We start from the raw sequence: 115,343 nt of genomic DNA, 5'->3' as shown, positions 1-115,343 counted from the left end.
GGGGAAATTGCAAAGAGTAATAGATCGGTGTATCGCTCAAGTACGCGGGCTGCATGATCACCGGCGCGTAGTCTTCCAAGCGGTAGCTTTCCATGTAAGCCTGTTGCAGGGTATGAAGTGGCAACGCGCTTTCATCGCTCGCCGGAGCCAAGCCGGGTGTGTAAGCCGCCATGAGGCTTAAGAGGTGATGGAGCGTGTCGATCAAGTAGGGGTTGGGTTTTAAGTGTCGCTCAGCTTGAATCACCGAGAGAAGGTAGTGCCAGAGTTGTTGGTGTTGCCATTGGGTGAAGGCGGCTTGTTTCGGGGCAATGATCAGGTGTTGAAGCGCGAGCCAAGCGGGGTCTTGAGCGCCAAGCGCTTTTTGCCAACTCGGTGAAAAGCGCAACACCGTAGTGCGCCAGGGCGTCTGGCTTTTAGCTGCCAGTTCGGCAAAGATGGCTGCCTGTTCGCGCAAGCCTTTAGGCGCGGGGCGAGTTACACGATACGCCTGTTGTAAGCCTTGGTGGCAGGCGAAGTTGCCAATGGTCGGCAACATCAAGACACTGCGCGCCCCGGCGTAGTGGCGCGTATGCGCGCAGCTCAGTGTCTCCTCAACCGTGTGACCGATGAGCCCGCCGGCGCGAATCAGCTGCTTTGAGACCCAGGCCACCGGGCTTTTAAGCACCCGCTCGATGGCGCCGTCAAGCACCAAGCCCAACGCGCCCGGCTTGAGCGTTTGGCCATAAACGAAGTCCTCTACGCTAAAATGTAGACGCTTGGGCGGATCGAGCGCATCCAACGCCTCGGCCAGTGGCGCATTGACCGCGCAGACGCGATCGCGCACCGCCGCCCAAGGCAGCGTGGGTTTTAATGGGTGTGTCATGATCGCCTCCGACTTAAGCGTCGTCGCCGGCGTTGCTCGCCAAGGCGTTGGCAATACGCTCGTAGACTTCTTCTCGGTGCACGCTCAAGCTCTTGGGCGCCTTGATCCCTAAACGCACCCTGTCGTCACTGCACGACAGCACTTGGATCTCGATCTCGTCTCCGATCTTGATTTTTTGGTTTGATTTTCGACTTAATACCAACATTGCGTCTCTCCCTTTCTAATTTAATAAAACTTCCCTTTAAAAGCTGAAACTAGAATATCCAGCTGAATAAGAGCCTTACCACCCAACTTCCAAATTAGCCAACGGCTTTTTTAAAAGCTCCCTGCGGCGCGCCATTTATTGTAATAATTTACTCAGTACGCCGCCTAAGTTATTTTTTTATTGAATACCATGCTTCGTTTCTTTAAAACCGTTTGGATTATAAGCAGAAACCGCTTAAGTTATTAAACAATCAAAAAAAGCTTTTATTTTTAAAGATAATTGTTATAGCTTATCTTTATTGCTAAAAAGCAAAGCTATCTATAGCAAAAAAACAAACCTAGAATACGCTAACGGAAACAGGGAGGCGCGCTGATGATCCACGAACCGTTAATAGAAGAGATGGGTTGGGAACAAGCCCGTGAGCTTGCAAAAAAAGGATGCAAAGAATTACTGAGCATTATCGATGAAATCAATCCCGACAAAGAGCTTACCCTAATCAAGGTGCGATATCCCTTCGGGTCCATTATTGTTCAAGACGACGTTCTGCACTTGCCAATTGACAATAAAACAACAGCCCCCATTAACGATATCCGCATAGATAGGAAATGGCAAGCCAAGCTAAAATACTGCTCGATACCCATGGGCATAATTATCAAAAATAGTCTCGAGGTTTACAGAGAAATTGACGAAAAAGTCTTCTCTGTGGCCTTGTCTGGTCCAAACACAGGAATTGAAATGGGGCCAGTTGAACACTTTGGCTCAACCGCTGCTTACACTGTCTCTTCAGGTGCCCGATCTCTATTCATGGTGCCAAGAATTTCAAAAGCCACCTCTCACAAAAAACTTCGCCGAGAATTCGGAGTTGCCTCACCCGCCCCGAAGCGCTTAGTTGATCATTGGCAAATATTTAAAGAAATCTACGCCAGCGAAAACTTCGGAGAAACCTGGGAATGCGAACTATTATTTCTAACAAAAAAGTGGGATGAGCACTTAAAAAAAAATTACCCACACTGGCTAAAATTAAAATGCTACATACGAAAAAAAGCCTGGGAACACTCAGAGCTTGGCCGAAGAAAAGTCATGCTAGATGTTGTCTGGCAGCAAGCCTCCGGTGTTTTAACACGCAAAGGCCTAAAACCAGATCCTTATGTTGTGGACACACTAAAACATTTAATTTTTATTGCTTTAGGAGGAATTTCCGGAAGTCGCCCTGCAAATGGGGATGATTTTGCTGGCCCACTGAATAAAATTCAAGAAATATACACCGATATCTATGGGCTGGAAAATCAAATACCGACCATAATGAGGCCTTATAGCTTTTCGAGCTCAGAAGGCAAACCAGTTTACTACTCCATGCAAACCCCTATGCTACTCTCTTCAACACCCAATTTTAGAAACATGAGCAGCAACATAGAAGACATGCGTGAACTGATTAACACCAAACAGTTCGTTTTTGAGCAAGATTATGGCAACTTAAAAATTGATAACACAAAGTTTAACGACCTCATTGGACGAATAAAATTCAATTATTTTCACGGTGAAATGTATGCTTATGGCCAAGAAATAAGGCCCACCAAAGAAATACCACTATCTGACCCAGATTTTCTTTATACACCCCAAAAAAATAACAATGGCGCATTTGCCGACAACGGAGCATATATTAGAGGTTGTATAAAAATCTCTAAGAAATAGTTGGGCACAAGCGCAATAAACCAATAATAAAAATTGGCAAAAATCATCCCCAAAATATTTATGCCAAAAATTGCTATCACTTTCTTTTCTTAACTTAGGCACAGCTATTATGGTAAAACTAAACAATCAACACTTAGGAAGCCACGCGATGTTAACGTTTGCTGCAATCACGCTGTTTTATTTTTTTGAATCTGCTCAAATGGCGTATTTCAATGTCTTGGCGCCAAGCCTCATTAGCAGCGGCGCCTATCACCATGCGCAAATTGCTGCAATCTCTGCCGCCTACTACTATGGTGACATGGTCGGTTTATTTCCCGTGGGCTGGGCGCTGGATCGCTTGCCGCTGCGAAAAACGCTGATTTTTGCCATCATTGGTTCACTTGTTGGCACGTTTTTACTATTTTCAACCGATAATTTCTTCTTACAATTTATCGCGCGTTTTATTAGTGGGTTTTTTGGTGGAACTTTTGCCTTTCTTGGTGGTATTCGCTTAATCGCTTTGCTTTTTCCAAAGCGTTTTAGCTATTACATTGGTTTATTTTTGGCAGCGGGCATGTTTGGTGGCCTCATCTGCCAATACCCTTTATTAGTCATCGTAAATCATTTCGGCCCAGACATGGCCATGAAAGTCGTTTTCTTAGTGGGTGTTCTTGTCGTTATCTTCAACTTCTTGTATCTAAAACCCAAAGAAGCCGTACACACCGATAAAGATAGCCTGCCTCGCCAGCCTTTCTTGACAGTATTTCGCGAGATCGTGTTTAACCTGCGAAACCTCACCGACGTCATTATGGTCTTCATGCTAGACACACCGGTCAGTGTGATCGGCACACTTTGGGGCGTGGTTTTATTTATGGGCTTTTTCCATTTTTCACCCGCTGTGAGTAGCTGGGTGGTGATGAGCTTGTTCGCAGGCTTAATGCTCGGACTGCCGGTGTGGGGCAAGCTCGCCGATGCTTTGGGTAATCGCCCTTGGATGATTGCCACGGGCGCTGGCATCAGCTTTATCATCACACTGCTTTTATTTGCCATGCAGTCCAGCGCCTCTGTCATTCCCGTTATGCTATTACTCTTTGTGCTAGGCTTTTTTAGCAGCGTTCAATCGATTGGTTTTTCTTGGCTAACTAAAAACATGAAGCCTGAGTTAATTGGGCGAAACAGTGCTTATAACTCTGTGATCTTCATGGGGAGCAATGGCGCCATTAAGCAACTTGGTGGATTCATGCTTGGCCTGCCGGCTATATTACTTGGCAGCGGCTCAGCAGCGAACCTCTTATTAATCATCGCCATCACCATGTTGTTAGCGACTATTTATCCGCTTGTTAGGCCGCTTCTTTATCGTGATGCGGTGTATTAAGCATCGATGATCATCATTTCAGCCTAAATTTATTGAAGGAAAAAATCCCACAAAATTCTGTTCATGTATTAAATTGACATAAGCTGAGTAATACCAAAAACTTAAATGGCTTAAAATAGGCCCATATAATGAAACGATATTATTTTATTACTCTGACTCTTATCATCCAAACTGCTTTGGCAAACAACCCTAACACATTCAAAATAGAAAAAAGCAACTTCTATATTGTTTACAACAAAAGTCTGGTCGATAAATATCATTTACGTGGAGTGATAACAAGCGACGCTCTTCCAAAAAAATTTTTTGGGCTTTACAAAATGACATTCCCCAGTGACCATGAATGCTGCTTAGGTCTATTCGTTTTGCATGATTATTTTAAGCCAGGGTTTCACAAAATAGCATTAAATATTAAGGGGTCTAATGGCGCCACAAAAAGCTATCTTCCACGTTACAGTGCCTACAAAAGCCGCGACGCCAGGCTCAACTACTTAAATTTCATAATACCCTGCGAAACCACTTTCAAAAAAAACGAAAAAGTTTCCCTATTTTACAAAGCGCACTCAAAAGAGCACATCACTGAAATTCCAATAAGTGTTATACGGCGGATTTGGTCAAAAAAAAGTGATTCGCCAGTGCCACAAGGTGGAAACGCACAATATTTTTCTGATTTATTAAATGGTGATTTTTAAATAGAAAGGTGGTTTCCGTGATCAAGGCTTTAATTTATTTTTTCATACTCACAATTACTCTTAATATAGCACAAGCCGGAAACAACCTTACACCCAGAAAAACCGACTTCTACATTATATTCAACCAAACGCTTGCAAAAAAATACGCAATAAAATATGCGGTAACCGAAAAACTACCCGATAAACTTTTTTCCATATCTAAGCTAGTTTATCCAGAAACATCACAGTGTTATTTGGGCTTTCAGATGTTAAACACTTATTTTATTGGTATCCCAAACCGGGCTAAGCTTCGTATAGAATCAAGCAGCCCAAGCAAATCATTAAGCTACAATATCCCTGGCGATGTTTTCGAAAGTGACCCGATAATGAATAGCTTTCATATAAAAATACCCTGTGACACATCCTTCAAAAACTCAAATGGAGTAAGTCTAGTATATAGATTTAAAACAAAAATCTACAAAAAATCGCTACCCATTAGCATCATCCAAAGAGTCTGGTCAATGAAAAAACCCACGCCTTTTATCGAAGGTGGAAACGGAAAGTATTTATCCGTTATTTTAAACAGCAAATTTTGGAGATGAAACAATGTCGATGTTTAGTGTTTTTGAATATGCCTTAGCTTCAAATGATGTCTACCTTAGCCAAAGCGAATCCATGAGATCACGTGAAAACTTACACGCCTATGGCATCACCCCCATCGAACTCGACCATCATTTATTCCCCCCTGGCTTTTTCGCGCGCTTGTATTATTCGAAGGTTCACCATGGTTATATTCTCGCTTTTCGTGGTACGACGATGGACGATGGGCCGATCAAAGCCGATGCGCAATATGCCTTTGAGGATAAAAAACCCGATGCGTATTACTGGGCAGAGACGTTATTTTATCATTTACTCGCCCAAAAGCCTGAACTCAACTACCAGCTCTGTTTAACGGGCCACTCGTTAGGTGGGCTGTTTGCAAAACTCATCACGGCTGAAACTGGCTTTAGCTCGGTAGGCTTTAATGCGCCCGGCATCGAACGACTGGTTAAAACGGTGCCCAATACCATACCCATCGTAAATATTAACGCTGCGATGGATTTTGTTTCTCATTTCTATCATCAAATAGGTAAGATCATTAACCTTGTCATCCCAAGCGATCTTGCGACCTGTGGCGTTAATCTGCCACTGTGCCTCTATGAAGAACACCGCATGGCAACGATTCTGGGTGCGCTTGGGCATAACCCAAAAGTGGCCAGTCTATTAGTTTAGCCGATAACGCTACCAAAACCGGCGCGCCACAAACGTCAGGCCTAATGAAAAAATAGCCATTATGCTCAAAGCAAAAAACAAGGCATCGCCCAAGCTAAACAGTCGGCTTAAAATAGCCAAAACCAAAATATAAACCGCAGGCACAAAACCTTGCCAAATCATTCTTGCGTAGTAGTTCAGCAAGGTCGCCTCAAAGTCCGTATTCGATTTTAAAATAATCTCTCGTACACCGTATTGCGTGAAAGATTCTGTACTCGAGTACACCAAAAATAAACACAACATCCAAAGCCATGAGGCGTGATGCAATAACAACCAAGCCATGATTGGCAACAATACGACGATACTCGCACCACGATACAAACAGTGATAGGTTGATCGTGTTTCACTGGTGATCATGCCTTTTAAAATCAAGCAAAGAATGAGTACGACAAATAAACCACTGATCATAGGCTCGAAGGTGGATAGACGTGAGTATAGCTGTGTATAGGCAGCACTTTTATCAAACAGTAACATAATGATCGGTGTGCTAATCGAAACGACTAAAACACCATAGGCAACGTTTCCGGTAAAAATAGCTTGTATGTTTGATCGCTCAAAATGCTTAAAGAGATAGTAAGCAAAACCCAAGATAAATGGAATAAACACACAGATAACAAACACACTCAGCGAGGCTATAAATGACAGCAACACACCCAACAATAACATGAGACCATAGCCGGCTAAACTTCGAAAAAATATAGCCTTATGCGAACGAAGCAAGTTTAAAAGGTAGAATCCGTAGCGGCGGATCAAAAGCAAATAAGCAAAAAAAGCGCATTCTAATAAAACACAAAAATGCGCATACACAGGAATACTCGCGAAGATCATAAATGCATTCATAATGATAAATGAAACCATGCCGAGCAAGTTTAAGTTGATTCCAAATACAGTATTGTTGATAAGCCTTGCTAAATTTTCTGAACGCACAGGTAGTACGTAGTGCTTGGTCTCCAAGATCACGAGATTGGCAAAAAATGCAATACAGAAATAATGCAGTCCAGAGGCGAAAAACATTTCGTTATAGCTTACAGGCGACAACAAGCAATACGTTGAAAAAATAAACGCTACAGAAACAAGCATCGCCACAGAGCGCTGAACAGAAATAAATGTGACATCGGATTTAGATACGATCCGATTAACCCAGCGTGACCCGAGTGCCAATAACAAACCTGATATCGCGACCTGAGCAAACACGTAGATAAAATAATCCACGCGCATAAAAGCCGAAGGCATAATGTGATGATAACGCGAAACGTCCTCGCTGAGCATGCGGATCGGCAAGTACACCGGTAAGATAAAAAAATACAGGATCATTGGGTGGGTAAAAAATACTTTGATCCACTGCCTGAGAGTATTCATGACTTCCTTTTACATCAATCGTGCTGGCTAAAAAAGGCATTCCATGCACGCAGGCCAAGCGTTTTAAAGGGCTCATCATAAACCAAAATATTATGGACCGCAAAGACGGTTATTACCTTTTTTTGTATTGCTTTGTGTATCTGAGGTTGATTTCAACCCGGGTTATCGCTTCGCTCAGCCAAGACTACCCGCGCGAAACAATACAAAGCAGCGATAAAATACACAACACCTAAACGGTGCGCAGCAGGAAGTAGTCCGCGATGGCATTGAGCATACCCGGACCAGAAGAGAGCGAAGCGATTGCTTCTTTCGCCTGGCCCACCTCGTGGTTGAGCATGCGGGTCGCTTCGTCTAAGCCGTAAAAGCTCACATAGGTATGCTTTTCATTTCTCATATCTGACTGCGCTGGCTTACCCAACGTTTCTGTGCTTTGCGTGCAATCTAAAATATCGTCGCAAATTTGAAAAGCCAAACCCAAATGCTTCGCATATCGGTTTAAGACCGCATGATCATGAGTACTGATTTGATCGAGTAGAATAGCAGGCATTTCAATGGCTGCTTCAATCAAGCGGCCCGTTTTCAAGGTGTGCATTTCCAATAGCTCACGCTCGGTATTCGCGCGCCCCACCAAATCATAATGTTGGCCTAGCGCCATCCCATTAAACCCGGATTTTCTCGCAAAGCAGCGAACCAGGTCGGCAACGCGATCGCTGGGAATTTCCGAATTAGACAATAACTCAAAAGAAAAGCACTGTAGCGCATCACCGCACAAGATTGCGGTGGCTTCATCAAACTCAATATGACAACTGGGCATGCCGCGGCGAAGCTCATCGTCATCCATCGCGGGTAAATCGTCGTGCACCAAAGAATAGCTGTGCATACACTCAATGGCCGCAGCTAAATAATCCAAACCGGGGTGCGCTAGCTGACCAAACGTGTCTGCCGCCGCATAAATCAACACGGGCCGAATACGCTTCCCCCCATTGCCGATGGCATAACGCATGGCTTGGTGAAGTTGGTTATCACCCCGAGGTAAAACGGTTTTTAGGAAGGCATTAACGCGAATTTGAGACGCTGAAAGAAAGGCGCTGATCTTGGCCATCACTCATCCTCATCGAAATCGACCAAACCATGCTTGTCGGTCAAGATTTTAATTTTTTTCTCAGCATCACCGAGTTTTTTCTGGCAGGTTTTTGTCAAGCTCACACCTTCTTCAAACAAAGCCAACGAGGCTTCAAGATCCAGCTGACCGCCTTCAAGCTTATCGACAATACTCTCAAGCTTTTTTAAGGAAGCTTCCAATGTGTCGGTTTTTTTAGCCGCTGGCATACAACACCTCTTAACTCATCGCTTCTTTGACCACAGCGGCCAAGGCTTCAACTTCTTTATCGACCATCGCTTGTGTATTGGCCTCAACCATCACACGAATCACAGGTTCCGTGCCTGAGGCGCGCAATAACACGCGACCTTGTTCGCCCAAACGCTCTTCGGCTGACGCCAGTGCAATTTGCACGGCTGGCACAGCCAGCGGATCGCTAAGCTTCGCAACACGCACATTGATCATACGCATCGGGCATTTATCGATTTTTTTTCGCAAATCATATAAAGGCTGCGCTTGCTCTTTCATCGCAGCCAACACTTGAAGCGCAGAAACAATGCCGTCGCCTGTGGTGGTTTTATTTAAACACACAATATGGCCCGAACCTTCGCCACCAAATAACCACCCGCGTTGTTCAAGCTCAGCCAATACATAACGATCACCGACTTTCGCGCGAACAAACTCGATACCGTCTTTTTGGAACGCTTGCTCAACGGCTAAATTTGTCATCAAGGTGCCGACCACACCGCCGCTCAAACGGCCCATGGCTCTTTCGTGCGAAACGATAATATATAAGAGCTCATCGCCATCAACGATTTCACCGGTATGATCGACCATCATCACGCGGTCACCATCGCCATCAAAAGCAATGCCCAAATCCGCTTTTTCAGCTAATACAGCCGCTTGCAATGCATCCAAATGTGTTGCGCCGCATTCATGATTGATATTCAAACCATTCGGTTTCACACCCATAGCGATGACTTTAGCGCCCAATTCTGTGAATACATCGGGTGCGATGTGATACGTTGCGCCATGGCCGCAATCCACCACAATTTTCAAACCTTTTAAAGAAAGCTGAAACGGCGCCGTACTTTTACAAAATTCGATATAGCGCCCTTTAGCATCATTGATACGGTGCACTCTACCTAGCGCATCTGAATCGACCACGCTCATTGGCTCATCAAGCTCGGCTTCAATCGCAAGCTCTAATTCATCGGAAATCTTTTTACCGTTAGGGCCAAAAAACTTAATGCCGTTATCGTAATAGGGATTGTGCGAAGCACTGATCACAATACCTGCACTGGCGCGAAACGTGCGCGTAAGATAGGCAATCGCTGGTGTAGGCATGGGGCCTAACATTTCAACATTCACACCCGCAGAAGCAAAGCCAGCTTCTAACGCGGCTTCAAAAACATAACCCGAAATACGCGTATCCTTACCAATAACGACCGTGCTGTGCGCTCGTTTAGCAAACACGCGACCCGCCGCAAAACCCAGCCTTAAAGCGAACTCCGGGCTAACTTTTGCGTCACCAAAGCGACCGCGAATACCGTCTGTGCCAAAATACTTCCGTGCCGACATCATGTCGTCCTTTATTGATCTTTGGTTTTTCCAGCCGGCGTTTCGTCTGAAGCTTCTTGAATATCCGTCGCACGTTCAAACGCTTTTTCGGTTTTTTCGTCTTCTTTGCTGATCTCTTCCCAGCCATCAGGTGGTGTCACCGTTTCGCGATTCATCAGCTGTTTAAGTTGAACTTCGCCGATCGTTTCATATTTAATGAGCGCTTCAGCCATCGCATGCAAAACATCTTCTTTCTCTTGAAGGACTTTTGTTGCACGAGTGTAATTCTCGTCGACGATGGTGCGAACCTCTTCATCGATTTGCTTTTCGATAAACTCAGAGTTTTGACGTGTTTTTTGTGTCATTGAGTGGCCCAAGAAAACCTCTTGCCCATCTTCTTCGTACACCATCGGGCCCAGCTTGTCCGTCAGACCCCATTTGGTGACCATATTGCGTGCGATTTCCGTGGCGCGTTGAAGATCATTCGACGCCCCTGTTGTCACTTTGTCTTTACCAAAAATGAGTTCTTCAGCAACACGGCCGCCGTATAATGAACACAAGGAGCTCTTCAAACGCGACAAGGAATAACTGTAGCGATCTTGCTCGGGTAAGAACATAGTCACGCCCAAAGCACGACCGCGAGGAATGATGGTGACTTTGTACACAGGATCATGATCCGGCACAGACAATCCGACAATCGCGTGACCCGCTTCATGATACGCCGTGAGGTTTTTCTCTTCTTCGCTCATCACCATCGATGTGCGCTCAGAACCCATGAGAATTTTATCTTTCGCCTTTTCAAGCTCAACCATACTGACCGCTTTTTTATTCGAACGCGCTGCGAACAAAGCCGCTTCATTAATTAAGTTTGCCAAATCAGCACCCGAAAAACCTGGCGTGCCGCGTGCAATGACTTTTGGTTTTATGTCGTTGTCCACTTTCACCTTTTTCATGTGAACTTTTAAAATTTGTTCGCGGCCTCTCACATCAGGCAAGGCCACCACGACTTGCCGATCGAAACGACCGGGGCGCAAGAGTGCAGGGTCTAACACGTCTGGTCGGTTGGTCGCTGCCATCACGATCACACCTTCAGAGCCCGAAAAACCATCCATCTCAACCAAAAGCTGGTTCAAGGTTTGCTCGCGCTCATCATGTCCGCCGCCCATACCGGCACCTCGATGACGACCCACAGCATCAATTTCATCGATAAAAATAATGCAAGGCGCTTGTTTTTTCGCTTGCTCGAACATATCACGCACACGTGATGCACCCACACCCACAAACATTTCCACAAAGTCTGAGCCTGAAATCGAAAAGAAGGGCACTTTGGCTTCGCCGGCCACCGCCTTGGCCAACAAGGTTTTACCGGTACCGGGAGGGCCTACCAATAATAGACCACGCGGAATACGACCGCCGAGTTGTTGAAACTTGCCGGGCTCTCTCAAGAAGTCGACCACTTCGCTGACTTCTTCTTTGGCCTCATCGCAACCGGCCACATCTTTAAACGTGATCTTGACTTGATCGTCACCCAACAAGCGCGCGCGGCTACGGCCGAATGAGAACGCGCCACCTTTGCCGCCACCCATCTGCTGGCGCATGATGTACAACCAAAACACGATGATAAGAATCACAGGACCCCAAGAGAAGAAAAACTGCGACAAGAAACCGCGCTCTTCTGGTGGCTTGCCGCTGACTTGGACTTTTTCGCCGACCATTTCTTTCAGAAGCGAAGGATCTTTCATTGGGATATACGTCACATACTCTTTGCCGTCTTTGGTCACACCATTGATTTTATCATCGTCGACTACCGCGGTTTTGACTTCACCGGCGTGCACTTGTGACAAGAATTGCGTATAGCTGTATTCATCGCCCGGTTTTTTCTTCGGCCCAAAAGTATTAAATATAGCAATCGCAGCGAGCACCAAAATCAACCACAATACGATATTTTTTATTAGATCCTTATTCAAAGCCGGCTCCTCTTACATCGGACAAAAAAATTAGCCTCCTATCATACCAACATAGGGGTGAATTAACAGTGTTTCCCAATGCTTTAATCTGCGCTTTTTTTAGGCAAAACCTACTGCCTTAGCGTGCTAGGCAAGCTCTGGCTCGAACTTGCTGAAGCTTGCGAATGATGAAAGAGTGAGGAGGCCACCCTCGTCGGCGCAGGACTAGCAAGACCTGCCGCACTGCCGCTACGCTTCGCCCCAGCACCCGCCTCAGGCGGTGTTAAGGCTGATATCACCGCTTGCAAAGCCCGTTGGTTACCCACTCGTGTTGTTGTGTACTCTCGATACACACGTTCAATTTCAGCCAGCGCATCACCAGGGCTTGGCTCACATTTCTGCAAAGCTTCAAGCAGCGCCTGAACTAAACCGACCGGACTGGTTTTATACGCAAGACTCAGTGGTGTTTCGCCTCGGCTATTTCGTTGATAAGGATCGCCGCCCAAGCTAGCGAGCAATTTAATTACGGGCGCATAGCGATCAGGGCTCCATGTTCGCGCAGTGCCGCCATTAATCGCGAAGACGATGGGGCTGCGCTGCCGCTTATCTGCTGGACTAACCGCATTCACATCATGACCTAATTCGTGTAGCAACTTAATCGCCTCTGTCGAACCGCACTCAGCCGCATGGCACAAACCTGTGGGGTTAGTGCTTTCTAGTGTTTTAGACAACCCTGGCGTGACAACCAAGCGCAACAGGCCAGCATCATTCGTTGAAGCGGCAAAGTTAAATACGCTCACTTGATTCCAAGCACTGTGCGCATTTTCAGGCCAATGAGTTTTCAGGGTTTCTCGCAAACGTGAATACAATGCTTCTTGAGAAAGATCCCTTCGACTGCTCAAACCAAGAAGATGTATCAAAATGGGGACCACATAGCGAACGCGACTTTTTTCTTCGCTTTCGCACCGTGTTAGTCGTTGAATAAAGCGCACTGCATCAGCGTCGCTCACTGTAACGCCCGTATCGAGCAAAGCCCGTAAAGCATCACATTGAAGCTCATCAATCGCCCAGTGCAGTGGTAACTTAGCAGGATTCCCCAAAGGCTTACTAGCGCAGGCGCCTTGTTCCAGTAAGTAGCGCACAAGGGCAGCTTGGTTGGTTTTGATCGCGTGAAGTAATGCCGTTTCAGACTCTGCATTTTGAGCGTTTATATCGGCACCCTGGCGAAGCAAGACAACGGCACACTCACGACTGGTGGGCTGCGCACAAATAAGCTCGCTCGCAACGATTTTTCTTATCGTTCCAGCCTGCATGTTATCTAGGAACCAACCCAAAGCAAGCTCATTACCACACCAGGCTGCAAGGTGCGCACACGCCATCAAGTCGCTGGTGCCCAATCTGAGCCGAGAAAGCTCAGGCTGCTTTCGCAGCAACACACACAATGCAAGCTCATGCTCAACCGCTTTACCACACCACTTTTGATCTTTAAACAAGTACAACAAAGGATTAACACTCAACAAATGAGAAGCCGTCCGATTTAGAAAGCCAGGAAAAGCCGCAAATAATTTGTCGTAAAAAGCACCAGACGTATGGGGGTGTGCTTTTTCCAAAACAAACCACTGTAAAATAGCCGCAACATTACGCTCATAAACCGCAGCACGAAAAAAATGATCGCTTGTATTATCGATTGTGTTTGGGAAGAGCTTTGGGTCAAGAGTTTGATGCAGTGCAACTTGTTTAACCTTGTTTGACACGGCTTTTGGGGCCTTATAACACTGCCATAAGTACTCAACGATTGTTTGATCATTTCGAGCTCTAGCGACACTTAATAAAGATTCACCTTTGTGATCAACGCTCCACAACTCTTGCTGGCTAACATCTAAAGCTTCGATTTCTTTAAGTGTTAGGTAACGAACTGCAAAAAATAAGTTAGCCATGCGGTCGCTACCGCAATCATCATAAAGCACGCGATGGCTATAATCAGAAAACTTTAGAGGCTCGCCGGGTCTTTCTTCTACAAAACCCGAGTGATTTTTAATTAAAGCAACGAGAAATCCTGGCTCGCTAAGCACGTGCAATAAAGAGTGGCTCACCAAGGTCATTTGAAAAATCGAACTCGGATCTAGAAACAGCGCAATCTGTTGAACAATGTCAGCGGGTAACTCAGTGAGCTGGGCTCTATCGTTATGACTTGGCATGGTTATTATTCTTTTTTATTGACAGTAGGCTGGTACTTAGTCACGACGCTTGCGATAAAAAATGGCGACATGACCGATGGTTTTGATGTGCTCGGCTTGCGTAAGATTGGCAAGCTCATCGACCATGGCTTGACGATCATCTCGATCGGCGGCATTCACGCGCACTTTGATCAGCTCGTGAGCCTCAAGGGCGGCATGCATTTCTTGCACCAAATTCTCAGTGATACCTTTGGCGCCTGTCATCACAACCGGATTTAGGCTATGAGCTTTGGCGGCTAATTCACGTTTTTTTTCTTTCGCTAACATCTTCTCTCTCCTGGTTGGGCTCATTCTAATCGATTTATCCTTGATTAGAAACAGCTATCCAGAAACTCCACGGTTGTCCCATTAAACGTATTCTGCTTAAATTGACTACAAACGTTCAGTTTTGAGGGGAGGTTGAACGCAAATTTGATGAAACAGCGCGGTGTACACGCAAGTACATGAGCACGTTGAAGAAAATTTGCGTTCAAGATCGACCAAAAATGGACGTTTCCTGTTTTAATGGGACAGCCGTGCCAGAAACTCCGGGGCCACAAAAACCCTACAAGCCCACTTCATCAGAGGACACACCCCAACGTTTTTGTTATATTTGAACGCTCCCTAACCATGAACTTGCTGACTTAACATGAATAAAACGAATAAATCCTGGATACAGAAACATATCAACGACCCTTACGTCATCCAAGCCCAGAAAGAAGGCTGGCGTTCGCGCGCTGTGTTCAAACTCAAAGAAGTGCAGCTCAAAGACAAGGTCATTAAGCCTGGCATGCGTATCGTGGATTTAGGCGCCGCACCCGGCGGCTGGTCGCAGTACGCCGCGCATTGCCTCAATGGCACGGGCCACATTGTGGCGATTGATCTTTTGCCCATGGATACCATTGCGGGCGTTGAATTTATTCAGGGTGATTTTCGTGATGAGGCAACCTTAAAGCAACTCATGGCGGCGGTGGGTCACGAGCCGATTGATCTGGTGATGTCGGACATGGCGCCGAACTTCAGCGGCCATAAAGGCATTGACCAGCCGCGCTCCATGCATTTGGCCGAGCTTGCACTCGCTTTTGCTGAAGATGTGTTGAGTGACAAAGGGCAGTTTCTGATTAAGCTCTTCCAAGGCACGGAAATCGACCAGTACATTCAAACCTGCCGCGAGCGTTTCAAACGCGTCACCATCCGAAAGCCTAAAGCTTCACGGGATAAGTCGCGAGAATTTTACCTGCTAGCACAGCGTTAAACTCACCCTTTACACAGAAGTTCCAGTGGCCGAGCTGTTAGATCTTGATTAAACCCTATAGCGTTTAACAGAGCGCTGTTTAGCGGCGAGCGAGAAAGGCACCCAGCACAGCTAAAACACCGCCGACTAAGGCCATCACTGGCGGCAATTCGCCCAGCAACACCCAGCCTAAAAACGTCGCGACAATTGGCATGGCGTACATCGCCATCACCGTCTTACACGCCGGTAAATGCATGAGCACATAGCTCCACAACGCATAGGACACCACGCCTGGAAAAATCCCGAGATAGACGACCCACAAAGTCGCGCTTAAGGGAACATGTGACACGTCATGCCAAGTGATCGGTAGAAAACACAGCAAGGGCAAGGTACCCAACCACATGGCCAAGCACACAAACTGCAAACCGTGAATGCGCTTTAACACCGGTTTTTGTAGCGTTGAATACAGCGCCATGCTCATAGCAGCACCAAAGAGCAACACGATTCCACGCACGTTCGCATGCGCATGATGTTCGGCCATGGCCATGCTCAGCAAGCCCACAAGGCTGATCGCCACACCCATAAACGCTGCGCGTTTTAAGCGCTCTTTTAGAAACACAAAGGCAATGATCAAAGAAATGAGTGGCACAAGGCCCACCATAAACGCAGAAATACCGGCTGAGACCGTGATCTCCCCCGCATTTAAACACAAGTTATAAAAAGTAAAACCGAGCAAGCCCAAAAACAGTAAGGCTGGCAAATCTTTTGCTGCAATGGCTGTGCGTGTAGGTAACTTAAAATAAAAGGGCACTGTGACCAAAGAGCCAACAATATAGCGAAGCAAGGCCAAACTTTGTGGGTGGTAACCGCCGTGCAAAGCCGCACGAATCCCCACGAAGGCCGAAGCCCATAACACAATAGTGACACACAGTGCGAGCTTGACGCGCAGCGTGGTCGGTTCTTGTCGGGCATCATGGGTTTTCATGGAGGCATCATACGCAAAGAAGGCGATAAACAAAAGCGGGAAGTAAAACCCGGGTTATCCTCGCTACGCTCGTCAACCCAAGCTACTTTTGTTCTGTGTTGCTTGGTGAATGTAGCAACCGTCTTTGCGAGGAGCGTAGCGACGCGGCAATCTCCAGCTTAATTCAAAAGATTGCCGCGCTCACCGACGTTCGCTCGCAATGACATCAACCATAAAATGTAGCCTGTATATTGAACGCCGAAGGCGTGATAATCCGGGTTTTTATTTCCCCGAGTTATCCGCGCTGCCGCTCCTCAACCCAGACTACGCAAGAATCGTGACCTAGTTTCACAAGGCCACAAACTGTATCCACACTGCACTGAACAAAGCCAACACGCCGCCAGCCAGCGCCTGTGTATTGGGCACTTCGCCCAGCACCCACCAACCCAGCAGGGTGGCAATGACAGGATTTAAAAACAACATCGCACCGATGTGACTAACGGGCAACTTCGGACCTGCGATGCTCATCAAGGAATAACTGACGATGCCTGGAAAAATGGCGAGATACAACATCGCCACCCAGCCTTTCGCGTTGACATGCTGCACTGTGCGCAATAAATCCGGGACATAAAAAACCGCTAAAAACACCGTGCTGGCTAAGAGCGCATAAAACGTAAACTGCATCGCCCCCACGCGCGGGACCACGCGCTTGATCATGACATTATAAAACGAGGCGAACACAGCGCCGGCAAACACCCAGGCAATGCCGACAAGACCGTGGGCTTGATGACGCTGGCTAAAACAAATTAAGGCGACACCCACAAGACCGATAATGATGCCGACAATCGACAAGGGCGAGGTTTTCTCTTGCAACAGAAAAAAACCTAAAACCACCATGACCACGGATTCTTGGCTGATGATAAACGAAGCAATACCTGCGCCCACATGAGTCTCACCGCGATTCAAACACACGCCGTAAATACCCACACCGCACAACGCTGTGAGAATAATCAAAGGCCATGCCCGCAACGACACTGGCGCGACTGGCTTTAATCGCCGACGTAAAAAAGGCAGCATGATCAATGCGGCCAAACCGTATCGCGCTAACGCCAGCGCACCCGGGTCAAAACCGTTGAGCACAGCCACACGAATACCCACGAACGCACCGCCCCAAAAAATCACGGCGAGTGCCAAAAGGGCGGTGTAAAAAAAACGTGGGCTCACAATGTCTCGTTAAAAAAATCGCAAGCATAGCGAAACGCACGGCGCGCTGAATCGGCATTATACTCACGGCCCATTTCGGCAGGGCCTAACTTGGCCGCTTCTGGGTCCGTGTAGGCGTGCTTGGTATGACTGAAAAACACAAACCGCCAATCGACAGCTTGCGCATTCAATTCATCGGCGATCACATGCAATTGATCGGGCGGAACTTGCGGGTCTTCAAAACCGTGCAAAATTAAGGCCTTGGCTTTGAACCGGCCAAGCTTGATACCCTTAGGTGCTGCCAATAAACTGTGCAAGGCAGCAACACCTTGAATATCTGCGCCAGCACGTGCCAAATCCAAGGCACACATACCGCCAAAGCAAAAACCCATGGCGGCGATTTTATCGGCATCGACTTCGGCTTGCGCACGCGCCGCTTCAAGCCCGGCTAAGGCGCGCTGCTGTGTGAGCAGACGATCACCGAAAAAAGTTTTAAAATAGCCGACACAGGTATCAAAATCTTTGGAGACTTGTCCATCGCCATACATATCCACACAAAACACCGCAAAACCTGCGTTCACTAAATCGGCCGCATAACTTTTGGTGAAATCGTCCAAACCTTCAAACGCATGAAACACTAAAATCGTCGGCTGATTGTCGCCGCGGGTTTCATCAAAAGCGAAATACCCTTGGCAAGTTTGATCGCCGTCTTGATAGGGGATGGTGCGGGTTTGCATGAGCCGTTTCCTTGCGTACATCAACAGCGGGTATGATAACGTGCGTCAGACTGAATAGGAATGACCTGACATAAAAAAGGGCCCGAAGGCCCTGGTGTTTATCGAGTAGGTGTCTGCGGTTGTGACAACACATCTTGAACAAAATTTCCAGCTTCCCTAAGTTCATTATAGAATTTGTGAACTTTCTCATCACGGAAACGCGGCTTTTTCTTCAGTCCATCTTCCCCTATCGCATGCTTGACGCTTGCCAAAATAAAAGCAACGATGTTGCTTTGCTGGTCTTCTCCCAAAGATCCAAGCACCGTAGTACCAGCGGCAAGACCAGCCTTTGTAAATTGATCACGCATTTCTTGTACATGCTTTGGCACAATACGACGACATGGTTTTCTTCCTGCTCGATCAAACCGACCATTAAAAATATCGTCTCGCATTATAACAAGGAGATCCGAAGTGTCTTTTAGCTGAGTGTCTCTATCATAACGAGGGCGTGCATTGACAGCACGTTGCCCTGCTTGTGTTGAACCTGCATTTTGAGGAGAGCCAGGCTTTCCAGCTGCTGAAGCAGGAGCAGGATCCGCACCCTCTCTAGCTGCATGGGTTTGCGCTACCCTCGGTGAATTTTGCTTCAAAATAGCGCGCGCCGCCTTTAACACATCGCTTTGAGATCCCTCAAGCTTAACTGACCCAAGCGTAGAACCACCCTCTCCTCTAAACTCCAGAACCCGATCCTTTAACTCAAACTTAATATTTAGAGGGCCAGCCTCAGCTTTGACTGCATCAAATATACACCCCTCATTTTCAGTTAGCACTTGAAGACCATATGCAACGATACCATTAAAGTGTCTTTCTCCATTAAATTCGAGGGATTCTTTAGATTTCTTTTGATCCCCACCCACAAAACGGTATCCTGCTATTTTAGCGACAAAGCCTTTTTCTCCTGCTTTTTGAACAGTTACCTTGGGGATTGCTGGTGAAAAGCGAGAAAGTTGGCTGGTAAGTTGTCTGCTAATATATTCAGCTAAGCTTGTTTCAGAAGCTAGCGAAGGGGGTGCGGCAGATGTGGCAGGAGGTGAGCTTGGTGCTGAATTAGCCGAACCCGTAGAAGTCGGCGACACAGAAGAAGCGCGACGAGCAGCTATTGAAGCCACCGTTTGAGCTAGCATTTTCCTATTGGGCGTGACATAAGCACAACTTTCACCATCTGTTGTTTTAAGCTCATTCTCTTTGACAGTCATTTTAAAGCCAAAAGCAGCGACCAAACAGCTTACCTCTTCATGGCTCGTTAACACAATTCTATGGACTGAGGTATCCTTATTAGAAGTTTCTACTCTTATCCCGTTTTCTTCTAGCTTTTTTAAGATCTCTATTGAAGTGAACTTTACAATAATTCTATTTCTGTCTTCAAACAGAACAAGACTATCTTCGACCTCTTGACGGCTCAAACCCCGAGATTGATTATCAATAACATAGTTAAAAAGCGCCTTTTTTAACACTTGGGGAGCTTGGTTAAGAAATGTTGCCCCCAATTGACCTAAGGGTTGTGCTTGTGCTGATGTTTTACTGCGTGGCATAAGAGAACTCTCCTATTATTGTTTTTATTGGGGGTATTTTACCCCAAACTGGGTCAAAAAGTAAACAAATTTATGGTTTATTTAGGGCCATAGAAACAAGAGGTTATACCATACCCTCATTATCATGCCTTGTCTCGCAGTCAGTATCCTGCAAAAAACCTAGATCACCACAGCTTAAACGAATCATTGTACCCAAAGCTGCCGTCGTCGTGTGATTCGCGAGCTACTGCCCGAGATTGAGATTGGGACTGTTGCGCAGCTTTCACATGGTGTGATGAAGGTGATGCGCCAGGGTTCGGCGTTTTAAAGGTGCCCTTGTCGATCAACCTGGCAATGTGCGCCTGTTGGCGTTTGTCCGGAAAAACTGAAGCTTGTCCTCCCCGCAAAGGGGCGAGTAAAATCGCTCGGCAAGCAGTTTGAATCATGGCTTTATCAACGTGAGTCAGTCGTCTTGGGGGACCGCTGAAACCAGCCCGATATTGCGCTGCCTTCACATCGCGTCCACTTAAAAAACGACTGACCTCATGGTAAAGCTGCTTTGGGTTAGCGCGATGATTCTCAAGCACTGTCTTTAATCGTCCGAGTATCTGCGCACAAAGCCTTGGATTATCGGCGCCCGGCCAACCATTTTTCTCAAGGTTACAAAGCTCAGTTTGTTTGCCTAGCTCACAAAGCGCTGAAGCCACACCCACAGCTTGCGATAACGCCAACCAAGTGGCTGTGCGGCCTTGATAATCTTCAAGTTCAGAAAAAAATCGCGAGGCACAATTGCGGTGTTCGCAAACACGAGAATCTTTAGAGCGAATAAAATCATAAAACGCCGATAATTCAGCCTGGGTCATGCCGCTTAAATGCTCATGAAAGTCTGAGTCTGCACATAAACGCTTGAAAGCCGCGTGCTGATCAGACAGCCTTGAATATAAACAATAGATCACAAAAACTTGATCATAGACCTTACGCCCAGACGCAGACTGCATTTTCTTTTCAAAATTAGCTAAGCTTTTTGGAAGCGTAAGAGGAGCATTTATACGCCGAAGCAGCGCTTCCTTTTCACGATCATATGCAGCTTTTGCTTTCTTTTTTGTACCGCCAGTAAGCAAACTATTGTTGCAAAACGTGTCAACGACATCGAAAAATGCTTTCGGCTGCACAGCAACACGGCGAGAGTCTTCACCTGCGCCACTTACCTTAGGAGAAGGGTCAGAACAATGTAACTTGAAACCATGCTCCTGCACTGCCAGCTTTGCTTTAAATAAACACGCTACAAAGCCAGGGGTTTTCAGCAACTCTGCAAGAGCGTTGTAGTAAGCTTCCACCTCGAGGACGATATCACCATCGACACTTGTAACATGTTCCAAGTAAAGTTTAGCGTATGCGATAAATGCTTGTGCTAGGGCTTCTTGGGCCGTCAATTTCGGATCGGCCTGCTCGAGTAACCACGGTTTTAATGTTTCTATAGACTCAAACTTTATACTCGCGGGAAAGTCTCTACGCTGACCACCCGACCCTGTCTCAGCTGATGATTCATTATCTGAGACAGACCAATGAAAAACACCATTAAAACTTTTATAAAGGATTTTGATAAGTTCTGAATTCATCATCTCGCTCAAGAATTTTCTTCTTATTATGTTGGCCGAAATTTTACCAAATTGAGCAGCCGGGTACAAGCCAAGCGGGCAAAAAATGATTAGTCGAGGCTGTTATCCGCCAAAATGGCATCGGCCTGGAGTGCTTTGAGTTTTCGCTGCATTTTTCGGTAATCCTTGGCGCTGGCGGTTTTTAAGCCCTCGCGTTCGGGGTTTAAAATCAAGGTCGCATGATTTAAGTGATCCATGTAACGGCCCAAGTAGTCTGAGGGCAAAAACACCATCTTAAAGCCGGCATCCACCAAGGCTTTATGCACCAATTTGCCCGCACATTCATCGCCATCGCTAAAGCGCAAATTGAGTTGGTCAAACAAGTCTTTACGATACAATGCACAGTGGCTGCGCAAGAAATAATAATTGCCATCTTTGCCCACAATGCGATGCTGCTTGCCGCTGATGCGCGAAAACAGTTGCTGCACCGCCCCTTCGAGTGTTTTCAAGGCATTTTTCCAAGCAGGCTTGGCCTCAAGCTTCCAAGAACCCACGCCCCCAACACCGGGCTTGCCTTCAACTTCATTAAGTAAAACCGACAACCAATCGGGATGCGTTATTAAAGTATCGGTATGGATGGAAATAAAATAGGGCGTGCGCACGCGTTCAAGACCCAAGTCCAATGCGCGTCGATGCGAAAGCTCGCCTGCCTCATTAGGCTGAGATTTTCGCTCGATGAGCTCGATCCAATCCAGCCCACGCAAATAGTCTAAGGATTCATCTTGAGAATCGTTGTCGATCACGATGACATGCACTTGGCTCATGTCCGTGTATTTTTTTAACAGGTGCAGGCAAAGTTTGACAAGCTTTGGGGTTTTGTAATTCGGCAGAAGGATGGTGAGCTTTTTCTGTGTCATGCGGATCCTTGTTTTTTGCAGTGTAAGCATTGCACGCAACAGCCGTCATTGCGAGGAGCAAAGCGACGCGGCAATCTTGTGGCATTAAATGCTAAGATTGCCGCGCTCACCAAGGTTCGCTCGCAATGACGACGATTTCGTCAGCCAATTACAACAAATAACTTACCGAAACGATTTCGTATTCGATCACGCCGCCAGGCGCTTTAAACTCCACCACATCGCCTTTTTCTTTACCAATCAAAGCGCGAGCAATCGGGGCTTTGTAAGAAACTTTAGCTTTTTCAATATCGGCTTCGTCTTCGCCGACAATTTGATACACCTTGGTCACTTCGGTGTTGCAGTCCATGATTTCCACGGTCACGCCAAACACGACTTTACCGACTTTCGGCAACGTACTGATATCAATGACTTGGGCGCGAGAAAGCTTGGCTTCGATGTCTGCAATACGGCCTTCCAAAAAACCTTGACGCTCACGTGCCGCGTGGTATTCCGCGTTTTCTTTTAAATCGCCGTGTGCGCGGGCTTCGGCAATGGCTGCGACCACTTTAGGGCGCTCCACCGACTTTAATTGTTTCAATTCAATTTCTAGCGCCTTGTGACCGTCAACGGTCATAGGAAATTTTTCCATCATTGTTTTCCTTCAAAAAATCGTTTCACTTTTTTAAACCAGCCTTGCGCATACGGATTGTGTTTATCACCACCTTTGGCGAAGCTTTCGTCGAGTTGTTCTAGCAAGGCTTTTTGTTCTGCCGTTAAGTTCACCGGCGTTTCGACCATCACTCGGCACATCAAGTCACCCACCGAATAGGAACGCACCGATTTTACCCCTTTACCACGCAAGCGAAAAAGCTTGCCAGACTGTGTGCCGGCAGGCACTTTAAGTTTAACACGGCCTTCTAAGGTTGGCACTTCAATCTCACCACCGAGCACGGCCATTTTGAAACTGATCGGCACATCGCAATACAAGTGATTACCGTCACGCTCAAACACATCATGTTTTTTTACATAGGTTTCAACGTAAAGATCGCCCGTCGGTCCGCCGTTTAAACCCGCTTCACCTTCACCGGATAAACGAATGCGATCGCCATTGTCCATACCGGCTGGGATTTTGACCGATAAGGTTTTTTCTTTGCGCACACGGCCTTGACCATGGCAACTGGTGCACGGGTCTTTTATCGTTTGACCTGCGCCACGACAGGTCGGGCAGATTTGTTGAACCGCTAAAAAACCTTGCTGCATTTGAATATGGCCTGTGCCATGACAGTCTTGGCACGTTTCAGGTTTGGAACCTTTTTTCGCGCCGCTGCCGCCGCAATCGCCACAGCCCACATAGGTGGGTACTTTGATTTGCACGGTATCACCATGCACCGCTTGATCTAAGGTGATCTCTAAGGAGTAGCGCAAATCAGCGCCCGGTTGGGCGCGGCTTCTGCCACCACGAGCACCGCCACCGCCAAAACCACCGAAGATATCTTCAAAAATATCGCCAAAATTAAAGCCGCCCGCGCCACCGCCGTAACCGCCACCAGCACTTTGACCATTAACACCCGCATGACCAAATTGATCGTAGGCCGATCGCTTTTGCGCATCAGATAAAATCTCATACGCTTCTTTGACTTCTTTAAACTTGGCTTCAGCTTCTGGGTTTTGTGCATTGCGATCGGGATGGTATTTCATCGCCATGCGACGATACGCTTTTTTAATGTCTTGTTCGCTGGCGTTTTTGTTGACGCCTAAAATTTCGTAGTAGTCGCGTTGAGACATGGTTTTTCCTGTGTGAAACCTAAAACCCGGGTTATCGTTCGCCTTCGCTTTCGCGGCACTCGTTAACCCAGACTACATTTTAATGTCATTGCGAGCGAACGATAGTAAGCGCGGCAATCTTTTAAATTAACCTGGAGATTGCCGCGTCGCTACGCTCCTCGCAAAGACGGTTGCTACATTCAATGGTGACGATGTTTACTTCTCGTCTTTTTTCTCGTCGTCTTTGACTTCTTCAAACTCCGCATCCACCGCGTCGTCTTTGGTCTCATCACCAGAGGCTTGTTCGCCACCCTGCGCTTGACCTTCAGCGCCGCCTTGTTGTGCGTACATTTTTTCTGCCATTTTCGATGAAGCTTCCGTTAAGGCATGCGTTTTTTGTTCGATCGCATCCTTGTCGTTGCCTTTTAAGGCTTCTTTCAAATCTGCAATCGCCGCATCAATGCTTTCTTTTTCAGACGCTTCAAGCTTGTCGCCCATCTCCTTCGTCGATTTTTCAACCGCATGGATCATGTTGTCCGCTTGGTTGCGCGCCTTGATTAAGTCTTCAAACTTTTTATCTTCATCAGCATGCGCTTCGGCATCTTTCACCATTTTTTCGATTTCAGCATCCGATAAACCGCTAGACGCTTGGATTTTGATCTTCTGTTCTTTGCCTGTGGCTTTGTCTTTCGCCGACACGTGCAAAATACCATTCGCATCGATATCGAAGGTCACTTCGATTTGCGGCATGCCGCGTGAAGTTGGTGGGATATCACTTAAATCAAAACGACCCAGTGATTTATTCTGCGTTGCCATTTTGCGCTCACCTTGCAAGACATGAATGGTCACGGCGGTTTGGTTATCTTCTGCTGTTGAAAACACTTGTTGCGCTTTGGTTGGAATCGTTGTGTTTTTTTCGATGAGTGGTGTCATCACGCCGCCCAAGGTTTCAATACCCAATGACAACGGTGTGACGTCTAACAATAAAACGTCTTTCACCGCACCTGACAAGACACCCCCTTGAATCGCAGCACCCATAGCCACGGCTTCGTCCGGGTTCACATCACGGCGCGCTTCTTTACCAAAAAAATCTTTCACCGCTTCTTGTACTTTCGGCATACGGGTTTGGCCACCGACCAAAATCACATCAGAAATGTCAGACATGCTTAAACCGGCATCTTTCAACGCCACTTTGCATGGTTCAATCGTGCGCGTGATTAAATCTTCAACCAAAGACTCAAGCTTAGCGCGAGTGACTTTGATATTTAAATGTTTAGGGCCTGAGGCATCCGCTGTGATGTACGGCAAGTTCACGTCCGTTTGCTGCGCAGAAGAAAGCTCAATTTTTGCTTTTTCGGCCGCTTCTTTCAAACGTTGAAGCGCCAAAGGATCTTTACGCAAATCAAAACCACTGTCTTTCTTGAACTCTTCGATCAAGTAGTCGATCAAGCGCGCGTCAAAATCTTCACCGCCTAGGAAAGTATCACCGTTAGTGGCCAACACTTCAAACTGGTGCTCGCCATCCACTTCAGCGATTTCAATGATCGACACGTCAAACGTACCGCCACCCAAGTCATAGACCGCGATGGTTTGATCGCCTTTCTTTTTATCCATGCCATAAGCTAGCGCTGCAGCGGTGGGTTCGTTGATAATACGTTTTACATCTAAGCCTGCGATTTTACCCGCGTCTTTCGTGGCTTGGCGCTGAGAGTCATTGAAGTAGGCCGGCACGGTAATCACCGCCTCTGTCACTTCATGGCCCAAATAATCTTCCGCTGTCTTTTTCATTTTCTTTAAGACTTCGGCTGAAATTTGAGGAGGCGCTTGCTTTTTGCCCTTCACTTCCACCCAAGCATCGCCATTGTCTGCTTTTGCAATCTTATACGGCACCATGTCGATGTCTTTTTGAACGACGGAATCTTCAAAACGACGGCCGATCAAACGCTTGATCGCGTATAATGTGTTTGTGGGGTTGGTCACCGCCTGGCGTTTCGCCGGTTCGCCGACCAATGTTTCACCATCATCTGTGTAGGCAATGATCGACGGGGTCGTACGACGACCTTCCGCGTTTTCAATCACTTTAAGGTCTTTGCCTTCCATAATCGCCACACAGGAATTCGTGGTGCCTAAGTCAATACCAATAACAGCCATGCTATTTCTCCTAAGAAAAGGTTAATTGTTGTCTTGTTTACAGATATGGGGGCAGGTTTTTTGATTTCAAGGCCGAAATGAGTTTTGTTCAAAAAAATAACACGGCCGAACAATTAAAAAATCTTAGCGGCCCACACCCGCTCGCCGTGATTGGGCGAGGGGGCTCTGCGGGCATGAAAAAGAGGAAAGCCGCCAAGGCTAAAAAAACCGGTGCTCGCTGATCAAGCAGACTTTGACACCACCACGCGGGCTGGACGCACCACACGATCATGCAAGCTGTAGCCTTTTTGGACCACATCAATCACGGTGTTGGGCTGGTGCTCTGGGCTGGGCACCATGGTCATGGCTTCATGCTGATTGGGGTCAAACATTTCACCCACAGGGTTTAATACTTTTACACCGAATTTTTCCAGCGTGCCGAGTAGCATTTTGTGTGTTAGCTCCAAACCCTCGATCATGGCCGAAACACTTTCATGTGCGTCTTGGCTGACGGCCAAAGCATGCTCCAAGCTATCCAAAATAGGTAACAGTTCTTTGAGTAGTTTTTCACTGGCAAACTTATGCGCAGACTCCACATCGCGTTTGGCGCGCATTTTAATGTTTTCCATCTGGGCGTGCAGGCGAATCAACTGATCGCGAAGCTTGGCTTCTTCACCCTGGGTTTCTTCGAGCGTATCTTCTGCCTCATCTAGCGCTTCACCAATTTGGTCGTCTTGCGCATTTATCTCTTCTTCCGTGAGGTCTTCATGATCATGAGTGTGTTTATCGTTTTTCATCGTATGCTTTCCTCAAATAATGACTCTATTTTTCATAGGTGGGGGCATTTGACGAGATTTCAAGCCTAGGGCGTGTCAATTAATCGCCGACCCCAGTTTAATTTTTTACCGAGATTGTTGAAATATTCATAGCCTTGCGGGTGCAACAACCTAACTTTTTGGCTTTTTCGGCGGATGATGATCGTCTCACCCGCGCTCAAGCTTGCCACACGCTCACCGTCACAGCTCACGCAAGGCTTGGCATCGATACCGCTGCCCACCTTGAACCTCACCTCACTGTCGGCACTCAAGACAACAGGGCGACTATTCAAGGTATGTGAAAACATCGGCACAAGCACCACGGCATTCGAGGCAGGGTGAATGATGGGCCCACCGCCGGATAAGGCGTAGGCCGTTGAGCCCGTGGGGGTTGCGACGATCATGCCATCAGAATGCTCTGAACACATGAAAACACCGTCGACGTAAACTTCAAACTCCGTCATGTGGGCGGTATCGCCCGACATCAAGACGATATCATTGAGCGCATGCTGTTTTGATTGATCGCCGGGCAATTCAAGCTCCAACAAAAAACGCGATTCTTCTTGGTAATGCCCCTCGAGCATGGCCGGCAGAATTTCGGCCACTTTATCCGGCGCAATATCCGCCAAAAAACCAAAGCGCCCGCGGTTAATACCAATGAGGGGCACATCGTGATCAACCACCGCTTTAGTTGCACGAAGCAGGCTACCGTCACCGCCCACGACAATAGCCAAATCGACAGACTTGGCCATATCAGCTTGGCTAGCGGCCGCCATAGGCGTGAAATCCACTTGCTCGAGCAAAGCCTTGTCTAGACAATACGACAAGCCCATATTGCTCAATAAGCCTGCAACTTGCTTAAAGGTCTCCTTTGTCTCAGAGCGACGAACTCGGCCAAAAAGACCGACGTTGTTGAATGTTTTTGGCACGATTTTTCTTAGCATTTAACGTTAGGATGAGTACAATCATGTCAAATCACTCATAAATTGCAAGTTTAATGAACACGATTTCGTCGATTCAGCAAGTCGCGAATCCGGGCATGACGTGCTTGATAGATTGGCGCGCCGTAGCTTCACCTTATTACCTTGGCGGTGACATTGTCGGGCCACAACGAATGGCGTATGATCCTGGCATATCGCTGGTGGATGTTGCAGCCAAACTGTTAACCACCGTTTTAAAAGAGTGAACCCATGCTCACGCACTTACAACTCAAACACATTGCCATTACCGACCACCTAGATCTTGATGTCTCTCAGGGCCTAACCGTCATCACCGGCGAAACCGGTGCGGGTAAATCCATCATCATTAACGCCTTGAAATTACTCGCCGGTGAGCGAGCACCATCAGGACTCGTAAAACACGGGCACGACAAGGGCAGTGTGTGCGCTGAATTTGATTTGCGTGATCTTGATCAAGCGAAAACCTGGCTGCAAGCACACGACTTTTACGAAGATGAACAATGCCAACTACGACGCGTGCTCTCAGAAGACGGGCGATCCAAAGCGTATATTAACGGTCATGCCTGCACCTTGAATGATTTAAAAGCCCTGAGTAAATTTTTAATCAGCGTGCACGGCCAACATGAAGGTCAACAACTTTTAAACGAAAAGCACCAGCAGCATTTGCTCGATGCCTACGGGCAATCACTCGAATTACTCAAACAAACACAGCAAACGTTCTCGCATTGGCAGGCCTTAAAAAAACAGCGTGATGAATTATTGGCAAAATCCAAAGCCGGCGCACAGCAGCTAGAATTTTTACGTTTTCAATTTGACGAGCTTAAAGACCTGAATTTAGAACCCGAATACATTCAGTCAATCGACGAAGAACAAAAAGGCTTATCAAATGCCGATGAGCTGTTAAGCGAAGGGCAAGCCGCTTTTTCCATTTTGCGAGACGATGATGGTGCCTGCGACCAACTTAGCGCCGCTTTACAACACATCAACAAACTCGCTTTGCCCCAAAAAAATGAATGGGCTGACAGCCTTAATCAAGCGTTGATCCAAGCTGAAGAAGTGGCACGTGATATCGAACACGCGATCGAGCGCTTTGACAACGACCCCGCACGATTAGCCGACATCGAAGAAACCTTAAGCAAGCTTCACGAACTTTCACGCAAGCACCGTACCACACCCGATCAACTGCTGGCTTTGCGTGAATCCATCGAGACTTCGATCAGTGAAATTGACCACAGCGACGAACATCTAAATGCGCTCGAAGCTGACATCCAAAAAGCCGAAAAAACCTATTTAGACCACGCGAAAAAACTCAGCCAGGCACGAGAAAAATCAGCAAAAACTCTGAGTCAAAAAATTTCTGATTTCATCAAGCAACTTGGTATGCCTAAAGCCGAGTTTATTGTGCAATTGATCGAGCAAGACACACCTTCTGCTCAAGGACTTGAAAGAGTGCGTTTTGATGCCCATTTAAACCCTGGCCAAAAACCCGATGCACTCAGCAAAATCGCCTCTGGCGGTGAGCTATCGCGTATTAGCCTTGCCATTCATGTTGCCACCGCTGAATGTGAAAAAACGCCGACGCTCATTTTTGACGAAGTGGATACCGGCATCAGCGGACACGTGGCGAATGTGGTAGGCCAACTGCTCGCGACCCTTTCGCAGAACGCGCAAATTTTATGTATCACACACTTAGCCGCGGTTGCCGCCAAAGGCCAACATCATCTCTACGTGGAAAAAAACTCGACCGACAATACGACCCACTCGCACATTCGCGCCTTGTCGCGTGAAGAGCGTGTCGCTGAGCTGGCCTTTATGACAAGCGGTAAAAGTGATGACCAAACCGCTCGCGCACTGGCTGAAAAATTGCTAGCCTAAACCTCAAAAGTGGTCTATAATTGAACAAATGAATAAAAGCAAAACTTGCTCTCTAACACCCCGTTTTCACATCGACATCGAAAGTTTACTCTTTCTACCGATGAACGTTTTTGTGCAGTCCAAAGACAACGAAGGCCTCGCCTGTAATGACCAAGTGGCTGAAATGATTGGCCTCAAAAATCGTCATGATTTCGAAGGCCTATCTTACCGTGCCATGGCTAAAATAATGGGCGGACAGTACCAACAATACCGCTCTTTCCGGCAAGACGACCTTCTGGTGATGAAAAATAATAAGCCTCTATTGAACAAGAGTGAGCCTACGCTTTACTCTGAAGCCATGAAAAAAGACTATTATTTTATTACCAACCGTTTTCCGCTCTACGATCAAAATGGTCATATCGAAGCCACACTGGGCATCGCTTTTGAAGTGCCATATTCAAAGATTGACCAGTCTTTAACACAGGTAAAAGCCTTGTTAAACGCATTGCCCAGCAACACCCTCAATCCAGAGAAAGCCAAGCCTCGCAAAAACCCGCTCAACAACCTCACACAGCGGGAGCAACAAGTCGTATATTTAGTGCTCAAAGGGAAAACGCTCAAAGCTGTCGCCAAAGATTTACGCCTTTCGCCTCGCACGGTGGAAACCTACTTTGACAACGCCAAGCAAAAACTCGGCTACAAAACAAAATCGGAACTCATTCAACAGTTACTGGCCTAACGATTGCCGAAAATCGCTGTGCCCACGCGCACCATTGTACTACCGGCTCTAAGCGCATCAGCATAGTCTTGCGACATCCCCATGCTCAGCGTGTCAAGCGAAAAACCTGAAGCATTCATGTGCTCAAACAGAGTTTTCATGCGCGAAAAAGCATCACTACCCGGCCTTGGAATACACATCAAACCGCGAAAACGAAGATTGGGGTAAGCCAACAGTGCTTTAGCAAAGCCTTCTAGCTTTTCTTCAAGCACGCCGGATTTCGTCGGCTCACGATCGATATTCACTTGGATCAACACATTGAGCAGCTTACCCTGGCGGGCTTCATTTAAACGCTGGGCATGCTTGAGATCACACAGGCTTTGCACCCAATCAAAATGCTCGGCGATTACCCGTGTTTTATTCGATTGAACAGTGCCGATAAAGTGCCATTCGAGACAATCAACACTAGAAAGTGCCTTGATCTTTTCGACGGCCTCTTGCACATGATTTTCGCCAAATACATATTGGCCCGCATCAATTGCGGCCAAAAGCCTGTCAAGTGGCTGATATTTGGAAACCGCTATCAAACGCGCCGAGGGCGAAAGCGCTTTAATCTCTTCGCGTATGTGGCTTAAGCGACTGGCGATAAGGGCAGTTTTTTCGCTGACATTGTCCATACAAATACAACTGATGATGTGTGATTTTAAACCCATAACGATCAGCCAAGGCTTCTTGCCGTGACTCAATAACGTCATCTACGAACTCTTGGACATGCTGGCAATCTGTGCAGATCAAATGATCATGGTGCTGGCCATCATCCAACTCATAAACCGCATAGCCTTCTTCAAAGTTATGCTTAACCACCAAACCTGCCGTTTCAAACTGCGTGAGCACACGGTATATCGTGGCCAGGGCGATATCTTCACCGCCCTCCAAAAGACGGGCATGAATATCATCAGCACTTAGATGCTTAGCACCCGCAGACTCAAGAATGGCTAAAATTTTCATGCGCGGCAGCGTGCTTTTTAACCCGCGCTCGCGTAAATCTGACTCTGGCATAATGCCTCCTTGTGGGCATTGTGCAGAAAATCGGGCAGCCCCGTCAATAGATCGAATGTTCCCTACGCGGAACAATTGCGGTATCATGGCCGCCTATTTGGAGAAAATACAATGAAAAAGCTCGCCGGTCTTATGCTAATGACGCTCTCGCTTGCAGGCTGTGGGATCATTCATGAATACCGCCCCGACGTACAGCAAGGTAATGTCATTAACTGGCAACACGTGGCCAAACTAAAACTTGGCATGAGCAAAGCGCAAGCCACGGATATCATGGGCGGAAAACCGGTGCTCGTTAACACGTTTAATGACAACGAACTTATTTACGTTTATACACTTTGGCCAAATCGCGGGCCTAGCCAGCGCAGCGCGGTCATCTTAACCTTTAAAAACAACCGGTTGATTAAAATCGACAAACAGCCAGAACAAACCACATCGTAAGCCCGCAAGGATTGTAGGATAAGCTTGTGCATGGACAACTCTCGCATAAAATGCAAAAAGAGCGCTCGCGCGCTTTATTGATCTTTTCACTTGCCACAGGCTTTGTCCTGTTTCAATTTTTGCTGCAATTTACTGCAGGTATTCTCACCGAAAACTTAATGCGCGATTTTACGATGGGCGCTATCGGCGCGAGCGTACTCACAAGCGCTTACTACTACACTTACATGATCATGCAAACGCCCGCCGGCTATTTAACGGACCGATACGGCGCAAGAAAACTTTTAATCTTTAGTGCATCACTGACCACGCTGGCCTGCCTGCTTTTTGCCTTATCGCCCAATGCCGCGCTTGCCATTATCGCGCGACTCATCATGGGTTTTGGCGTGTCATTCGTGTTTGTCTGTACATTATTTTTATGCCGCAACTGGTTCCCAAGCCATATGTACCCTTTTTTGGTTGCGCTGGTTGAGGCCATTGGCTTATTAGGCATGGTTTTTGCCAATGCTTACACAGCCAGCTTGATCACCCACGTGGGCTGGCACAGTTTTGCTTATGCCTGTGTTGCAATCTCCTTAATCTTCACCATTCTCGTACCGTGCTTTATTCGCAACACGCCTAAGCGAGGGCTTGGCCAACTGCCGCTTGATCGTATTAAACCCAGCGCACATTTTCACAAAGACGTCATCAAACTATTCACGAATTTTCGTGCTGTCTGCAACGGACTTTATGCGGGCGCATTGATGACGCCACAAACGGTCTTTATCGCGTCTTGGGGCATCCCGTTTTTAGTCAGCTCTCACAAACTTAATCTCACTCAAGCCGCCATCAGCTCAAGCTTTATTTTCTTGGGCACCGCAATTGCAGCACCCTTTTTTGGTTGGTTTTATAATTACTGCAAAAAACCACGATTTATTCTCGCACTCATGGCATTGCTCACTGCCGCGCTTTATTGCGTCGTGATCTTTGTTGTGAAGCTTGATTACTTATGGTTATGCTTGGTTTTCTTTTTGATCGGCATTACCAGCAATGTGTATTTGTGGAATTACACATTAATTCATGAGCTCGAGCCGCGCGTCGCCGCCAGCACGCGCATCGGATTTACGAATACACTAGGCATCGGCGTTGCGCCGGTCTTGCAACTCATCCTGGGTTTCGTATTACACAATGTTGCTCACACGCACCATATCGGCAGCATTCATTATGCGGTGCGTGATTACCAATGGGCCTTAAGCTTACTGCCCATCTTGTGTGTGGCTTGCGCAGTGTTAATCTTATTTTGCAAATACAAAGAGGCTTAGGCTCTTTTTTGAGCGCGCAGGCGACGCGCGTCTTTGGGGTCGATGGTCAAGGGACGATAAATCTCAACCCGATCGCCGTCTTTTAATTTTTCACTGAGCATCACACATTCAGAAAAAATACCCACGCGTTGGGTTTTCAAATCAATCTCTGGAAACTGTTTTAAAATACCGGAGGCGAGCAATGCATCTAACACCACCGCGGTACTTTTAAGGCTCACAGAAAAAACAGGCTGCTGATCAGGCAAAGCATAGGTAACAGTAACATTAATCGTTTGCATATAGCTCTTTGGCTCGCGCACAAAATGCATCAACAAGTTTGTCGGCAATTTTATTAAAGACCACACCAAATAACATACCTTTTATGCCGCTTTCGACTTCAAAATGCATATCCAACTCAACACGACAACCGTCATTAGACAACGGTACAAAACGCCATTCGCCCGTGAGTGATTTGAAGGGGCCATCAACGTGACGCATGATAATTTTTTCAGGTGGGAATAATTCATTGCGCGTCGTGAAGGTTTTGCTAAAGCCGCCACCTGCAATCGTCATACTAGCCAACATCACCTCAGGCGATGACTCTAAAATTTTTGTATCACTGCACCACGGCAAAAACTCAGGATACGTTTCGATCGCATTCACCAAGTCGTAGAGCTTGTCAGCAGAGAAAGGAACTAAGGCTGATCGCTTAATGTGTGTCATAAATGCTCTTTAGTCGGTATTCATCAAGGAAGCCAGATCAACACTGCTCCACTGTCTGCCGAAACGATATATTAAAATAAGGGCGCACGCAACATCACCCACGATCATGCCAAGCCAAAAACCCGCGCCACCTAAATGCCAGTGATACGCAAAAACATAGCCAGACAGCAAGCCTAAGCCTGAAAACGCCACCAAGCTAATCCACAGCGGCGCCCGTGTATCATTTAATCCGCGCAAGGCGCCCACAGCCACCAAACGCAGGGCATCAAACAACTGAAACACCGCCGCAATCGCCAAAAAAAGCACCGCAATCTGTATCGCATTCAAGCTGAGACTCCGCGTTTGATCCACTGAAATCAAAAGCCGTGGCGCAAACCAATATGCCAAAGCCACAATGAACATACCGCCCACGGCTAAAACAAAACCCGCATGCATTGCTAAGCGAATACTTGAGCGATCATTACGCCCCACCGCATGACCCACGCGCGCAGAAACCGCCTGAGAAATACCAAACACCACGGCCATTAATAAGGCTAAATATTGAAATGTGATTTGGTGAGCCGCCAAGGTATCCAAACCGAAGTGCCCCATAAAAAAAGTAATAATCGCAAAATAACCAACTTCTGAACCATACATTAAACCAATCGGCCAACCGATCTGAAAAATCTTTTTCACAACCTTTAAATGCAAGCCGCGCAAAGATTTGAACAAGGGGTACTGTCGCCCCACATCTGAGTAAGTGATGTATAGCGCAATCAAGACCATGGCAATGATAAATACGGTTGTAAACCCATAGCCTACACCGGCAATCCCAAAAGCCGGCAAGCCAAATTTGCCGAAAGTAAACGCGTAGTTAAATAGCATTTCAAACGGCACTTGCAAAAGGCTGATCCACATCACCAATTGTGTTTTACCAATACCAATTAAAAACTGTTCCATCACAATCAAAATCGCCAAAGGTAGCATGCACCACGACAAGGCATGCAAATACGGCGTCGCATAGGCCAAAATACTCGCGGGTTGCTTGGTCCAGATAAACAGGTAGTTTTCAAAATACATCACAACCATGACCGGTATGGCAAGTAACACGGCGACAATCATGCCTTGCGCGCCCAATCGAGAAGCTTCCCCGTATTGTTTGGCACCGACACGCTGTGCCACCAAGACGCTGATGGAGTTAAGCATACCAAAAACCAACACCAACAAAGTCACCCAGCTCATGCCCACCAAAGCACTTGCGGCCAGCGCGATTTTGCCCAGGTGCGCAACAATCACCGTACCAACAAAACCGCTGGCGGACTGGACTAAGGAGGATGCGACAAGGGGCATCGCCATGCTAAATGTTTGTTTCAATTCGGCCTGAAAAGGCTTTACGGATGTCATGAGGGGGCCTGTGTTCAATGTTAATAACTATACGATGCTTGGGCTTAGCGCGGCAAGCGAGACGATAACGAAGCTGTGGGTGAAATCTTCATTGGCGATCTTCCCAAAACATTGAACCAAACAATAAAATAGTCGCGCACTATGCCATAGGCTGCTACACTTCGCAAGTTTTTTGAACAATCATTGATATGACCGCCATGAGCAGCACGATCGCTAAAAACAAAAAAGCCTCGCACGATTACTTCTTTGAAGAACAGCTCGAGGCAGGTTTGTGCCTGGAAGGTTGGGAGCTTAAAAGCATTCGCGCCGGCAAGGTGCATATCAAAGAAGGTTATGTTTTGATTCGCAAGGGCGAAGCGTTTTTATTTGGTGCACACATCACACCTCTAGCTTCTGCCTCAACACACGTCAACCCAGACCCGGTGCGCAACCGTAAACTGTTGCTGCATAAAAAAGAGCTGGATAAACTGATCGGCAAGGTGAAAGAAAAAGGGCTCACACTTGTGCCCGTATCACTTTACTGGAAACGTGGCCGCGTGAAATGTGAAATTGCACTCGCTCGCGGTAAAAAACTCCACGACAAACGTCAAACCCTAAAAGACCGCGATTGGGCGCGCGATAAAGCCCGGATGTTAAAACGCTAAGCAGGGAGACAGCCGATGCCAAGCCTTCAATCCAACGGAATTAATCTTTATTATGAAACCTATGGCCAGGGTGAACCCTTGGTCCTTGTAGCAGGTTTTACCGCAGACCACACCGCTTGGTACACCGTCACAGAAGCCTTATCTAAACATTATCAAGTGATTATTTTCGATAATCGCGGCGCAGGGCAGAGCGATATCCCCAAGGGACCTTACTCAATCGACCAAATGGCTGACGATGTGATTAGTTTGTGTGATGCCCTAGACATTCAGCAAGCGCACTTCATCGGCAGTTCCATGGGTGGATTTATTGTGCAAACGCTGGCACACCGCTATGCAGAACGGGTTAAATCTGTTGTGATCTGCAACTCCGTGGCTAAACCTGAATCTTGCTACAATATATTTGCCGAAGCACAACTTCAGCTCATGAAAGCTGGCGCACCCGCCAAGGCCATTATTCAAATCGGCTTATCTTGGGCATTTTCACAACAATTTTTATCACACAACAATATGCTTGATACCCTGATTGAGCTTAATCTCAACAATCCCTACCCATTTTCTATCGAAGGGTTTGAAGCACAATTTGCCGCACTTCAAGGCTTTGATTCCACGCCCTGGCTATCAAGCCTAAAGCTACCGGTATTAGTCACAGGCTCGGATGAAGATATCGTCTTTCTTGAACCCTCGATGAAACACATCGCCGATACGGTGAAAGATGCTGAGTACTACCGTTTCGAGCGCTGCGGGCATTTGCCGTATATCGAGTATCCTGAAGCGTTTGTTTCGCGAGTGTTGCTCTTCTTACAGCAATCCTAGAGCCACTCTGCTTAAAAACCATCCAGGTCCCCTAGATGCACATATAAATATCTATATGTGCACTTACCACAATAAAAGAACTTATTAGAAAATTTCCTGGAACACAAGAAATGCCTGATGAGAATGAAATAATTTACCATTACACCTCGCTAGCCGGACTGAAGGGCATCGTTGAGAGTAGTACGCTATGGTTAACTGATTTTCACCACCTCAATGATCCAACGGAAATAAGGTATGGCATATCAGCTTTTGCAAACCATTTATTTCCAAACAGCCATGAAGACAGAATCAACTTTATCGCTACGCAGGATGAGGCCCTAAAAGAAAAACCTTTTTACACAGCCTCCTTTTCCGAACAACAAAACTACTTGCCTGCCTGGCGTGAATATGGCGATGACGGCCTGGGCTTCTCAATTGGGTTTTCGCGACAAGCGTTGGAAAAAGAGTGGTTTTCCTTCGAACAGGATAAACCCTATGTTCAAAGTATCTCTGGTGCCGTTAGCTACGCTTGCCCAAAAACCTTTTCTGACTCACTAAAAGATTGGTTCGCAGAAGCTCGAGCTTACTTGGAGACGATCAAAAAAGATAAAGCTCAGTACCAACTATTTCATCTCGCCATTAACTCATTAATTCCATTGCTCAAACACCCCTGCTTTCAAGAAGAAAAAGAAATTAGGGTTGCAAACTCAAACTTATGCTTAAACGGATCACTCACAGACAGCCCTCACGAGGTTTTTTATCGGCACCAAAACCCCAAACAACCATTCATTAAAAGCATTCCCTATATTTCCCGGCCGATTAAGCATAGCTGGATTAAAGAAATTTGGGCAGGACCAAGAACAAGCAACAATCACGCTGATCAAGAAATTAAAAAATTATTTACGCAAATAACAAACGTGGAAGAATACAAAATCCGCATCAACCATTCCACCTTACCTTACAAAAACCCAGAAAAATTTTTTGAATGATTAACCAAATAAAAAGCCAAAAAATTTTGCTCGCTTTGACTAAAAAACTTAAAACGAATCCAATCAACCGCCAAGCATCACAAGCCCATTATCAACAAGCTCGCTCAAAAAGGGCTGAACATCCTGCTCGCACGTTTCGCGAGTGACTTCGTATTGAGACAACAGACCTGAGATCAAATCATCATAGGTTTTTGGGGTTTCAAGTAGAGCCCAAATGGCTGCGCCCACGGGGTTTAAACTAAAATAAACGCCTTGGTCTGCATCCATCATTACAAGATCGTCGTCAACGTTTGCGGCCATTAATGTCGTGTTTCGGCTCAGTACTGTATTGTTTGAGAAGCTTTTCATATTTGATTGACCAAACGATTGTGTTAGCTTCTCCAAAAGCTTCCGCCAGCATCACCCTCTGCGCCCTCACCACCACCCGCTGTTACAACAGGCAGCGACAAGATCATTAAGCTTGGGCTATGCCAGGCACTTTTTTTAAAATCATCATGCATTGGATTGTGCTCAGTTATGCTATCTATCCTTGTATGTGCTGACTAGGATAAACGCCCATTGGTGGTTAGGCAAGCCCAAGCATCATTAAATAAAAAAACCGCGGCGGCGGGAGTCGAAAACGCAGCCGGTCAAAACGTAGTCAATTTAATGCTGCCAAAGACAATCAAATACAATGAAATACAGCTTCTATCAAAGAGTTAACAAAGTTGCTAAATTGTCGAATTGTATTTCATTGTCACTGATTGTCGGCAGATGATCCCCTGGTGATCCCCCGGATTCACGGATTATATTGTGCAAAAATAATAGGCGGATGTGGGGATGTTTTCCTGACTCTTGCATAGGGTAAGATTTTCTTATATGATGACTTTAAGTATCAATTTAATGCGTGTAATTGTAGTATAAATGAAAAATGTTCCTCATGTTATTCCTTATCAAGGAAGCAAGAGAAATCTTGCTAAGCGTATTTGCACTCTTATGCCAAAAAGTGTTAATACTTTCTATGAACCGTTTGCTGGATCTGCGGCAGTAACTATTTATGCGGCCTCTAATAATTTAGCCAAACAATATGTAATAGCTGACTCTCTTGAGCCTCTGGCCAAACTTTGGGAAGAGATTATTAATCATCCAGAGAAAACTGGTAGGCGTTACGAAGAAATATGGAAGGGTTATGCAGAGAGCCCTGATTATTTTCTGAAAATTCGTGAGCGCTTTAATGCAGAGAAAGATCCAGTGGATCTTCTCTACCTAGTGGCAAGATGTGTAAAAAATGCAGTACGCTTTAATAGGAATGGTGATTTTACGCAATCTGCGGATAAGAGACGTTTAGGTACGCGGCCAGAAAGGATGAAAAAATCAATCAATGAAGTTAGTCAACTTCTCAAAGGAAGGGTAATTGTGCGTTGTGGCGATTTCCGAGATAGTATTAAGGACGCCAAACTAGGTGATTTAGTTTACATGGATCCTCCATATCACGGAACTACGTATGGTCGTGATAAGCGTTATTTTATGCAGCTTGGAAGAGATGCGCTGATAGAAGGGTTAGAATTTATCAATAATAGGGACGTTCCTTTCATACTTTCATATGACGGTAAAACGGGTAATGTGGAGTATGCAGATGAGCTCCCTGAATATTTGAAAATGAAGCGTCTTTGGATTGCAGCAGGCCGCTCTTCCCAGGCAACACTTTCGGGTCGATCTGAAGAGACAATTGAAAGCCTTTATATTTCGCGCCAGTTATTACATTATGCGGATAGTTGGTGTCAAAAAGGAGGGGTAATATAAAAAAGAAAAAATCGCTGGCTTTTCTAATTACTGTCAGAAAAACTGTCTTTTAGTAATTTTTTAATAAGTGATTGTGGAGATTGGTTTTCTTTTTTTGCTTCTGTGACTAGTAGTTCGTATTGCTTGCAGTTATCTCCAGACCACAAGATATCTAAACGACGTTCTGGTTTCATTGCAATATGAGAATAGTTTTCCGGATATGCCCAAAAACAATTTTCACAGATATTTTTATCTTTGTTTGTGCGGAAGTTTTCGCATGATTCACAAGACCAACTTTTTGCGCGTTGTTCAGAAGCATCTAGTAGCATATAATGCTCAACATCTTCGTTTGCGTCGTTGCCCGCCACTTCATAGGGGATACGATGATCTATTTGTAAGTATCGAGGGTTAATCTTTTCGTTAGTTAGAACTGAGCATGATCCATATCTCTCAATTAGCTTTTTTTTAAATTGTATAGAGAATGCTTTTCTGCCTCCAATTCTGCCTTTAGTTTTTTCACTAAAATCAAATTTATAGGCTGCAATCTTCCGCCCTGTTTTTTTGCTTACTACCTTGTAGGTTTTTAGCGGGATTCCATTTTCTCTTACATCTCTAGCGGCTCTTGGCGGATGATCATAGGCATAGATATCACTTAATTCTTCAGTTGTTATAAAGCCATTCTGAAGAATGTGGTTAATGACGGTGCGTGCACGTTTGCCTTCAACTGCTATACAAGCCTCGTAAAATTCTTGAGACATGTTATCTGGCTTGCTAATTTTGTTCATTATCTCTTACCAATAGCTGATATGGCTTGACCTTAAATGCTTTAGCTAGTGCCTCAATAGCTGCTAGAGTAACGTTTCTCTCTCCTCTTTCTATGGAGCCAATATATGTTCGATGATAGCCACATATATCAGCAAGCTCTTCTTGTGTCATATTCATTTTTATTCGTTCAATACGAACATTTTGAGCAAATATTTTTTGCAACTTGTCAGGATGATTCTGTAAAATTTGATGCTTCATGTTGCTTATTAGTATCGAAAAGATGACTTTATGTCTACAGACTATAAGTATCTTTGGTTTATTTGCATTGGCGCAAACCGTTTTTATAGTAGCTAGTTAATAACAGGTTTACCTTTATTGTAACTGCCTGCCAGTGAATCATCGGAAAAAATATCTTCCTTCATTGATTTCCTGCGGTCTTTTCAATAACTAAAAAATGAAAATCAATTAAAGTTAAAGAGAAATGGTTTGTTGTCTTTTGTTATACCTAGTTACTGCTTGGTGCACAGATTTAGGCGTTTTGAGACTTGAAATAGTTAGCTTTTGGGTATTTCAAGGCTCACTAGTGATTTTCTAGCTAAAATATTATCGAGCATGGCCTTATGTTAGGCTTATGGTGTGACTTGGGACAAGATTGCGATGCTGGTATGATATATGTTTTTTAATGGTATATTAAGCTCTCCTTTAAGCCTTCCAAACAAACGCCTAACTGGTCGGGCAAAAAGAACTTTTAGAGCCGAAGCTTAAAATTGTTATTAAGGTAAGTGAGCAACGGTATTTAGGGAAATAGAAATGAAAGTGGCAAAGCTTGAGATTAAAAATTTTAGGGGAATACATTCAGCGAATTTATTCTTTCCAGATCACGCGGTACTGCTTGGTGATAATAATACTGGTAAATCAACTATTTTTGAAGCACTTGATTTGGTTTTAGGCCCAGATAGACTTAATAGACGTCCCATCATCGATGAACATGATTTTTATAATGGGATGTACAGATCAGATGATCAGCTTGTAGAGATATCTATTGAAGCAGTTGTTGTCGATTTAAATGAAGAACAACAGCGCCATTTTTCTGATACTATCGAGTGGTGGAACAAAGACAAAAAAGAATTAATTTCTGAACTAAATAGCGTTGATAGGGATTCAACATTGGCAGCCTTACGCGTCTGTTTTAAAGGTTATTATGATGCTGATGAAGACGATTTTACTGGTGCTACTTACTTTACGAGAAGCTTGGTTGATAATGATACGTCTCAACCTTTTAAGAAAAAAGACAAGCAAAAATGTGGCTTTCTATATCTTCGCTCAATAAGAACGGGATCTCGCGCATTAAGTTTAGAGCATGGTAGCTTATTAGATATTATTCTTCGTATAAAAGAAGTACGACCACAAATGTGGGAAAAAACGATTGAAGAATTAAGCACACGTGACGTGGCATCTGAATCAGAGCTTGGTGTTGTAGGAATTCTTAAAAATATAGAAAGTAGCATTAAAAAATTTGTTCCTAAAGAATGGGGTGCTTCGCCTCATTTGAAAATTTCTAATCTCACGAGAGAGCATTTAAGAAAAATCATTACAGCCTTTGTTACCACTGGCAATGGCGATCATTATCTGCCATTTTATCGTCAAGGCACAGGAACAATTAACATGCTAGTGCTTGCTATGCTTTCCATGATTGCTGAGGCGAAACAAAATGTTATTTTTGCTATGGAAGAACCAGAAACGGCAATTCCCCCATATACCCAAAAACGTATCGTGCATGAAATACGGCTACTATCATCCCAAACATTTTTTACCTCTCACTCACCTTACGTAATAGAAGAATTTAATTTAGATGAAACAGTTATTTTATCCCGAAATTCCAATGGCGTACTTAATCAGGCAAAAGTTGAGTTGCCAGATAGCATTAAGCCTAAAAGATATAGACAAGAATTTCGTACGAGGTTTTGCGAAGGGTTATTGTCAAGACGGGTATTAATTGTTGAAGGAGCGACAGAAGCTGCTGCTATGCCAGTTGTTGCAAGACGTTTAGTTGAGCTAAATTCAAATGATTATGCAAATTTTGAAATGCTAGGCCTTTGCGTGATTGATGCTGGAACTGATTCACAATTAGTAGCTTTAGCTAATGTGTACAAAAACCTTGATAAGCAAGTATTTGGTTTATGTGATAAACAAATGGATGAGAATAAAGGAAATATAGAAAAAGCAGTTGATCAGTTATTTATGCATGACGAGAAAGGCTTTGAGGATCTTGTTTTGAATAATACAGCGCAAGATGCAATTACTAGATTTATCGATAGTTTAGAATGGCCGCAAGATTTAAAACAAAAATATGAAAATCCAAAAGAAAACTCAGCCGATGCGCTAAAGGCTTACTTTATAAAGTACAAGGGGGACGGTGCTATAGCAAGTTTTTTAGCGCAATGTGCGGAAAATGAAATACCTGACTGGATAAAGAATACTTGCAAAGAAATTAAATTACTATGTAATGGCGAAAATAATGTAGACCTGGCACAGAAAGAGGTGCCTATTGAATCTGTCTAACAAGCAGCGTGAAATTTTGCAAGCAACAGGGCACCTATTAATCATTGGCGGACCAGGAGCAGGCAAAACAACTATTTCAATCTTGAAGGCAATTAACATAGCAAATGAACTTAGTGATGGGCGGAAGATATTGTTTCTAAGCTTTGCGAGGCAAAGTGTAGCACGAATTGTCGAAACCTTAGAAAAACATGCTAAAAATAACTTGCATGATTGTAAGAATATCAAAATCGATACTTATCATTCATTTTTTTGGAAAATTATGAAATCACATGGTTATTTATTGGGATTGCCAAGAAAACTATCAGTATTGAATCCACCTGCTGAGGCCGTTGCTCTATCTTCAATAAGACATCAATATGGTTCTATTTCCCAGCTAACTGAGACAGATATTAATAATAAAAATAAGGAAGAAAGTGCCAAGAGACATCAGATAGCCAAAAATGAAGGGCGTGTGTGTTTTGATTTATTTGCCAATTATGTTCATGATATTTTGCTTGGCAGCGAAAAGATTAAAAAATTAATTTCGGATACATATCCTTATATCATTCTTGATGAGTTTCAAGATACCAGTGCTGCACAATGGGATGTTGTTAATCTGCTTGGTCAAAATAGTGAATTAATCGCTTTGGCTGACCCAGAGCAGAGGATTTATGATTTTATTGGCGCGGATCCGGAAAGGCTAACTCATTTTATAAAGGAATTTAACCCAAGTGAATTTAATCTGCAAGATGAAAATCATCGTAGTCACGGCACTGATATATTATTATTTGGTAACGACATATTAAAAGGTAAAAATTTTCGAGACAACTATGTTGGGGTATGTTGCAAGACTTTTGAGCCAAATAAAAACCAAGCTTTTGCTGCCCTAAAAGGTCAAGCCTTACAATCAGTAAAAAGATTAAAATCAAGCTCTAATCATGACTGGTCAGTTGCTGTCCTAGTACCCACAAAAAAAATGATGCGGGATGTATCTAATTATTTTGGTAGCAAGCAAAATAAGCTGCCTATTATTCCGCATACTGCCTCTATAGACATGAATGCTACTTTGTTAGCGGCTGAGATATTTGCATTCTTTTTTCAGCCTAAAAAAGCAGATGACGATCAATCACTGTTCATTGAATTAGTGTGCAATTTTTTTCAGGGAAAAGGCAGTGATTCGCCTACTAAGAAAGATATTAGCGAATCGACTAACATAAAAAAAGCTTACGACAAATTCATTCAGGAAAAAAAATTTGCAAAAAATAGTATACTTAAGCCAATGCTTGAAGGATATGACTCAGCACGTGGTATATCACTAACAGGTACTCCAAAGGTTGATTGGCAACATATTTCGTCTGCTTTAGAAAAGTCTGGCTGCAAAAGATTGAAACAAATCATTGAAGAGGTAAAGAACTTAAAGTTATTGAGACGAGGTGTGCAACTAAGAAATATTTTATCGCAAGCTTGGAGAGACAGAGGAGCTTATACTAATGCCTTGGATTCTTTTAGGCGATTTTTTCAGAAGGAGCATTTTTCTGTATCATCAAGGTCTGAATATGGTGTGGTGATCATGAATATGCATAAATCGAAAGGGAAACAGTTTGATGAGGTGATTATTTTTGAAGGATGGCCACAGAAAAAGGAAGGAAAATTAATTGGAAACCCTGATCGCATTGTCAGAGGAAATACAAATAGCCAGGACTTGGTTCATTACAAATACATGCTGAGGGTTAGCGTGACGCGGGCAATGGCTCGTTGCACTATCCTTACACCAACGGGCGACCCTTGTATATTAATACCAAACCATTTGTTAGATAAGTAATAGCCACTTTTATTTATAATGAGTTAGGCAACATTTATGACAAGCATTAGGTTTATGTGTGGTTGCTAAGCTTAATTCTCATTTGTATCCACTCTTCAATCTCTTGCTCAACCCATGCAACACTGCGGTTGCCACTTAATTGAATTTGTCGGGGGAACTGATTTTCTGATATCATAAGGTATATAGATGAGCGTGACAGCCCTGTGCGATGTTTTACTTCTTTGAGCCTCAATAATCTTGTTGGTTTTTTATCTGTTTCTAACATTTTTGTACTCCTTGATTAAATTTAGGTTATGTTATTAAAGCTTAATTTATATAGGAGATAAAAGCATGGGTGTGAAAGAAACTGAAACTCGAGTTGCAACGGGTGTTTACGTTAGAATTTCCAAAACAGGAAAAAAGAGTTTACGGATAACATTTCGTTATCGATATAAGTACTGCCGTGAAAAACTGAATTTTACAGTTAATACAAGAAATATCAAAAAAGCCATTCGCTTGAGAAAAGAGCTTTTAAAAGCGATTGCTTTTGGCGACTTTAATTATACTGATTTTTTTCCTTATTCAAAAAATGCAATTAGGTTTGGACATGTGCCAAAGGCAACGCTTGTCAATGAGTTAATAGATTTGTATTTAGAAAGGATAAAACAACGTGTAAGCGACAATACTTATGATCGCTATCAAAGGACATGTAATAAACATTTAAGACTGGCTTTTGGAAAGTTACCTGTAACTGAACTCAGCGCAGGTATTATTTGGGATTGGTTGAATAAATTTAAGTGTCAGCGAAAAACTATCCTTAATATATTGACGCCACTGAGGTACGTTGTTGCAGAGGCTATGATCCGAGGCTATCTTACGGTTAATCCTTTTACGCTTATTGATCTTAAACTTTTAACGAGAATTAAATCAACTTATGAAGTTAATCCGTTTACACAAGCTGAAATTTATAAGTTGTTAGCGACTGCAGAAGGGCAAATTAAAAATCTATTTCAATTTGCTTTCTATACTGGCTTGCGTACCGCAGAATTGGTTGGTTTGCGCTGGGAGGACGTTGATTTAGAAAATGGTTTTATTTACATCAGACGTATTGTTGTTCAAGGTAAAGTAAGGCCTACTAAAACGAAGAGGAGCAGGAGAACCGTACAGCTTTTACGTCCTGCTTTAAGTGCTTTAAAAGCACAAAAGCAGTATACGCTCTGGCAGCAATCCTATATATTTTTCAACCCTCAAAAAAAGCGACCATGGAAAGATGCGAGCGAAATGCGGAAACAGGCATGGCTGCCATTATTCAAGATAACCAATATTGAATATCGTAATTTATATCAAACACGTCATACATTTGCGTCGATGATGGTATCGGGTGGCGAGTATTTTCCATGGGTTTCTGGGCAGATGGGGCATGAAACAATGTTGACAACAGCACGGTACTATACGCGGTGGATTCCGGATCAAAATATTTTTGGAGGTTATCGGCCTGTTAATCAGTGGTAAGTTTTCAGTTGTTTCCCGCCAATTTCCCGCGGCCTTTTGAGTTGATAAGAAAGTCCAAATAAATCAAGCGGTTGCGTTGGTGGAGGCGGCGGGAGTTGAACCCGCGTCCGCAAAATCGCAACACAAAGGTCTACATGCTTAGAGCGGTCTTTTGTGTCACCTTATGCGCTCCGACCGACAGGATCACACAAGGCAAGCCTAGCGGTTACATTTAACGACGATGTTGCTAGACACTCCACGTCGCGATCCCGCTAAATTACCAGCTTCCACACGCGCGGGCTCACGCGGTCGCTGGGCTGTGTCGTAGGTTTAGTACGACGAGAGAGGATTTCTCCTCTGCCGGTTAGGCAGCGATAGCGTCCTCAGCAGCAAAAGTAGTATCGTTTGCAATTATAACGATTGCAGCTTGTTTAGCGAGTAGCTTACACACTCGGCATGCACTTTGGGTCTTGTAAATCACGTCGAAACCAATGACGCCCCCAAATATACGGACGCATCATAGCACAGCTGGTTTAAAAATGCGCGAAGTTTATCGCATCGGCACAGGTGATTTTTGCCTAGCTGGCCTCACTTCAAGCTTATCACCTAAAGCTCACTGGAGCGAAGACCGGCTGATTATCCAGCGGCCCTAACTTAGCCAGGATAAGCTGCTCAAGCTTACTATTTTCTCCAAGCACGCGACGCAGGCTTGGTAAAACTTCCGTTTGGATATTTTGATTGACGTGGCCACTCTCTGTGATCGCCTCGACTGCATTAATCACGTTGCCAACACAGCCTTTTAACCCTTGTTCTGAAGAACCCAGAGACAGGTAATAACCCCGCGCAACCACACGAACAAGGCTGTAGGGGCTCAACAAAGTCAACAAAAAAGCGTTAAAACCTTGTTGCTTATTAAAGTAGGTTAAAAGCAACCTCCTCAATGGAAAATCCGTTTTTTTCTGGCATTCGTCAGCAACCTGGTATTCGAGGATATTACCAATCACTGATGGAAGCGGCTGAAAACCCAATGGAGGCCTATCACTTTGAGCATCAACCTGTAAACACCGAAGCCGAGCAATAAGGTCAGAGTAGGCTTCTTTATAAAGGGGATCGGCCTCAAGCTGTTCAATAAAATATGAACACAATGGAAGGGCGTTTTGTGGCTCTTGAAACATAGAAAAAACTCGCTCGTTCTTATTTTTCTGGTGCCATTGTATCAAAAAATACAAGGTTGATCAATTTCTAAACCCTGACGTGTCTAAACCCTAACGCTGTAACACGGTCTGATAATAATGGAGCATATAGGCCGGAATATAGCCGATAAGTTTGTTGTGGGATGTCGTTTTAACCACTTTATCCGCCCAGGGCAAATTCTCAAAACGCGCCAGAAAGCCTGAGTCTTGCATAAGCTCAAAGACATTTTCCAAGGTACCTGGTGCAATGCCGCCCACTTTTTGCTGCTTTGAATACACGTCTTCAGGCAGACCGTGGGCCTTTAAGTACTCACGCACCATATAGCGCGCCACGCCATCTCGGCGCTTAAATCGTGCCGGCAAGTGAAAACAAAACTCCACAAGTTTCGGGTAAAGTAAAGGGTAGCGGTATTCAAAGCCTGTGGCATTGGCCAAAATGCCATGGTGCTCAATGCGACCGCGCAAAAAACAACTGGTTGAACCTTGAAGCCGATCCCATTCAAACGCACGAATGCTTGTGTAATAACGCTTTTTAGAGAACGTTGTTTTAGGTGGCAACCCTTTAAAACCCTGACGACACAGCATGTAGCTGAGCTTGGCGGTACTTTCTGATCGACTCAGCACATGAAAGATCGCAGGGTGCATCGCCTTGAATAATTGTTCGGCTTTTTTTAACGTCGTGAACGACAATAAGCTGCTGGCCTGTTCTTTAAAAAATGCTTGCCAAACGGCACGCGCGCCCCGCTCACGAAATTGGCCGGCAAGGTAAGCTGACTCCGGCGCGTGAGAAGACACACACTCATCACCACCAGCGCCCGATAATAAAATCCGCTTGCCAGACTGCGCCACGGCGCGCCCAACGTTCTGCGCCATTACCGGTAAAATACAGGATGCCGGCCCTGCAAACACCCGGGCTGCGAACTCAAGCTCTGCAAAGAAATCAAAGTTTTTCGCATCCACAAACGACACATCGCTCAAACCAAAATACGAAAGCACTTGCTTGGCCAAGTGGCTATCATCCACTTGGTCAAAACGAGGATTTTCTGGCGCGACATGCATAAACAAAGGATAGTGCAAGCCCAGCGACTGAGCCGCCGTTAAAATACTGGATGAATCCAGTCCACCGCTGAGCTCGCCGGCAATATCGTGCTCACAGCCCTGCGTGTTGTGATGCAGCGACTCTTGCATCAACTCGTCAAAGCGATTGAAATACGCTTGATCACTTTTCAGCACAAGATCATCTGCATTGGGGTCCAGCTGCCAGTAGCGATGTTTTTTCAGCTCGCCTTGTGCTGTGAGATACACAATGGTGCCCGGCTCAACGCTGTATATGTGTTGGTAAATCGTTTTGTCAGTGTATGTGCGCCGCTGAGCCATAAGCTTAAGCACTTCATCGTGATCTAAAACAGGATGGGTTTCTAGCTTTTGAATAATGTCAGGGATGGTGTGACCGTAGATTAGCGTTTTTTGATCGTAGTAATAATATAACGGCTCCTGGCCAAATTCGCTTCGGGCGAGGACTAATGAAGGGTTGGATAGTGCTCGAAGGTGGTTTTTATCAAAACCCGCAGGAGTAAGCATTCCTTTGTACGATTCCAAGCTTTCGCTAGCGCAAATAATGTGTAGAGCCGTCAACAAAGACTAGCTCCACATACCATTGACTTCGTCACCACCGCCGTCACCGCCCTGAGTAACATTTGAAACCGATACAACAAGAAGATGCGGCCTTACCCAACAGTCTTTTCTTTCTAAAGAAAAATCGATCAGGTTAGTGTAAGTAGGGGTTTTTTTCACGGCTTAAATCTCTAAGAAATTGCACAACAAACAAATCAAGATGCATTAGCAACGTTACCCACGTCTGCTGATGTGCACTGATTAGGAGAGCCTAAAGTACAGCTAACGTTAAAGCAAGCTCCTCCAGTACCGCCCCAAATTGGATTGACCCCATCCAGTGGCTCAATAAAAACGGAGCGCGCATTTGTTGGAGTACCACCAGCAATTGCCAAAATGGCGTATAACGATGCTGCATTACAGCGCCTAGTTGTACCAGAAGAAAATGTCGCAGCGGGAGTTGCCCCCACATTTCTCTGCCCCCCAGATATTGCAGTAACACAGTTTGCGTCACTATATGGGGTAACCCGAGTTGATGTCACCGTTTTGGACCCCGACGGACTGTTCCCAATAATAACAGTACAGCCCACGCTATTCTCTGCCGAAGGAGAAAATAAATTATTTACCGTGACACCATAAGCAGCGTTTCCCAGCAAGGCAATTGAAATCAACGCAGATTTTTTTGAAAACAGAAAGGACTTCATGGCCTCACTCCTTGTGCTAACTTGGGCACCAAGTCTACCCAAAAAATATTGCGATTGCCAAGCTTTTTTATCTCCGTAAAAAACACCTAGTCGAGCAAGGCTTCCACTTTTTCCACACAAATAAAATCGTTCTCAGTCACGCCATCCACCGCGTGGGTTTGAAAGTGCACGATGCAGCGGTTAAAACTCACTTCAAGATCAGGGTGGTGCATTTCGCGATTGGCCATCCAGGCCACGGCGTTGACAAAACTCATGGTTTTTAAAAAGCCTTTGAACTCGATGGTTTTCGTCAGGCGACGTTTGCCAGCGTCATAGCGCCAATCCGGATATTGTGCGATGCGCGCCTGAATTTCAGACTCTGGCAAGGCCTCTATGCCGCCTTCGCAGCCCACACAGTGTATCGTTTTGCTCATGGTGAACTCCTTAATTTAATGGATTCCCGCCTGCGCGGGAATGACGGTAAGCACAGGAATAACAGTAGAGGTAATAGCGCGCTTAAAATGACACGTATTAACATGTGATAAATGGGCGGTCTTGCCGCACTTTGATTTCATCCAGTGCTTCTCTCAAAATCTTCTCGTCCATCATTTTATACAGACTTTCCAGTGAGTCGATCACAAAGTAACGATCCTGAATACGGTCATAGAAATATTTCGTCAACAGCACTTCGTGCAAATTGAAAGACTTACGCGTCGGGCATGAATCTTCCAAAGCATAGATCGTTTCTTGATGTGAAGACAAAATACCACCGCCATACACACGAAGGCCAGCCTCGGTTTTCACCAAACCAAACTCAATCGTAAACCAAAACAAGCGGCTTAAAATAGTACGTAATTGATGATTAAGGCTTGAAGCAAACTCGCCGTACCATTGCACGAAATCCGCATAAGCGGGGTTGGTGAGCATCGGGCAGTGGCCAAAAATTTCATGAAAAATATCGGGCTGCTGCAGGTAATCGAGCTCTTCCATCACGCGAATAAAGGTCGCCACCGGAAATTCACGGCGTGCGAGCATGGCAAAAAATTCATCGACTTGTATCGTGCCATCGACAGGAGTCACTTTCCAGCCAGTGACACTAAGGCGATCTGAAAGGTCTAAAAGGCTCGGAATCTGATTTTCTGACAGGCCAAGCGTGGCAATGCCCTCAAAAAATTCAGGGCAAGCTCGGTTGACAATCGTTTTTTGCTGGCGCGCGATGAGTACTTTCCAAACGTTATGCTCATCTGGTGTAAAAGGAATTGTTCCATCCGGACCGGGCTTTTTGGCAATGTATTTCACAGATTCTTTCTCGCTTTTTAGGCGAAGTGTAGCAAAGCGAAGCTGGCTCAGCAATTAATGCTTTTTTGGGTAGTGATTAAGCATGTAGCAATAGACCCAAGCGATCAGCTCCTCGTGAGCTGTTTTTCGTCGGGCTTTTTTGAACCAAGGTAGGTCTTTTAACCCTTGCCTAACGATAGGATCACGCAAGTACTGAAAAGCCGTTTCAATCGTGGCAGGAATACTGGCGCCCGTTTTTTGAGTCTTTGAATAAACAGGCTGGGGTACACCCCGAGCCTTTAAGTATTCACGCACGAGATAGCGCCCAACTCTATCTCGTCGCTTAAATTTCTCAGGCAGATGAAAACAGAACTCGACAAGCTTAGGGTAAAGCAAAGGATAACGGTACTCCAGCCCCTGGTGGTCGCCCAACATGGCGTGATACTCGATACGCCAACGCAATGTATCACTTCTAGAGCCCTGTAGATGATCCCACTCATAAGCACGGACGCTTTTATAATAACCTTTTTTGTAAAAAATCGGTGTGTGACGAACGTTTTCTTTTAGCAAGCTTTTTATCGGCGAACTAGCCGTTTCAACCCGAGTCAAGACAAAGAAGATCGCCGGATGCATCGCTTTGAACAACTTTTCTGCCTTTTTTAATGTACTTAATGATAAAAGACAGTTTCTGTGCTCGTGAAAAAATTGTCGCCAAACAACAGCTAGACCTTGCTGCCGAAAAGTACTCGCATGAGAACAAGTCGCTGGAGCACGCGAGGAAACACACTCATCCCCACCAGTGCCTGATAGCACAATGCGCTTACCCGCTTGTAAAACTGCATGATTGGTATTTTGGGTAAACATGGGTAACAAAAATGCAGGTAACCCGGCAAAGACCTCTGAACAGTAACGCAGCTCTTTTATTAGATCAAAACCCCGTGAACCAACAAATGAAATAGCATTTATACCAAGCTGCTTTAAGAGAAGCCTTGCCAAATCACTATCATCTTATTGACCTGTTGTGTTGTTTTCTGGCTCTGGCGCAACATGCATAAATAAAGGGTAATTTAAACCGAGCGCTTTCGCGGCAGTTAGTATCGTTGAAGAATCCAAACCACCGCTCAACTCACCAGCCAGGCCGTCTTCGACACCGTTCGTGTAATAAAGCAAAGACTCTTCTAGCAAATCAGAAAATCGACTTAAACAAGATTTATCACTAGAAATTTTTAAGTCATGAACCTCGGGGTCTAACGCCCAATACCGCGTCTTCCTCAGCTCGCCTTTTCGCGTTAAATAGACCGCACATCCCGGCTCAACACGAAAAATATCCTCATAAAATGTTTCATCCGTGTAGCGTGTTGTTAGCGTCACCGCGGCCAAAACAGTGGATTGGTTGAGCTTAGGGCGTTTGCCACAAAAGCACAGAGGCAAGGCGGTAAAAAAGAATTAAGCAAACGGGTTATACGGCGGAATCATGTCAATCGTTTTTGTCATAGCAAAAAAGGGATAGCGACAAAAATCCAACGTGCAACCTCTTTCATGAAATACCCTTTTGCCTAAAGCCCGCAGACTTCAGTATATCGAGCCCCAAGCTTTTCACACCAAGCAAAATGACTGAAATACTCAGCGCCCGACTTTCTCGGGCAAAATGGTTTGAAGTAATCGCATGTGCCGATCCAGCGCACCACGATTATTTTCAATGACATGTAGGGCTTTCTGGCCAACACTCATACGAAGGTTGGCATCGGCCAACCAAGCACTCAAGGTATCAGCCAGCCCACGCCAATCAGGCACTTGCACCATGCCGCCAGCATCAAGCAAAAGCTCCGTGACTTCAGCAAAATTAAACGTGTTCGGACCCGTTAAAATCGGCATGCCATACAAAGCCGCTTCCAGCATATTGTGCCCGCCCGTGGGAACGAGGCTGCCGCCAATAAAGGCGACATCAGCAGCACCCAAAAGCATGCGCAGCTCGCCCATGGTATCACCCAAGTAGATTTGGTGCTCAGGCAAACAAGGCAAAGATTGGCTACGACGCAAGGTGTTAAAGCCTTGTTTTTCACACAAATGAAACACCTTATCAAAGCGCTCGGGGTGACGCGGCACCAAGATCAACAAGCTGTCCGGGTGTTGCTCGCACACTTTTTTATGTGCGCGTAACACCAACTCATCTTCACCCTCATGCGTACTGGCGGCAATCCAGACCGCGCGCGAACTACCCAAATCACTGCGCAACATATCCGCCGTTTCACGCACACTTTGCGGCAAAGTAAAATCAAACTTCATATTGCCCACAGCGTGAACCTTATCCGGTTTAGCGCCCAGCTCAATAAAACGATTGGCATCCGCTTTCGCTTGTGCAGCAATTAAAGAAATATCTTGCAGCATAGAGCGCGTCATCGATTTGACCACGGGTAACCCATAACCACGAGCAGATCGAGCGGATAGGCGAGCATTGGCCAAAAACGTGGGAATGTTTCTCGCGCGGCAGACACGCAAAATGTTCGGCCATAGCTCAGTTTCCATGAGAATACACAATTCAGGCTGCACTTTATCCAAAAAGTGGCCAACGACTCGCGCGATATCGTAAGGTGCGTAGACATGGAACACTTCAGGGGGCAAATTAAATTTAATGCGCTCAGACCCCGTCGGCGTCATGCACGTCACGATAATCGGCGTACTCGGGTATTCTTTAATTAACGCTTGAATCAAAGGTTGTGAGGCGAGCACTTCGCCCACCGAGACCGCATGCACCCAAATACCGTGTTGCTTCTCTTTAGGGATGTCAAAATGGGCAAAACGTTCGCGAATGCGGCGCTTATAGTCGGGCGCGTGGCGTGCACGCCAATACAAGCGTAAAATCGCCAACGGGGCGATGAGGTTGACCAAAACATTATAAAGCATGCGCATTATTTAACCCAAGAAGTGTCTTATTTTCCAAAATCTGCTAGAATATACCAGCTTTTGAAAATGATATTAATAACTAAACATGCTCAACGCGTTATTCTACCGTCACAAAGCCATGTTGATCTGCGGTTTAATCGGCTTAATCTTTGGCCCCGTAGGCTTGGTATTTGGTTTAATCATCGGCTTTATGATCGATCGTGGCAGGCCCATGGCTTTTGGCAATCGTCAGGCTAACCAAGCGTTTTTCGAAGCCACTTTTCTCATTATGGGTTATCTATCCAAAGCTGATGGTCAAGTTTCTGACAAAGAAATTCAATACGCACGCCAAGTGATGAAACACTGGCACCTAAGCCCACGCCAAACCGAAGAGGCCATGCGTTTATTTTACCAAGGCAAAAACCAAGAATTTGATCGCTACGAAGTGTTGAAAAAACTTCGCCAACATTACGGTCACCGACCACGCATGCTCGCGCAATTTATCAATATCCAGGCAAGACTGTGTTACATCAACGGCATGCTCAATCCCCAACTCAAACCCTTACTGCAAGACATCGCAGCCATCACAGGCCTAGGCCCCTTAAATTTTGCCTACTACGATTTAATGTTCGGCTGGAAAGCGCATTTTGAGCAAGCACGACGAGGTGGTTATCAACACCAACAAGGCAGTGGGTTTCAACAACGCTATACCACCTCAATTAACGAGGCCTATAAAATTTTAGGCGTTAACCAAGATGCGAATAAAAACGATGTGAAACGCGCCTACCGAAAGCTCATGAGCCAATATCACCCCGATAAATTGATGTCTAAAGGTTTATCGGAAGCAGAAATGCAAGCCGCCACCGAAAAAGCGCAAAAGATCAAAGCCGCTTACGAGCAGATTTGCCAGGAAAAGTCTTGGTAGCCACTGTTTTATCGAGCAACCGCTTTTTGCAGCAACCGTCTTTGCGAGGAGCGTAGCGACGCGGCAATCTCTACACCAATAAACAAAATTCCCGCGCTCACTGTCGCCCGCCTTTTTTGGCCCCGATACTTTAACACCGCTCGCACATCGCATCGTGGGGTAGGCTTTTCAGGAACAGGCTCCTGCCTTCCCGCTCCCTTACGTCCGTGTATCGCAGGCCCTGAAAACCCTACCCCACAATGCGTTCATGCGCTCGCTGCTTTGGACGAGGGTTTTTCTTCTGCAGGGCCTCTGGAGGCATGGATGCCGGAAGGGAGCGGCCAGGGATGGCGAAAAGCGTCCCTGCAGAAGAGAAACGAGAGACCAAAAAAAGCGAGCCGTATCAAAACACTTGGAATCTAAAACAAAAACCTAAAACCGATGCGTGAAACACACCGCAGCGTGATACCCCACAGGCGCATCGATCAATTGCACACACAAACCTTCGCCATTTTCAGGCGTGTTCAGCAAGCGGGCTGGGCCGTCTTCTATCGCAATTTCTATGTCTTTCAGCGAAGCGTTTAAGCCGACACCGATGGCTTTAATCACCGCTTCTTTACACACCCACAATTGGTAAAAACCGCGTAATACGTCTGACTCGGGCAGACTCTCAAGCCAGGCGATTTCACTATCGGCAAAAAAGCGCTGGGCTAAACTCATAGGCTCTAAGCTTGCGCGCTCATGCTCCACATCCACCCCAATCGGCTGATCGCTCAAACCTATCAATAGATAGTCGTGGCTGTGGGAGAGGTTAAACTCGATACCACGATCAGGCAAATACGGTTTGCCGTGCTCACCGTAGGCAAAGGTTAAACGCTCTGGCGCACGACCCAAAGCCTGGCCCAAGGTCTCACGCAGTATGCCGCGGGACAGGACATAGTGATCCTGCAAGGCTTGCGTGCGAAAACGCTGCTGCTTTTCGTGCTCATCGTCGCTTAAATACGGTAAATAGCGCGCAACATCGCAGTTTCGAAGATCGAGCGGGCCTGTAAGCACATAAGGGTTTTCTTTCATGCTAGCCATTCTAATACGGCCGAGGCTGCTTTGGATAATTTTTTTGTGGTGTTAATAGTTTTTTAAGCAAAGGTACCTTATAGTGGCTAAATAAATAAACAAAAGAAAGGAGAAGAACAATGGCGTTTCAAGACGGTGATGAGTTTGATTTCGATGAGGTTTTTGGCGATGATAAAGAAAGCCAGAAAACAACAGCTACAGCAGATGGCGACTCTGTTCTTGACGACCAAAACGACGATGATGAGTTTGACGATGATGGGGTTAGTGAGGTTCAAAGTCAACCAGCACGGCACGACTCCTCTGCGACAGAACTCTCCGCAATGACCAGCGCAGATCAATTGACCGAAGGCGACAGAGACCGAACAAACTCCGCACCACCCAGCCTGCCGCTCGACCCCTTAAACCCTACAGGGCCAAGAGATATCCAAAAGCCTGCAGGTTATTCCTTATCTGAACTGCTAGCACGGAACTCAGACATCTTACACTGCGGCTGCCCAACTAGTGGGAGACAGCTAGCGAGGCAAGCGCTTGGTGACAGAGTGTTTGAACTGGACCAACTGAACTCCGAGCGTGCTGAAGGCGGCGGAGAAACCCAAACCTTTGAAGGGCCAAGCCACACAAGCTAAACGCCATCATTTTGGGTCGATGAAATACCCATCCAAACCAAAATCCCTTGACCTTCGCCCATTCACTTATAGAATGGGCAATCTTTTAATGGCCTAAAGGATAGCTTATGACGATGATTGATGGCGCGTTATACCGCAACATGATCTTAGCCGGTGCGAATCGGGTGATCAGCAAGCAAGCCGACATCAACAAAATCAACGTCTTTCCGGTGCCCGATGGGGACACGGGCAGCAATATGGCCTATACCTTTTCCAGTATCGCCAACGCGATTAAGCCGGAAACTGATGCAAATATCGGCCAATTGAGCCGAAAAATGGCCGAGGCAGCGATTAACGGCGCGCTGGGCAATTCAGGCTCCATCCTCGCGCAATTCTTCCAAGGCTTAAACGACTGCTTTAAGTCTGAGGCCGCAATCCCTGTATCACTTTTTGCCAAAACAGCCGCACACGCCGCTCAATCCGCCCGCGAAGCGATTGAAAACCCCGTGGAAGGCACCATCATCACCGTCATGCATGACTGGGGCGCTTGGCTTTTGGCTCATCACCATGGTTTTAGCGATATCCACGAATTATTGCCTGAAAGCCTAGGCGAAGCTGAGCGCTCATTGGCTCACACACCGGAACAGCTTGAAATCCTCTCTCGCAACCACGTGGTGGACGCGGGCGCGCAGGGTTTCGTGCATTTCTTGCAAGGCATGAACGATTTTCTGACCATCGGCCATATCGACCACATCAACGTCGAAAACCTCGATGAAGAAAACCATGAAGAAGCCGTTCAAGTCGACAACGACGCTGACATTCATATGAGCCACCACGAAAACCACGTGGATAATGCGTCTAACCTGATTAACCAATACTGCACCGAATGCATCATCCACGGTAAAAATCTCAACATCAAAGCGATCCGCTCAGAGATGGCACGCTGGGGTAATTCATTGGTGGTTGTGGGTAATGATCATAAAGTGAAAATTCACGTGCACACGAACGCGCCCGAAAAAGTCTTTCGCAAAGCCGGCGAATACGGCGAGCTCTTGGAAACCAAAGCCGATGATATGTGGGCGCAGTACCGCGCTTCGATCAATTGGCACATGAATAAAAAAGTGGCGATACTCACCGACTCCGCCTGCGGCTTACCGCAAGAGTTATTCGTGAAATACAACATCACCATTATGCCGTTGCAAGTCATGGTGAATAACCAACCGTATCTTGATGGCGTGAACATCACGCGCGAACAATTCTTTAAACACTTAGACGACAGTGATGCGCGCGTGAGCACCTCACAAGCTGCATTGCCCGACATGAAAATCGCTTTCGACAAAGGCCTAAGACAAGCTGACTCGATCGTGATGATCCCCTTGTCCAGCGGTATTAGCGGCACCTACAACAGCCTAAAACGCTTACGCGAACGCTATGCTGAAGCGGATATCCATGTGATTGACAGCAAAAGTGCAGCCGGTGGCCAAGGCTTGGTCGTGCTTGCAGCCGCGCGCGCAGCGGCTGAAGGTAAAAGCGCTGACGAAGTGGTGCGTATTGCAGAATATACGGCCGCGCAAACACAACAATTTATCAGCTTTAAAACCATGAAGTACGCCGTTAAAGGCGGTCGGGTGAAACGCTCGACTGGCATCATCGTCGACACCTTAAATTTGAAACCTGTGATGCACTTTGACGCAGAAGGCAAAATTGTGAAAGCCGGTATGGCGCTGGGCACCACCCTTAGCCGCCGTAAAATTGTGAATCTTGCTTCAAAAGTCGCGGAGACCATGCGACACCCAAGCTTTATCATTAGCCACGTGGGCGCGTACGATGATGCATTAAAGGTGGCGCAAACACTGCAAAAACGCTTCAACCTTCAAACACTGCCTAGCATCGTTGAGCTCACCCCCGTCGTTGCCACGCACGTGGGCTTAGGTGGTGTGGGTATTGCGGTTACGAACTTACAGCCGTAAACGGCGCTTTAATAACACAAGAATACAGCGCTTAAAAGGAAGTCGCTTATGGATGCACTGATTTTATTGCTGCGGCAAAGACTTCGTCAGATAGCGCTCAGCGGGATTATCAGCGAAGCCGATCATTGCCTGCTGCTGCTTAGTACTGGCATATTTCACTACCAACAAGCTTCAAATGAATTCTCAGCAATACTGGTCTCAGGTAGGGTGACCCATCCAGCTCAATACACCAGCATCATGAGCTCGCTCACTGCGGCAGAAAATGTTTTCTCTGCTGTGTGCAACAGACCTGCAGACTCTACGAGCTTAGCCTTTGCCTTGTTGTTACTTAATCAGGTCTATAAACTCAAACATTTACTCACAGAAAACCTTCTTTCTATAATGCCGCCAAGCTTCCACGGTTAGGGGACACGCCCTAGCAACACCCATAAAAAAACCGCCAATCGGCGGTTTTTTTATCAGAGGATAAAATCATTTATTTAATTTTATCTTCCACGAATTCCACGTGCATGCCGCACTTGCCTGTTTCAGGGTTGTACGCGCGTGGGTCAAAGTATTTCTTACGAAACTTGCCTTTTTCAGCCATAGGACTGCGCTTGTTTTTGGTCGTGGTTTTGAAATAACCGGTTTTTTTACCTTTTTGGTTCAAACCTGTTGAGATCATACGGATCTTTTCACGAATTGCTGCCATTAGTTAGCTCCTTCACGTGAACGGATATCGGCCAATACAGTCTCGATACCTTTCTTATCGATGATGCGCATACCTTTTGCGCTGACACGCAAACGCACATAACGGCCTTCAGATGGCACATAAAAGCGTTTTTCGTGTAAATTTGGCTCAAAACGACGGCGCGTTTTATTATTCGCGTGTGACACATTATTGCCTGTCACGGGGCGTTTACCTGTTACCTGGCATACTTTAGCCATGATTCTTCTCCGATTTCTGCCATAGTTTGGACGAAAGGCGCACTTTATATCATAAAGGCCGCCACGGGTGCAAGTGCTTTTGTTTTCGAAGCCGGCGCCGTAGTTTTGGTTCACGATCCCCAGAAAACCTGATAGCATCCCGCTCATGCATGAAATTGACCTCAAAATACTAGACGATCGCCTGGGCAAAGACATCCCTTTGCCAAATTATGCGACCCACGGTTCCGCCGGCATGGACCTTCGCGCCCTATTGGATGAACCCCTCATGTTGGCGCCTGGCGAGACGACCCTCATAAAAACCGGACTTGCCATTCACATCGCCGACCCAGGCCTGGCCGCTGTGATATTGCCGCGTTCGGGCTTGGGCCACAAGCACGGTATCGTGTTGGGCAACTTGGTGGGTCTGATCGACTCAGATTATCAAGGTGAGCTGATGGTCTCATGCTGGAACCGCTCCACCGTGCCCTTTACAATTGAACCTTTCGAGCGTATCGCGCAACTGGTGATCGTGCCGGTGGTGCAAGCCAAATTTAATCTTGTAGACAACTTCAACGAAAGCCACCGGGGCACCGGGGGGTTTGGCCATTCAGGACGACAATAATGACCGCTCTTTCACCCGATATTTTTCGCACTTATGATATTCGCGCGATTGCCGACACTCAGCTCAATGATGAAGCCGTGGTGCTCATCGCTAACGCACTGACCCATACTCTAAACGGTTTGAACCAGAGGCAACTTATTATCGGGCGCGATGGCAGACTTTCGAGCCCGCGTATTTTCAAAACGCTCTGCGACGCGCTTTTGGCATTAGGCGTCGATGTGATTGACGTTGGTGTACTACCCACACCTTTACTATATTACGCTTGCAACACACTGGATGCGCGATCAGCCATTATGATCACCGCAAGCCACAACCCCGCCGAATACAATGGCATTAAGCTCTTATTCGATCGGAATGTTTCAAGCAGTGAAGCGATCAAAGGTTTGTACGACTTAGCACTCAAGCCAGCACCCAAAGCTAAAACACCCGGCCAATACACGCGGGTTGATACGATCATTAAAAATTATTGCCAATCGGTGATGAGCCGCATCACGCTGGAAAACCCACCCAAAGTGGTGATTGACTACAGCAATGGCGCCACTTGCTTAGTTGCGCCGCAGCTGTTTCGCGCCCTAGGCTGCGAGGTCATCGACCTTTACGAAAACCTCGACGGACATTTTCCTAATCATGAGCCGGAACCCACGCAGCCCAAAAACCTTGCTGATTTAATTCAAAAAGTGAAAGACGAGCAGGCTGATTTAGGTATCGCTTTTGACGGTGATGGTGATCGCATGGTGGCCGTGACCAACGAGGGTGAAATGATTTTTCCCGATCGCATGCTGGCGCTCTTTGCGCAAGACACTCTCAAAAAAATGCCTGGCAAACCCATTGTGTACGATGTGAAATGTTCTTATTTATTAAAGCGCATCATCGAAGAAGCCGATGGCGAGCCAGTACTGTCTGCAACGGGACACACATTGATCAAAGGCTTGGCCAAAAAAGTCGGCGCCGCTTTAGCCGGTGAGATGAGCGGCCACTTCATTTTTTATGATCGCTGGTTTGATTTTGACGACGGTATTTATGCCGGCGTACGATTCTTAGAATTGCTCAACACGCAATCAATGGATGAAATCAAAGCGCGCTTAATCCAGACTGCCGCCACGCCTGAAATCCAAATGCCTGTGGCTGAATCGGACAAAGCTCACATCATGTCAGCTTTATCCAACCTCAAGCTTGAGGGCGCAACCATGATCACCGTTGACGGCGTTCGCGCAGAGTGGCCAGACGGCTTTGCCCTGGTTCGACCATCCAACACCACGCCATGTTTGGTTTTTCGCTTTGAAGCGAGTGATCAAAAAAAGCTCGAGAGATTGATCGGCGAATTTAAGCAGGCAATAATGAAGCTATTGCCCGAACTTAGCTTGCCTTTTTAAGACCGAGTGAAAATAATAAGGGCATGGACGCTGTCGATAAATCCCCACAGTTTTATCCCGTCGAATGGAAAGACGTTAAAGATCGTGTCAGCGAGCTCCAACCGCGCCTGGCTGTTGCCATTGATCGCCTAATCAGTGAAGAGAAAGAACTGCCACTCTATTACGCGCGCTATTCTTACGGCTCCTTGATTGTTGATGAAAGCGGGGTTTTTAATTTCCCGCTCGATGGAAAACTGATACCTATTACAAGCCAAGACTGCCCAAAAGATTTGCGTGCAGCATTTGATTACGATGCCAACGCCATGCCACTAAGCCTGGTTTTGAGCGGGAGCCTGGATTTATTCATGTCCGAGCGGCCCGACCAAATTGAAACTTTTGCCAATTATGATGCAGGAACCGTGTTAGCACTGCGGCGTCTTTTAGACCCCAACCCTGAACTATCATTTCACACACGTAAAACCTGGCGAATTTCTTCAGGCGCTCGAACGCCCATAATGATCCCGAGCATTAGCAATCGAACACAATTTGATAAGCTCAGAAGAAAATATGGCTTAACCACTCACAAACCCAACTCACAAAGTGAGCACTGGGCTTTTTTTAGAGACTTAGCGAACTCAGCCGATTTCCCAACACCTTGGTTTACTGAAATGCTGCTTTTTCCAAAACCCTGGCTGCCTAAAAATGATACGGTAGCCTGGCAGCTGTTTCACCACGAGCTCTTATCGATTGCCTGGAAGGCAACCGCATTTGCAAGAAACTTAAAATTCATTGATCGCGTCTGGTCAAACTTCATTAACAGCCTAAGAAACAAAAGAGCAACGCCTTATGTTCTAGCCGTCTTAAAGCACATCATTGAAGTCTCTCTGGGTGAGATGCCAGCCTACCGCGTTGTTAACGAGAACAATCCAAGAGGGCCTTTTCCAACCATTGCTGAACTTGTCGTCAAGGACTACGGCTTGAAAGACGCTCTTCCTCTGATTGTTGAGCCGAGCTTTTTTAGCAAAGACACAGAAGAACTTTTTGTTTCTCTAAAATTTTTAACACAACCTTGGACACTCGAAGCGCCAATAGAAAATCTAAGCCTCATGTCACACTTGCGCGAAGTGCAGTATTTGCTGACACAGTTTTTAGATTATCTTCACCCGAACCACGCTGAAACGGCTGACACACCTTTTGCCAGTCTAAATGATTTAGAATACGACTTTTATCACTATTCTGATGATCCCCACGAAGAGATCCACCCCTCACACCAAGCGTTTTTAGACAACGCGGCTGCTAACCAACTGATTAGACGCTACGGCAAACAAGACATGCCTCGCTCACCTAAAAATGAATTTTTATCTGGACTGGTCAAAATTAAAAAGAAGAATTATACTTAGCCCAAACAACAATAGTGTTTTACCCTATTTTCAAAGAGTGTATCAAATGAGTATTTCTTTTGTAATGATTGAGCTCAACAGCTCAGATACTGAAAACACAAGCGCCCAACAACAAAACCGTTTGCCAGTCATAGAAATCGAAGAGCTTGTTTAAGCCTGAGTTTCCCCCTTTAAAACGAAGGGGGAGATAAAAAGCTTATGCTTGTGGACCTCGCCCAAAATACGCGCCTCAAACCTTCAGTCGCCTTTTTGAGCCAGATTGTCTTTCCTTGTTGCCGAAACCTAGCGAGACGACCAGACTCAGCGGCTGATCGCCAGGTCACTTTACCCCTTGTGTTTTTATGGGGGTAAAATCGCCGGTTATGGTTGAGCGGTCTTTGTGGTCTAATGGTAAGCATAAGAACAGCGCATAATAAAAATAAAGCCAAACAATAAGAATAATAAACAGACCGAATCTTCTGTCACCCTTCAGAGGATTCCTGCTAAAGAGCCCGAGACAATATAACAATAAATCGGGCTTTTCTTTTTTTTTTAGGCTCAGTGCTTATTCAAAAAACCTTTGGGTATCAGCAATAAACCCACCATCCCAATGAGCGCAGCCGACATCAGCACCACCACCGGTGCAAATGTGGGGTCAGTGTACTTCATTAAAATCGTCGTTAACATCGGCACCAAGCCCGCCGTGATGCTCACGCCGATATTGTAACTTAGTGCCACACCGGTATAACGCACCTGGGTGACAAACAGGCGAGCAAAGAGACTCGGCACATTGCCCATTAACATCCCCGACAACAACGCAAAAATCGCAAACACCAGCGGCAAGATCGGGTGATGATTTAAACGCAGCATGTCATACACGGGAAAAGCCAAAAAAAACAACCCCACGGAAGCGATCATCATGGTTTTTTTGCGCGAGAAGCGATCTGAAAAATAACCAAAAACAACCATTAAGAGAGTGTAAAGCACCAAGCCAATCGATAAATTTAAATTAATAATATTGTAGTGATAATGTAAAAAAGCGGCGAGGTAAGAGGGCATATACAAGTACAGTAAAGACATCGCCGTACCCGCAAGCATAGCCACCATAATGGCGGCCACCAAACGCAAAGGGTAATAACGTAGCAACGTAAAAACAGGCACATCCGCCCGCCACTGCTGCTGTTCAAACGCAAAAGACTCTTGCATGGATCGACGAATTTGCCAACCCAAGAAGCCCAAAAGCCCGCCCAAAATAAACGGTATACGCCAACCCCAAGCATTGAGCGCTGCCTGACTTAAAAAGTGATTTAAGAGAATATGAATAAAAATCGCAAGCACCGCACCTAAATTCATCACCGCAAACACAATGCTGCACCATAGCCCCTGACGATTAGCTCGCACACTTTCGGCGATATACGTGATTGCACCGGGTGTTTCTGCCCCTAATGATAAGCCCTGAAAAATACGCATCACAAAAAAAATCAAACTTGCGCTCACGCCAATATGCGCATAGGTGGGCACCAAACCCATACACAAGGTCGATAGCGCCATGATTAACAGCGAAAAAGAAAAATTATTTTTTCGACCAAACTTGTCACCCAAGTGGCTAAAGATTAAACCACCAATGGGCCTGGCCAAATAACCCACAGCAAACACACCAAAGGTTGCAATGAGGGAGGTCATGACGGTGTGCGCGGGGAAAAAGCAGCGAGCGATTTCATCCGAAAAAAACGCGTAGATAATAAAATCATAAAACTCAAGCGTGCTGCCTAAGCCCGCCACAGTGACCAATTTTGCCAAAGCCCTACCGCGCATCACACCCCCAAACTCTTGCCACCATCATAACGATTTCCTCGCCAGCAAGCCATAAACAACTCGACCGGCCACTTTTTCTTTTTTTATCTGCCAAGCCGAAAGATCCGGCGAATCATTTTTTGCATACTCTATATAGATAAGGCCGCCCTCGCTTAAAAGATCGTGATCACCAATCAAGGCCAACGCGCTACTCAAAAAATCACTGTCAAAAGGCGGGTCCAAAAAAATAATATCGAACCGGCGCTCTGTGTGACGCAAAAAACGCAAGGCATCATCCTGGTAGATCATCGCCTCACTCGCCGACAAGCGATCGGCATTATCACGCAAGGCCTTGACGGCTTCGGCCGCCATGTCGAGAAAAACCACCGATGACGCTCCGCGCGAAATGGCTTCAAAACCTAAGGCGCCGCTTCCGGCAAAAACATCAAGACAGCTTGTACCTGGGATATCGTGCATTAACCAATTGAACAAGGTTTCCCGCAAACGATCACTACTGGGACGAAGGCCGGGAAGCACAGGAAAATGCAATTTACGCCCTCGCCAGCGCCCGCCGATGATGCGCACAGTTTCATTATTCAAAGCCAAACTCACTCAGCAGATAACCACGCTCGGCTTTGCTCACATTATTTGGGCTCAAGGAAAGTTGTTTATCTAAAAACGCAAACAACTCGTGCAAAGCCTTCTCATCGCCATCTTTCAGCTCAAGCTCAAGCTCGCACAAGCGCTCTGCGCCGCACTGACCACGAACTTCGCCGTGATCAAAGGCAAGCTCCACAGCACCAAAAGCATTTTCAATATCCCACTGCGTGCGAATAAATTCTGTCTCAAACAAAGGCTCTAATTGCTTGTGGATTTTGGGATAAAGCTCGCCGAGCTTATCTTCCAGTAGAGGATAGTCGATACCATGCCGACCGACTTCCCACTCCCACTCATCTCGACGGTGTAAGCCATTTTCAACCGAGCCGCCCCCTTTAAGGGTTTGAATCAGCTGCTGGCCTGATTGGCGTAGCCTCAACGCATAACCATGTTCACTGAGCACACGATCCGAGGTATCATAGTAAACACTATATAAATGAAGCTCTTTGTGTTCGCGAGCCAAAATGTTGATCAATTTTTGGACGTCACGCTCGTCCATGTTGAGCTTAAGCTCGACTTCTGACATAAGCTGTTTCCAATTTTTGTGCTTTTCAAGTAAACTGTTCGCGCCTTAAAGTGAGAGTATATCCATGGTTTCACCATTTTTAAAACTATTTGCTCGCTCACCTTTCAAACCCTTAAGCGAACACATGGAAACGGTGTACACATGCGTCAAAACCCTGGCGCCCTTTTTTGATGCCGTCCACACACAGAACTGGTCAGAAGCTGAAACTCTGCATCAAACCATCGTTTCTTTAGAAACCAAGGCCGACGACCTCAAACGCGACCTTCGCCTCAAATTACCCAAAGACCTTTTTCTACCGGTTAACCGCAGTGATTTACTCGAAGTTTTGAGCTACCAAGATTATATGGCCAACCAAGCTGAAGATATCGCAGGCCTCGTGTTTGGCCGACAAATGACATTACCCGAAGCCCTTTGGGCGGACTACCGAGAGCTCATCAGCTTATCGATAGACGCCTGCCGTCAAGCGTACAAGGCCATTCGTGAACTGAATGAGCTACTGGAAGCCGGCTTTAGCGGCCAAGAAAAACAAATTATCCGAGAAATGCTCGACAAGCTTCATCACATTGAACACAGCTGTGACGATGTGCAAATGCGCCTGTTCAAAACCTTGTACGAATTAGAAGCCTCTTTACCGCCTGTACGCGCCATGTTCACTTACAAACTGATTGACTGGACGGGAACCCTGGCGGACCTGGCTGAAAAAGTCGCCGACCGCTTACAAATCTGTATTGCTTCATAAGGAGCTGGAAACACCTGCATGCTTGAATACGCTTCTCTCATCATTTTCGCAGCTTGCCTGATCGGTTTCATCATGACCTGGGGCGTGGGCGCGAATGACTTGGCCAACATCATGAGCACCACCATAGGCTCACGCGCCATTTCAATCCGAACCGGCATCATCATTGCCATTATTTTTGAATTTGCCGGCGCGCTGCTAGGCGGTGAACACGTCACCAACACGGTTCGAAGCGGCATTATTAATGCAAACTTACTTTCGCATCACCCTTACACACTCGTCTTTGGTTTGCTCTCTGTTCTAATTGCGAGCAGCGCCTGGATGCTTTTAGCGAGTTACCTGGGCATGCCCGTGTCGATCACCAACGCGATTGTGGGTGGCTTGGTCGGCCTTGGCGCCATTGTGCTAGGCGCACATGCTGTGCACTGGGGTAAAGTCGGCGCGATCGCTGCCAGCTGGATTTTATCGCCCACCATTGCGTGCATTGTTGCCTATTTATTATTTCAAACCATTCGCCGCAGTATCTTTAATACCACATCGCCAGCCAAAAACGCGAAGCGCTTTTTACCGGCTTACTTTTTTTTAGTGGGCATCGTGTTAGCCGATATGACCATACTCAAGGGTCTCAGACACTTTGGTATTGAGCCTTCGCACTTGCAATCATTTGGCATCGTCTTTATCGCGGCCTTAATCATCACCTTGTTTGGTTTACAACTGGCTAAGCGTACAAGTTACCAGCCCGGCGAGAAACGCTTTAAGCAACATATATATATCGAAAAATTGTTTAGTTTGCTGATGGCCTTTACAGCTTGTGCGATGGTGTTTGCTCACGGCTCAAATGATGTGGCCATCGCCATGGGGCCTGTTTCAGCACTGATCAGTGCAGCCCATCATCACGGACACATTGTCGGCAATGCCCCTGGCTGGATTTTATGGTTTGGTTGTTTAGGTGTCGTCTGCGGTCTGATTATGTACGGTCGAAAAGTGATTAAAACCGTTGGGCATAATATCACCGACCTCACACCCAGCCGCGCCTTTGCAGCCACGCTGGCCAGCGCTGCGACGGTAATCGTTTCAACCAGCACCGGCATTCCTGTCTCTGCCACACAAACCTTGGTCGGTGGTGTCTTAGGCGTTGGACTTGCGCGCGGTATCGGCGCGCTTAATATCAAAACGGTCCGTAATATTTTGCTCTCATGGTTTGTCACGATTCCTGCATCCGCAGGCTTGGCCATATTGTGCTTTTATTGCCTGACGTACTTATTCGGAGTCTAGACGTGAATGACACAACAAAAAAAATGATCGCGCTAGCCTATGAAGCCTTACGCCACAGCTATTCACCGTACTCACACTACCAAGTCGGCTGCTGCTTGCTCGCCGAGAACGGTAAGCTTTACCACGGCTGCAATATTGAAAACGCCTCCTACTCGACAACACTATGCGCTGAAAGCAGTGCGCTAGGCACAATGATCACTGACGGCGCACAGCACATTAAAGCCGTTGTCATCGTCAACCACCTTGAAACCGCCTGTGTACCGTGCGGCGCCTGCCGACAACGCTTAGCCGAATTTTGTGACGATGACACACGCTTTTTACTCTGTAATAAAAGTGAAATACTAAACACCTTCACCTTGGCCGACTTATTACCTCATCGTTTTAACGCAACAACAATGAAAGAAAAGGATAACTAATATGATCACGATACAAGCACTACAGCCTGCTTTAGATGTCATTTACGAGCATATGCCCAAAGATTTCAAACCCAAAGTCGGTTTAATTTTAGGCTCTGGCTTAGGCCCTTTGGCCGATGAAATTGAAGAAAGTGTCGTACTACCTTACGAGCAGCTTCCGGGCCTACCCATTTCCAGCGTACACGGTCACGCAGGCAGCCTTGTTTTAGGCTATCTCGACGGCACACCCGTGGCCTGCTTAAAAGGTCGCGTACATTACTACGAAGGCGCCAACGGCAGCGCCTTCAAAATCCTGGTTCGACTACTCAAGGTGTTAGGCTGTCACTCTTTAATTATTACGAATGCCTCTGGCTCACTTCGCGCTGAAATTGGCGCAGGCGAACTTGTCGCCGTAAGTGATCACATTAATTTTCAATTTAATAATCCTCTCATTGGTCACAATGAAAAAGAATTTGGTGAGCGCTTTTTCCCGCTGGACCAAGCTTACGACCAGGGTTTACGGGATAAAATTCAAGCCGCTTCAAAAGCCCTTGACATCAAAGTACATGAAGGCGTTTACATTTCTGTCTTAGGCCCGAATTTCGAAACATCCGCTGAAATTCGGGCTTACCGCCTGTTGGGCGCCGACCTGGTCGGCATGTCAACTGTGCCCGAAGTCTTGGTGGCTATTCATTGTGGAATGAAGGTTGCTGTCATTTCAGCGGTGACAAATTTATCCGCCGACATCAACCCAGAGCCGATCACTCATGAAGTCACGCTAAAATACGGCGAAATCGCCTCAGCTAAACTCAGAGCCTTAATTCGCAAACTCTTTGAAATGAACCACGATGTCTTTTAACTTGTCACAGCTCTGGTCCTTCTTAGATCTGACCAACCTCGATGAACAAGCCAGCAAAGAGGACATTGAAGCGCTCTGTAAGATGGCCAAAAGCCCTCTAGGGGAGGTCGCGGCTGTTTGCCTTTACCCAAATTACATTGCCTTGGCAAAAACGTTTTCGCTTAAGGTTGCGACCGTGTGCAATTTTGCTAGCGGAAACGAAGCCCTCAGCGATGTTTTGACTGACATCGATTCGGCCATCGAACAAGGCGCCGATGAAATTGATGTCGTTATGCCGTATCAATCTTGGCTGAGTGGCAACGAAGCTGCCGTTCGCAAATTTCTAACCGAATGCAAACAGCGGTGCAAAGCGCATTGCTTAAAAGTGATTCTAGAATCGGGCGCTTTTACAGACGAAACCTCTCTCTACAACGCCAGTCGCCTAGCCATTGATTGCGGCGCAGATTTTATCAAAACATCCACGGGTAAAGTTGCACAAGGTGCAAGCCTTGAAGCTGCGAAAATTATGCTCAGTGCCATTAACGATGCCAACAGCGATTGCGGCTTTAAGGCTTCTGGGGGAATTGGCACAATCAAGCAAGCAACGGCGTATGCTGAATTGACCGAAAACATTTTACATCGCGCCATCAGTGCGAAAAACTTTCGTTTAGGTGCAAGCCGGCTGGCCGACGCTTTACTTAGTGAACACCTTTCGCAGAGCGCTTCATGAGTAGAGCGCATGACTGCAGCCACTGTGCGCTTGCAAAGCTTTGCCTGCCTTTTTCACTCGATGATGCTTCTCTAGAAACCTTAAGCGCCAAAATCAAAGATCAAACCAGCCTTAAAAAGCGCGATATTTTATATAAAAAAGGACAAACATTTTCTTCCCTATACGCGGTCAAAAGCGGAGCTTTCAAGGCTTCTATTTATGTCAAAGACCAAGAGATCATCACGCACTTTTTTCTTCCGGGTGAAATTATTGGCTTTGAAGGCATACATGCAAAGCATTATGCAACCACCACGATAGCGCTAAACGACAGCACAGTGTGCGAAATCAATTTTGATGATTTAAAGCACCTGGCTCAAACCAACCCTTTAATGCAAGACCATCTTTTCTCTTTAATGAGCCATGACATTGCTGGCGCTGTTTACACACATCCACACCACGAAGCACTCTCACAACTCGCCGCTTTTCTGGTTCAGCTATCCACACGCTTTCAGCGCCGAGGTTTATCGGCCACCAGGTTTGAGCTACCGATGACACGACAAGATATTGCTAACCACCTGGGGCTTGCGCTTGAAACCGTCAGCCGCTTGATGAGCAAGCTTCAAGCACAAAAAATCATTAAAACAGAGCTTCGTCTCCTGACCATTATATCGCTTGAAAAGCTATCGGCCCTGATATAAAGTAAATTCAACTAACCCTATGAGGCTGAATTTTCATGTACAAACATTTATTACTTGCCACAGATTTAAGTGATGAAAACCGAGACACACTAAAAAAAGCCCGAAAAATGGCAGACCTTTACGGCGCAAAACTCAGCATCATGCACGCTGTCGAACCTATCGTAAACTATGGTTACGTCGGCTTATCGGACATTGAAGAACAAATGGTTGAAGAGGCTAAGCAGTCGTTAAAGAAAATCGGTGAAGAACTCAATGTCACACCCGATGATCAGTGGATCGCTGTCGGATCAGCAAAAGCCGAAATCGTTGCCATTGCCAATGAAATTGGCGCTGACTTAATCATTATAGGCAGCCACTCAGAGCACAGTTTTACTGATCTTTTAGGCTCAACGACCAACTGTGTCTTACACCATGCTCATTGTGATGTGATCACTGTCCGCCATTGGAAAAAAGATGCCTAGAGGCATTTCCTTAACATTGAAATAAAAAAGGCCCGAAGGGGCCTTTTTTATTTTCCGCAGACAAGCTCACCGTCTTCTCGCTCATAGCAATTATTGCCGCAACGCACATCACCCATGCTATTGGTGGCACAGTTGTCGTAACGATGCTTACCACAACGCGCCTGCAAGCCGGTTTCTTTACAATCATAGCCGCAACGAATCGCACTGTTATGAGGATCGATGACACAGCGTTGCTCGGGCTTACTGGCACACTTGGCATAACCATCAACCACCTTACAATCATAACCACACACTTTCTCGCCGTGAGCCGTCACACACTGATGGCGCAAACGTGGGACAGAAGGTGGCGCCCTATCGGCTTTTAAATAACTTGGGCCAGATTCGCCTGCATTTTCATCTGATGAGGAGGGGTGGCCAAAGCCCGGGAAGTGAGAACAACCGGCCAGAAAAAAGCTGCCCAGTAATAGTATGATTAAACGTTTCATAGCGAAGTCCTTAATTAAAACTATGCGGCCCAGTCTAACCAAGCTGTATTTTCAGGTCAACATAGCGCAACGCCGCTTATTTGGATAGACTAAGGCCTATCTTACGCAGCGAAAATAACACAAGGAAACGCCATGAGCGAAAATCTCCTGATCTTAGTGGACGGGTCATCTTACTTATACCGCGCCTTCCATGCGATGCCGAACCTGACTAACCGCGAAGGCGAGCCCACTGGCGCCATGTACGGTGTTTTGAATATGCTCAGACGATTGCGTGCTGATCATCCAAGCGCCTATTTTGCTGTGGTGTTTGATGCGAAAGGCAAAACCTTTCGTCATGATCTATATGACGCCTATAAAGCGCACCGCCCGCCCATGCCGCCAGAGTTGCGTAGCCAAATTGAGCCGCTGTATGAAATAATTCGCGCAATGCACCTACCCTTGATTAGCATCAGCGGTGTAGAGGCTGACGATGTGATCGGCACACTGGCCAAGCAAGCCAGTCAAGCCGGCCTTAACACGTTGATCTCAACCGGCGATAAAGACCTAGCGCAACTGGTCGACAATCAAGTCACCTTGATCAACACGATGAACAATAGCTTTTTAACCCCGGACAGCGTCAAAGAAAAATTTGGTGTAGGCCCTGAACTTATTATCGACTACCTCACCTTGATTGGCGATACCTCTGACAACATACCAGGGGTTCCGAAAGTGGGCCCAAAAACCGCCGTGAAATGGTTAGAAGAATACGGCTCTCTGGATAACATTATTGCATCAGCTAATCAAATCGGTGGAAAGGTGGGCGAAAATCTGCGCGCCAGTCTCGAACAACTTCCGCTATCAAAAGAGCTGGTCACTATTCGCTGTAATGTCGATGTGCCGTATAAAATTGCTGATCTTCACGCAGGCAATGCGGATGAAAAAGCACTCGCCGACGCTTATCAACATTATGATTTCAAATCTTGGCTAGGTGATTTAAACCCTGAAAAAAGCGAACCTCAAAAAAAACAAGAAACAGAGTATCATATTATCAATGACGAAAAAGCACTGGATGTTTTAATTGATCGCCTAAACCAAGCCAGTTTATTTGCTTTTGATACCGAGACCAATAGTTTAAATTACATGCAGGCGAGCATCGTCGGTGTTTCATTTGCCCTCAAAGCACATGAAGCTTTCTACATTCCTTTGGCTCACGAAGACACAAGCCTTGATCAGCTCGACCGCGACACCACACTTCAAAAACTCAAACCGCTGCTCGAAAACGAAGGGGCAAAAAAAGTGGGGCAAAACCTAAAGTATGACCGCGAAGTGCTTCAAAATCATGGCATCACGCTAAGGGGTATTGCATTTGACACCATGCTGGAATCGTATGTCTTTAACAGCACTGCTTCACGTCATGACATGGACTCTCTGGCGCTCAAGTATTTAGGCTACACCACCGTTCATTATGAGGACATTGCAGGTAAAGGCGCAAAACAAATCACCTTTGATCAAGTAGACATTCAAACCGCGGCTAATTACGCCGCCGAAGATGCCGACATTACCTTGCAGCTACATGAAAAACTGTGGCCAAAATTAGCAAACGATGAAAAACTTAAGCAAGTATTCGAAACCATAGAAATGCCCCTGGTGCCAATTTTGTCGGATATGGAGCGAACCGGTGTCATGATCGATGCTGAAAAGCTTCAACAACAAAGCGCTGAAATCACTGAGCGCCTATCGGTGCTAGAAAAAGAAGCGCACACGATTGCAGGCGAACCCTTTAATCTTGCCTCCCCCAAACAACTGCAAACCATTTTGTTTGAAAAGCTTAATTTACCCGTGTTAAAGAAAACCCCGAAAGGGCAGCCTTCAACGGCAGAAGATGTGTTAAGTGACTTAGCGGCGGATTTTGAATTGCCTAAAATTTTATTGGAGCATCGAAGTCTCGCTAAATTAAAATCCACTTACACAGATCGACTACCCGAACAGATCGACCCGAATAACGGTCGTGTGCATACCTCATTTCATCAAGCCGTTGCAGGCACGGGCCGATTATCGTCCTCGGGACCGAACCTTCAAAACATTCCCACGCGCACAGAAGAAGGCCGACGCATTCGCCAAGCGTTTATTGCTCAAAAAGATTATCAAATTGTTTCGGCCGACTATTCACAAATTGAGCTTCGCATCATGGCACACTTATCTAACGACAAGGGCCTGCTCGAAGCGTTTGAAAAAGGTCTCGATGTGCACAAAGCCACCGCATCACAAGTGTTTGGCGTGGCCTTAAATGACGTCACCAATGACCAGCGACGAAAATCTAAAGCGATCAACTTTGGTTTAATTTATGGCATGTCCGCTTTTGGCCTGGCCAAACAAATCGGGGTGGATCGAGCCACCGCGCAAGCCTACATCGATGCTTATTTTGAGCAATACCCCGGTGTGCTCGACTATATGGAGCGCACCCGCGCCCAAGCACACGAAAAAGGTTATGTGGAAACGTTGTTCGGACGACGCCTGTATTTAAACGAAATCAACTCACGCAATAAAATGCGTCAAAAAGCGGCCGAGCGCGCTGCCATTAATGCGCCGATGCAAGGTACAGCTGCTGATATTATCAAGCGCGCCATGATTTTAGTCTCTGATTTTCTTCACCAGAGCGATGTTGACGCTCGCATGATCATGCAAGTTCATGATGAGCTTGTCTTTGAGGTCAAAGATACTGAGGTTGATGTCTTTACGAGTGCCATCGTGGACATTATGGGCAAAGCCGCAACCCTAAATGTGCCTTTAATCGCTGATGCCGGCAGCGGAAATAACTGGGATGAGGCACATTGACCTTCCAAAATAGGCTCCGTACAATGAGCCACTACAGTAAACCAATCTAGGAGATTGTCCCGATGAGAAAAACTACGCTTTCACTCGTGTTAGCTGCCGCTTTACCTGTTGCAGCCTTAGCTGCGAACCCAGCTCAGAACCTGGTGGAGAAACTCACACAAGGCCAGGCCACTATTGTAAAGTCTTTCCCCGGCATCGGTAACCTTGAAGGCTTTGTGGTAAAGCCCACACAAGGCCAAGGTCAAGAAACAGTGGTTTTTGTCGACAAAGACGGTCTTTATTTGATTCCAGGTCCTGTGATTAACGCTAACGGTGAAAATGCCACACAACTTGCCGTCAAACAACAAATCACAGACCCCATGGCGCCGAAAGTGATCCAGGCCGCAGCAAAAACTCACTGGTTTGCTCAAGGTAACCCTAAGGCACCGCACCAAGCGTATATGTTGGTTGAACCCAACTGTATCGCTTGCCACATGTTGCATCAAACCATCCAGCCCATGATCAAATCAGGTCAGTTATATGTTCGTTGGATCATGGTGTCTTTCTTGAAACCCTCAAGCGAAGGCAAAGCTGCAGCGATTTTGAGCGCAAAAGACCCTGCTAAAGCATTCAACACAGACGAAGCTAACTTCAACACAAAAACAGAATCTGGCAGCATCAACCCTTTAAGCAACGTGTCTAGTGAAATCAAAAACCAGCTCAAAGATAATATGGGCTTCATGCAAAAGTACAACTTTATCTCTACACCAGTGATTATTTACAAAGATAAAGATAACAAAGCCCAAATCATGAATGGCTTCTTGCCAGGTAAAGCGATGGAAAAACTTGTCGACACCATGACAACGCTTAACTAAACATGCTCTATCTCGGTTTAATGAGCGGCACGTCGATGGATGGCATCGACGCTGCCGTCATTGAAACAGATGGCCGTTCTCGTGTTAACACCTTAGCCGGCCTAACCGAACGATACGACGATAGCTTTCATCACTTACTCAAATACGCAGAAAAAATCGCCCACAATCTTCAGGGCGATCCTGTCAAAATAAACCGTGAATTTCTCCCCCGACTTAAACAGCAGCTAAGCAGCGCAGCGTTTATTTCCATGGAAGACTACTTTTTAAAAAAGTTTAATCGACCTTTAAGTTATAAACACCTTGCCCAAGCCTCTGCACTGCTTCATCTGAATACTGCTAGACGTTTATTATTTCACGCTAGACTTTCACAACACCATTTACATGCCGTGGGCTATCACGGCCAAACCTTGTTTCACGACCCAGCCAAACGCACCACACTTCAAATGGCAAATGCTCATACAATAAGCGCGGGCTTAAACACAACCGTGGTCTATGATTTTCGCTCACAAGATGTCGCACTGGGCGGGCAGGGCGCGCCTTTAGCCCCGATTTATCATCGAGCACTGGCTTTGCGTGACTCCTTATATCCCGTCGCTGTCATTAATATTGGCGGAATTGCTAACGTGAGTTTCATTGACAGTGATTCGCTTGAAGGTGTCTGTGGTTTTGACACCGGCCCTGGCAACACATTGTGTGATCATTACTTAAAGAAGCAAACTCACGGCAAAATATTGTTTGATAAGGACGGTCATTATAGTGAAAAAGGACGCCTCCATGAGGATTTAATGGCCGCACTGTATAAAGACGAGCGTCTACAGGCTTATTTAAATAAAACAGGACCTAAATCCTTGGATGTGAATGATTTTCAATTGCCCAGCGAGTTTTTTAACGCATCCATTTCACAAGCCGACGCTTGCTATACACTGCTAAACTTTACCGCAGAGCTGATCAAAAAAAATCTGGTCTCACACCCTGTCATCCCGCGCGGGGTGATTGTTTGTGGCGGTGGGTCGAACAACCCAACCCTAATAAAATTACTAAAAGAAAAAATTGAGCGACCCGTCTACACCGCTCAAGAAAAAGGCTGGCACAGTGACACACTAGAAGCGGAACTGATGGCCTATCTTGCCGCACGACGCTTACAAAATTTGCCCACAAGCTTACCGGCCATGACCGGTGTTGCGCGAGCTTTGTCGTGTGGCAAAGTACTGACAGCCCTTTAAACATTACGATGATGTAATCCAAGCTCTCGCAACTTCAGCCTGCTCACGTGGGAAAAATTTCATCTGCCCATCCATCATCAAACCAAAAATTTTACTCGCCCATTCTTCCCATTGGTGATCACCCAGCAGAGCAATTTTTTCGATGTCATGACGATGAGTCACGCCTGTCTTGAAATCGTCCCAAGCCGCTTGCCATTCCCAGCCCTCAAAACCTTTAAGGTCTAGATAAAAGCGTACCTTGCCGTGCTTCTTGATAGCTGCCTCAAGCCTTGGCATCAAATGTTCGGCGTAATCGGCATGGGTTAGTTTGCCCTCAACGCGCGCAGCAACAATTTGATCATTACCTAAATCTAAAAAGTAAAACATGGCGACCTCCTTTTGTTTCCGTTTCATTTATAACACTATCGGCTTATAATGGCGAGTCGTTCAGCCTGAGAGGTCAGCTTGAAACCCGGTTTTAACAGCACAATCGTAGCCAAACATCAAAAGCATCATGCACGAAGCTTAAAAGTCACCACCCCTCACGGAGAATTTATTACGCCGTGCTTTATGCCGGTGGGTACACGCGCAGCCGTCAACTGCATGACCACCCCCATGCTAGAAGAGGCGGGCAGCCAAATCATTTTGGGTGGCAATACGTACCATATGCTCGTAAACCCTGGCATGGACATCATTCATGCTGCAAGAGGTATGCATCCTTTTATGGCTTGGCAAGCTCCTATGCTTACCGATAGTGGCGGCTTTCAGGTTTTTTCTTTATCAAAGAATGCAAAGATTTGTAAAATTGACGAGCAAGGCGCACATTTCAAGCACCCCGATACAGGCAAGGTCATTCATATGACCCCCGCTGTATCGATCAAAACCCAGAAGACTATTGGGGCAGATATCATCATGGCCTTTGATCAGTGCACACCAGAAGATGAAGACAAGCGTGTGGCCATTAAAGCCATGGAGCGAACCCATCGCTGGTTACTAGAATCCATTGAAGCGCATGATAAGCAAACCGACTCAGATTATGGCAATCACCAAGCCTTATTTGGCATTATACAAGGGGGCTCTTACCGAGACCTTCGCGAACAAAGCGCCGAGTTTATTTTAAAGCAACCGCTCGATGGTATTGCCATTGGCGGCGAGGCCATTGGTTTTGATATGCCCAAAACCGCTGAAATCATCGATTGGCTACGTCCAGAATTACCGGAAGATAAAGTGCGTTACACCATGGGAGTGGGCCTGCACCCACAAGACTTACTCGACGTGGTCAAGGAAGGTATCGATATTTTTGACTGTGTGGCGCCGACACGCAATGCCCGACACGGTGCTTTATACTCGGGTTCATTTGTTGAAGAGGATGATTGGCTACGCTTTGACAGCACGTTTGATCGAGGTCGCCTTCAAATTAAGAAAGCCAGCTTTGCCAAAGATGAGCGCCCAATCATGGACGATTGCGACTGCCAGACCTGCACAAAGCACACCCGGGCTTATATGCACTTTTTGTTTAAATCCAACTCGCCATTGTACCATCCGTTAGCAACCACGCATAACATCCGTGTGATGCACATCGCATGTGAGAAAATGCGTGATCTTATGACAAAAATAAATGATTGACCTCGTTTTAGTTTATAGATTACAGTTTGATCCTATTGTTTGACTCACTTAGAAAGGAATCTATCTTATCATGAAGCTTACCTGGCTGTTACCAACGTGTGATGTTCTCCGAATAAAAGAAACCCTAGGCGGGGGACCCGAGCCTGTTGAACATGATGGCGGCGGCTTTATGGGATCTTAATCTATGTTTCCTTATACATTTCTAAATGATTATCACGTGTATAAGACGACCTAATCCTGAACCCAAAAATTTTTTCTACTGCACTGTTTATCACTGGCTTATTATCCATCAACAGTCTGGCTTCTGCCAAAATTGCACGTCATCAAATTGTGGCCTAAGCAATGGCTGCAGTGACAGCTGGTAACGCTAGCTTTTTAATACAAGAACCCTAGCAACCACAAAGGCAGTGTGTTTTTAAATGCCGTGACCGTATCGTCAGATAACACATAGGCATCTTCGACGCCTTTGATCTGACGGCGTGTTTTATTTTTACCACCGATCTCTAGCGTTTTGCCCTCAACATAAAAATCGCCGGTTTTTTGATAAAATACTGCTAGGCCAGCATTCTGTAAGTGTGATAGCACAAAGCTTTCTCGTATATTGCCTAAAATATCTGCGCTTTCTTTAATAAGCTCCGCATAAACCATATTGGGGTTGCCCGGCAATAATTTTTCTGGGTTTTTTAATTGCCCTTTACCTGCTTGACTCGATCGTAAACAACGTAAAAGCCCTGCTTCCTCTAAGTAACGAACATATTCCGATATGCTTTTAAAATCCTTGCCCAGCGTACTGGCAACCTTATACACGCTCAGCTCACCGGGCACTGAGTTAACCACATATTTAAATAATTTTTCAAGCACCAGCAATGTACCCGTTTTTAACTGATGCGCTGTGCCAATATCTTCATAAATGCTTTTCTGATGAATATTGCGAATGGCTTGGTAAAAATCGACTCGCTGTGAAAAATCATTTGAAAAAGGATAATAGCCAAAACGCAAATAATCCTTAAACAGTCTTATGGGATTGATCAGGGATATTTCACCGAGAAGCTCTTGTGGTTTTTCTAAAATATTATTCAGCGTCACGGTATCAATTTTAGCAATATCATTAAACGCCAAATACTCTCGAAATGAAAAGCCATAAAAGGAATATAAAACCACTCGTCGTGATAAATCATACTTGCTGCGGGCAAGGTCAATGGCTGAGCTGCCTGTAAAAATAAGTTTAAATTCCAAATAAGTATCGTAGATATTTTTGAGCTCTTGATTCCAATTCGGGTATTTATGAATTTCATCGATACACAACGTTCGAATATCAGTTTCTTTATAAAGTGTGTCAACCAACTCAAGCAAACTGTGCTCAAGAAAAAAAACATTATCCGCCGAGACGTAGAGGCTTGCTTCATTATTCTGCACTAACTGAAGCAGGTAGGTGGTTTTACCCACACCCCGTGCACCCACCAAACCCACAAAACGGTTATTAAGGTTAATTTTGTTGTAAAGCGCCCGTGAATAATGCTTTCTGCCTTTAAAGCCTAAAAGGAGGGTGTTTTGTATCTCTAAAAGCGTTGTGATCATAAGAAATAAGCCATAATTGGATTATAATCCAATCATATAGCGAAAACTATTGGGTTACAATACAATAATTTGGTTAAAATACCTGGGGCACAACCCAAGTATTGGCAAGTGGCGCAAAAAGGCCCTTTTTTGGGGCCTAAAGCTTTGCTACTGTAAAAAATATGACGCCTATTCCACAGTAACAGATTTGGCCAGATTACGGGGCTTATCCACATCGGTGCCCTTGATCACTGCAACGTGATACGACAACAACTGTAATGGCAAGGTGTAAAGAATCGGGGCCAAGAGCGGGTGAACCGGCGGTAAGTTCATGACAGTGACCGCGGTTTCATTTTTCATGCCTGCATCACGATCGGCAAAGACAAACAATTGCCCACCGCGCGCGCGCACTTCTTGTAAGTTGGATTTTAATTTTTCCAGCAATTCATCATTGGGACCTAATGCTACAATTGGCATGTCTTCATCAACCAAGGCCAACGGGCCGTGTTTTAATTCCCCGGCGGGGTAGGCCTCAGCATGAATATAGGAAATTTCTTTAAGCTTTAGCGCACCTTCCATGGCAATGGGATATTGCACACCACGGCCTAAAAACAAGGTATGGTGTTTATTCGCAAACGCTTCAGCCATGCTCTCAATATCGCCATCTAAGCCAAGCACTTCTTGGCATAAGCCGGGCAAATGTTTTAGCGAAGAAACACAGGCAGCTTCATCAATACCAATGATTTTTTTGGCGCGGCCTAAGGCGAGCGTGAATAACAACAAAGAAACTAACTGTGTGGTGAAGGCTTTGGTTGAGGCTACGCCGACTTCAGTGCCTGCTCGCGTCATAAAGACCAAGTCTGATTCACGCACTAATGAGCTTTCAGGCACATTACAAATCGTGAGCGTCGATAAGACTTGCGGTTTTTTTTGAATGTCGCGAAGTGCCGCCAGGGTATCGGCCGTTTCGCCTGATTGAGAAATCGTGACAATTAGGGTGCTATCAGCAATCGCTGCTTTACGGTAGCGAAACTCGCTAGCGACTTCAACCTGGCAAGGCACGCCCACGACAGACTCTATCCAGTACTTTGCCACCAAGCCCGCATGATAACTCGTACCACACGCAATAATTTGCACGGCCTGCACTTTTTCAAAAATGGTTTGCGCTGTCGGGCCAAAGCTTTCAATCAATACATGATCATCGTTCACACGGCCTTGCAATGTATCCGCCATTACCGTGGGTTGCTCATAAATCTCTTTAAGCATGTAGTGGCGAAATTCACCGCGATCGGCGGCATCGTGTTGTAAGCTCGACGTATAGGTTTCTCGCTCAACTGATTGATGCTGTGCATCAAACACTTCAACCGACTCGCGCGTCAGCAACACAAAATCACCTTCTTCTAAAAAAATAAATTTCTGCGTCACTGGCAACAAAGCCAAGTTATCCGAGCTTAAAAAATTTTCACCGATACCCAGGCCAACGACTAACGGCGAACCCTTTCTCACACCGATAAGTTGATCTGGATGGTCTTTGTGCATAATCGCCAAGGCATACGCGCCCTCAAGCTCTGCAATCGCTGCGCGCACAGCAGCAACCCAATCCGCCTTTTTTTTATGGTGCAAGTGAATGAGGTGGGCGATGGTTTCGCTATCGGTTTCAGAATGAAACTCATAGCCTTCTTGCTTTAAACGCTCGCGCAAGCTTTCGAAATTTTCAATGATGCCATTGTGAACCAACACAATATCGCCCGACATATGGGGATGTGCATTTCGTTCACTGGGTTTACCGTGTGTTGCCCAGCGTGTGTGGGCAATACCTAAGCGACCATTGATCGGTGATTGGCTGAGCGCTTCTTCTAAAGACGCAACCTTACCTTCTGTGCGAACACGCTTAATCGTGTTATCCGAAAGCACGGCCACACCCGCAGAGTCATAGCCACGATACTCTAAGCGTTTCAAGCCTTCTAACAAAATTTGAGTGACATCACGTTCTGCAACCGCAGCAACAATTCCACACATATATTAACCCTTTAGTTTTTTCTTAGGCCTTTTCCAGCCTTTAATATTTGTTTGTTTGGCGCGTGTTAACGCAAGCTCATTGGCTGACACATCTTTTGTAATCACAGAACCCGCACCGACCGTTGCACCTTTACCCACTTTAACAGGCGCTACCAATGCGGTATTACTGCCAATAAACACATCATCACCTAACGTGGTCTGATGTTTATTCGCGCCATCGTAATTGCAAGTGATTGTACCTGCACCCACATTCACCGCTTTTCCAAGCTTAGCATCACCGATATAACTTAAATGGCTGACTTTTGAGCCCGCGCCAATGTCTGCGTTTTTGGTTTCAACAAAGTTACCGATCTTTGCACCCCTAGCCAATTTTGTGCCCGGGCGAATCCGTGCGAAGGGTCCCACTTCGCAATCATCAGCAATGTTGGCATCTTCAATCACACTATTGGCTTTGATCACGACGTTTTTGCCGACCACAGTGTTCTTTAAGTACACATTCGGACCAATATAACAATGGGCGCCCAATGTTACCTCGCCTTCAAAAATAGCATTGACATCAATTTTGACATCATTGGCAATCGTTAAACGACCCCTAACATCGATACGATCCGGACTTAATAAAGTGGCACCTTGTCGCATCAAGTCTTCAGCGATACGGGCTTGGTAGGCGCGCTCTAATTGCGCTTGCTGTATGCGATCGTTCACGCCTTGAACATCAATCAAAGACTCTGGCGAGACCGTAACCAAGCTCACACCATGTTGAACCGCCACCGAAAAAATATCAGTGAGGTAATATTCTTTTTGAGAATTGTTTCGCTTAAGTTTAGGCAGCCAGTCTTTTAAATATTTTGCCGGAACCAGGCAAATACCGGTGTTGATTTCATCAATCGTTTTTTGTAAATCGCTTGCGTCTTTTTCTTCAACGATTTGCACGGGGTTGTTATCACTATCACGCACAATGCGGCCAAAACCTGCGGGGTTTTTCACGTGTGCGGTTAACCAACCAATCGCATCTTTGGGCGTGCGCTCTCGCAAACGGGTAATCGTTTCTTTGGAAATCATGGGCACATCGCCCAAGAGCACCAAGACTTGGTCCGTTGCTTTTAGGTGGGGTAAGGCTTGAGCGACAGCATGGCCGGTACCCAGCGTTTGTTTCTGGTGCACCCAAGTGACTTTTTGAGCAGCCAGAGTCTCTTGGACTTGCTGACCACCATGACCATAGATGACAAAAATCTCAGACGCCTCACAGGCTTTGGCCGTATTGATCACATGGGTAAGCATGGGTAGGCCTGCGATGGTGTGCAAAACCTTGGGCACTTCAGATTTCATTCGCGTGCCGCGTCCTGCTGCTAAAATGACCACTGAAAGCCCCATGAAATCCCCTTGAATACCTTACCTATATCAGCCGCAGAGAGTAGCCGAAATTGGCCTTTCGGGCAAGAACCAAACGGCTCGTTATCCACCCTTCAGCCCGCATTGGTTTGTATAAAAATGCGGCTTTTTATTGATTATTTCTCCAAGTTAGCCATAATGTTGACAAGTGGATTGGGGAATCCCGATCGGCGTCTATGCCTCGGTGAAGACCGAGGCTTTTCGCTTTTTAAGGGAAGGTTTTTAATCCATAACCCTTTAGTTTTCCCTGCTGGCTACGATACATCTTCTTCTCTATCAAAGAATATGCTCTATTATTTTTTTGCGAATCAAGCACAGAACGACCAACAGGGCGAGCAATAAGATCAGCTAGCTGTAATCCACATGAGTTCGTCTTTTTATCTGCTAAAATTATCTCAAAAGGCAGCTTGCCCCATTGATTATTTCCATCACAAACACGCCGAAACTCTAGCTCTAAATCTTTGTCTTCTTTTTTACCGCGGCACTCAAAGATAATATGCGTTTTAAGCTTGTCTTGCCCCCTCTCTTTCAAAAAACTAAAGACTCTTTCTAGACCAAAACCTAAAGCCAAATGGTATGGGTTTGCTGGTTCTGAATATCGCTCACGCAAGCGATTTTTCTCAATCACTGTGCTTACGATAGTAAAGGGTGCTTCTTCAATTAGTCCATTCAGGTGAGTCATAAAATCATGCCGTTTCTCTGAATTAACAAGCATTGAAAATGCATTTTCAGCTTTTCGAATTTCATGTTCATGCAAAACAACCATATCATGGCTAAATTGCTTAAACTTGAATGATTGAATACTCGAAGTAATTTGATTTACGTACGTTTTTTTTCTCAAAAATACAAAACGCTAATACAAACAGAGGATACTCTGGATTAATGCGCTCCAAATTGTGGTCGCCACTTTCATCAACATAAACAATATAGTCACTAAATTCAGCATTCACCAGAAGCCCCGAAGACAATCAAAGTTAGAAAAGTTCGAGTATAGCCTATAAAAAATCACTGCGCCTCAAGCCAATTGTCGCAAAGAGAATTAACTTCGCGGGCAACGCCCCCAAACTTACCTCTTACCTTTTGAGGGCAGATAGTTTTCTTTTGAGACCACCTTCTTTTTGGTTTTATGTTCCAGCTCTAACTTAGCTTTTTTGGCAATACCACCCCCCTTTTTACTGGCCACCTTGTTTTCTTCCATTCCTGTGGCCTCCGTACTTTCTGCAATTTGCCGTGTTGAAAACTCCGCCAGGGCCGTAAAGATCAGCTCTGCTTCGCTCATATGATCGCGTAAGTTTTCCGCTTTCAAGCCTTTTAAATTCTTATGCGCCTTAACACTAATACCCGACCATTCTTGGTGAATAATGTTAGTCAGAATGGCGAACTCTTTAGCTTCGCTAACCTCATGCTCCTTCCAATAATCCGTCAATTTACTGCGCGTTTCTTGACCCATCATGCGCTGCTGAATCCATTTCTCACTGCGGCCATGTTTTTGCCAGGTTTCGCGCGCCCGATCAAGAGACCTTGCGGGATCAGCCATTTCTTGCATCCGCTCATAACCCACTTTTGCCAGCCATAGCTTGATTGGCTCGGCTTTAGGGCTGGGGACAGATTGGACTAGACGTAAAAGTGTTTCAGCATTAGCGACATCTGTTAATCTAGCTTTGCCATCTTCAGCCGTCATTTTCAACTGGTTACAATTTGTAACCGCTTCACTTTCCTCTTTTTTTAGCCTATTTTTCAATACCTTCCAATAATTTCTGGCGGCTTGATAATCCGGCTGTTGGGTCAGTGCTTGAATAATATCCACGACCGAGAAGAACCAAGTTTCAGCTTCCTCGTCATAGATGCGACGGATTTGGTAATCTTCAAAAATAGCTAGATTAGTTTTCATGCTGGCTCCACTTCATTAACATCTTCGACTGGATTCGTAGCTTGCTCGCTTGACTTGTCCGTGAGCAAATCATTAAACTTTGGTGGCAAATAGAATAACACAGCGTTTCTAAGGTTTTTTTGGAAATCGTTCTGATTAGATAATCGAACAACAAAGTTAGGAAGCTCGTCAGTCTTCAGGCCAAAAATAGCACCTATTCGTGAGGCAATGGTTTTCCTGTTGTATTTTTTTAGGAGAAATGTGTAGTCGCTATTATCGCGTATTTTTTCAAATGCTGCTGTTAATTCTTTCTTTATATCGTCAGTGTCGAGGTTAGTATTAATTAAATCAGCGAGCGAGTTACTGTCTTTTAGCTTTGATAAATCCAATCCATTTAACCGCCATTTGATTTCTTGCTGCACATGCAATTGAATCTGAGCATCAAGCTCTTTATTAAATTCATCAAAAACAAATGCCTTAACCTCTTCTGCTTTTTTTTCAGCATCATGCGCTTGCCTATCGGCAACAATTTTCAATATCTCTGGAGTTGCAAATAAGTTTTCAAACTCAGCAACCTCGAGTGTAAAAATATTATTTTCTTTTAAAGCTTCTACTTCTTCATCCGTTCGCCTATCCCTGTCAATCAGACCATACACTTTTTCATGATGAAATTCAGTATTATTTTTCAGCGCTTTAACATATGAAATAACATTTTCACAACTGCCACAGGGTTTTATCAAAAAATCCTCAAAGAGGTTTTGGTAAAACTGTGATTCATTGGAGCCAGAAATTCCTTCGATTAATAAAATTTTTCTTCGACTACCGTATAACTCCAGCAAAAGCTCTTCTGGAAGTTCTTGTGACTCCTCTAACTGCGTTAACTGCCAATTATTTTTACTATCGTAGCTTTCAAGCCATAACTTAGTAAAACCTGCCCTTGAAGCTGCAAAAGCGACATCGTGGGTCAGATAAACAAAAATACAATCAGCACGTTCTCGCTCAATCTTATTCCATAGGGTAGATTGAATCGCTTTGTGCAAGTGCATCTCAGGCTCATCGATAATAATAATGCCTTGCGGTTTAGCGATAAGACAGTGACCAATCAAATAAAAAATAACCCGTTCACCATCACTCATTTCTGAAGCTGAATATTCTTCGGCATCTGCATGCTTAGATTTTGCCTTAATAAATTGGTTTCCAATAATTAATTTTCGGTGAGGTAAAACTTCTTCCCAAATAGACTTAATCCTCTCAAGTTTTGTCGGCACAGGATTGACTTTGTTTTTTTCGCTTATGGATTGCAAACGATAATCTCGACAAGCAGCATTTTCTTCTGAAAATAACCAAGCTAATAACTGATCGTAATCTCTCTGCATATTCGTCGGGTTAAACGCATTCGCTTTATGGCTACGGCTAAAGTCTTCACTTGCTTTTTGGGTTGAGGAAACCTCAGATGAAAACCCTAATCTTTTTTGAGCTGAAATACGGTGTGCTGAGCTTGCGTGCTGAGCATATAGCCAAGTACCCAGCCGAGTTTTACCACTACCATTGGCGCCAACAATAACCAAGCCCTTGTCCGTGATAACGGATTGATTGTTTGGTAACTTTATTTCAATTGGGTTATGGCTCATATTCTAAATTCCCCATTCTGTGATTTAGGCTTTATCTATAATGATAAACCTTGATTGAAATCGCGTTGGCTATAACACATAGCTGGCGTGCTAACCGATAGTTAAAAAGCGCGTATTATTAAAGCAAAACCGCGCTGGCTTGTCCAAGTGATTGCGGCTTTGTTTGCGCAGAGAATTTTAGATCAAACATGATGCAAGATAGAAAAAATCACTGCGCCTCAAGCCAGGCCTCTTCTAGCTTGGCCAGTTGGTTTTCAAGGGCTTTGCGCTCTTTGGCTAATTTGGCCATGGCGTCAAAATCATCCTGCGCCAAAGCACTCATGGCCTGATCAATCTTGGCCAGGGCATCTGTGGCTTTTTCGATATCTTTTTCAATTCGCGCTATGGCTTTGCTGTCGACAACCGCTGCTTTAGCGTTGGGTTTAGGCGATGATTTGGGTTTAATCTCACGGCGTTGTTTAGACCAATTCGCATAGTCATCCAAATCACCTTCAAAGCGTGCGACCTGGCCACCATCAACTAAATAAAATTGATCCACCGTGGCTTCTAGCAAATGACGATCATGCGAGACTAAAATCAGCACGCCATCATAATCTTGTAAAGCGATCGTGAGCGCTTCGCGCATATCCATGTCTAAATGGTTGGTCGGCTCATCGAGTAACAAGAGGTTAGGGCGTTGCCAAATAATTAAGGCGAGTGCTAAGCGCGCTTTTTCGCCGCCTGAAAAGCTCTCAACCTTTTGCAGTGCTTTATCGCCACTGAAATGAAAGCCGCCTAAATAACCTCTAAGCTCCGAGGCTGTTTTGCCAGGCGCCAAGCGCTGTAAATGTTGATAAGCGCTTTCTTCTAATTTTAAATGCTCCACTTGGTGCTGCGCGAAATACCCAATGTTAAGCTTAGCACTTTGAATTCTTTCGCCGCGTTGTGCTTGCAATTGAGCAGCCATGAGTTTTACAAGTGTTGATTTACCAGCACCGTTTAACCCCAGCAAACCTAAGCGATCACCTTGATTCAAACCAAAGTTCGCTTTATTAAACACAGGGGCCTCATCATAAGCGAAGCTAAAGTTTTCCAATTTAAGCACCGGGTTACTTAAGGCCTCACTTTCAAAAAACTGTATGCGGTAGGGGGAGTCGGCTTGCGCTAAGGCAATGGTTGGCAGTTTTTCCAACATCTTCATGCGACTTTGAGCCTGTTTGGCTTTAGAGGCTTTCGCACGAAAACGATCGACAAAGGATTGTAAATGTTCGCGCTGTTTAGCCTGTTTTTTAGCTTGCTTTTCAGCAAGCTCAGCTTTCAAGACTTTTTCTTGCTCATACTGAGAGTAGCCGCCTTTATAGGGAATCAGTTTTTTCTGCTCGATGGCCAGCGTGTATTCCGTGACTTGATCCAAAAAATAACGATCATGTGAAATCACCATTAAACTGCCAGAATAGCTTTTCAACCAGTCTTGTAACCAAATGATCGCGTCCATATCCAAATGGTTGGTTGGCTCATCCAGCAACATTAACTCAGCCGGCTGAATCAAACAGCGCGCCAAATTCAAACGCACACGCCAACCACCGGAAAAAGCGCCAACAGTTTGCTGCAGCTCATCCTGTGCAAAACCCAGACCGTGCAAAATCTTAGCGGCCAGTGCTTCGATATCATACGCTTTGTGTTCAGCCAACTGCATGTGCACATCAGCGAGCTTTTCATAGTCTTCCGATTGCTCAAAGGCTTTCATGTCCAACCAAAGCTTACCAATAATAGGGTAGGATTCGATCACATAATCAATGGCGGGCAAGTCGAGCCTATCGATTTCTTGTGTGACGCTCGCGATATGCAGGCGATCGTTGTACACCACTTCACCACCATCAGGCGATAGTGTTTTCTGTATCAATGAAAAAAATGTGGTCTTACCCGCGCCATTTCGGCCAACCACGCCGTATTTCTGGCCAGCATAAAGCGTAAAATTAGCATCCGAAAAAAGCGTGTGATCTGAAAATTGAACGTCGATGTGTTTAAGGTCTAACATGATAAATATCCTCTGAGTTTAAATATGACAAAGCCCAGCGCACGCGGCACTGTAATTTGAGTGCTTGTCATTGACAAAGAGGGTAAAACACCATGAATCCTTTTAATCAAGTTAGGGCATTTTGCCTAGGGAAAGAAGAAAAATCAAGCTCAATACCTCTCAGAGATACGCCCTAGAAAAGGGCGAAGCAAGCATCTCTAAAAAAAAGGTTTTACTTTTTTGTGGTCAAATAAACTTGCATCAATGCACAACATTAACAAGCTTTCTTTACGGTTGGATAAGCCGCTAATAATGAGAGAATCTTCTTCCAAATGACGCGTAGCGCCATGTTTATCCATCACCAAAATGGGGTCTTTGTCTTGCTGATAAGCCTCATGCGGCAACTCTAATAAGCGCAAACGCCAAGGTTCCACCTTAAGGGTTTCAATTAACTCTTTTGCTCGCTCAAGCTTGTCGTGGTCTAGCATCACAATTTTCGGCAACTGCCTATGCTGCAAGCGTTTAGCAATTTGGACCAAAGGAATATCATTGTCTAAGCTTGAGAAGTGACGAATCATTGCAAAGACATCGTAATCACAGAGTTTTTTATACAAGCCATACTGGCCTTGCAAAAACTGTGACCGGAGTGTCTCTAAATTATGCTCACTCACATTGTGATTAAACTCACGCACTTTCACCAAAAATTTAATGAGACTGCGCTCGGCAAAAGGTCCAATCAGCGCTTTATCATCCACGGCTTTCGCTAAATGACTTAAAAACAAGCTTAGCTGGAATTCTGCAGCATGTTTTTTGCCATTTAAGTAGACATTACGTAGCATTAATCGCCTTGCCATCAAATATTGCTCAACGGCCCCAATGCCTTTTTGGCTCACGCCCAAACGCTGGCCTTCCTGGCTTTCAACAATCGTTAAACAATGTAGCAACCATCGCAAATCATAGTGGCCGTATTTCACGCCACAAAAGTGGCTGTCGCGCAAAAGATAATCCAAACGATCGGCATCCATCTGTGATGAGACGATATCTGCCAATAATTTATGATGAGACTCTTTGTGCATGATCAAGTTTTTAATGATGCTAAACCGTGATTCACTTAGAGGCAGCGATGGATTGCGCTCGTTAAATTTTTCCAGAAAATCGGGGAGCAGGTAATCATTTAAAAACAGCGGCGTCCAATCTTCATGCTTGATCCACTGGTGCTTAAAAATATACTCAAAAGCATGCGAAAAGGGACCATGGCCCACATCGTGCAAAAGACCCGCTATTGTGACCAACTGACGATCAGAATCACTCAGACCGAGTTTATTTGCGATTTGGTTAGCCACATACGAGCAGCCCAATCCATGATTAAAACGAGTATGTACCGCACCGGGAAAAATCCAGTCGGCCATCCCTAGCTGTTTGATATGTCGCAAGCGTTGAAAGCTCGGTGAATCGATAAAGGGTTTGATCCACTGATTTTCTTGATCCGTGAACTGCATAGACCCGTGCACAGGGTCCTTGATGACATGATACGCTGTACTCATAAGCTATAAGCCCTTGATTTATCGCTTCTATACTAAACCAGTTTTGATTATAAAACGAGTCGAGATGTTCAATTTAAGCTTTTTTTAAGCTAGTATGAGCAACCGTCATGGGGGTTATAAAGATGTTTGAAGGAAAGAAAATTGCTATCGTTTTGCCAGAACGCCTGGGCGACACCTTGTTCAACACGCCGTCGATTGAGTTTATCAAACACTATTATCCAAACTGTCATATCGATGCCATCTGCCTAAGCCCAGTCACCGCCGCCGTGATTGAAAATAACCCACACATTGGACAGTATTTTATTAAACCCCATAGAAAACAATGCGCCAAACTTAAAAATGATTACGACCACTTTCTTTTTTTAAGTGATTACGAGCATTATTTTCCGGAGTACATTCGCTGGCTCGCCCCAAACACACTTGTGCTTGAGAATATGAAGCATGATGCACACCTGGCCGAACAAAAACTGCGTTTTTTATCTGAACTCTGTGACAAACCGATGCCTGATTATTTACTGCATTATTTTCTCTATCCTAGTGACAGCGATGAGCACACCATCGCTGCAGAACTGAAGCACCTCGGTATTAATAAAAATGAATCGCCCGTTATTGGTTTACATTTAGGCTGCCGCCGCATTGCTAAGCGCTGGTTATGGTCGCCGAAAAAAGATCGCTTCACCCACAAAAAAGTCTGGGCCATGGAAAATTTTATTACGCTTGCCCACGAGCTCACCAAACAAATACCGAGTCTTCGCTTTATCGTCACCGGCACAAAAGCAGAAGGCGCCATGATCAAAGAATTCTGCAAGGCTGTGCCTAATGCCATTAACTTTGCGAATAAAACATCCGTGCTACAAGCCGCCGCTTTAATGAAACACTTGACCCTGTACTTGGCCTGCGATACCGGTACAACACATATCGCCTATGCCATGCAAACGCCAACGGTTGTACTTTTTGGCCCAACCAACTTAAACCGTTTCGGGCCGTTTCCTAAATCGGCCAATAACCATGTAGTCCAAGGTAAAACCATTTCGGATATCCAGATTGAAGCGGTAAAGTCCGCCGTGAAGAATGCCCTCGGGCACTAATTTTATGGAAAAACCGGACCACAACTCCGAAAAATCTAGGAAATTTCGGAGTTGTGGTCCGGTTTTTCTATCTTTTGTGCTATAATCTGGCCTGAAACCCCATAAAAGCCTAAATTATGTACAAACGCCTTCTGCACATCGATTACCATGCCGAGAATAGTTACTTCCTTTTCGGCCCACGAGGAACGGGCAAAACCACCTGGCTAAGAGCGCACTTTCAAGACGCTATCTATATCGATTTACTGGATCAAGCCGTCTATCTAGAACTATCGTCTCAACCTTCTCGCTTATCCACCTATATCGATCACAAAAAAAATAACTGGATCATTATCGATGAGGTTCAAAAAATTCCCGCACTATTAGATGAGGTTCACCGCCAAATCGAACACCATAAGCGACGCTTTATACTGACCGGATCTAGCGCAAGAAGCCTAAGAAAAAAGGGCGTTAATCTTTTGGCGGGCCGAGCATTTGGTCTAAGCATGCACCCCTTAACCGCTATTGAGCTCGAGGATGACTTTAACTTATCTCACAGCTTACGGTATGGGCAATTACCTAAAGTGATTTCAACAAAAGAGCCCAATAAATTTTTGGCAAGTTATGTGGACAACTATCTACGAGAAGAAGTTTTACAAGAGGGCTTAACACGAAATATACAATCGTTTCATCGTTTTTTAGAAATCGCAAGCTTTTCTCACGGAGAGCAGCTAAACCTATCTTCTATTGCTCGTGAAATAGGCATGGATCAAAAGGTGGTTTCAAACTACTTCAACATATTAGAAGATTTGCTCATTGCCTATCGCCTGCCTGCTTTTACACGTAGAGCAAAACGTAAACTTGCAAAACACCCTAAGTTTTATTTTTTCGACGCAGGAATTTATCAACAAATCCGCCCTCGCGGACCTTTGGATAGCGAATCTGAAATCAGTGGCCCCGCTTTAGAAGGCTTATTTTTGCAAGAGCTTAGAGCGATCAATGCTTATTCTGATAAACAATATGATTTCTATTACTGGCGAGCCCACACGGGCCAAGAGGTCGACATTGTTCTATATGGCGAGAACGGCTTTAAGGCTTTTGAAATTAAGCACCGCGATCGTTTCGATAACAACGACTTAAAGGGGCTAAAAGCCTTTCATGCCGACTATCCTGAAGCAGAATGCTTTTTAGTCTACCAGGGCACTCAAGAAAAAGTCATCGACAATATTCGCGCTCTACCTGTTGAAATGGCTCTCCGCTCGCTTGAAAAATTAATTTAAGCCCGTTTACTGCTGCAAGCTTTGCCGTGTCATGCGCAAACCAAACAGCACCATAATCGCCGTGATTAAGCCTGTGATAGCCATCGCCGTAAACGCAAAGCTCACGCCGTGCCCAGAGGCTTTCGTATAATCATACACCGCAAAAATAATTTGCCCGCAAAACGCGCCCCCCAAATGACCTACACCATCGGTTACTGAAATACCTGTGGCGCGGCATGCCGTTGGAAAGCTCTCGCCGGTTAGGGTGTAGAGCAGTGGGATAAGTATTGAAATAGTGATCGCAGCCAAACAACCCAAAACCATAATCAGCCACAAGCTCGGCCACCAAGCAATCGCGAGCAAACAAAGAGCCCATACGATAGCCGAAACAAAAATCGTGTATTTTCGCTCGAAACAATCACTGAAAAAGATCGCAAACAGTGAGCCCAAAATAAAGCCGAGGGAAGATACCGACACCAATAGCAAACTATTGTGCAGGTCAAAACCACCCAGCAAAAAAAGCTTGGTATCCAAGGTTAGCCAAGCATAATTACCGATATAGTAAAAAAACCAAATCGCGCTAAAAAACAGTATCGTTTTAAACTGCGCCGGTTTGAATAAATCTTTATACGAAGAGGGCGCAAAGCCTTCTGACGCTGCAATCGGCGGCAATGCTTTTTTTATCCGTGATACAACTCTTGCCTCCAGCGCCTCAAGCTCCACACGTGCTTGTTCAAGCTTGCTATGCGAAACCAACCAGCGTATCGATTGTGGAACAAACCGTCGACAAAACATGACGACCAGTGCGCCCAAGCCACCCAGTGCAAACACCACACGCCAGCCCCAAACGTAATGAGGAATTAAAGCAAGACCAACAAAAGGCACCACGGCAAAACCTAAAAAGCCCAGTGCCACAGCCACACTGGTCATTTTGCCTCGAATGCTGGCTGGCGATAGCTCGCCCAAGTAGGTCGTCACATTCGCAATTTCTGAACCAATGCCCATGCCAATAATAAAACGCATGGCGATTAAAAAATATATATTCGGGCTAAAGGCTGACAATATTGAGCCCACACTGAAAAACAACATGGATAAAATCAAAGCCAGACGTCGACCGAAAAAATCCGACAAAACACTGTCAAACAAAGAGCCAACAATGTAACCGATCAAGCTGCTGCTGATACACCACAAAACCAGCGACAAACTAACATGGAACTGCTGGACCAAAACCGGAATGGCCAGACCAATCGTGATGATATCAAAGAAGGCGAAAAAAAAGCCGAGGCCTATAGTGAGCAAGACGCCGCGAGAATAGGGCCAAATAGGCAAGCGATCGAGCCTTGCGAGTAGATTATTTTCGGTGCTTAAATCCATTTTATATAGTCTCCATGATCATTTGATCATGGCATAAATGGATCAGTGTGTCATCCAAGTCTAAGGGTGTCTTTTAAATACGGAGTTAACCGAGATGGCGTTTGGTGTATTTACTCAAATCACGTACAACACGCAAACGGGCCGAGGCCTCTTGAAGCTCGATTAAGGCTTTGCTGTAATCGGCCTTGTCTTTCTTATCGATTTCGTCGTACTGCGCCTTTGCACGTTCAACGGCTTCTTGCGCTTCCTCTTCGTCAATGTCATCGGCGCGGATAACGGTATCAGCCAGCACAGTAACGATTTCAGGCTGAACTTCAAGCATACCGCCTGAGATAAAAAAGACTTCGCGTTTGCCGCCCTCAAGCACGGCGCTGACTTCACCTGGTTTAATCCCAGTTAATAACGGCGTGTGGCCCGGAAAAATACCCAAACCGCCTTCCTCGCCGTCAACCGTAATGTGCTCAACCAGACCTGAGAAAATCTTCTCTTCTGCGCTGACGATGTCCAAGTGAAACGTTTTTGCCGCCATTATCAACCCTTATAGCGTTTTCGCTTTTTCAATCGCTTCGTCGATCGAGCCGACCATGTAAAACGCTTGCTCTGGCAAGTGATCGTATTCACCCTCGATGATGCCTTTGAAACCACGGATCGTTTCTTTCAATGGCACGTAGATACCTGGCGAACCGGTGAACACTTCTGCCACGAAGAACGGTTGTGACAAGAAACGCTGAATTTTACGTGCACGCGTCACGATCAATTTATCGTCTTCAGACAATTCGTCCATACCCAAGATGGCGATGATATCTTTCAACTCTTTATAACGTTGCAAGACCTTTTGTACACCACGAGCCACGTCATAATGTTCTTGACCAACAACCAAAGGATCCAATTGACGTGAAGTAGAATCCAAGGGGTCGACCGCAGGGTAAATACCCAATTCTGCAATTTGACGAGACAACACAACCGTCGCATCCAAGTGAGCAAACGTTGTGGCAGGGGATGGATCTGTTAAGTCATCCGCTGGCACATAAACCGCTTGAACGGATGTAATGGAACCGGTTTTCGTTGACGTAATACGCTCTTGCAAAGTCCCCATCTCTTCAGCCAAGGTCGGTTGGTAACCCACCGCTGAAGGCATACGGCCCAACAAAGCAGACACTTCGGTACCGGCTAAAGTATAACGGTAAATATTATCCACAAAAAATAAAACGTCTCGGCCTTCATCACGAAATTTTTCTGCTATGGTCAAACCGGTTAAGGCCACACGCAACCGATTACCCGGCGGTTCATTCATTTGGCCATACACCAAAGCCACTTTGTCTAGTACATTTGATTCCTTCATTTCATGGTAGAAGTCATTACCTTCACGAGTACGCTCACCCACACCGGCAAAAACGGAATAACCTGAGTGTTCAATCGCGATATTACGGATAAGCTCCATCATGTTCACGGTTTTACCCACACCGGCACCACCGAACAAACCCACTTTACCGCCTTTGGCAAAAGGACAAAGCAAGTCGATAACTTTAATACCCGTTTCTAATAATTCTTCAGTTGCCGCCTGTTCTTCAAAGCTTGGCGCTTTGCGATGAATGGACATATGCTCTTCAGCACCAATCTCACCTTGTTCATCGATAGGGCGGCCTAAAACGTCCATGATGCGGCCCAAGGTTTTTTTACCGACCGGCACATGAATCGGTTTGCCCGTATTCACCACACTAATACCGCGTGATAAACCATCTGATGAACCCAAGGCAATCGCGCGAACCACGCCGTCACCCACCTCTTGTTGAACTTCCAACACCAGTTCTTTGCCTTCAATCGTTAAGGCATCATAAACCTTCGGCACATTGTCACGTGGAAATTCCACATCGACAACCGCGCCAATCACTTCAACAATTTTTCCGACAGCCTGTTCACTCATACTGTTTCACCTCTTAAGATACTGCATCAGCGCCGGACACAATCTCAGCAATTTCGCTGGTGATCGCGGCTTGGCGCGCTTTGTTATACGCTAGTTGTAAATCATTAATAATTTTGCCCGCATTGTCTGTCGCATTTTTCATCGCAACCATGGTGGCGGCTTGTTGGCAGGCGAAGTTTTCCACCACACCTTGGTACACTTGAGATTCGATGTATCGTCGTAACAAACGATCCAATAGCTCGCGCGCACCGGGCTCGTAAATATAATCCCAATGGCCTTTCTCGGTACCTTTATCTTCACTGGGCGTAATCGGCAAAAGCTCCAACACCTCTGGGCGCTGTTGCATCGTGTTGATAAAGTCGTTATAGCAAAGGTAGAGCGCATCAATTTTCTCATCGCGATACGCATCAAGCATCACTTTCACGATACCGATTAAATCTTCAATTTTTGGTGCGTCGCCCAGGTGGCTCGCTTTGGCGACAATATTCGCGCCTAAATGGCGGAAGAAGGCATCGGCCTTGTTACCGATTAAGCACAAATCGATATCGACTTTTTTCTGCTGAAAATCACGCATGTGCTTCACAGCGGCTTTGAACAAGTTCGTATTCAAAGGGCCACACAAACCGCGATCGGTGGATACCACTATAAAACCGACTCGTTTAATTTCACGACGCTCTAAAAACGAATGCTTGTATTCGGTGCAGGCCAAAGCAACATGGTGAGCCACATCACGAATTTTCAAAGCATAAGGCTTCGAACGTTTCATGCGATCTTGAGCTTTACGCATCTTGCTTGCGGCGACCATCTCCATGGCGCGCGTAATCTTCTGTGTGTTTTTCACAGAACCGATTTTTGTGCGTAACTCTTTAGCCGATGACATAGATTATTTACCAAGCTATCGTTTTCATCGCATCTTCGATCACTTTCACCAAGCCATCTTTGATGTCGTCGTTATAATCGCCTTTCTCATTGATTTGATCGAACAAGGCTTTGTTTTCAGATTTGAAGTAAGCATGCAACTCAGCTTCCACCACAACGATTTTTTCAACCGGCACGTGATCCAAGAAACCGTTATTCACCGCGTAAAATGAAAGCGCCATTTCTGCCAACGACAGTGGCGAATATTGCTTTTGCTTCATGACTTCTGTTACGCGCTGGCCACGCTCCAATTGTTTACGTGTTGCGTCATCGAGGTCAGAAGCAAATTGCGCAAACGCTGCAAGCTCTCGAAACTGCGCCAAGGCAATACGCGTACTGCCGACCAATTTTTTGATGATCTTGGTTTGCGCTGCACCACCCACACGCGATACGGATAAACCCGTATTGATGGCAGGGCGAATACCCGAGTTAAACAAATCTGTTTCTAAGAAAATCTGACCGTCGGTAATCGAAATCACGTTGGTGGGTACAAACGCCGAAACGTCGCCCGCTTGTGTTTCAATGATAGGCAGCGCGGTAAGCGAGCCGGTTTTACCTTTCACTTCACCCTTGGTGAATTGCTCAACATAGTGCTCATTCACACGGGCAGCACGTTCTAGCAAACGCGAGTGCAAATAAAAGACGTCGCCAGGATAGGCTTCACGACCCGGTGGACGACGTAACAACAATGAAATTTGACGATACGCCCAAGCTTGTTTGGTTAAATCATCATAAATGATCAAGGCATCTTCACCGCGATCACGGAAATATTCACCCATCGCACAACCTGCGTAAGGCGCGACAAACTGCATAGCCGCAGGATCAGACGCATTGGCTGCCACGATAATCGTGTGTTCCATCGCGCCATGCTCTTCAAGCTTGCGCACCACGTTAGCCACTGAAGAGGCTTTTTGACCAATCGCCACATAGATACACTTAATGCCGGTACCCTTTTGATTGATGATGGCATCAATCGCTACCGCTGTTTTACCCGTTTGGCGGTCACCGATGATCAACTCACGCTGGCCGCGGCCGACAGGCACCATACCATCGATAGCCTTCAAGCCGGTTTGGACCGGTTGATCCACTGATTGACGATAGTAAACACCCGGTGCAACCCGTTCGATCGGGCAGGTTTCACTAAATTTAAGCTGGCCTTTACCATCAATCGGATTACCTAAGGCGTCAACCACGCGGCCTAGCAAACCAGGGCCCACGGGAACTTCCAAAATTTTACCGGTACAACGGCATTTTTCGCCTTCTTTGATGTGTGTGTAATCACCCAAGACCACCACACCCACAGCGTCGCGCTCAAGGTTTAAAGCCAAACCAAACACGCCGCCGGGCAACTCCACCATTTCACCTTGCATCACATCATCAAGACCGAACACGCGGACAATACCGTCTTTCACGCTGATGACCGTGCCTTCAGTGCCTTCTTGTTTCTGCACCTTAAAACCTTCGATGCGGCTACGAATGATGTCGCTAATTTCAGAGGGGTTTAATGACATAGTGTATTTCCTTCAAGGTATTGCTTCAAAGATGAAAGTCGGCCGCGGCCTGAACCATCGATAACCAAATCATCGATGCGAACAATGGCGCCGCCCAGTAAGCTTTCATCCGTGTCATAAGTTAAATTCACAGATTGTTTAAAACGTTGTTCCAAGGCTTTATTAAGCAGCGTTTTATCTTCATCACTCATTGGCATCGCGGTGGTCACAGCCACATTGAGCTCTTGTTCTTTCAGCGCTTTGTAATGATCGAAGTGCGACAAAATTTCAGGCAACAAGGCAAAGCGTTTCGCTTCGAGCAGAACAGACACAAAGCGCGCGAGCGTTTCATCACGCTCATCCATTACCGATAAAACATTCGCTAGCAAAGCTTGCGTATCATGCTCTGGATTGGATACCGCGTATTGTACGTTGGCATCCTTGGCAATAAACGCCAATTGATTTAGCCACACAGACCACGCTTGCAGTGCGTTTTTATCTAAAGCCACCTCAAAGATGGCTTTCGCGTAGGGCCGGGCTAAGCTCAAGGCATTACTCATTAAAGCTGCTCCGAAAGCGTTTTCAGCATTTGGCTGTGCGCCGTTGCATCCACTTCGCGCTCAAGAATTTTTTGCGCGCCCAAGACGGACAAATTAACCACATCTTGACGCAAGACTTCTTTGGCCTGTGCCTGCATTTGAGCCACGTCTTTTTTCGCGTTCTCAATGATATTTTGGCTTTCGATGCGCGATTTTTCTTTCGCTTCTTCCAAAATTTCATTCGAGCGCTTGTTCGCTTTTTCAATCAGCTGGGAAGCTTCGAGCTTCGCTTCTTGTAAAAGCTTTACAGAGCGGTGCTTTGCCAACTCAAGCTCTTTTTGGCCTTTATCAGCGGCTGATAAGCCTTCTGCGATACGCGCTTGGCGATCGTGAATAGCCTTGATCAGCGGTGGCCAAATGTATTTCATTGTGAACCAAATGAAGATCCCGAAGGTAATCATTTGTCCAATGAGGGTTAGATTAATCTGCATAGATCTCTCTCTTTGTTAAGCGTCTCGCTTATTTAGCCAACGCACTCAAAGCTTGACCAATAAACGGGTTGCTCGCGAAAAACAAAAACAAGCCCATCACGATAGAAATCGCAGCAAAGGCATCGACAAGACCGGCCATCAAGAACATACGCATCATTAACATAGGCGAGAGTTCTGGCTGACGCGCCACACCTTCTAGAAACTTACCACCCAAGATACCGAAACCAATCGCGGTACCCAGTGCAGCTAAACCAATCAACAAACCCGCAGCAATCGCTGATGGACCTGTGATGTGCGCTAAGGCGAGTAATTTTGTGACGTTCATGTTGCCTCCTAAGTAGATTACTCAATAAAACCCTAATGTGACTCGTGTGCCATGCTTAAATACACAATCGTCAACATCATAAAAATAAATGCTTGTAAGGTAATAATCAGAATATGGAAAATCGACCAAATACCGCCTGGCGCCCACTGGATCCACCACGGCAAGAGACCTGCGATCAAAATAAAAATGAGCTCGCCCGCAAACATATTACCGAACAGTCGCAGCGCTAATGACAAAGGCTTCACTAACTCTTCGATCAAGCGAAAAATCACATTGATCGGAAGTAACCACACGCCAAAAGGCTTGGTGAACACTTCTAGCGACAAGCCTTTCAGACCCTTGACTTTAAAATTATAAAATACAATAAGCAAGAACACCGGTATCGACATACCAAAGGTGATATTCGGGTCTGCCGTCGGCACGGAGCGGAAATCATGAATACCGATAAAGCCTAAAATGCTCGGCAAGAAATCAACCGGGATTAAATCCATGAAATTCATCAAAAAGACCCAGACGAAAATCGTCAGCGCGAGCGGGGCGATAAGAGGATTTTTGCCGTGAAAAGTTTCGCGAACAGTTTTATCCACAAACTCGATGATCATTTCGATAAAACATTGAAGCTTGCCCGGCACTTCATGGGTCGCCCGCTTAGCCACAAAACGAAACAACCACAAAAAGCCCACACCAATTAAGATAGCCAGCAAACTTGCATCGAGGTCTATTGACCAAAAGCCATGCCCCACGTGCCAGTGCTGCAAATGATGCATAACATACTGTGAACCTGTTTCTCGCGCCATTAATAGCCCAATATCACAAACGGTGCCATCCAAAACACCATTATATTAATGATAAAACTCGCCATGTAGGGTTGGATCTCAGCGCCTAAGTAGCGCAGGGCGATCACCGATAACACCCCCATCATGAAAAGCTTTGCCGTTTCTGCTAACCAGAAACCCAGCAAAAACCGTTTGGCCTGTTGTGCTTGGCGATACCTCAGAGTCTTTACAATAAAAACCCCGTTGGCCGCCATGCAGACTAACCCTGCCAACAAGCCTGACCATGCGGCCTGGAGACTCCAGATACACAAAAACGCGACGCTTACCACTAAGGTTAAGATGAGCTGCCACTTGATCAATTTCAGCGCAGCCCGTCTTCCGGGGTTTGCTCGCGTTTTCACAGCATTTTGCCTGGTCATTATTAGCGCGAAAGTATAATGACTTCACCCCCAATGCGCAACGCTAAAAAGGCAAAAAATCGCATAAATCCAATTGCTTTGAGCTACCGACGATAAAAGCATGCTCCGTCTGAGCCTAGTCGGCCGGACATGATCAAATTTTGATCGTCTCGGCAGGATTGCCCGCGCCCACAGGCTCAGATATCATGAGCAAAATGAAAAAACCATGAAAGAATAGCCCATGAACCCAAAACCCTCTACACGCACACTGACTCACGCCATTTACCTGTGCTTTGTGCTCGGGGTATTTTTGCCGCCTTTAATTATCGTGGCCATCTTGCTGAATTACTTCAACGAAGACGATGTGGCCGGCAGCTGGCTACACACCCATTTTGCTTGGCAATCGCAAACGTTTTGGAAAGCGCTGATCTGGTACCTCATCGGCCTCTTGCTTTGCCTGATTGCCATTGGCGTGATTGTCATCTTTGCTGTATACGTCTGGTATCTTTACCGCATGATCAAAGGTTGGATTTATTTATCCGACAACTTGCCCATGCAAACGTTTTAAAAAAAGAAAGACTCACTTAAGGTGCGATAAAATGCCATCAAGCTCATCAAGGCTGGAATAGTGAATCATAATCTTGCCTTTACCATTCGCAGCATGCTGAACATCCACTTTCGCCGCAAGCTTTTCTGATAAGTCCATTTGCAAACGTTTGATATCCGGGTCAACGGCTGTGGCCACTTTTTTAGGTTTGCCGTGCAAGCTTTGTTTCACCAGCTGCTCAGTTTCTCGCACACTCAAACCTTTAAGCGAAACCATGCGCGCGATTTGACTTTGCACGTTGCCTTCGAGTGCGAGCAAGACTTTAGCGTGCCCCATATCGAGCTTGCCTTGCTCCAACATCAAGCGCACATCCATATTCAGATTCAATAAGCGCAGTAAATTGGTGACTGTCGTGCGAGATTTACCGACTTTTTCAGCCACCTCTTGCTGCGTTAAACCAAACTCATCCAATAGTCGATGCAGCGCTTGAGCTTCTTCGATCGCATTTAAATTTTCACGCTGAATATTTTCGATGAGCGCCATGGCCATAGCCACCTCATCAGAAATCTCGCGCACCACCACGGGCACACGATCCAAACCTGCGCGTTGTGCCGCGCGCCAACGCCGCTCACCCGCGATGATTTCGTACTGGCCGCTCGGCTTTAATTGGCGAACTACGATGGGCTGAATGATGCCTTGCGCCTTGATCGATTCGGCAAGCTCATCGAGCGCATCACTGTCCATATGTTGACGAGGTTGGTACTGGCCACGCTGAAGCTTTTCAACCGGCATCTGGCGCAAGCCTTCGGCTTTTTCCGTTGTCGTTTGCAAATCTTGGCTGACCGTGTTCAAGCTTGCCTTGCCTTTTTCAGACAATAACATGCTCGCAATTGATTTATTCAGTCCAGCCATCTTGATCCTACCCCGTATTTTTGGCTAGAATATTATCTCTGTATTCATTACATTTGGCAATTGATTAGGAGCGCCTCATGTCATTCAAACATCAACATTGCGGCTTTATGTCTCAAATTTGGAACGATTAAATAGGTCAAAATATGTCACTTTTGTATTCTCACTCACCCCTTGCCTTTCATCTCATTGCCAACACCCCATCCAAACGAAAGCGAAAACAGGCTTAAACCACTTCGTTTATTGTTTAACTCTTTTTCGCTTAGATAAGGTTTTTAGTATGAATTCACAACTTCGTCGTTTATCCGTTTTTGCCCTGGTCATGATCACGGTGGGCTCCGTCGATAGCATTCGCAACCTGCCTGCTACCGCACTGTTTGGCTCGGCCCTGATTTTCTTCTTTATCATCGGCGCCATTTTCTTTTTAGTGCCCGTGGCTTTAGTTTCCGCCGAACTCGCCTCAAGCTGGACCGAGGAGGGTGGTGTGTATGTTTGGGTGAAAGAAGCGTTTGGCACGCCGTTAGGTTATATGGCCATTTGGTTTCAATGGCTGGAAAATGTGATCTGGTATCCCACAATCCTATCGTTTGTGGCCGGTACCTTCGCTTATTTGATTGATCCCGCACTGGTTCGCAGCAAACTGTTTCTGATCACCGTGATTTTATTCACCTTTTGGGCGTTCACACTGATCAATTGCTTTGGCACGCGGGTCTCAAGCTGGTTCAGCAATGTCTGCAGCGTGTTTGGCTTATTGATTCCCATGACCCTCATCATCATCTTGGGAATTATTTGGCTATCATTAGGGCATCCCTCGCAAATTCATTTTTCACACGAAGCCTGGTTGCCTCACGCCTTTAACCCTTCGATGTGGGTTGCGCTCACCGGCATCATGATGTCATTTTGCGGTATGGAAATTGCCACCGTGCATGCCCGGGAGGTCAAAAACCCACAAAAAGCTTTTCCACGTGCTTTACTGTATTCCTCGCTCATTATCGTGACGACACTGATTTTTGGTTCTTTGTCGATCGCCACGGTATTGCCTCAAAACCAAATATCGCTCGTTAGCGGCATAATGCAAGCATTTAGCTACTTTTTTGGCGCATATCATCTCACATGGCTGTTACCGCTGGTGGGCGTGATGCTCATTATTGGTGGTTTGGGTGGTGTCAACAACTGGATTCTTGCGCCGACCAAAGGGCTTTTGATCGCCGCGCAAGACGGCACGATGCCACCCCATTTGCAACGCGAAAACCGCTACCGCGCACCGCAAAACCTACTGATCTGGCAGGCAGTGATTGTCACCCTTCTTACCTTAGTCTTTTTATTATTACCCACCGTGAATGCCGCGTATTGGTTACTCACCGCGCTGGCTTCTCAGATTTACATGATTATGTACATTTTGATGTTTGCCGCCGGCATTTGGCTGCGTGTCAAACATGCGGACAGACCGCGAGCTTTTCGGATCCCCGGCGGGTTTTTCGGCATGTGCCTGGTCGCAGGTTTTGGCATACTTGCCAGCATAATCACGACCATTGTCGGCTTTTTCCCGCCCAGTTCGATACAAGTGGGCAGCCTACTGCACTACGAAAGTCTACTCGTCGGCGGCTTGATCATCATGATCGTGTTGCCGATGGTCTGCTACAAGCTGCGTCGGGCTCATTGGTAGGGCCAGCAGGAGCAGAAGGCGCCGCGCTGAATAAAGCAGCCCGCGCGCCAGAACACTGTGTTCTTTTGGCAGAGTTGAGCGCCCGATCAAGCTCAGAAGCACATCGCCGAGGCCTGAATGGCAACGTTTTTCGAACCTCAACATCCGGCGCGCCAGATGAAGGCGAGGCTTGCCCGCCCAACATAGAGCCGTCACTATCATCGACTGCAAAGCCTTGGTTAAGCCGACTATCGTCACTTTCTGGCTCAGAAAGGTCATCAAAACGCTTAGCCGCAACCTCTCTCATTTCATGCATTGAGGCCGCTAACGCTAAAATTTTTTCCTCGCTAAAGTCTTGCAAGCCCTTAAGTTGCTCAGCTACACCAAAAACCCCAAGATTATTAGAAAGCGCGTGGTAAACCGCCACACAGACTGAGAGCATCTTCTTGTCAGCCAATTGGCCTCGGGTTATTGCTCGATCAACAGCAAGCACCTGGTTTAAGATACCATGAACCGCGGCCCGGCTATCGTCACTATCATTCAACACGGTCTGACTTTCCATGTGATTTCGTTCAAAAAGTGCCCGAACCACGTTCATATAGGACTCTTTTAGCAATAAATTCTGTATAGAACATCGCTCTCGACGAAAGAGCTGCCTTTTCAAAAAAGCCAGCACAACATAAGCGGGGATATTATCTGTGGCCTCTGCACCATGAAAGCGCACAGGAACAACCTTGGTTTTTGATCGTGACATAAATTAACCTTTTATTATTATTTTCGTTAATTGTAGCCGAAAAAGCTTAAGCCAAGCTTAAGAAGAGCTATTGGCGCCGCAACAGCTCACCAGCCAAAGCGATATAGGCCAGAGCACCTTGTGAGGAGCGATCATATTGTATCGCCGCCTGGCCGTAGCTAGGCGCCTCGGCTAAGCGGACATTGCGCGGGATTACGGTACGAAAGACTTTATCGCCAAAATGCGTAAGCAATTCTTTAGACACATCTGTGGCCAAGCGGTTGCGTGTGTCATACATCGTACGGAGCAAACCCTCAATTTGCAGCGTAGGATTAGCGACGTCTTGTAAACTTCGAATTGTATCAAGCAATGAAGACAAGCCTTCTAAGGCATAGTATTCACATTGCATAGGGATAATGACTGAGTCGGCCGCAACCAGCGAATTAATCGTTAACATATTTAACGTAGGCGGGCAGTCTATCAACATAAAATCGTAGCGCGGCTTTAAGGGTGCTAAGGCATTTTTCAGTGCGTATTCGCGATCCGTTTGTTGAAACAAATTGACTTCGGCTTCCGTAAGATCCCCATTGGCTGGCAAAATATCGTAAACATTGCTTGAACCGCGCACCAACTCTGCAGCAGGTTTTTTGCCGAGTAAGACATCGTTAATGGAGCCATCAAGCTCGTATTTATTCACACCGCTGGCCATGGTGGCGTTACCCTGAGGGTCTAAATCGATCAGCAATACCTTACGGTTCATCGTCGCTAACGATGCCGCGAGATTCACCGTGGATGTCGTTTTGCCTACGCCACCTTTTTGGTTGGTGACTGCAATAATCTTGCCCATGAGCCTGTCCTTCTTGAGTAGCCCAAAGCATACACAGCTTCGCCTTTTTTTGCTACTATGGCGTTTCTTCTCTTACTTCAGAGACATTCCAAAACCATTCTAACAATGCGAGTCGTATTCTAGGCTTGTGTTTTTCACTTTTTTTGTGTAATATTTTAAAGGTAAACACTATGAACACTACTGTTTTTGACGTGGAGTTTTCTCGAAAAGCTCTAAAACAAACAAAAAAGCTGCCAAAAAATCTACAAATTAAACTGGCCCTACGTGACTGGGTTTATTTTGTGAAAAACAAAGGTTTATTGGCCGCTCAGCAATATCCAGGTTATAAGGATGAAGCCTTGAGCGGAGATCGCACAGGACAACGTTCGGCGAGACTCAATAAAGCTTATAGAATTATTGACAAGCTTAAATCTAACAAAGCAGTCACCTTTGTTAACATAGAAGAGGTCAACAAACATGCGTACTAAAAAAAACTTATCCGATAAAACGCTAGAAAAACTTGATAAAATCATCGGCGGCGTAAGAACATTTGGCGAGCTCGTGCTTTCTCACAGAACGGCTGATGAAATAACACAAGCTGAACTTGCCAGACGCATTGGTATCTCTCAACAGCAATTATGTGATATTGAGAAAAACAGAAAACCCGTCAGTATTTATCGTGCAAAAGATATCGCCGAAGCTTTAGGCTATCCAGACTATATTTTTGTGGAACGCGCAATACAAGACAGCTTAGATAAAGCCAAGTTGGATTACAATGTTACATTAAGTCATAAAAAGAAGCTTTCTAGACTTAAGCAAAAAACTGCCGCAGCCTAACGCTTTATAACCACCAAATGCCGCGCATCATGCTGTTTTAGCGCAGGCAGTGTTTTGACTTCATACGGCGTATGAATCGCTTTTAATTCTTCTTCAGGGTATTGGCCCTTCATGGCTAATAACACGCCTTCTTTTTCGAGCAAATGATGGGTTTTATCAAAAAAATCGCTCAGTGAGGAAAAAGCTCTGGACGTGATGCTTGTAAATAAGCCGTCAGGCGAATATGTCTCAACGCGCGATTTAATCACATGAACATTATTCAAACCCAACTCAATTTTGACCTGTGTTAGAAAACGTGTGCGCTTGCCATTTGTGTCTAACAAATAAAATTGTTTATCCGGACATGCAATCGCTAAAGGAATGCCTGGAAGGCCCGCGCCACTGCCCACATCTAAAATTCTATCGCCCTGCAAAAAGGGCTGTATATTTAAACTGTCTTGCAAATGCAAATCCATCATCGCCTCATCAGACTCAATCGCAGTGAGGTTAAACACCTTGTTCCATTTTTTAAGCAAGACTAAATAGGCTTGAAGTTTTTGCTCGCTGTTGTTCATATTATTGCTCAAGTTGATTAACGAGATTGCTTTTTTAACATCACCAAAATTAAGGAAATGGCTGCAGGTGTCACGCCTGAAATTCGAGAAGCTTGGCCTATCGTTTCAGGTTTGGCTTGTTTTAATTTTTGGGTAATTTCAGCTGACAAGCCTGAAATGGCCGAGTAGTCAAAGTGAGCTGGAATTTTTGTGTGTTCATTTTTTATGGTGCGGGCAATTTCATCGTGCATGCGATCGATATAACCGGCATACTTTGCTTGAATTTCGACTTGCTCAGCCACTTTTTCATCGTGAATAATGTCGCTATCGATAATCGTGCGAATCTGTTCGTAACTCACTTCGGGCCGACGCAACAAATCTTCTAAGGTGTATTCGCGTGTTAACGCTTGACCTAAAATCGCTTCAGCTTTTTTAGCCTGTTCCTTGCCTGGCACAATCCAGGTGCTTTTCAATCGCTCACATTCCTTTTCAATGGCCTCACATTTTTCACCAAAAGCTTGCCAGCGAACTTCATCAATTAAGCCAAGCTCGTAGCCTTTTGCGGTCAAGCGTAAATCCGCGTTGTCTTCTCGCAGTAATAAACGGTACTCTGCGCGCGAGGTGAACATACGATAAGGTTCCATCGTGCCGTTAGTGATCAAATCATCAATCAATACACCCATATAGGCTTCATCTCGCCTTGGCGTCCATGCTTCTTTCTCTTGCGCTTTTCTGGCGGCATTTAGCCCGGCAATCAAGCCTTGTGCGGCCGCTTCTTCATAGCCTGTTGTGCCATTAATTTGGCCGGCGAAAAATAAATTTTCCACGAGCTTGGTTTCAAGGCTCTGTTTTAAATCACGCGGGTCAAAAAAGTCGTATTCAATTGCATAACCCGGGCGTGTGATGTGCGCGTGTTCAAAACCCACAATTGAGCGCACAAAATCCAATTGTACATCGAACGGTAGACTGGTTGAAATGCCATTAGGGTAAATTTCAAAGACATCTAAACCTTCAGGCTCAACAAATATTTGATGTGTGGCTTTGTCACTAAAACGCACGATTTTATCTTCGATCGAGGGGCAATAGCGTGGCCCAATACCTTCAATATGACCAGAATACATCGCTGAACGATGGATGTTTTTCTCAATGATCTCTTTGGTTTTTTCCGTGGTGGTCGTGATATGGCAAGGCACTTGTTGTGGATGTTCTTCACGGCAGCTCATAAACGAAAACACCGGCGTCGGCGTATCACCCGGTTGAACCTGCATTTTACTGTAATCTAAGGTTCGGCCATCGATACGTGGTGGCGTGCCTGTTTTCAAACGCGCAATGCGAAAAGGGCGCTCTCGCAGTTTTTTAGCTAGCGTTGTTGCGGCTTGGTCACCCGCGCGTCCGCCAATGGATGTTTTATCGCCAACGTGTAGGGTGCCGCCTAAAAACGTACCGGTGGTCATTACGACCGTTTTAGCTTTAAAGCTTAAACCCATATTGGTCACCACACCGGTAACACAATCATGCTCAATGATTAGGTCATCAACACCCTGCTGAAAAAGACTGAGATTCGTTTGGTTTTCAACCGCATGACGAACGGCCTGCTTATAAAGGTTACGATCCGCCTGGGCACGTGTGGCCCTTACAGCGGGGCCTTTGCTCGCGTTTAAGGTGCGAAATTGAATCCCACCCAAATCACTTGCTCGTGCCATAATGCCACCGAGTGCATCCACCTCTTTGACCAAATGGCCTTTACCGATACCACCAATCGAAGGATTGCAGGACATCTGGCCGATGGTTTCGATATTGTGTGTAAGCAATAGGGTGGCTGCGCCACTACGCGCTGCAGCTAAAGCGGCTTCTGTGCCGGCATGGCCGCCGCCGACCACAATCACATCGTACTGTTTATGGATATCCATGGTGCTTATTCTGTAAAAATTTTGGCCTATTATAGATTAATCGCTTATTCGATCAAGTTAATCTAGCCTTTGTTAATCTAGCCTTTGTTATCATCAATAAACAACAATTATAAACTGGTTAAATCTATGCCAAACGTTATTCGAAGCCATGCAAAATTCGGAACTTTTATTGGTGTGTCTTTTGCTATTTGCTTAAATATTTATTTTGGCTTTTCTTGCCTTAACAACGACTGCTTTTCAAATCGTTTAGGCTTTCGTTTATTTGACTTAAAACACCCTCAAGATATTTTCGATAATACGCCGCCACGTGCATTGGGTAATAGGATTACATTTGGCTTAACTTTAATAGTATGTTCAATGTTAGGTTGTTTGATTGGTACATGTATTGGCGCTTCTGCTCAAAGAAGAGAAAATTATCGTCTGCCTTAACACATGGCTGATGTGCAACGCTCCAATGTTTTTGTCACGATATGATCATCTTTAAAGAAATAATCTAATACCAATTTACCGTTTTCTAATCTTGCGGTTCGTTGCCCTAAATCTTTTACGCCTTCTGGATCGACATTGAAGGTAAAACTATTGTTTTCACATTTTGCCGTAAAAGGCACTGCAATATCTTTTGAGACAATGCGCAGGTGGTAATACGTACCTGCTATTTCATTCGTATTTGTTTTTTTAAGCGCAAGGCCATAGTGATCAATACCTTTTAAATTATTTGTCGCAAAGATTACCTTTTGTCCATTTGTATGATTCATTAAATCACAGATAGAATCTGTCGCGAACGCATTAACTGAAATAATTAAAATAATTAAACCAAACCCTTTCAACATACCTTTTTCCTTATGATTTTGAATCGGGTTTATTTTTAATACGAATTGTGTAAAAAGTAAAGTGTGCTGTCATTTACCAATACAGAAGGTCGAGAAAATTTTACCGAGTAAATCATCAGAAGTGAATTCACCCGTGATTTCATTAAGATGGTTTTGCGCTAAACGTAATTCTTCAGCCACTATTTCACCGGCTTGATGATTATTAAGCGCGGTATCAGCAAGCTTTAAGTGTTTATCCGTTTTTTCAAGTGCATCAATGTGTCTTCGGCGTGCGATAAACAGACCTTCAGAATCACTTTGGTAATTCATTAAGCTTTTTAAATGTGTTTTTAAATGCTCCAAACCTTGTTGAAGCTTGGCAGAAATGAATACCACATCGTATGTTTCATTTTTTTCAATTCTTGCTGTTTGATTCATTAAATCAATTTTATTCACAACAACGCAGAATTTTTTATGCTGCTTTTGCTGAATTAGCTCGGGCCAATTCTGTTCTAAGTCTTCCAAAGTTTCTTTGGAACCATCCAATAGCACTAAAATAACATCTGCTTCATCCATGGCTTGCCAAGCACGATCGATACCCATTTTTTCAATGCTATCAGTAGTTTTTCTAAGTCCTGCCGTATCAATAATATGCAAAGGCATACCATCAATGTTAATGGATTCACGAATAATATCCCGTGTGGTGCCGGCAATATCTGTGACAATTGCCGTATCACGGCCTGACAAAGCATTTAATAAGCTCGATTTTCCGGCATTAGGATGGCCAACAATCGCAACCTTCATGCCCTCTTGTAATAAATGGCCTTGTTTTGCTGACGCATAAATGGCGTTAAATTGATGTTTTAAATTATTCAGTGCTGATGCAATTTTCCCATCATTAATAAAATCAATTTCTTCTTCGGGAAAATCAATGGCTGCTTCCACATACAAACGCAACTGAATGAGTTTTTCCAGAAGCTCATTAATTGCTTTTGAAAATGTGCCCTGTAAGGATTGAATAGCCGATTGAGCCGCTTGTTTAGTGCTCGCGTTGATTAAATCAGCAATGGCTTCAGCTTGCACCAAATCGATTTTATTATTCAAAAATGCACGTTCTGTAAATTCGCCAGGTTTTGCCAAGCGAACATTATTCAAGCTCAAACAAGTTTTAATAATACTGTCTAAAATAATAGGGCCGCCGTGCGCCTGAAATTCAACCACATCTTCGCCTGTGAATGAGCGTGGTGATTGAAAAAATAGACTTAAGCCTTGATCAATAATTTGATCATCTTCATCAAAAAATTCAGTGAATACAACTTTTCTAGGCTGGATGTCTGTTTTTTTACTTAATTTTTTTGCGCACTCTAAGGCATGTGGGCCTGATACTCTTACAATACCTACACCACCGTGACCCGGTGGTGTGGCGATAGCAATAATCGTATCAGTGGGTTGCACCATTACTTTTTACGCTTTTTTTTAGCTTTCTTTTGGTAATGGCCTTTTTTATGCTTTTGCAAAATATACCATTGTTGCAAAACAGTGATGGTATTATTGGTTAGCCAATATAACGTTAAACCTGCTGGAAAATTTAAAAAGATGATGGTGAAAAACACTGGCATAAACATCATCATTTTGGCTTGCATAGGATCTGCAGCCGGTGGGCTAAGTCTTTGCTGAACAAACATGCTCACACCCATAAGAATCGGTAAAATATAGTAAGGGTCTTTCATCGATAAATCATGTATCCATAAAAAGTCCGCCATACGAAGCTGTACGGATTCTGCCAATACATAATACAAAGCAATGAACACAGGAATTTGAACAACCATAGGTAAACAACCACCCATGGGATTGACCCCTTCTTTACGGTATAACTCCATGGTGGCACGACCCAGAGCCTGCCTATCGTCTTTATATTGTTCTTTTAGGGCCTGAATTTTTGGTTGTAGATCTCGCATCATGGCCATTGATCTAAAACTTTTTTCTGAAAGTTTATAAAAAATTAGCTTAATGAGTACGGTTAATAAAATAATCGCCACGCCCCAATTACCGACAACGGCATGGATATATTTCATGATGGCAAATAAAGGCACTGAAATAACTGCAAAAAACCCGTAATCAATCGTTAATGCTAAATGGGGTGAAAGTGCATCTAATTGATTTTTGAGTTCCGGTCCTACGTAAAAATTGGAACGCATTTCTAAGGTTTCACCATGGGCTGCCGATATACTTGGCCCCATTAATGTCACTGAGTATAAGTCGCCGTTTAACGATTGGCTCTGATAAAAGTAGGGTTGTTGTTTATTAGGAATCCAAGCCGTTAAAAAATAGTGCTGAACAAAAGCCAACCAGCCGCCTTCGATGGATTCTGAAATGGGTGTTTCTTTTAAATCTTTAAATGTGTGTTTATCAAAAGGTTCTTTTTTTGATGAGGTTGCAACACCTAAAAATTTACGTGGACCGATTAAATGCGTACTGTCTTTTGGCGCTTTTCGAATCGTCTGCATAAAATAGCGACCTTCCCAAGGCTGCCTTCCGTGATTAACAATCGTATAACTGGTGTTAATTGCATAACTTCCTTTAGTGAAAATAAATTGTTTTGTTACACTTAATCCATTTTTTTCACCGTATAAATTCACTGTCAGTGTTTTTTCACCAGGTTGCAGGGTGTACTGGCTTTTTTGGCTTTTAAATTCGATTGCATTTAAACCTGTGACATCGGATATGGCTGTGTAGTAGGTTTTCGGTGATTGGTTTAGCAAGACATACGGTGTATTTTTATTTTTCACCGATAGTGGGTATTTAGGTAAGCTGGTTTCTAATAAGCGACCTGTCGCTTCATCGATTGATACATTTAAAACATCGGTATGAACTTGAATTTGTTTATCCGGGGCAACAGTACCATGCGCATCTTTAGCGCCTGTATGCGTATTCACAGGTAAAGCTTGCTTAATTTCTGTTGAATCTATTTGTGCTGTTTTTACAACGTGTGTTGTTTTTTTTGTTGCAGGTGGATTTTCCTTTAACCATAAGCTGTATAATTGAATGCCCAAAGCAAAAATAATCACATATAAAATAATCCGTTTAAAATCCATAATCGTTTAACTCTTTTTTTCGGGGACGGGATCATACCCGCCATTACACATAGGGTGACACTTTAATAAGCGCTTACTCACAAGGAAAATTGAAGTCAGTAAATAATGTTTTTGGAAGGCTTCTTTAGCGTAAGCTGAGCAACTGGGATAAAACCGACAACGGGCAGGCAAAAAGCGACTGAGCGCTTTTTGGTACATGACAACCATGATGAATAACATCTTTTGTATTACTCGCTGTAGCGCTGCCATGCTTTATCCAATGATTGACGTAAGTGGTATTTATCGTGCGTGAGATTATGCCTGACGATCACTAAATAATCGACCGGTTTTAATGTGTTGGCTTTTAAACGAAAACTTTCTCGAATGACGCGTTTGTATTGATTTCGAATACACGCTTTCTTTGACACTTTTTTGCTAACAATAATACCCAAACGCGGGATCGAAAGTTCAGCCTTTTTACTGACTAATACAAATTGATCAAAAACGAGCTTACCATCGCCTTTTTTTAAGCGATTAAACTCGTTTTTTTTTCGAAGCCTAAGTAACTTAGAGAAATAAAATGGCATTAAGCAGAAAGGCGCTTACGTCCTTTAGCGCGTCGTCGATTGATTAATTGACGACCACTTTTTGTTGCCATGCGTGCACGAAAACCGTGGGTTCTTTTTCGTTTTAAGTTACTGGGTTGATATGTTCTTTTCATAACCAATCCTAAAATTCAGGTCGAGCATCATATTTTTATTTTGAAGGCTTGTCAATCTGAAAGCTTGTTTTTCTAAATGGTTCACATCCCATAAATAATATAAATAAGATATATAATTTAATTATAGTTATTATTATGTGAATACATTCTGTGGATAAAATTATTAAAAATAATAAAAACAATAAGTTATTTATTTGATAAGTCGATTTTTTGGCGCGTATAAGTCGGTATAAACTGGGGTGAAAAGCTTGAGTTATCCACAGAGCGAGTTGTTAAGCCAATTAAGCACAGCTTATTCCTGGTTTATTAGCCCCTTTATGCACAGCTTTTTATTTTACAAGAAGCTATTTTTTAGAGGAAACTGTAAAAAAATTATACAAACTTGCTTTGAAAATTTTATCCACAGAACCTGGATTCTGTGGGTAAAGGCGTATACACTTTCCCCTCATTTTTCTCTGGGCTTAAAGGGCTAACGCGTGGCTGACATTTGGCAACAATGTTTACAGCAATTACAAACACAAATTAAAGAACAGGATTTCAATACTTGGGTTTTGCCTTTGCAAGCTGAAGAAAAGGATTCTCGATTAATTTTGTACGCGCCGAATCGTTTTGTGATTGATTGGGTCAACGATAAATTCTATAATACGATTTGTCAGTTAGTGGCTGAACTGTCAGGTAATGATGAGCCGCCTACTGTTTCACTACAAGTTGGTAGCCGAAAAACCGCCGATGCGCCTACTTTTCCTGTCAAAAGGGTTAACACAACCACCAGTGCTCAAAAAGTCGAAGTCACTGAATTTAAATCCAATGTGAACCGTAACTTTACTTTTGATAAGTTTGTAAAAGGTAAATCCAATGAGTTTGCGTATGCAGCGGCTCACCAAGTGGCTGAAAGCCCCGGTGGCGCCAACAACCCATTATTAATTTATGGTGGTGTGGGCTTAGGTAAAACACACTTAATGCATGCTGTTGGCAATGCTATGCTGCATGATAAGCCTAATGCCAAAGTCTTATATTTGCATTCAGAACGCTTTGTAGCCAATATGGTAAGAGCGCTTCAAACCAATACCATGGATGAGTTCAAGCGTTTTTATCGCTCAGTTGATTTACTATTGATCGATGATATTCAATTTTTCGCTGGCAAAGATCGTTCGCAAGAAGAATTTTTTCATACGTTTAATTCTTTGTTAGAAAATAATAAACAAATCATCATTACTTGTGATCGTTATCCTAAAGAAGTGAGTGGCCTTGAGGAACGGCTACGTTCTCGTTTTGGCTGGGGTTTAACCGTTGCTGTTGAGCCGCCTGAATTAGAGACTCGTGTAGCGATTTTAATGAGTAAAGCAGAAGCTCAAGGTGTTCATTTAAATAGTGATGTCGCTTTCTTTATTGCAAAACGTATTCGATCAAACGTGCGTGAATTAGAAGGCGCATTAAAGCGTGTGATTGCTAATGCGCAATTCACCGGACGTGAAATTACCACGGATTTTGTCAAAGAAGCCTTAAAAGATTTGCTGACGCTTCAGGATAAATTAATCAGTATAGAAAATATTATTAAGACGGTGGCTGAATATTATAAAATCAAAGTTTCAGATGTTTTGTCTAAGCGTCGAAGTCGCTCTGTAGCCAGGCCTCGTCAAATGGCAATGGCCTTATCAAAGGAGCTCACTAATCACAGCTTGCCAGAAATTGGTGATGCATTTGGTGGAAAAGATCACACTACTGTCTTACACGCTTGTCGAAAAATGCTCGAGCTTAGGGATACCAGCAGTGAAATTGCTGAGGATTATAAAAATTTAATTCGAATTTTAACCACATAACGGGAAAGGACTATGGAAATCACTATTTCACGTTCATCGCTTTTGAATGCGTTAAATCAAGTTTCTGGCGCGGTTGAAAAACGCCAAACTCTACCCATTCTTTCTCATGTGTTGTTATCCATTGCCGATAAAAAACTTCGAATAACAGCCACGGATCTAGAATTGCAGTTGATGGCCACAGCTGATGTTATTGATATTAAAAGCGATACAATGATCACTGTTCCTGCAAAAAAGTTGATGGATATTTGCCGCGCTTTAAATGAAGAAAATCCTATTCAATTTAAAACAGAAGGACAGCGTTTAGCTTTAAAATCCGGCAAGAGTCGTTTTCAATTAGCATTGTTGCCGGCTAACGAGTTTCCAAGTGTGTCGATGGATAATGCGGCTGTTTCCTTTAATTTGCCCGAAGCGGACCTAAAATCGCTTATTGACCATACGGCTTTTGCAATGGCTCAACAAGATGTGCGCTATTATCTCAATGGTATGTTGTTTGAGTTGGCCAAAGATCATATTCACATGGTTGC

At 45.3% G+C, this 115,343-nt stretch carries 119 protein-coding genes, 1 other RNA gene and 1 pseudogene (2 of these 121 only partly in view); 46 read left to right on the top strand and 75 right to left on the bottom strand.

Features of this window, described 5'->3' with window-relative positions; translation table 11 throughout:
- A protein-coding gene (locus COV52_06235; protein ID PIR11101.1) for a hypothetical protein crosses the window boundary here: on the bottom strand, positions 1-862 show its 5' portion. The gene continues 326 nt to the left of window position 1, outside the view; 862 of the gene's 1,188 nt are visible here — the first part of the coding sequence; its start codon is at positions 860-862; its stop codon lies off the left edge, out of view.
- 13 nt (positions 863-875) lie between these two features.
- On the bottom strand, positions 876-1,067 hold the full coding sequence (gene csrA, locus COV52_06230; protein ID PIR11100.1) for a carbon storage regulator: 192 nt from the start codon (positions 1,065-1,067) through the stop codon (positions 876-878).
- A 372-nt stretch (positions 1,068-1,439) separates the two neighbouring features.
- On the opposite strand from csrA, the gene COV52_06225 reads away from it, so the two are divergent.
- The 5 genes from COV52_06225 (at position 1,440) to COV52_06205 (ending at position 6,053) form a co-directional block, all read left to right on the top strand.
- The gene (locus COV52_06225) at positions 1,440-2,759 is read left to right on the top strand and encodes a hypothetical protein (protein PIR11099.1); all 1,320 of its coding nucleotides are present in this window, start codon (positions 1,440-1,442) and stop codon (positions 2,757-2,759) included.
- Positions 2,760-2,868: 109 nt separating this feature from the next.
- Positions 2,869-4,113 carry a hypothetical protein gene (locus tag COV52_06220; protein PIR11098.1) on the top strand — a complete coding sequence of 415 codons (1,245 nt, stop codon included), beginning with the start codon at positions 2,869-2,871 and terminating at the stop codon, positions 4,111-4,113.
- Between the two features lie 128 nt (positions 4,114-4,241).
- Entirely contained in the window at positions 4,242-4,802 is a 561-nt protein-coding gene (locus COV52_06215; GenBank protein PIR11097.1) for a hypothetical protein, read from the top strand.
- Between the two features lie 17 nt (positions 4,803-4,819).
- A complete protein-coding gene (locus tag COV52_06210) occupies positions 4,820-5,383 on the top strand; it encodes a hypothetical protein (GenBank protein PIR11096.1) in 564 nt (187 codons plus the stop codon).
- Between the two features lie 4 nt (positions 5,384-5,387).
- Positions 5,388-6,053, top strand: a complete 666-nt coding sequence (locus tag COV52_06205) for a hypothetical protein (protein ID PIR11095.1) — start codon at positions 5,388-5,390, stop codon at positions 6,051-6,053.
- Between the two features lie 9 nt (positions 6,054-6,062).
- Here the strand turns inward: COV52_06205 and COV52_06200 are convergent, their stop codons facing one another.
- Positions 6,063-7,406 carry a hypothetical protein gene (locus tag COV52_06200; GenBank protein ID PIR11094.1) on the bottom strand — a complete coding sequence of 448 codons (1,344 nt, stop codon included), beginning with the start codon at positions 7,404-7,406 and terminating at the stop codon, positions 6,063-6,065.
- Positions 7,407-7,471: 65 nt separating this feature from the next.
- On the opposite strand from COV52_06200, the gene COV52_06195 reads away from it, so the two are divergent.
- The gene (locus tag COV52_06195) at positions 7,472-7,684 is read left to right on the top strand and encodes a hypothetical protein (GenBank protein ID PIR11093.1); all 213 of its coding nucleotides are present in this window, start codon (positions 7,472-7,474) and stop codon (positions 7,682-7,684) included.
- Here COV52_06195 and COV52_06190 read toward each other — a convergent pair.
- The 6 genes from COV52_06190 to COV52_06165 all read right to left on the bottom strand — a co-directional run bounded on the left by COV52_06190 (position 7,681) and on the right by COV52_06165 (position 14,560).
- A complete protein-coding gene (locus COV52_06190) occupies positions 7,681-8,553 on the bottom strand; it encodes a geranyl transferase (protein ID PIR11092.1) in 873 nt (290 codons plus the stop codon). The two genes, COV52_06195 and COV52_06190, sit on opposite strands and share 4 nt — an antisense overlap.
- A complete protein-coding gene (locus tag COV52_06185; protein PIR11091.1) occupies positions 8,553-8,780 on the bottom strand; it encodes an exodeoxyribonuclease VII small subunit in 228 nt (75 codons plus the stop codon). The genes COV52_06190 and COV52_06185 overlap by 1 nt, the downstream gene beginning before the upstream one ends.
- 10 nt (positions 8,781-8,790) lie before the next feature.
- Positions 8,791-10,131 carry a phosphoglucosamine mutase gene (locus tag COV52_06180; GenBank protein PIR11090.1) on the bottom strand — a complete coding sequence of 447 codons (1,341 nt, stop codon included), beginning with the start codon at positions 10,129-10,131 and terminating at the stop codon, positions 8,791-8,793.
- A gap of 11 nt (positions 10,132-10,142) precedes the next feature.
- The gene (hflB, locus tag COV52_06175; protein PIR11089.1) at positions 10,143-12,077 is read right to left on the bottom strand and encodes an ATP-dependent metalloprotease; all 1,935 of its coding nucleotides are present in this window, start codon (positions 12,075-12,077) and stop codon (positions 10,143-10,145) included.
- Positions 12,078-12,187: 110 nt separating this feature from the next.
- Positions 12,188-14,254 (bottom strand): hypothetical protein, encoded by a 2,067-nt coding sequence (locus COV52_06170; protein PIR11088.1) that lies wholly within the window; start codon positions 14,252-14,254, stop codon positions 12,188-12,190.
- A 36-nt stretch (positions 14,255-14,290) separates the two neighbouring features.
- On the bottom strand, positions 14,291-14,560 hold the full coding sequence (locus tag COV52_06165; protein PIR11087.1) for a ribosome assembly RNA-binding protein YhbY: 270 nt from the start codon (positions 14,558-14,560) through the stop codon (positions 14,291-14,293).
- A 361-nt stretch (positions 14,561-14,921) separates the two neighbouring features.
- On the opposite strand from COV52_06165, the gene COV52_06160 reads away from it, so the two are divergent.
- Positions 14,922-15,527: a 23S rRNA (uridine(2552)-2'-O)-methyltransferase RlmE gene (locus COV52_06160; GenBank protein PIR11086.1), complete on the top strand. Its 606-nt coding sequence runs from the start codon at positions 14,922-14,924 to the stop codon at positions 15,525-15,527.
- 79 nt (positions 15,528-15,606) lie between these two features.
- On the opposite strand, the gene COV52_06155 is transcribed toward COV52_06160, so the two are convergent.
- From COV52_06155 to COV52_06105, 11 genes are all read right to left on the bottom strand, one after another.
- Positions 15,607-16,491, bottom strand: a complete 885-nt coding sequence (locus tag COV52_06155) for an EamA family transporter (protein ID PIR11085.1) — start codon at positions 16,489-16,491, stop codon at positions 15,607-15,609.
- Between the two features lie 327 nt (positions 16,492-16,818).
- On the bottom strand, positions 16,819-17,694 hold the full coding sequence (locus COV52_06150; protein PIR11084.1) for a hypothetical protein: 876 nt from the start codon (positions 17,692-17,694) through the stop codon (positions 16,819-16,821).
- Complete coding sequence (locus tag COV52_06145) at positions 17,691-18,431, bottom strand: carboxymethylenebutenolidase (GenBank protein ID PIR11083.1); 741 nt, start codon at positions 18,429-18,431, stop codon at positions 17,691-17,693. Before COV52_06145 ends, COV52_06150 begins: the two co-directional genes overlap by 4 nt.
- Before the next feature lie 77 nt (positions 18,432-18,508).
- Positions 18,509-19,981, bottom strand: a complete 1,473-nt coding sequence (locus tag COV52_06140) for a hypothetical protein (protein ID PIR11082.1) — start codon at positions 19,979-19,981, stop codon at positions 18,509-18,511.
- A gap of 164 nt (positions 19,982-20,145) precedes the next feature.
- A complete protein-coding gene (locus COV52_06135; protein PIR11081.1) occupies positions 20,146-21,579 on the bottom strand; it encodes a hypothetical protein in 1,434 nt (477 codons plus the stop codon).
- Positions 21,580-21,668: 89 nt separating this feature from the next.
- Positions 21,669-22,475: a glycosyltransferase gene (locus COV52_06130; GenBank protein ID PIR11080.1), complete on the bottom strand. Its 807-nt coding sequence runs from the start codon at positions 22,473-22,475 to the stop codon at positions 21,669-21,671.
- Between the two features lie 148 nt (positions 22,476-22,623).
- Positions 22,624-23,103 carry a transcription elongation factor GreA gene (locus COV52_06125; protein ID PIR11079.1) on the bottom strand — a complete coding sequence of 160 codons (480 nt, stop codon included), beginning with the start codon at positions 23,101-23,103 and terminating at the stop codon, positions 22,624-22,626.
- Complete coding sequence (gene dnaJ, locus COV52_06120; GenBank protein ID PIR11078.1) at positions 23,103-24,239, bottom strand: molecular chaperone DnaJ; 1,137 nt, start codon at positions 24,237-24,239, stop codon at positions 23,103-23,105. The genes COV52_06125 and dnaJ overlap by 1 nt, the downstream gene beginning before the upstream one ends.
- A gap of 195 nt (positions 24,240-24,434) precedes the next feature.
- Positions 24,435-26,369, bottom strand: a complete 1,935-nt coding sequence (locus COV52_06115; GenBank protein ID PIR11077.1) for a molecular chaperone DnaK — start codon at positions 26,367-26,369, stop codon at positions 24,435-24,437.
- Between the two features lie 221 nt (positions 26,370-26,590).
- A complete protein-coding gene (locus COV52_06110) occupies positions 26,591-27,145 on the bottom strand; it encodes a nucleotide exchange factor GrpE (protein PIR11076.1) in 555 nt (184 codons plus the stop codon).
- A gap of 65 nt (positions 27,146-27,210) precedes the next feature.
- A complete protein-coding gene (locus tag COV52_06105; GenBank protein PIR11075.1) occupies positions 27,211-28,107 on the bottom strand; it encodes an NAD(+) kinase in 897 nt (298 codons plus the stop codon).
- A 53-nt stretch (positions 28,108-28,160) separates the two neighbouring features.
- On the opposite strand from COV52_06105, the gene COV52_06100 reads away from it, so the two are divergent.
- The 3 genes from COV52_06100 to COV52_06090 are packed head-to-tail and all read left to right on the top strand — an operon-like array spanning position 28,161 to position 30,715.
- Positions 28,161-28,349, top strand: a complete 189-nt coding sequence (locus COV52_06100) for a hypothetical protein (GenBank protein ID PIR11074.1) — start codon at positions 28,161-28,163, stop codon at positions 28,347-28,349.
- Positions 28,350-28,353: 4 nt separating this feature from the next.
- Positions 28,354-29,997 carry a DNA repair protein RecN gene (locus COV52_06095; protein PIR11073.1) on the top strand — a complete coding sequence of 548 codons (1,644 nt, stop codon included), beginning with the start codon at positions 28,354-28,356 and terminating at the stop codon, positions 29,995-29,997.
- A 28-nt stretch (positions 29,998-30,025) separates the two neighbouring features.
- Positions 30,026-30,715: a hypothetical protein gene (locus COV52_06090; GenBank protein PIR11072.1), complete on the top strand. Its 690-nt coding sequence runs from the start codon at positions 30,026-30,028 to the stop codon at positions 30,713-30,715.
- On the opposite strand, the gene COV52_06085 is transcribed toward COV52_06090, so the two are convergent.
- Together COV52_06085 and COV52_06080 are read right to left on the bottom strand one after the other, a co-directional pair.
- Positions 30,712-31,371: a YggS family pyridoxal phosphate-dependent enzyme gene (locus COV52_06085; protein PIR11071.1), complete on the bottom strand. Its 660-nt coding sequence runs from the start codon at positions 31,369-31,371 to the stop codon at positions 30,712-30,714. The two genes, COV52_06090 and COV52_06085, sit on opposite strands and share 4 nt — an antisense overlap.
- The gene (locus COV52_06080; protein ID PIR11070.1) at positions 31,304-31,753 is read right to left on the bottom strand and encodes a ferric iron uptake transcriptional regulator; all 450 of its coding nucleotides are present in this window, start codon (positions 31,751-31,753) and stop codon (positions 31,304-31,306) included. Before COV52_06080 ends, COV52_06085 begins: the two co-directional genes overlap by 68 nt.
- Positions 31,754-31,864: 111 nt before the next feature.
- Between COV52_06080 and COV52_06075 the strand changes: the two genes are divergently transcribed.
- Both COV52_06075 and COV52_06070 read left to right on the top strand, forming a co-directional pair.
- Complete coding sequence (locus tag COV52_06075) at positions 31,865-32,191, top strand: outer membrane assembly protein BamE (protein ID PIR11069.1); 327 nt, start codon at positions 31,865-31,867, stop codon at positions 32,189-32,191.
- Positions 32,192-32,241: 50 nt separating this feature from the next.
- Positions 32,242-33,489, top strand: coding sequence for a hypothetical protein (locus COV52_06070; protein ID PIR11068.1), 1,248 nt, complete (start codon positions 32,242-32,244; stop codon positions 33,487-33,489).
- Here COV52_06070 and COV52_06065 read toward each other — a convergent pair.
- Genes COV52_06065 through COV52_06055 form a run of 3 tightly spaced genes read right to left on the bottom strand, consistent with a single transcriptional unit; the run spans position 33,486 to position 35,574 of the window.
- Positions 33,486-33,767, bottom strand: coding sequence for an RnfH family protein (locus COV52_06065; GenBank protein ID PIR11067.1), 282 nt, complete (start codon positions 33,765-33,767; stop codon positions 33,486-33,488). The genes COV52_06070 and COV52_06065 overlap by 4 nt on opposite strands.
- A complete protein-coding gene (locus COV52_06060) occupies positions 33,754-34,191 on the bottom strand; it encodes a ubiquinone-binding protein (protein PIR11066.1) in 438 nt (145 codons plus the stop codon). Before COV52_06060 ends, COV52_06065 begins: the two co-directional genes overlap by 14 nt.
- Positions 34,192-34,200: 9 nt before the next feature.
- Positions 34,201-35,574, bottom strand: coding sequence for a hypothetical protein (locus COV52_06055; GenBank protein ID PIR11065.1), 1,374 nt, complete (start codon positions 35,572-35,574; stop codon positions 34,201-34,203).
- Between the two features lie 188 nt (positions 35,575-35,762).
- Between COV52_06055 and smpB the strand changes: the two genes are divergently transcribed.
- From smpB to COV52_06040, 3 genes are all read left to right on the top strand, one after another.
- Positions 35,763-36,218: an SsrA-binding protein gene (smpB, locus tag COV52_06050; GenBank protein ID PIR11064.1), complete on the top strand. Its 456-nt coding sequence runs from the start codon at positions 35,763-35,765 to the stop codon at positions 36,216-36,218.
- Between the two features lie 15 nt (positions 36,219-36,233).
- Complete coding sequence (locus tag COV52_06045; protein PIR11063.1) at positions 36,234-37,031, top strand: alpha/beta hydrolase; 798 nt, start codon at positions 36,234-36,236, stop codon at positions 37,029-37,031.
- A gap of 110 nt (positions 37,032-37,141) precedes the next feature.
- Positions 37,142-37,999, top strand: coding sequence for a hypothetical protein (locus COV52_06040; protein ID PIR11062.1), 858 nt, complete (start codon positions 37,142-37,144; stop codon positions 37,997-37,999).
- Positions 38,000-38,062: 63 nt separating this feature from the next.
- On the opposite strand, the gene COV52_06035 is transcribed toward COV52_06040, so the two are convergent.
- Entirely contained in the window at positions 38,063-38,347 is a 285-nt protein-coding gene (locus COV52_06035; protein ID PIR11061.1) for a PqqD family protein, read from the bottom strand.
- Between the two features lie 555 nt (positions 38,348-38,902).
- Here COV52_06035 and COV52_06030 point away from each other — a divergent pair.
- Positions 38,903-39,781, top strand: a complete 879-nt coding sequence (locus tag COV52_06030; protein PIR11060.1) for a DNA methyltransferase — start codon at positions 38,903-38,905, stop codon at positions 39,779-39,781.
- A 23-nt stretch (positions 39,782-39,804) separates the two neighbouring features.
- On the opposite strand, the gene COV52_06025 is transcribed toward COV52_06030, so the two are convergent.
- Both COV52_06025 and COV52_06020 read right to left on the bottom strand, forming a co-directional pair.
- Positions 39,805-40,518, bottom strand: a complete 714-nt coding sequence (locus COV52_06025; GenBank protein ID PIR11148.1) for an HNH endonuclease — start codon at positions 40,516-40,518, stop codon at positions 39,805-39,807.
- Positions 40,519-40,531: 13 nt separating this feature from the next.
- The gene (locus COV52_06020) at positions 40,532-40,783 is read right to left on the bottom strand and encodes a transcriptional regulator (GenBank protein ID PIR11059.1); all 252 of its coding nucleotides are present in this window, start codon (positions 40,781-40,783) and stop codon (positions 40,532-40,534) included.
- A gap of 552 nt (positions 40,784-41,335) precedes the next feature.
- On the opposite strand from COV52_06020, the gene COV52_06015 reads away from it, so the two are divergent.
- Positions 41,336-43,087: an ATP-dependent endonuclease gene (locus COV52_06015; protein ID PIR11058.1), complete on the top strand. Its 1,752-nt coding sequence runs from the start codon at positions 41,336-41,338 to the stop codon at positions 43,085-43,087.
- Entirely contained in the window at positions 43,074-44,888 is a 1,815-nt protein-coding gene (locus tag COV52_06010) for an AAA family ATPase (protein PIR11057.1), read from the top strand. The genes COV52_06015 and COV52_06010 overlap by 14 nt, the downstream gene beginning before the upstream one ends.
- 52 nt (positions 44,889-44,940) lie before the next feature.
- Here the strand turns inward: COV52_06010 and COV52_06005 are convergent, their stop codons facing one another.
- Positions 44,941-45,153, bottom strand: a complete 213-nt coding sequence (locus COV52_06005; GenBank protein PIR11056.1) for a hypothetical protein — start codon at positions 45,151-45,153, stop codon at positions 44,941-44,943.
- A gap of 65 nt (positions 45,154-45,218) precedes the next feature.
- On the opposite strand from COV52_06005, the gene COV52_06000 reads away from it, so the two are divergent.
- Positions 45,219-46,379, top strand: a complete 1,161-nt coding sequence (locus tag COV52_06000; GenBank protein ID PIR11055.1) for a site-specific integrase — start codon at positions 45,219-45,221, stop codon at positions 46,377-46,379.
- A gap of 77 nt (positions 46,380-46,456) precedes the next feature.
- On the opposite strand, the gene ssrA is transcribed toward COV52_06000, so the two are convergent.
- The 9 genes from ssrA to COV52_05955 form a co-directional block, all read right to left on the bottom strand.
- Positions 46,457-46,860: a transfer-messenger RNA gene (gene ssrA, locus COV52_05995) on the bottom strand.
- 100 nt (positions 46,861-46,960) lie between these two features.
- A complete protein-coding gene (locus COV52_05990) occupies positions 46,961-47,533 on the bottom strand; it encodes a hypothetical protein (protein ID PIR11054.1) in 573 nt (190 codons plus the stop codon).
- 90 nt (positions 47,534-47,623) lie between these two features.
- Positions 47,624-49,132, bottom strand: coding sequence for a hypothetical protein (locus COV52_05985; protein PIR11053.1), 1,509 nt, complete (start codon positions 49,130-49,132; stop codon positions 47,624-47,626).
- A gap of 304 nt (positions 49,133-49,436) precedes the next feature.
- On the bottom strand, positions 49,437-49,634 hold the full coding sequence (locus COV52_05980; protein ID PIR11052.1) for a hypothetical protein: 198 nt from the start codon (positions 49,632-49,634) through the stop codon (positions 49,437-49,439).
- 318 nt (positions 49,635-49,952) lie between these two features.
- Complete coding sequence (locus tag COV52_05975; protein ID PIR11051.1) at positions 49,953-50,279, bottom strand: 4a-hydroxytetrahydrobiopterin dehydratase; 327 nt, start codon at positions 50,277-50,279, stop codon at positions 49,953-49,955.
- 97 nt (positions 50,280-50,376) lie between these two features.
- Positions 50,377-51,198 carry a phenylalanine 4-monooxygenase gene (gene phhA, locus COV52_05970; GenBank protein PIR11050.1) on the bottom strand — a complete coding sequence of 274 codons (822 nt, stop codon included), beginning with the start codon at positions 51,196-51,198 and terminating at the stop codon, positions 50,377-50,379.
- Entirely contained in the window at positions 51,199-52,119 is a 921-nt protein-coding gene (locus COV52_05965; GenBank protein ID PIR11049.1) for a hypothetical protein, read from the bottom strand.
- A gap of 12 nt (positions 52,120-52,131) precedes the next feature.
- Positions 52,132-52,503, bottom strand: a complete 372-nt coding sequence (locus tag COV52_05960; GenBank protein ID PIR11048.1) for a hypothetical protein — start codon at positions 52,501-52,503, stop codon at positions 52,132-52,134.
- Between the two features lie 243 nt (positions 52,504-52,746).
- Positions 52,747-54,033 carry a 3-deoxy-D-manno-octulosonic acid transferase gene (locus COV52_05955; GenBank protein ID PIR11047.1) on the bottom strand — a complete coding sequence of 429 codons (1,287 nt, stop codon included), beginning with the start codon at positions 54,031-54,033 and terminating at the stop codon, positions 52,747-52,749.
- A gap of 79 nt (positions 54,034-54,112) precedes the next feature.
- Between COV52_05955 and COV52_05950 the strand changes: the two genes are divergently transcribed.
- Positions 54,113-54,931, top strand: a complete 819-nt coding sequence (locus COV52_05950; GenBank protein ID PIR11046.1) for a co-chaperone DjlA — start codon at positions 54,113-54,115, stop codon at positions 54,929-54,931.
- Positions 54,932-55,342: 411 nt separating this feature from the next.
- Here the strand turns inward: COV52_05950 and COV52_05945 are convergent, their stop codons facing one another.
- The gene (locus COV52_05945; GenBank protein PIR11045.1) at positions 55,343-55,993 is read right to left on the bottom strand and encodes a 4-phosphopantetheinyl transferase; all 651 of its coding nucleotides are present in this window, start codon (positions 55,991-55,993) and stop codon (positions 55,343-55,345) included.
- A 110-nt stretch (positions 55,994-56,103) separates the two neighbouring features.
- Between COV52_05945 and COV52_05940 the strand changes: the two genes are divergently transcribed.
- From COV52_05940 to COV52_05930, 3 genes are all read left to right on the top strand, one after another.
- Positions 56,104-56,610, top strand: a complete 507-nt coding sequence (locus COV52_05940; protein PIR11044.1) for a hypothetical protein — start codon at positions 56,104-56,106, stop codon at positions 56,608-56,610.
- A 107-nt stretch (positions 56,611-56,717) separates the two neighbouring features.
- Entirely contained in the window at positions 56,718-58,559 is a 1,842-nt protein-coding gene (locus COV52_05935; GenBank protein ID PIR11043.1) for a hypothetical protein, read from the top strand.
- A 48-nt stretch (positions 58,560-58,607) separates the two neighbouring features.
- On the top strand, positions 58,608-58,964 hold the full coding sequence (locus COV52_05930; GenBank protein ID PIR11042.1) for a hypothetical protein: 357 nt from the start codon (positions 58,608-58,610) through the stop codon (positions 58,962-58,964).
- A gap of 70 nt (positions 58,965-59,034) precedes the next feature.
- Here COV52_05930 and COV52_05925 read toward each other — a convergent pair whose 3' ends face one another.
- Both COV52_05925 and COV52_05920 read right to left on the bottom strand, forming a co-directional pair.
- Positions 59,035-59,250 carry a 50S ribosomal protein L33 gene (locus tag COV52_05925; GenBank protein ID PIR11041.1) on the bottom strand — a complete coding sequence of 72 codons (216 nt, stop codon included), beginning with the start codon at positions 59,248-59,250 and terminating at the stop codon, positions 59,035-59,037.
- Positions 59,250-59,486 (bottom strand): 50S ribosomal protein L28, encoded by a 237-nt coding sequence (locus tag COV52_05920; protein ID PIR11147.1) that lies wholly within the window; start codon positions 59,484-59,486, stop codon positions 59,250-59,252. The genes COV52_05925 and COV52_05920 overlap by 1 nt, the downstream gene beginning before the upstream one ends.
- A gap of 145 nt (positions 59,487-59,631) precedes the next feature.
- On the opposite strand from COV52_05920, the gene COV52_05915 reads away from it, so the two are divergent.
- The 3 genes from COV52_05915 to COV52_05905 are packed head-to-tail and all read left to right on the top strand — an operon-like array spanning position 59,632 to position 62,839.
- Positions 59,632-60,087, top strand: coding sequence for a dUTP diphosphatase (locus tag COV52_05915; GenBank protein PIR11040.1), 456 nt, complete (start codon positions 59,632-59,634; stop codon positions 60,085-60,087).
- Complete coding sequence (locus tag COV52_05910; GenBank protein PIR11039.1) at positions 60,087-61,460, top strand: phosphomannomutase/phosphoglucomutase; 1,374 nt, start codon at positions 60,087-60,089, stop codon at positions 61,458-61,460. Before COV52_05915 ends, COV52_05910 begins: the two co-directional genes overlap by 1 nt.
- 23 nt (positions 61,461-61,483) lie before the next feature.
- A complete protein-coding gene (locus COV52_05905) occupies positions 61,484-62,839 on the top strand; it encodes a hypothetical protein (GenBank protein PIR11038.1) in 1,356 nt (451 codons plus the stop codon).
- 537 nt (positions 62,840-63,376) lie between these two features.
- Here the strand turns inward: COV52_05905 and COV52_05900 are convergent.
- The 3 genes from COV52_05900 to COV52_05890 are packed head-to-tail and all read right to left on the bottom strand — an operon-like array spanning position 63,377 to position 65,795.
- Positions 63,377-64,633, bottom strand: a complete 1,257-nt coding sequence (locus COV52_05900; GenBank protein ID PIR11037.1) for a hypothetical protein — start codon at positions 64,631-64,633, stop codon at positions 63,377-63,379.
- A 24-nt stretch (positions 64,634-64,657) separates the two neighbouring features.
- On the bottom strand, positions 64,658-65,218 hold the full coding sequence (rsmD, locus tag COV52_05895; protein PIR11146.1) for a 16S rRNA (guanine(966)-N(2))-methyltransferase RsmD: 561 nt from the start codon (positions 65,216-65,218) through the stop codon (positions 64,658-64,660).
- Complete coding sequence (locus COV52_05890; protein ID PIR11036.1) at positions 65,205-65,795, bottom strand: CYTH domain-containing protein; 591 nt, start codon at positions 65,793-65,795, stop codon at positions 65,205-65,207. Before COV52_05890 ends, rsmD begins: the two co-directional genes overlap by 14 nt.
- A gap of 64 nt (positions 65,796-65,859) precedes the next feature.
- On the opposite strand from COV52_05890, the gene COV52_05885 reads away from it, so the two are divergent.
- From COV52_05885 to COV52_05855, 7 genes are read left to right on the top strand one after another with little or no spacing between them, the layout of a single operon-like run.
- The gene (locus COV52_05885) at positions 65,860-66,534 is read left to right on the top strand and encodes a TIGR00153 family protein (protein ID PIR11035.1); all 675 of its coding nucleotides are present in this window, start codon (positions 65,860-65,862) and stop codon (positions 66,532-66,534) included.
- Between the two features lie 18 nt (positions 66,535-66,552).
- The gene (locus COV52_05880; GenBank protein ID PIR11034.1) at positions 66,553-67,806 is read left to right on the top strand and encodes a phosphate permease; all 1,254 of its coding nucleotides are present in this window, start codon (positions 66,553-66,555) and stop codon (positions 67,804-67,806) included.
- Positions 67,728-68,222, top strand: a complete 495-nt coding sequence (gene cdd, locus COV52_05875) for a cytidine deaminase (GenBank protein ID PIR11033.1) — start codon at positions 67,728-67,730, stop codon at positions 68,220-68,222. The genes COV52_05880 and cdd overlap by 79 nt, the downstream gene beginning before the upstream one ends.
- A 1-nt stretch (position 68,223) precedes the next feature.
- Positions 68,224-69,060 carry a purine-nucleoside phosphorylase gene (locus COV52_05870; GenBank protein ID PIR11032.1) on the top strand — a complete coding sequence of 279 codons (837 nt, stop codon included), beginning with the start codon at positions 68,224-68,226 and terminating at the stop codon, positions 69,058-69,060.
- The gene (deoC, locus tag COV52_05865; GenBank protein ID PIR11031.1) at positions 69,050-69,769 is read left to right on the top strand and encodes a deoxyribose-phosphate aldolase; all 720 of its coding nucleotides are present in this window, start codon (positions 69,050-69,052) and stop codon (positions 69,767-69,769) included. Before COV52_05870 ends, deoC begins: the two co-directional genes overlap by 11 nt.
- Positions 69,766-70,446 carry a Crp/Fnr family transcriptional regulator gene (locus COV52_05860; GenBank protein PIR11030.1) on the top strand — a complete coding sequence of 227 codons (681 nt, stop codon included), beginning with the start codon at positions 69,766-69,768 and terminating at the stop codon, positions 70,444-70,446. The genes deoC and COV52_05860 overlap by 4 nt, the downstream gene beginning before the upstream one ends.
- 35 nt (positions 70,447-70,481) lie before the next feature.
- Entirely contained in the window at positions 70,482-70,907 is a 426-nt protein-coding gene (locus COV52_05855) for a universal stress protein A (protein ID PIR11029.1), read from the top strand.
- Between the two features lie 47 nt (positions 70,908-70,954).
- Here COV52_05855 and COV52_05850 read toward each other — a convergent pair whose 3' ends face one another.
- The gene (locus COV52_05850; GenBank protein PIR11028.1) at positions 70,955-71,392 is read right to left on the bottom strand and encodes a hypothetical protein; all 438 of its coding nucleotides are present in this window, start codon (positions 71,390-71,392) and stop codon (positions 70,955-70,957) included.
- A 132-nt stretch (positions 71,393-71,524) separates the two neighbouring features.
- Here COV52_05850 and COV52_05845 point away from each other — a divergent pair, with 132 nt between their 5' ends.
- The 3 genes from COV52_05845 to COV52_05835 all read left to right on the top strand — a co-directional run bounded on the left by COV52_05845 (position 71,525) and on the right by COV52_05835 (position 76,283).
- Positions 71,525-74,206: a DNA polymerase I gene (locus COV52_05845; protein PIR11027.1), complete on the top strand. Its 2,682-nt coding sequence runs from the start codon at positions 71,525-71,527 to the stop codon at positions 74,204-74,206.
- Between the two features lie 62 nt (positions 74,207-74,268).
- Positions 74,269-75,060, top strand: a complete 792-nt coding sequence (locus COV52_05840) for a thiol:disulfide interchange protein DsbG (GenBank protein PIR11026.1) — start codon at positions 74,269-74,271, stop codon at positions 75,058-75,060.
- Positions 75,061-75,062: 2 nt separating this feature from the next.
- Positions 75,063-76,283, top strand: coding sequence for a hypothetical protein (locus COV52_05835; protein PIR11025.1), 1,221 nt, complete (start codon positions 75,063-75,065; stop codon positions 76,281-76,283).
- Between the two features lie 3 nt (positions 76,284-76,286).
- On the opposite strand, the gene COV52_05830 is transcribed toward COV52_05835, so the two are convergent.
- A complete protein-coding gene (locus COV52_05830; protein PIR11024.1) occupies positions 76,287-76,676 on the bottom strand; it encodes a hypothetical protein in 390 nt (129 codons plus the stop codon).
- Positions 76,677-76,727: 51 nt separating this feature from the next.
- Between COV52_05830 and COV52_05825 the strand changes: the two genes are divergently transcribed.
- Entirely contained in the window at positions 76,728-77,888 is a 1,161-nt protein-coding gene (locus tag COV52_05825) for a tRNA guanosine(34) transglycosylase Tgt (protein ID PIR11023.1), read from the top strand.
- A gap of 375 nt (positions 77,889-78,263) precedes the next feature.
- Here COV52_05825 and COV52_05820 read toward each other — a convergent pair whose 3' ends face one another.
- The 8 genes and pseudogenes from COV52_05820 to COV52_05785 all read right to left on the bottom strand — a co-directional run bounded on the left by COV52_05820 (position 78,264) and on the right by COV52_05785 (position 89,897).
- Positions 78,264-79,466 (bottom strand): ATPase, encoded by a 1,203-nt coding sequence (locus COV52_05820; GenBank protein ID PIR11022.1) that lies wholly within the window; start codon positions 79,464-79,466, stop codon positions 78,264-78,266.
- Positions 79,467-79,634: 168 nt separating this feature from the next.
- Positions 79,635-81,464 carry a glutamine--fructose-6-phosphate transaminase (isomerizing) gene (glmS, locus tag COV52_05815; GenBank protein PIR11021.1) on the bottom strand — a complete coding sequence of 610 codons (1,830 nt, stop codon included), beginning with the start codon at positions 81,462-81,464 and terminating at the stop codon, positions 79,635-79,637.
- Between the two features lie 3 nt (positions 81,465-81,467).
- Positions 81,468-82,838, bottom strand: a complete 1,371-nt coding sequence (glmU, locus tag COV52_05810) for a UDP-N-acetylglucosamine diphosphorylase/glucosamine-1-phosphate N-acetyltransferase (protein ID PIR11020.1) — start codon at positions 82,836-82,838, stop codon at positions 81,468-81,470.
- 226 nt (positions 82,839-83,064) lie between these two features.
- Positions 83,065-83,806 (bottom strand): annotated as a pseudogene (locus tag COV52_05805) (3-deoxy-D-manno-octulosonic acid transferase).
- A 116-nt stretch (positions 83,807-83,922) separates the two neighbouring features.
- On the bottom strand, positions 83,923-84,747 hold the full coding sequence (locus COV52_05800) for a hypothetical protein (protein PIR11019.1): 825 nt from the start codon (positions 84,745-84,747) through the stop codon (positions 83,923-83,925).
- The gene (locus tag COV52_05795; protein ID PIR11018.1) at positions 84,744-86,357 is read right to left on the bottom strand and encodes a hypothetical protein; all 1,614 of its coding nucleotides are present in this window, start codon (positions 86,355-86,357) and stop codon (positions 84,744-84,746) included. Before COV52_05795 ends, COV52_05800 begins: the two co-directional genes overlap by 4 nt.
- Before the next feature lie 208 nt (positions 86,358-86,565).
- Positions 86,566-88,374, bottom strand: a complete 1,809-nt coding sequence (locus tag COV52_05790; protein PIR11017.1) for an ABC transporter ATP-binding protein — start codon at positions 88,372-88,374, stop codon at positions 86,566-86,568.
- A 197-nt stretch (positions 88,375-88,571) separates the two neighbouring features.
- The gene (locus COV52_05785; protein PIR11016.1) at positions 88,572-89,897 is read right to left on the bottom strand and encodes a hypothetical protein; all 1,326 of its coding nucleotides are present in this window, start codon (positions 89,895-89,897) and stop codon (positions 88,572-88,574) included.
- Positions 89,898-90,004: 107 nt separating this feature from the next.
- On the opposite strand from COV52_05785, the gene COV52_05780 reads away from it, so the two are divergent.
- Together COV52_05780 and COV52_05775 are read left to right on the top strand one after the other, a co-directional pair.
- Positions 90,005-90,985 (top strand): hypothetical protein, encoded by a 981-nt coding sequence (locus tag COV52_05780; protein ID PIR11015.1) that lies wholly within the window; start codon positions 90,005-90,007, stop codon positions 90,983-90,985.
- 116 nt (positions 90,986-91,101) lie between these two features.
- On the top strand, positions 91,102-92,241 hold the full coding sequence (locus COV52_05775) for an ATPase (protein ID PIR11014.1): 1,140 nt from the start codon (positions 91,102-91,104) through the stop codon (positions 92,239-92,241).
- 6 nt (positions 92,242-92,247) lie between these two features.
- Here COV52_05775 and COV52_05770 read toward each other — a convergent pair whose 3' ends face one another.
- The 10 genes from COV52_05770 to COV52_05725 form a co-directional block, all read right to left on the bottom strand.
- Positions 92,248-93,594 (bottom strand): MFS transporter, encoded by a 1,347-nt coding sequence (locus COV52_05770; protein PIR11013.1) that lies wholly within the window; start codon positions 93,592-93,594, stop codon positions 92,248-92,250.
- A gap of 85 nt (positions 93,595-93,679) precedes the next feature.
- Positions 93,680-94,123 (bottom strand): F0F1 ATP synthase subunit epsilon, encoded by a 444-nt coding sequence (locus tag COV52_05765; GenBank protein ID PIR11012.1) that lies wholly within the window; start codon positions 94,121-94,123, stop codon positions 93,680-93,682.
- A gap of 9 nt (positions 94,124-94,132) precedes the next feature.
- Positions 94,133-95,518: a F0F1 ATP synthase subunit beta gene (atpD, locus tag COV52_05760; GenBank protein ID PIR11011.1), complete on the bottom strand. Its 1,386-nt coding sequence runs from the start codon at positions 95,516-95,518 to the stop codon at positions 94,133-94,135.
- A 13-nt stretch (positions 95,519-95,531) separates the two neighbouring features.
- A complete protein-coding gene (locus tag COV52_05755; GenBank protein ID PIR11010.1) occupies positions 95,532-96,398 on the bottom strand; it encodes a F0F1 ATP synthase subunit gamma in 867 nt (288 codons plus the stop codon).
- Between the two features lie 7 nt (positions 96,399-96,405).
- Positions 96,406-97,947 carry a F0F1 ATP synthase subunit alpha gene (locus COV52_05750; protein PIR11009.1) on the bottom strand — a complete coding sequence of 514 codons (1,542 nt, stop codon included), beginning with the start codon at positions 97,945-97,947 and terminating at the stop codon, positions 96,406-96,408.
- Positions 97,938-98,486, bottom strand: coding sequence for a F0F1 ATP synthase subunit delta (locus COV52_05745; GenBank protein ID PIR11008.1), 549 nt, complete (start codon positions 98,484-98,486; stop codon positions 97,938-97,940). The genes COV52_05750 and COV52_05745 overlap by 10 nt, the downstream gene beginning before the upstream one ends.
- The gene (locus COV52_05740; protein PIR11007.1) at positions 98,486-98,956 is read right to left on the bottom strand and encodes a F0F1 ATP synthase subunit B; all 471 of its coding nucleotides are present in this window, start codon (positions 98,954-98,956) and stop codon (positions 98,486-98,488) included. The genes COV52_05745 and COV52_05740 overlap by 1 nt, the downstream gene beginning before the upstream one ends.
- A gap of 28 nt (positions 98,957-98,984) precedes the next feature.
- On the bottom strand, positions 98,985-99,281 hold the full coding sequence (locus COV52_05735) for an ATP F0F1 synthase subunit C (GenBank protein PIR11006.1): 297 nt from the start codon (positions 99,279-99,281) through the stop codon (positions 98,985-98,987).
- Positions 99,282-99,313: 32 nt separating this feature from the next.
- Complete coding sequence (locus COV52_05730; protein PIR11005.1) at positions 99,314-100,078, bottom strand: F0F1 ATP synthase subunit A; 765 nt, start codon at positions 100,076-100,078, stop codon at positions 99,314-99,316.
- Positions 100,078-100,476, bottom strand: coding sequence for a hypothetical protein (locus COV52_05725; GenBank protein ID PIR11004.1), 399 nt, complete (start codon positions 100,474-100,476; stop codon positions 100,078-100,080). The genes COV52_05730 and COV52_05725 overlap by 1 nt, the downstream gene beginning before the upstream one ends.
- A gap of 220 nt (positions 100,477-100,696) precedes the next feature.
- On the opposite strand from COV52_05725, the gene COV52_05720 reads away from it, so the two are divergent.
- Positions 100,697-101,023, top strand: coding sequence for a hypothetical protein (locus COV52_05720; protein ID PIR11003.1), 327 nt, complete (start codon positions 100,697-100,699; stop codon positions 101,021-101,023).
- Between the two features lie 12 nt (positions 101,024-101,035).
- Here the strand turns inward: COV52_05720 and COV52_05715 are convergent, their stop codons facing one another.
- On the bottom strand, positions 101,036-101,914 hold the full coding sequence (locus tag COV52_05715) for a chromosome partitioning protein ParB (GenBank protein ID PIR11002.1): 879 nt from the start codon (positions 101,912-101,914) through the stop codon (positions 101,036-101,038).
- Between the two features lie 277 nt (positions 101,915-102,191).
- Here COV52_05715 and COV52_05710 point away from each other — a divergent pair, with 277 nt between their 5' ends.
- Complete coding sequence (locus tag COV52_05710) at positions 102,192-103,577, top strand: amino acid permease (protein PIR11001.1); 1,386 nt, start codon at positions 102,192-102,194, stop codon at positions 103,575-103,577.
- On the opposite strand, the gene COV52_05705 is transcribed toward COV52_05710, so the two are convergent.
- Complete coding sequence (locus tag COV52_05705) at positions 103,525-104,310, bottom strand: hypothetical protein (GenBank protein PIR11000.1); 786 nt, start codon at positions 104,308-104,310, stop codon at positions 103,525-103,527. The genes COV52_05710 and COV52_05705 overlap by 53 nt on opposite strands.
- Positions 104,311-104,377: 67 nt before the next feature.
- The gene (locus tag COV52_05700; protein PIR10999.1) at positions 104,378-105,136 is read right to left on the bottom strand and encodes a cobalamin biosynthesis protein CobQ; all 759 of its coding nucleotides are present in this window, start codon (positions 105,134-105,136) and stop codon (positions 104,378-104,380) included.
- Positions 105,137-105,306: 170 nt separating this feature from the next.
- On the opposite strand from COV52_05700, the gene COV52_05695 reads away from it, so the two are divergent.
- Together COV52_05695 and COV52_05690 are read left to right on the top strand one after the other, a co-directional pair.
- Complete coding sequence (locus COV52_05695; GenBank protein PIR10998.1) at positions 105,307-105,603, top strand: hypothetical protein; 297 nt, start codon at positions 105,307-105,309, stop codon at positions 105,601-105,603.
- Complete coding sequence (locus tag COV52_05690) at positions 105,593-105,952, top strand: transcriptional regulator (protein ID PIR10997.1); 360 nt, start codon at positions 105,593-105,595, stop codon at positions 105,950-105,952. The genes COV52_05695 and COV52_05690 overlap by 11 nt, the downstream gene beginning before the upstream one ends.
- Here the strand turns inward: COV52_05690 and COV52_05685 are convergent.
- Both COV52_05685 and COV52_05680 read right to left on the bottom strand, forming a co-directional pair.
- Positions 105,949-106,506 (bottom strand): 16S rRNA (guanine(527)-N(7))-methyltransferase RsmG, encoded by a 558-nt coding sequence (locus COV52_05685; GenBank protein PIR10996.1) that lies wholly within the window; start codon positions 106,504-106,506, stop codon positions 105,949-105,951. The two genes, COV52_05690 and COV52_05685, sit on opposite strands and share 4 nt — an antisense overlap.
- Before the next feature lie 17 nt (positions 106,507-106,523).
- Positions 106,524-108,395: a tRNA uridine-5-carboxymethylaminomethyl(34) synthesis enzyme MnmG gene (locus COV52_05680; protein ID PIR10995.1), complete on the bottom strand. Its 1,872-nt coding sequence runs from the start codon at positions 108,393-108,395 to the stop codon at positions 106,524-106,526.
- A gap of 126 nt (positions 108,396-108,521) precedes the next feature.
- Between COV52_05680 and COV52_05675 the strand changes: the two genes are divergently transcribed.
- Positions 108,522-108,824, top strand: coding sequence for a hypothetical protein (locus tag COV52_05675; GenBank protein PIR10994.1), 303 nt, complete (start codon positions 108,522-108,524; stop codon positions 108,822-108,824).
- Here COV52_05675 and COV52_05670 read toward each other — a convergent pair.
- The 6 genes from COV52_05670 to COV52_05645 form a co-directional block, all read right to left on the bottom strand.
- Positions 108,821-109,225, bottom strand: coding sequence for a hypothetical protein (locus COV52_05670; GenBank protein ID PIR10993.1), 405 nt, complete (start codon positions 109,223-109,225; stop codon positions 108,821-108,823). The genes COV52_05675 and COV52_05670 overlap by 4 nt on opposite strands.
- Before the next feature lie 69 nt (positions 109,226-109,294).
- Positions 109,295-110,662 carry a tRNA uridine-5-carboxymethylaminomethyl(34) synthesis GTPase MnmE gene (locus COV52_05665; protein PIR10992.1) on the bottom strand — a complete coding sequence of 456 codons (1,368 nt, stop codon included), beginning with the start codon at positions 110,660-110,662 and terminating at the stop codon, positions 109,295-109,297.
- Positions 110,662-112,299: a membrane protein insertase YidC gene (locus COV52_05660; GenBank protein ID PIR10991.1), complete on the bottom strand. Its 1,638-nt coding sequence runs from the start codon at positions 112,297-112,299 to the stop codon at positions 110,662-110,664. The genes COV52_05665 and COV52_05660 overlap by 1 nt, the downstream gene beginning before the upstream one ends.
- Positions 112,300-112,305: 6 nt before the next feature.
- A complete protein-coding gene (locus COV52_05655) occupies positions 112,306-112,548 on the bottom strand; it encodes a membrane protein insertion efficiency factor YidD (GenBank protein ID PIR10990.1) in 243 nt (80 codons plus the stop codon).
- Positions 112,527-112,865: a ribonuclease P protein component gene (rnpA, locus tag COV52_05650; GenBank protein PIR10989.1), complete on the bottom strand. Its 339-nt coding sequence runs from the start codon at positions 112,863-112,865 to the stop codon at positions 112,527-112,529. The genes COV52_05655 and rnpA overlap by 22 nt, the downstream gene beginning before the upstream one ends.
- A complete protein-coding gene (locus COV52_05645) occupies positions 112,865-112,999 on the bottom strand; it encodes a 50S ribosomal protein L34 (protein PIR10988.1) in 135 nt (44 codons plus the stop codon). The genes rnpA and COV52_05645 overlap by 1 nt, the downstream gene beginning before the upstream one ends.
- 476 nt (positions 113,000-113,475) lie before the next feature.
- Between COV52_05645 and COV52_05640 the strand changes: the two genes are divergently transcribed.
- Both COV52_05640 and COV52_05635 read left to right on the top strand, forming a co-directional pair.
- Positions 113,476-114,819, top strand: coding sequence for a chromosomal replication initiator protein DnaA (locus COV52_05640; protein ID PIR10987.1), 1,344 nt, complete (start codon positions 113,476-113,478; stop codon positions 114,817-114,819).
- Positions 114,820-114,831: 12 nt separating this feature from the next.
- A protein-coding gene (locus tag COV52_05635; GenBank protein ID PIR10986.1) for a DNA polymerase III subunit beta crosses the window boundary here: on the top strand, positions 114,832-115,343 show its 5' end (the start). 598 nt of this gene lie beyond the right edge of the window; the window shows 512 of its 1,110 coding nt (coding positions 1-512); it begins with the start codon at positions 114,832-114,834; its stop codon lies beyond the right edge, outside the window.

The sequence above is a fragment of the Gammaproteobacteria bacterium CG11_big_fil_rev_8_21_14_0_20_46_22 genome (assembly GCA_002796245.1).
In the GTDB taxonomy this organism is placed as follows: domain Bacteria; phylum Pseudomonadota; class Gammaproteobacteria; order UBA12402; family UBA12402; genus 1-14-0-20-46-22.
Note: the sequence above shows the minus strand (reverse complement) of the source record. Positions and strands in the feature narration are given on the sequence as shown.

Coding starts and splice junctions, on each gene's coding strand:
- COV52_06035 (PIR11061.1), bottom strand. CDS start 38,347: ATGAAAAGCTTCTCAAACAATACAGTACTGAGCCGAAACACGACATTA.
- COV52_05845 (PIR11027.1), top strand. CDS start 71,525: ATGAGCGAAAATCTCCTGATCTTAGTGGACGGGTCATCTTACTTATAC.
- COV52_05790 (PIR11017.1), bottom strand. CDS start 88,374: ATGTTAGACCTTAAACACATCGACGTTCAATTTTCAGATCACACGCTT.
- COV52_06160 (PIR11086.1), top strand. CDS start 14,922: ATGAATAAAACGAATAAATCCTGGATACAGAAACATATCAACGACCCT.
- COV52_06220 (PIR11098.1), top strand. CDS start 2,869: ATGGTAAAACTAAACAATCAACACTTAGGAAGCCACGCGATGTTAACG.
- cdd (PIR11033.1), top strand. CDS start 67,728: ATGGTTTGTCACGATTCCTGCATCCGCAGGCTTGGCCATATTGTGCTT.
- COV52_06190 (PIR11092.1), bottom strand. CDS start 8,553: ATGGCCAAGATCAGCGCCTTTCTTTCAGCGTCTCAAATTCGCGTTAAT.
- COV52_05710 (PIR11001.1), top strand. CDS start 102,192: ATGAATTCACAACTTCGTCGTTTATCCGTTTTTGCCCTGGTCATGATC.
- COV52_05915 (PIR11040.1), top strand. CDS start 59,632: ATGCATGAAATTGACCTCAAAATACTAGACGATCGCCTGGGCAAAGAC.
- COV52_05930 (PIR11042.1), top strand. CDS start 58,608: ATGGATGCACTGATTTTATTGCTGCGGCAAAGACTTCGTCAGATAGCG.
- COV52_05985 (PIR11053.1), bottom strand. CDS start 49,132: ATGCTTACTCCTGCGGGTTTTGATAAAAACCACCTTCGAGCACTATCC.
- COV52_05690 (PIR10997.1), top strand. CDS start 105,593: ATGCGTACTAAAAAAAACTTATCCGATAAAACGCTAGAAAAACTTGAT.
- COV52_06070 (PIR11068.1), top strand. CDS start 32,242: ATGCAAAAAGAGCGCTCGCGCGCTTTATTGATCTTTTCACTTGCCACA.
- COV52_05905 (PIR11038.1), top strand. CDS start 61,484: ATGGACGCTGTCGATAAATCCCCACAGTTTTATCCCGTCGAATGGAAA.
- COV52_05705 (PIR11000.1), bottom strand. CDS start 104,310: ATGTCACGATCAAAAACCAAGGTTGTTCCTGTGCGCTTTCATGGTGCA.
- COV52_06115 (PIR11077.1), bottom strand. CDS start 26,369: ATGGCTGTTATTGGTATTGACTTAGGCACCACGAATTCCTGTGTGGCG.
- COV52_05660 (PIR10991.1), bottom strand. CDS start 112,299: ATGGATTTTAAACGGATTATTTTATATGTGATTATTTTTGCTTTGGGC.
- COV52_05830 (PIR11024.1), bottom strand. CDS start 76,676: ATGAAACGGAAACAAAAGGAGGTCGCCATGTTTTACTTTTTAGATTTA.
- COV52_05750 (PIR11009.1), bottom strand. CDS start 97,947: ATGTCATTAAACCCCTCTGAAATTAGCGACATCATTCGTAGCCGCATC.
- COV52_05935 (PIR11043.1), top strand. CDS start 56,718: ATGACGATGATTGATGGCGCGTTATACCGCAACATGATCTTAGCCGGT.
- COV52_05955 (PIR11047.1), bottom strand. CDS start 54,033: ATGCGCATGCTTTATAATGTTTTGGTCAACCTCATCGCCCCGTTGGCG.
- COV52_05950 (PIR11046.1), top strand. CDS start 54,113: ATGCTCAACGCGTTATTCTACCGTCACAAAGCCATGTTGATCTGCGGT.
- COV52_06005 (PIR11056.1), bottom strand. CDS start 45,153: ATGTTAGAAACAGATAAAAAACCAACAAGATTATTGAGGCTCAAAGAA.
- atpD (PIR11011.1), bottom strand. CDS start 95,518: ATGAGTGAACAGGCTGTCGGAAAAATTGTTGAAGTGATTGGCGCGGTT.
- COV52_05700 (PIR10999.1), bottom strand. CDS start 105,136: ATGGGCAAGATTATTGCAGTCACCAACCAAAAAGGTGGCGTAGGCAAA.
- COV52_05785 (PIR11016.1), bottom strand. CDS start 89,897: ATGAGTACAGCGTATCATGTCATCAAGGACCCTGTGCACGGGTCTATG.
- COV52_06205 (PIR11095.1), top strand. CDS start 5,388: ATGTCGATGTTTAGTGTTTTTGAATATGCCTTAGCTTCAAATGATGTC.
- COV52_05725 (PIR11004.1), bottom strand. CDS start 100,476: ATGACCAGGCAAAATGCTGTGAAAACGCGAGCAAACCCCGGAAGACGG.
- COV52_05745 (PIR11008.1), bottom strand. CDS start 98,486: ATGAGTAATGCCTTGAGCTTAGCCCGGCCCTACGCGAAAGCCATCTTT.
- COV52_05980 (PIR11052.1), bottom strand. CDS start 49,634: ATGTGGGGGCAACTCCCGCTGCGACATTTTCTTCTGGTACAACTAGGC.
- COV52_05800 (PIR11019.1), bottom strand. CDS start 84,747: ATGAAAACTAATCTAGCTATTTTTGAAGATTACCAAATCCGTCGCATC.
- COV52_06045 (PIR11063.1), top strand. CDS start 36,234: ATGCCAAGCCTTCAATCCAACGGAATTAATCTTTATTATGAAACCTAT.
- COV52_06000 (PIR11055.1), top strand. CDS start 45,219: ATGGGTGTGAAAGAAACTGAAACTCGAGTTGCAACGGGTGTTTACGTT.
- COV52_05925 (PIR11041.1), bottom strand. CDS start 59,250: ATGGCAGCAATTCGTGAAAAGATCCGTATGATCTCAACAGGTTTGAAC.
- COV52_05990 (PIR11054.1), bottom strand. CDS start 47,533: ATGTTTCAAGAGCCACAAAACGCCCTTCCATTGTGTTCATATTTTATT.
- COV52_05855 (PIR11029.1), top strand. CDS start 70,482: ATGTACAAACATTTATTACTTGCCACAGATTTAAGTGATGAAAACCGA.
- COV52_06225 (PIR11099.1), top strand. CDS start 1,440: ATGATCCACGAACCGTTAATAGAAGAGATGGGTTGGGAACAAGCCCGT.
- COV52_05860 (PIR11030.1), top strand. CDS start 69,766: ATGAGTAGAGCGCATGACTGCAGCCACTGTGCGCTTGCAAAGCTTTGC.
- COV52_06040 (PIR11062.1), top strand. CDS start 37,142: ATGCCTGATGAGAATGAAATAATTTACCATTACACCTCGCTAGCCGGA.
- COV52_06170 (PIR11088.1), bottom strand. CDS start 14,254: ATGCCAAGTCATAACGATAGAGCCCAGCTCACTGAGTTACCCGCTGAC.
- COV52_05880 (PIR11034.1), top strand. CDS start 66,553: ATGCTTGAATACGCTTCTCTCATCATTTTCGCAGCTTGCCTGATCGGT.
- COV52_05780 (PIR11015.1), top strand. CDS start 90,005: ATGGGGGTTATAAAGATGTTTGAAGGAAAGAAAATTGCTATCGTTTTG.
- COV52_05900 (PIR11037.1), bottom strand. CDS start 64,633: ATGCGCGGTAGGGCTTTGGCAAAATTGGTCACTGTGGCGGGCTTAGGC.
- COV52_06135 (PIR11081.1), bottom strand. CDS start 21,579: ATGAATTCAGAACTTATCAAAATCCTTTATAAAAGTTTTAATGGTGTT.
- COV52_05850 (PIR11028.1), bottom strand. CDS start 71,392: ATGAAACGTTTAATCATACTATTACTGGGCAGCTTTTTTCTGGCCGGT.
- COV52_06030 (PIR11060.1), top strand. CDS start 38,903: ATGAAAAATGTTCCTCATGTTATTCCTTATCAAGGAAGCAAGAGAAAT.
- COV52_05670 (PIR10993.1), bottom strand. CDS start 109,225: ATGTTGAAAGGGTTTGGTTTAATTATTTTAATTATTTCAGTTAATGCG.
- COV52_05835 (PIR11025.1), top strand. CDS start 75,063: ATGCTCTATCTCGGTTTAATGAGCGGCACGTCGATGGATGGCATCGAC.
- COV52_06025 (PIR11148.1), bottom strand. CDS start 40,518: ATGTCTCAAGAATTTTACGAGGCTTGTATAGCAGTTGAAGGCAAACGT.
- COV52_06060 (PIR11066.1), bottom strand. CDS start 34,191: ATGACACACATTAAGCGATCAGCCTTAGTTCCTTTCTCTGCTGACAAG.
- COV52_06200 (PIR11094.1), bottom strand. CDS start 7,406: ATGATCCTGTATTTTTTTATCTTACCGGTGTACTTGCCGATCCGCATG.
- COV52_06080 (PIR11070.1), bottom strand. CDS start 31,753: ATGCCAGAGTCAGATTTACGCGAGCGCGGGTTAAAAAGCACGCTGCCG.
- COV52_05940 (PIR11044.1), top strand. CDS start 56,104: ATGGCGTTTCAAGACGGTGATGAGTTTGATTTCGATGAGGTTTTTGGC.
- COV52_06055 (PIR11065.1), bottom strand. CDS start 35,574: ATGACATCCGTAAAGCCTTTTCAGGCCGAATTGAAACAAACATTTAGC.
- COV52_06020 (PIR11059.1), bottom strand. CDS start 40,783: ATGAAGCATCAAATTTTACAGAATCATCCTGACAAGTTGCAAAAAATA.
- COV52_05680 (PIR10995.1), bottom strand. CDS start 108,395: ATGGATATCCATAAACAGTACGATGTGATTGTGGTCGGCGGCGGCCAT.
- COV52_05885 (PIR11035.1), top strand. CDS start 65,860: ATGGTTTCACCATTTTTAAAACTATTTGCTCGCTCACCTTTCAAACCC.
- COV52_06095 (PIR11073.1), top strand. CDS start 28,354: ATGCTCACGCACTTACAACTCAAACACATTGCCATTACCGACCACCTA.
- COV52_05740 (PIR11007.1), bottom strand. CDS start 98,956: ATGCAGATTAATCTAACCCTCATTGGACAAATGATTACCTTCGGGATC.
- COV52_06215 (PIR11097.1), top strand. CDS start 4,242: ATGAAACGATATTATTTTATTACTCTGACTCTTATCATCCAAACTGCT.
- COV52_06085 (PIR11071.1), bottom strand. CDS start 31,371: ATGGACAATGTCAGCGAAAAAACTGCCCTTATCGCCAGTCGCTTAAGC.
- COV52_06130 (PIR11080.1), bottom strand. CDS start 22,475: ATGACACAGAAAAAGCTCACCATCCTTCTGCCGAATTACAAAACCCCA.
- COV52_05675 (PIR10994.1), top strand. CDS start 108,522: ATGCCAAACGTTATTCGAAGCCATGCAAAATTCGGAACTTTTATTGGT.
- smpB (PIR11064.1), top strand. CDS start 35,763: ATGACCGCCATGAGCAGCACGATCGCTAAAAACAAAAAAGCCTCGCAC.
- COV52_05910 (PIR11039.1), top strand. CDS start 60,087: ATGACCGCTCTTTCACCCGATATTTTTCGCACTTATGATATTCGCGCG.
- COV52_06100 (PIR11074.1), top strand. CDS start 28,161: ATGAACACGATTTCGTCGATTCAGCAAGTCGCGAATCCGGGCATGACG.
- COV52_06165 (PIR11087.1), bottom strand. CDS start 14,560: ATGTTAGCGAAAGAAAAAAAACGTGAATTAGCCGCCAAAGCTCATAGC.
- deoC (PIR11031.1), top strand. CDS start 69,050: ATGTCTTTTAACTTGTCACAGCTCTGGTCCTTCTTAGATCTGACCAAC.
- COV52_05685 (PIR10996.1), bottom strand. CDS start 106,506: ATGAACAACAGCGAGCAAAAACTTCAAGCCTATTTAGTCTTGCTTAAA.
- COV52_05945 (PIR11045.1), bottom strand. CDS start 55,993: ATGGCTAGCATGAAAGAAAACCCTTATGTGCTTACAGGCCCGCTCGAT.
- COV52_05770 (PIR11013.1), bottom strand. CDS start 93,594: ATGGATTTAAGCACCGAAAATAATCTACTCGCAAGGCTCGATCGCTTG.
- COV52_05730 (PIR11005.1), bottom strand. CDS start 100,078: ATGGCGCGAGAAACAGGTTCACAGTATGTTATGCATCATTTGCAGCAC.
- COV52_05735 (PIR11006.1), bottom strand. CDS start 99,281: ATGAACGTCACAAAATTACTCGCCTTAGCGCACATCACAGGTCCATCA.
- COV52_05890 (PIR11036.1), bottom strand. CDS start 65,795: ATGTCAGAAGTCGAGCTTAAGCTCAACATGGACGAGCGTGACGTCCAA.
- COV52_06185 (PIR11091.1), bottom strand. CDS start 8,780: ATGCCAGCGGCTAAAAAAACCGACACATTGGAAGCTTCCTTAAAAAAG.
- glmS (PIR11021.1), bottom strand. CDS start 81,464: ATGTGTGGAATTGTTGCTGCGGTTGCAGAACGTGATGTCACTCAAATT.
- glmU (PIR11020.1), bottom strand. CDS start 82,838: ATGGGGCTTTCAGTGGTCATTTTAGCAGCAGGACGCGGCACGCGAATG.
- COV52_05920 (PIR11147.1), bottom strand. CDS start 59,486: ATGGCTAAAGTATGCCAGGTAACAGGTAAACGCCCCGTGACAGGCAAT.
- rnpA (PIR10989.1), bottom strand. CDS start 112,865: ATGCCATTTTATTTCTCTAAGTTACTTAGGCTTCGAAAAAAAAACGAG.
- COV52_06090 (PIR11072.1), top strand. CDS start 30,026: ATGAATAAAAGCAAAACTTGCTCTCTAACACCCCGTTTTCACATCGAC.
- csrA (PIR11100.1), bottom strand. CDS start 1,067: ATGTTGGTATTAAGTCGAAAATCAAACCAAAAAATCAAGATCGGAGAC.
- COV52_05820 (PIR11022.1), bottom strand. CDS start 79,466: ATGATCACAACGCTTTTAGAGATACAAAACACCCTCCTTTTAGGCTTT.
- COV52_06075 (PIR11069.1), top strand. CDS start 31,865: ATGAAAAAGCTCGCCGGTCTTATGCTAATGACGCTCTCGCTTGCAGGC.
- COV52_06125 (PIR11079.1), bottom strand. CDS start 23,103: ATGGAAAAATTTCCTATGACCGTTGACGGTCACAAGGCGCTAGAAATT.
- COV52_05695 (PIR10998.1), top strand. CDS start 105,307: ATGAACACTACTGTTTTTGACGTGGAGTTTTCTCGAAAAGCTCTAAAA.
- COV52_06145 (PIR11083.1), bottom strand. CDS start 18,431: ATGTACGCAAGGAAACGGCTCATGCAAACCCGCACCATCCCCTATCAA.
- COV52_06140 (PIR11082.1), bottom strand. CDS start 19,981: ATGCCACGCAGTAAAACATCAGCACAAGCACAACCCTTAGGTCAATTG.
- COV52_05795 (PIR11018.1), bottom strand. CDS start 86,357: ATGAGCCATAACCCAATTGAAATAAAGTTACCAAACAATCAATCCGTT.
- COV52_05645 (PIR10988.1), bottom strand. CDS start 112,999: ATGAAAAGAACATATCAACCCAGTAACTTAAAACGAAAAAGAACCCAC.
- COV52_05765 (PIR11012.1), bottom strand. CDS start 94,123: ATGGCGGCAAAAACGTTTCACTTGGACATCGTCAGCGCAGAAGAGAAG.
- COV52_05840 (PIR11026.1), top strand. CDS start 74,269: ATGAGAAAAACTACGCTTTCACTCGTGTTAGCTGCCGCTTTACCTGTT.
- COV52_05720 (PIR11003.1), top strand. CDS start 100,697: ATGAACCCAAAACCCTCTACACGCACACTGACTCACGCCATTTACCTG.
- COV52_06155 (PIR11085.1), bottom strand. CDS start 16,491: ATGAAAACCCATGATGCCCGACAAGAACCGACCACGCTGCGCGTCAAG.
- COV52_05755 (PIR11010.1), bottom strand. CDS start 96,398: ATGTCATCGGCTAAAGAGTTACGCACAAAAATCGGTTCTGTGAAAAAC.
- COV52_06110 (PIR11076.1), bottom strand. CDS start 27,145: ATGAAAAACGATAAACACACTCATGATCATGAAGACCTCACGGAAGAA.
- COV52_05775 (PIR11014.1), top strand. CDS start 91,102: ATGTACAAACGCCTTCTGCACATCGATTACCATGCCGAGAATAGTTAC.
- COV52_05715 (PIR11002.1), bottom strand. CDS start 101,914: ATGGCTGGACTGAATAAATCAATTGCGAGCATGTTATTGTCTGAAAAA.
- COV52_06065 (PIR11067.1), bottom strand. CDS start 33,767: ATGCAAACGATTAATGTTACTGTTACCTATGCTTTGCCTGATCAGCAG.
- COV52_05975 (PIR11051.1), bottom strand. CDS start 50,279: ATGAGCAAAACGATACACTGTGTGGGCTGCGAAGGCGGCATAGAGGCC.
- COV52_06105 (PIR11075.1), bottom strand. CDS start 28,107: ATGCTAAGAAAAATCGTGCCAAAAACATTCAACAACGTCGGTCTTTTT.
- COV52_05870 (PIR11032.1), top strand. CDS start 68,224: ATGATCACGATACAAGCACTACAGCCTGCTTTAGATGTCATTTACGAG.
- COV52_05665 (PIR10992.1), bottom strand. CDS start 110,662: ATGGTGCAACCCACTGATACGATTATTGCTATCGCCACACCACCGGGT.
- COV52_06015 (PIR11058.1), top strand. CDS start 41,336: ATGAAAGTGGCAAAGCTTGAGATTAAAAATTTTAGGGGAATACATTCA.
- COV52_05655 (PIR10990.1), bottom strand. CDS start 112,548: ATGGCAGCGCTACAGCGAGTAATACAAAAGATGTTATTCATCATGGTT.
- COV52_06180 (PIR11090.1), bottom strand. CDS start 10,131: ATGTCGGCACGGAAGTATTTTGGCACAGACGGTATTCGCGGTCGCTTT.
- dnaJ (PIR11078.1), bottom strand. CDS start 24,239: ATGTCTCAACGCGACTACTACGAAATTTTAGGCGTCAACAAAAACGCC.